Annotated in this window: 100 protein-coding genes, 7 tRNA genes and 4 pseudogenes (2 of these 111 cut by a window edge); 36 read left to right on the top strand and 75 right to left on the bottom strand. The window is 70.6% G+C overall.

The genetic code is table 11. The features are described from left to right. The 9 genes from aroB to RV986_RS42190 form a co-directional block, all read right to left on the bottom strand. Nucleotides 1-651 carry the 5' portion of a 3-dehydroquinate synthase gene (aroB, locus tag RV986_RS42230; protein WP_475922447.1) on the bottom strand. 441 nt of this gene lie to the left of the window's left edge, so the window shows 651 of its 1,092 coding nt (coding positions 1-651); it begins with the start codon at nt 649-651; its stop codon lies beyond the left edge, outside the window. Further along, nucleotides 648-1,130, bottom strand: coding sequence for a shikimate kinase (locus RV986_RS42225; protein WP_475924632.1), 483 nt, complete (start codon nt 1,128-1,130; stop codon nt 648-650). Before RV986_RS42225 ends, aroB begins: the two co-directional genes overlap by 4 nt. 29 nt (nt 1,131-1,159) lie before the next feature. Next, nucleotides 1,160-2,344, bottom strand: coding sequence for a chorismate synthase (gene aroC, locus RV986_RS42220; protein WP_475922446.1), 1,185 nt, complete (start codon nt 2,342-2,344; stop codon nt 1,160-1,162). Nucleotides 2,345-2,521: 177 nt separating this feature from the next. Next, nucleotides 2,522-3,361 (bottom strand): shikimate dehydrogenase, encoded by an 840-nt coding sequence (locus RV986_RS42215; RefSeq protein ID WP_475922445.1) that lies wholly within the window; start codon nt 3,359-3,361, stop codon nt 2,522-2,524. Further along, nucleotides 3,342-5,165 (bottom strand): endolytic transglycosylase MltG, encoded by a 1,824-nt coding sequence (gene mltG, locus RV986_RS42210; RefSeq protein ID WP_475922444.1) that lies wholly within the window; start codon nt 5,163-5,165, stop codon nt 3,342-3,344. The genes RV986_RS42215 and mltG overlap by 20 nt, the downstream gene beginning before the upstream one ends. A gap of 122 nt (nt 5,166-5,287) precedes the next feature. Next, complete coding sequence (ruvX, locus tag RV986_RS42205) at nt 5,288-5,752, bottom strand: Holliday junction resolvase RuvX (protein WP_475924631.1); 465 nt, start codon at nt 5,750-5,752, stop codon at nt 5,288-5,290. Between the two features lie 38 nt (nt 5,753-5,790). Then, nucleotides 5,791-8,463, bottom strand: a complete 2,673-nt coding sequence (alaS, locus tag RV986_RS42200; protein WP_475922443.1) for an alanine--tRNA ligase — start codon at nt 8,461-8,463, stop codon at nt 5,791-5,793. Beyond that, nucleotides 8,463-8,801 carry a DUF6167 family protein gene (locus tag RV986_RS42195; protein ID WP_475922442.1) on the bottom strand — a complete coding sequence of 113 codons (339 nt, stop codon included), beginning with the start codon at nt 8,799-8,801 and terminating at the stop codon, nt 8,463-8,465. Before RV986_RS42195 ends, alaS begins: the two co-directional genes overlap by 1 nt. A gap of 7 nt (nt 8,802-8,808) precedes the next feature. After that, entirely contained in the window at nt 8,809-9,243 is a 435-nt protein-coding gene (locus RV986_RS42190) for a DUF948 domain-containing protein (protein ID WP_475922441.1), read from the bottom strand. A 186-nt stretch (nt 9,244-9,429) separates the two neighbouring features. On the opposite strand from RV986_RS42190, the gene RV986_RS42185 reads away from it, so the two are divergent. After that, the gene (locus RV986_RS42185) at nt 9,430-11,589 is read left to right on the top strand and encodes an ATP-binding protein (RefSeq protein WP_475922440.1); all 2,160 of its coding nucleotides are present in this window, start codon (nt 9,430-9,432) and stop codon (nt 11,587-11,589) included. A 33-nt stretch (nt 11,590-11,622) separates the two neighbouring features. Here RV986_RS42185 and rpsD read toward each other — a convergent pair whose 3' ends face one another. From rpsD to RV986_RS42160, 5 genes are all read right to left on the bottom strand, one after another. After that, nucleotides 11,623-12,237 carry a 30S ribosomal protein S4 gene (gene rpsD, locus RV986_RS42180; RefSeq protein WP_153291663.1) on the bottom strand — a complete coding sequence of 205 codons (615 nt, stop codon included), beginning with the start codon at nt 12,235-12,237 and terminating at the stop codon, nt 11,623-11,625. A 333-nt stretch (nt 12,238-12,570) separates the two neighbouring features. Then, a complete protein-coding gene (locus RV986_RS42175) occupies nt 12,571-13,926 on the bottom strand; it encodes a replication-associated recombination protein A (RefSeq protein ID WP_475922439.1) in 1,356 nt (451 codons plus the stop codon). A 60-nt stretch (nt 13,927-13,986) separates the two neighbouring features. Beyond that, nucleotides 13,987-14,622 carry a vitamin K epoxide reductase family protein gene (locus RV986_RS42170; RefSeq protein ID WP_475922438.1) on the bottom strand — a complete coding sequence of 212 codons (636 nt, stop codon included), beginning with the start codon at nt 14,620-14,622 and terminating at the stop codon, nt 13,987-13,989. Between the two features lie 251 nt (nt 14,623-14,873). Beyond that, on the bottom strand, nt 14,874-16,136 hold the full coding sequence (gene hisS / locus RV986_RS42165; protein WP_475922437.1) for a histidine--tRNA ligase: 1,263 nt from the start codon (nt 16,134-16,136) through the stop codon (nt 14,874-14,876). A 12-nt stretch (nt 16,137-16,148) separates the two neighbouring features. Then, nucleotides 16,149-16,874 (bottom strand): MBL fold metallo-hydrolase, encoded by a 726-nt coding sequence (locus tag RV986_RS42160; protein ID WP_475922436.1) that lies wholly within the window; start codon nt 16,872-16,874, stop codon nt 16,149-16,151. Nucleotides 16,875-17,054: 180 nt separating this feature from the next. On the opposite strand from RV986_RS42160, the gene RV986_RS42155 reads away from it, so the two are divergent. Both RV986_RS42155 and RV986_RS42150 read left to right on the top strand, forming a co-directional pair. Next, nucleotides 17,055-17,876 (top strand): peptidylprolyl isomerase, encoded by an 822-nt coding sequence (locus tag RV986_RS42155; RefSeq protein WP_475922435.1) that lies wholly within the window; start codon nt 17,055-17,057, stop codon nt 17,874-17,876. Nucleotides 17,877-18,011: 135 nt separating this feature from the next. Further along, a complete protein-coding gene (locus RV986_RS42150) occupies nt 18,012-19,241 on the top strand; it encodes a DUF349 domain-containing protein (RefSeq protein WP_475922434.1) in 1,230 nt (409 codons plus the stop codon). Between the two features lie 161 nt (nt 19,242-19,402). Here the strand turns inward: RV986_RS42150 and RV986_RS42145 are convergent, their stop codons facing one another. The 16 genes and pseudogenes from RV986_RS42145 to pgsA all read right to left on the bottom strand — a co-directional run bounded on the left by RV986_RS42145 (nt 19,403) and on the right by pgsA (nt 36,244). Next, nucleotides 19,403-21,940 carry a RelA/SpoT family protein gene (locus RV986_RS42145; protein WP_475922433.1) on the bottom strand — a complete coding sequence of 846 codons (2,538 nt, stop codon included), beginning with the start codon at nt 21,938-21,940 and terminating at the stop codon, nt 19,403-19,405. A 233-nt stretch (nt 21,941-22,173) separates the two neighbouring features. After that, complete coding sequence (locus RV986_RS42140; protein ID WP_475922432.1) at nt 22,174-22,722, bottom strand: adenine phosphoribosyltransferase; 549 nt, start codon at nt 22,720-22,722, stop codon at nt 22,174-22,176. Next, a complete protein-coding gene (gene secF, locus RV986_RS42135) occupies nt 22,719-23,837 on the bottom strand; it encodes a protein translocase subunit SecF (RefSeq protein ID WP_475922431.1) in 1,119 nt (372 codons plus the stop codon). The genes RV986_RS42140 and secF overlap by 4 nt, the downstream gene beginning before the upstream one ends. Nucleotide 23,838: 1 nt before the next feature. After that, complete coding sequence (secD, locus tag RV986_RS42130) at nt 23,839-25,632, bottom strand: protein translocase subunit SecD (protein ID WP_475922430.1); 1,794 nt, start codon at nt 25,630-25,632, stop codon at nt 23,839-23,841. A gap of 139 nt (nt 25,633-25,771) precedes the next feature. Then, the gene (gene yajC, locus RV986_RS42125; protein WP_475922429.1) at nt 25,772-26,299 is read right to left on the bottom strand and encodes a preprotein translocase subunit YajC; all 528 of its coding nucleotides are present in this window, start codon (nt 26,297-26,299) and stop codon (nt 25,772-25,774) included. Nucleotides 26,300-26,462: 163 nt separating this feature from the next. Next, nucleotides 26,463-27,533 carry a Holliday junction branch migration DNA helicase RuvB gene (gene ruvB / locus RV986_RS42120; protein WP_475922428.1) on the bottom strand — a complete coding sequence of 357 codons (1,071 nt, stop codon included), beginning with the start codon at nt 27,531-27,533 and terminating at the stop codon, nt 26,463-26,465. 118 nt (nt 27,534-27,651) lie between these two features. Next, entirely contained in the window at nt 27,652-28,260 is a 609-nt protein-coding gene (ruvA, locus tag RV986_RS42115; protein ID WP_475922427.1) for a Holliday junction branch migration protein RuvA, read from the bottom strand. 155 nt (nt 28,261-28,415) lie between these two features. Continuing rightward, a pseudogene (gene ruvC / locus RV986_RS42110) lies at nt 28,416-28,916 on the bottom strand (crossover junction endodeoxyribonuclease RuvC); the annotation flags it as partial. A 106-nt stretch (nt 28,917-29,022) separates the two neighbouring features. Continuing rightward, entirely contained in the window at nt 29,023-29,775 is a 753-nt protein-coding gene (locus RV986_RS42105; RefSeq protein WP_475922426.1) for a YebC/PmpR family DNA-binding transcriptional regulator, read from the bottom strand. Nucleotides 29,776-29,849: 74 nt separating this feature from the next. Then, nucleotides 29,850-30,455: a pyridoxal 5'-phosphate synthase glutaminase subunit PdxT gene (pdxT, locus tag RV986_RS42100; protein ID WP_475922425.1), complete on the bottom strand. Its 606-nt coding sequence runs from the start codon at nt 30,453-30,455 to the stop codon at nt 29,850-29,852. Between the two features lie 12 nt (nt 30,456-30,467). Next, nucleotides 30,468-31,391, bottom strand: a complete 924-nt coding sequence (gene pdxS, locus RV986_RS42095; protein ID WP_475922424.1) for a pyridoxal 5'-phosphate synthase lyase subunit PdxS — start codon at nt 31,389-31,391, stop codon at nt 30,468-30,470. 418 nt (nt 31,392-31,809) lie between these two features. Beyond that, entirely contained in the window at nt 31,810-32,355 is a 546-nt protein-coding gene (locus tag RV986_RS42090) for a type II secretion system protein (protein ID WP_475922423.1), read from the bottom strand. Between the two features lie 25 nt (nt 32,356-32,380). Then, nucleotides 32,381-33,274, bottom strand: a pseudogene (locus RV986_RS42085) (formylglycine-generating enzyme family protein). 149 nt (nt 33,275-33,423) lie between these two features. Continuing rightward, the gene (locus RV986_RS42080) at nt 33,424-34,584 is read right to left on the bottom strand and encodes a glycosyltransferase family 4 protein (protein WP_475922422.1); all 1,161 of its coding nucleotides are present in this window, start codon (nt 34,582-34,584) and stop codon (nt 33,424-33,426) included. Then, nucleotides 34,581-35,525 carry a phosphatidylinositol mannoside acyltransferase gene (locus tag RV986_RS42075; RefSeq protein WP_475922421.1) on the bottom strand — a complete coding sequence of 315 codons (945 nt, stop codon included), beginning with the start codon at nt 35,523-35,525 and terminating at the stop codon, nt 34,581-34,583. Before RV986_RS42075 ends, RV986_RS42080 begins: the two co-directional genes overlap by 4 nt. Next, nucleotides 35,522-36,244 (bottom strand): phosphatidylinositol phosphate synthase, encoded by a 723-nt coding sequence (gene pgsA / locus RV986_RS42070; protein WP_475922420.1) that lies wholly within the window; start codon nt 36,242-36,244, stop codon nt 35,522-35,524. Before pgsA ends, RV986_RS42075 begins: the two co-directional genes overlap by 4 nt. A gap of 234 nt (nt 36,245-36,478) precedes the next feature. Here pgsA and RV986_RS42065 point away from each other — a divergent pair, with 234 nt between their 5' ends. Beyond that, nucleotides 36,479-38,683 (top strand): elongation factor G-like protein EF-G2, encoded by a 2,205-nt coding sequence (locus RV986_RS42065; RefSeq protein WP_475922419.1) that lies wholly within the window; start codon nt 36,479-36,481, stop codon nt 38,681-38,683. Nucleotides 38,684-38,852: 169 nt separating this feature from the next. Continuing rightward, the gene (locus RV986_RS42060; RefSeq protein ID WP_475922418.1) at nt 38,853-40,562 is read left to right on the top strand and encodes a hypothetical protein; all 1,710 of its coding nucleotides are present in this window, start codon (nt 38,853-38,855) and stop codon (nt 40,560-40,562) included. A 43-nt stretch (nt 40,563-40,605) separates the two neighbouring features. Here the strand turns inward: RV986_RS42060 and RV986_RS42055 are convergent, their stop codons facing one another. Next, on the bottom strand, nt 40,606-41,166 hold the full coding sequence (locus RV986_RS42055) for an HIT family protein (RefSeq protein WP_475922417.1): 561 nt from the start codon (nt 41,164-41,166) through the stop codon (nt 40,606-40,608). Between the two features lie 67 nt (nt 41,167-41,233). Here RV986_RS42055 and RV986_RS42050 point away from each other — a divergent pair, with 67 nt between their 5' ends. Continuing rightward, nucleotides 41,234-41,905: a potassium channel family protein gene (locus RV986_RS42050; protein ID WP_475922416.1), complete on the top strand. Its 672-nt coding sequence runs from the start codon at nt 41,234-41,236 to the stop codon at nt 41,903-41,905. 29 nt (nt 41,906-41,934) lie between these two features. On the opposite strand, the gene thrS is transcribed toward RV986_RS42050, so the two are convergent. From thrS to RV986_RS42035, 3 genes are all read right to left on the bottom strand, one after another. Beyond that, a complete protein-coding gene (thrS, locus tag RV986_RS42045) occupies nt 41,935-43,920 on the bottom strand; it encodes a threonine--tRNA ligase (protein WP_475922415.1) in 1,986 nt (661 codons plus the stop codon). Between the two features lie 131 nt (nt 43,921-44,051). Then, nucleotides 44,052-45,278 (bottom strand): hypothetical protein, encoded by a 1,227-nt coding sequence (locus RV986_RS42040; protein ID WP_475922414.1) that lies wholly within the window; start codon nt 45,276-45,278, stop codon nt 44,052-44,054. Then, nucleotides 45,275-45,841, bottom strand: coding sequence for a DUF4365 domain-containing protein (locus tag RV986_RS42035; RefSeq protein WP_475922413.1), 567 nt, complete (start codon nt 45,839-45,841; stop codon nt 45,275-45,277). Before RV986_RS42035 ends, RV986_RS42040 begins: the two co-directional genes overlap by 4 nt. A 170-nt stretch (nt 45,842-46,011) precedes the next feature. Here RV986_RS42035 and RV986_RS42030 point away from each other — a divergent pair, with 170 nt between their 5' ends. Next, a complete protein-coding gene (locus RV986_RS42030; RefSeq protein WP_475922412.1) occupies nt 46,012-46,737 on the top strand; it encodes an exonuclease domain-containing protein in 726 nt (241 codons plus the stop codon). A gap of 94 nt (nt 46,738-46,831) precedes the next feature. On the opposite strand, the gene RV986_RS42025 is transcribed toward RV986_RS42030, so the two are convergent. Then, nucleotides 46,832-46,903, bottom strand: a tRNA-Val gene (locus tag RV986_RS42025). Nucleotides 46,904-46,965: 62 nt separating this feature from the next. Continuing rightward, entirely contained in the window at nt 46,966-47,412 is a 447-nt protein-coding gene (locus tag RV986_RS42020; protein ID WP_475922411.1) for an SRPBCC family protein, read from the bottom strand. Between the two features lie 89 nt (nt 47,413-47,501). On the opposite strand from RV986_RS42020, the gene RV986_RS42015 reads away from it, so the two are divergent. Next, nucleotides 47,502-49,883, top strand: a complete 2,382-nt coding sequence (locus tag RV986_RS42015; protein WP_475922410.1) for an SCO7613 C-terminal domain-containing membrane protein — start codon at nt 47,502-47,504, stop codon at nt 49,881-49,883. 10 nt (nt 49,884-49,893) lie between these two features. Here RV986_RS42015 and RV986_RS42010 read toward each other — a convergent pair whose 3' ends face one another. From RV986_RS42010 to RV986_RS41980, 7 genes are all read right to left on the bottom strand, one after another. Beyond that, complete coding sequence (locus RV986_RS42010; protein WP_475922409.1) at nt 49,894-52,626, bottom strand: exo-rhamnogalacturonan lyase family protein; 2,733 nt, start codon at nt 52,624-52,626, stop codon at nt 49,894-49,896. Between the two features lie 79 nt (nt 52,627-52,705). Further along, nucleotides 52,706-53,326: a hypothetical protein gene (locus tag RV986_RS42005; RefSeq protein WP_475922408.1), complete on the bottom strand. Its 621-nt coding sequence runs from the start codon at nt 53,324-53,326 to the stop codon at nt 52,706-52,708. A 1-nt stretch (nt 53,327) separates the two neighbouring features. Then, nucleotides 53,328-54,200, bottom strand: a complete 873-nt coding sequence (locus tag RV986_RS42000) for a carbohydrate ABC transporter permease (RefSeq protein ID WP_475922407.1) — start codon at nt 54,198-54,200, stop codon at nt 53,328-53,330. After that, nucleotides 54,197-55,153, bottom strand: coding sequence for a carbohydrate ABC transporter permease (locus RV986_RS41995; protein WP_475922406.1), 957 nt, complete (start codon nt 55,151-55,153; stop codon nt 54,197-54,199). The genes RV986_RS42000 and RV986_RS41995 overlap by 4 nt, the downstream gene beginning before the upstream one ends. An 11-nt stretch (nt 55,154-55,164) precedes the next feature. Beyond that, the gene (locus tag RV986_RS41990) at nt 55,165-56,490 is read right to left on the bottom strand and encodes an ABC transporter substrate-binding protein (RefSeq protein WP_475922405.1); all 1,326 of its coding nucleotides are present in this window, start codon (nt 56,488-56,490) and stop codon (nt 55,165-55,167) included. Between the two features lie 1,076 nt (nt 56,491-57,566). Then, nucleotides 57,567-57,641 (bottom strand) — tRNA-Val (locus tag RV986_RS41985). Nucleotides 57,642-57,725: 84 nt separating this feature from the next. Next, nucleotides 57,726-58,160 (bottom strand): TIGR02611 family protein, encoded by a 435-nt coding sequence (locus RV986_RS41980; RefSeq protein ID WP_475924630.1) that lies wholly within the window; start codon nt 58,158-58,160, stop codon nt 57,726-57,728. 191 nt (nt 58,161-58,351) lie between these two features. Between RV986_RS41980 and RV986_RS41975 the strand changes: the two genes are divergently transcribed. Both RV986_RS41975 and RV986_RS41970 read left to right on the top strand, forming a co-directional pair. Then, on the top strand, nt 58,352-58,765 hold the full coding sequence (locus RV986_RS41975; RefSeq protein ID WP_003959770.1) for an SsgA family sporulation/cell division regulator: 414 nt from the start codon (nt 58,352-58,354) through the stop codon (nt 58,763-58,765). A 648-nt stretch (nt 58,766-59,413) separates the two neighbouring features. Beyond that, nucleotides 59,414-59,971 (top strand): CGNR zinc finger domain-containing protein, encoded by a 558-nt coding sequence (locus RV986_RS41970; protein WP_475922404.1) that lies wholly within the window; start codon nt 59,414-59,416, stop codon nt 59,969-59,971. A gap of 93 nt (nt 59,972-60,064) precedes the next feature. Here RV986_RS41970 and RV986_RS41965 read toward each other — a convergent pair whose 3' ends face one another. Continuing rightward, the gene (locus RV986_RS41965) at nt 60,065-60,217 is read right to left on the bottom strand and encodes a hypothetical protein (protein ID WP_475922403.1); all 153 of its coding nucleotides are present in this window, start codon (nt 60,215-60,217) and stop codon (nt 60,065-60,067) included. A 246-nt stretch (nt 60,218-60,463) separates the two neighbouring features. Then, the gene (locus RV986_RS41960; RefSeq protein ID WP_475922402.1) at nt 60,464-60,910 is read right to left on the bottom strand and encodes a hypothetical protein; all 447 of its coding nucleotides are present in this window, start codon (nt 60,908-60,910) and stop codon (nt 60,464-60,466) included. A 172-nt stretch (nt 60,911-61,082) separates the two neighbouring features. On the opposite strand from RV986_RS41960, the gene RV986_RS41955 reads away from it, so the two are divergent. Continuing rightward, nucleotides 61,083-61,601 (top strand): DsbA family protein, encoded by a 519-nt coding sequence (locus RV986_RS41955; RefSeq protein WP_475922401.1) that lies wholly within the window; start codon nt 61,083-61,085, stop codon nt 61,599-61,601. A gap of 81 nt (nt 61,602-61,682) precedes the next feature. Here RV986_RS41955 and RV986_RS41950 read toward each other — a convergent pair whose 3' ends face one another. The 3 genes from RV986_RS41950 to RV986_RS41940 all read right to left on the bottom strand — a co-directional run bounded on the left by RV986_RS41950 (nt 61,683) and on the right by RV986_RS41940 (nt 64,533). Then, nucleotides 61,683-62,507, bottom strand: coding sequence for a GNAT family N-acetyltransferase (locus tag RV986_RS41950; protein ID WP_475922400.1), 825 nt, complete (start codon nt 62,505-62,507; stop codon nt 61,683-61,685). A 155-nt stretch (nt 62,508-62,662) separates the two neighbouring features. Beyond that, nucleotides 62,663-63,484, bottom strand: a complete 822-nt coding sequence (locus RV986_RS41945) for an aminotransferase class IV (RefSeq protein WP_475922399.1) — start codon at nt 63,482-63,484, stop codon at nt 62,663-62,665. Continuing rightward, entirely contained in the window at nt 63,481-64,533 is a 1,053-nt protein-coding gene (locus tag RV986_RS41940) for a chorismate-binding protein (RefSeq protein ID WP_475922398.1), read from the bottom strand. The genes RV986_RS41945 and RV986_RS41940 overlap by 4 nt, the downstream gene beginning before the upstream one ends. A 156-nt stretch (nt 64,534-64,689) precedes the next feature. Here RV986_RS41940 and RV986_RS41935 point away from each other — a divergent pair. From RV986_RS41935 to RV986_RS41915, 5 genes are all read left to right on the top strand, one after another. After that, nucleotides 64,690-64,762 (top strand) — tRNA-Gly (locus RV986_RS41935). A gap of 36 nt (nt 64,763-64,798) precedes the next feature. After that, nucleotides 64,799-64,872: transfer RNA gene (locus RV986_RS41930), tRNA-Cys, on the top strand. 1 nt (nt 64,873) lies between these two features. Further along, nucleotides 64,874-64,945 (top strand) — tRNA-Val (locus RV986_RS41925). Nucleotides 64,946-64,979: 34 nt separating this feature from the next. Beyond that, nucleotides 64,980-65,051 (top strand) — tRNA-Val (locus RV986_RS41920). 38 nt (nt 65,052-65,089) lie between these two features. Then, nucleotides 65,090-65,164, top strand: a tRNA-Val gene (locus RV986_RS41915). A gap of 53 nt (nt 65,165-65,217) precedes the next feature. Here RV986_RS41915 and RV986_RS41910 read toward each other — a convergent pair. From RV986_RS41910 to RV986_RS41895, 4 genes and pseudogenes are all read right to left on the bottom strand, one after another. After that, the gene (locus tag RV986_RS41910; RefSeq protein ID WP_475922397.1) at nt 65,218-65,514 is read right to left on the bottom strand and encodes a TFIIB-type zinc ribbon-containing protein; all 297 of its coding nucleotides are present in this window, start codon (nt 65,512-65,514) and stop codon (nt 65,218-65,220) included. Between the two features lie 74 nt (nt 65,515-65,588). After that, nucleotides 65,589-66,527 (bottom strand): phosphotransferase family protein, encoded by a 939-nt coding sequence (locus tag RV986_RS41905; protein ID WP_475922396.1) that lies wholly within the window; start codon nt 66,525-66,527, stop codon nt 65,589-65,591. 376 nt (nt 66,528-66,903) lie between these two features. Beyond that, nucleotides 66,904-67,113, bottom strand: coding sequence for a hypothetical protein (locus RV986_RS41900; protein ID WP_475922395.1), 210 nt, complete (start codon nt 67,111-67,113; stop codon nt 66,904-66,906). Nucleotides 67,114-67,311: 198 nt separating this feature from the next. Continuing rightward, nucleotides 67,312-67,619: pseudogene (locus RV986_RS41895) on the bottom strand (hypothetical protein). Between the two features lie 196 nt (nt 67,620-67,815). Here RV986_RS41895 and RV986_RS41890 point away from each other — a divergent pair. Continuing rightward, nucleotides 67,816-69,138 (top strand): serine/threonine-protein kinase, encoded by a 1,323-nt coding sequence (locus RV986_RS41890; protein ID WP_475924629.1) that lies wholly within the window; start codon nt 67,816-67,818, stop codon nt 69,136-69,138. Between the two features lie 48 nt (nt 69,139-69,186). Here the strand turns inward: RV986_RS41890 and RV986_RS41885 are convergent. Further along, nucleotides 69,187-69,381, bottom strand: a pseudogene (locus RV986_RS41885) (TrmH family RNA methyltransferase); the annotation flags it as partial. Between the two features lie 329 nt (nt 69,382-69,710). Between RV986_RS41885 and RV986_RS41880 the strand changes: the two are divergent. The 5 genes from RV986_RS41880 to RV986_RS41860 all read left to right on the top strand — a co-directional run bounded on the left by RV986_RS41880 (nt 69,711) and on the right by RV986_RS41860 (nt 73,663). Then, a complete protein-coding gene (locus RV986_RS41880) occupies nt 69,711-70,067 on the top strand; it encodes an antibiotic biosynthesis monooxygenase family protein (RefSeq protein ID WP_475922394.1) in 357 nt (118 codons plus the stop codon). Between the two features lie 67 nt (nt 70,068-70,134). Next, on the top strand, nt 70,135-70,719 hold the full coding sequence (locus RV986_RS41875) for a TetR-like C-terminal domain-containing protein (RefSeq protein ID WP_475922393.1): 585 nt from the start codon (nt 70,135-70,137) through the stop codon (nt 70,717-70,719). A gap of 40 nt (nt 70,720-70,759) precedes the next feature. Next, nucleotides 70,760-72,178 carry an ester cyclase gene (locus RV986_RS41870; RefSeq protein ID WP_475922392.1) on the top strand — a complete coding sequence of 473 codons (1,419 nt, stop codon included), beginning with the start codon at nt 70,760-70,762 and terminating at the stop codon, nt 72,176-72,178. Further along, entirely contained in the window at nt 72,175-72,897 is a 723-nt protein-coding gene (locus tag RV986_RS41865; protein WP_475922391.1) for an SDR family oxidoreductase, read from the top strand. Before RV986_RS41870 ends, RV986_RS41865 begins: the two co-directional genes overlap by 4 nt. Nucleotides 72,898-72,925: 28 nt before the next feature. After that, nucleotides 72,926-73,663 (top strand): SDR family NAD(P)-dependent oxidoreductase, encoded by a 738-nt coding sequence (locus RV986_RS41860; RefSeq protein WP_475922390.1) that lies wholly within the window; start codon nt 72,926-72,928, stop codon nt 73,661-73,663. Nucleotides 73,664-74,002: 339 nt separating this feature from the next. On the opposite strand, the gene RV986_RS41855 is transcribed toward RV986_RS41860, so the two are convergent. From RV986_RS41855 to RV986_RS41820, 8 genes are all read right to left on the bottom strand, one after another. Continuing rightward, nucleotides 74,003-74,902, bottom strand: coding sequence for a TrmH family RNA methyltransferase (locus RV986_RS41855; RefSeq protein ID WP_475922389.1), 900 nt, complete (start codon nt 74,900-74,902; stop codon nt 74,003-74,005). A 64-nt stretch (nt 74,903-74,966) separates the two neighbouring features. Next, on the bottom strand, nt 74,967-76,223 hold the full coding sequence (gene cobA / locus RV986_RS41850) for a uroporphyrinogen-III C-methyltransferase (RefSeq protein WP_475922388.1): 1,257 nt from the start codon (nt 76,221-76,223) through the stop codon (nt 74,967-74,969). A 246-nt stretch (nt 76,224-76,469) separates the two neighbouring features. Further along, complete coding sequence (gene cobT / locus RV986_RS41845; RefSeq protein ID WP_475922387.1) at nt 76,470-80,420, bottom strand: nicotinate-nucleotide--dimethylbenzimidazole phosphoribosyltransferase; 3,951 nt, start codon at nt 80,418-80,420, stop codon at nt 76,470-76,472. A gap of 345 nt (nt 80,421-80,765) precedes the next feature. Further along, nucleotides 80,766-81,977, bottom strand: a complete 1,212-nt coding sequence (gene cbiE, locus RV986_RS41840; protein ID WP_475922386.1) for a precorrin-6y C5,15-methyltransferase (decarboxylating) subunit CbiE — start codon at nt 81,975-81,977, stop codon at nt 80,766-80,768. Between the two features lie 195 nt (nt 81,978-82,172). After that, nucleotides 82,173-82,811, bottom strand: a complete 639-nt coding sequence (locus RV986_RS41835; RefSeq protein WP_475922385.1) for a GNAT family N-acetyltransferase — start codon at nt 82,809-82,811, stop codon at nt 82,173-82,175. Between the two features lie 179 nt (nt 82,812-82,990). After that, nucleotides 82,991-83,818: a MetQ/NlpA family ABC transporter substrate-binding protein gene (locus RV986_RS41830; protein WP_475922384.1), complete on the bottom strand. Its 828-nt coding sequence runs from the start codon at nt 83,816-83,818 to the stop codon at nt 82,991-82,993. Between the two features lie 101 nt (nt 83,819-83,919). Beyond that, on the bottom strand, nt 83,920-84,681 hold the full coding sequence (locus RV986_RS41825) for a methionine ABC transporter permease (protein WP_475922383.1): 762 nt from the start codon (nt 84,679-84,681) through the stop codon (nt 83,920-83,922). Further along, complete coding sequence (locus tag RV986_RS41820) at nt 84,678-85,712, bottom strand: methionine ABC transporter ATP-binding protein (RefSeq protein ID WP_475922382.1); 1,035 nt, start codon at nt 85,710-85,712, stop codon at nt 84,678-84,680. Before RV986_RS41820 ends, RV986_RS41825 begins: the two co-directional genes overlap by 4 nt. A 585-nt stretch (nt 85,713-86,297) precedes the next feature. On the opposite strand from RV986_RS41820, the gene RV986_RS41815 reads away from it, so the two are divergent. Together RV986_RS41815 and RV986_RS41810 are read left to right on the top strand one after the other, a co-directional pair. Further along, entirely contained in the window at nt 86,298-86,657 is a 360-nt protein-coding gene (locus RV986_RS41815) for a hypothetical protein (RefSeq protein WP_475922381.1), read from the top strand. A gap of 127 nt (nt 86,658-86,784) precedes the next feature. Continuing rightward, nucleotides 86,785-87,150 (top strand): hypothetical protein, encoded by a 366-nt coding sequence (locus RV986_RS41810; RefSeq protein WP_475924628.1) that lies wholly within the window; start codon nt 86,785-86,787, stop codon nt 87,148-87,150. A gap of 28 nt (nt 87,151-87,178) precedes the next feature. Here RV986_RS41810 and RV986_RS41805 read toward each other — a convergent pair whose 3' ends face one another. The 3 genes from RV986_RS41805 to RV986_RS41795 all read right to left on the bottom strand — a co-directional run bounded on the left by RV986_RS41805 (nt 87,179) and on the right by RV986_RS41795 (nt 89,521). Further along, on the bottom strand, nt 87,179-87,676 hold the full coding sequence (locus tag RV986_RS41805) for a GNAT family N-acetyltransferase (RefSeq protein ID WP_475922380.1): 498 nt from the start codon (nt 87,674-87,676) through the stop codon (nt 87,179-87,181). A 46-nt stretch (nt 87,677-87,722) separates the two neighbouring features. Continuing rightward, entirely contained in the window at nt 87,723-88,229 is a 507-nt protein-coding gene (locus tag RV986_RS41800; protein WP_475922379.1) for an RNA polymerase sigma factor, read from the bottom strand. An 89-nt stretch (nt 88,230-88,318) separates the two neighbouring features. After that, nucleotides 88,319-89,521 carry a glycerophosphodiester phosphodiesterase gene (locus RV986_RS41795; protein ID WP_475922378.1) on the bottom strand — a complete coding sequence of 401 codons (1,203 nt, stop codon included), beginning with the start codon at nt 89,519-89,521 and terminating at the stop codon, nt 88,319-88,321. A gap of 386 nt (nt 89,522-89,907) precedes the next feature. Here RV986_RS41795 and RV986_RS41790 point away from each other — a divergent pair, with 386 nt between their 5' ends. Beyond that, nucleotides 89,908-90,579 carry a lysophospholipid acyltransferase family protein gene (locus RV986_RS41790; protein WP_475924627.1) on the top strand — a complete coding sequence of 224 codons (672 nt, stop codon included), beginning with the start codon at nt 89,908-89,910 and terminating at the stop codon, nt 90,577-90,579. Between the two features lie 110 nt (nt 90,580-90,689). Here the strand turns inward: RV986_RS41790 and RV986_RS41785 are convergent, their stop codons facing one another. The 5 genes from RV986_RS41785 to RV986_RS41765 form a co-directional block, all read right to left on the bottom strand. After that, nucleotides 90,690-92,252 carry an MFS transporter gene (locus tag RV986_RS41785; RefSeq protein ID WP_475922377.1) on the bottom strand — a complete coding sequence of 521 codons (1,563 nt, stop codon included), beginning with the start codon at nt 92,250-92,252 and terminating at the stop codon, nt 90,690-90,692. A 2-nt stretch (nt 92,253-92,254) separates the two neighbouring features. Next, nucleotides 92,255-92,800: a TetR/AcrR family transcriptional regulator gene (locus RV986_RS41780; RefSeq protein WP_475922376.1), complete on the bottom strand. Its 546-nt coding sequence runs from the start codon at nt 92,798-92,800 to the stop codon at nt 92,255-92,257. 107 nt (nt 92,801-92,907) lie between these two features. Next, a complete protein-coding gene (locus tag RV986_RS41775; protein WP_475922375.1) occupies nt 92,908-93,879 on the bottom strand; it encodes an aldo/keto reductase in 972 nt (323 codons plus the stop codon). Between the two features lie 154 nt (nt 93,880-94,033). Beyond that, entirely contained in the window at nt 94,034-95,467 is a 1,434-nt protein-coding gene (gene argH / locus RV986_RS41770) for an argininosuccinate lyase (protein ID WP_475922374.1), read from the bottom strand. Nucleotides 95,468-95,567: 100 nt separating this feature from the next. After that, complete coding sequence (locus tag RV986_RS41765) at nt 95,568-96,761, bottom strand: argininosuccinate synthase (protein WP_475922373.1); 1,194 nt, start codon at nt 96,759-96,761, stop codon at nt 95,568-95,570. Nucleotides 96,762-97,090: 329 nt separating this feature from the next. Here RV986_RS41765 and RV986_RS41760 point away from each other — a divergent pair, with 329 nt between their 5' ends. The 6 genes from RV986_RS41760 (at nt 97,091) to RV986_RS41735 (ending at nt 102,958) form a co-directional block, all read left to right on the top strand. Next, a complete protein-coding gene (locus RV986_RS41760; RefSeq protein WP_475922372.1) occupies nt 97,091-97,948 on the top strand; it encodes a hypothetical protein in 858 nt (285 codons plus the stop codon). Between the two features lie 178 nt (nt 97,949-98,126). Further along, complete coding sequence (locus RV986_RS41755; protein ID WP_475922371.1) at nt 98,127-98,714, top strand: pyridoxamine 5'-phosphate oxidase family protein; 588 nt, start codon at nt 98,127-98,129, stop codon at nt 98,712-98,714. Nucleotides 98,715-98,717: 3 nt separating this feature from the next. Next, nucleotides 98,718-99,407: a L,D-transpeptidase family protein gene (locus tag RV986_RS41750; RefSeq protein ID WP_475922370.1), complete on the top strand. Its 690-nt coding sequence runs from the start codon at nt 98,718-98,720 to the stop codon at nt 99,405-99,407. Nucleotides 99,408-99,477: 70 nt separating this feature from the next. Further along, nucleotides 99,478-101,973 (top strand): HD domain-containing protein, encoded by a 2,496-nt coding sequence (locus RV986_RS41745; protein ID WP_475922369.1) that lies wholly within the window; start codon nt 99,478-99,480, stop codon nt 101,971-101,973. Next, nucleotides 101,970-102,350, top strand: a complete 381-nt coding sequence (locus RV986_RS41740; protein WP_475922368.1) for a hypothetical protein — start codon at nt 101,970-101,972, stop codon at nt 102,348-102,350. Before RV986_RS41745 ends, RV986_RS41740 begins: the two co-directional genes overlap by 4 nt. After that, nucleotides 102,347-102,958 carry a hypothetical protein gene (locus tag RV986_RS41735; RefSeq protein ID WP_475922367.1) on the top strand — a complete coding sequence of 204 codons (612 nt, stop codon included), beginning with the start codon at nt 102,347-102,349 and terminating at the stop codon, nt 102,956-102,958. The genes RV986_RS41740 and RV986_RS41735 overlap by 4 nt, the downstream gene beginning before the upstream one ends. Before the next feature lie 10 nt (nt 102,959-102,968). Here RV986_RS41735 and RV986_RS41730 read toward each other — a convergent pair whose 3' ends face one another. Next, entirely contained in the window at nt 102,969-104,468 is a 1,500-nt protein-coding gene (locus RV986_RS41730) for a sensor histidine kinase (protein WP_475922366.1), read from the bottom strand. After that, a complete protein-coding gene (locus tag RV986_RS41725) occupies nt 104,465-105,217 on the bottom strand; it encodes a response regulator transcription factor (RefSeq protein ID WP_475922365.1) in 753 nt (250 codons plus the stop codon). Before RV986_RS41725 ends, RV986_RS41730 begins: the two co-directional genes overlap by 4 nt. 184 nt (nt 105,218-105,401) lie before the next feature. On the opposite strand from RV986_RS41725, the gene RV986_RS41720 reads away from it, so the two are divergent. From RV986_RS41720 to RV986_RS41700, 5 genes are all read left to right on the top strand, one after another. After that, the gene (locus RV986_RS41720; RefSeq protein ID WP_475922364.1) at nt 105,402-106,772 is read left to right on the top strand and encodes a ferredoxin reductase family protein; all 1,371 of its coding nucleotides are present in this window, start codon (nt 105,402-105,404) and stop codon (nt 106,770-106,772) included. Nucleotides 106,773-106,779: 7 nt separating this feature from the next. Continuing rightward, nucleotides 106,780-107,289 carry an FMN-binding protein gene (locus RV986_RS41715; protein ID WP_475922363.1) on the top strand — a complete coding sequence of 170 codons (510 nt, stop codon included), beginning with the start codon at nt 106,780-106,782 and terminating at the stop codon, nt 107,287-107,289. Nucleotides 107,290-107,372: 83 nt separating this feature from the next. After that, complete coding sequence (locus RV986_RS41710) at nt 107,373-108,752, top strand: ferredoxin reductase family protein (protein WP_475922362.1); 1,380 nt, start codon at nt 107,373-107,375, stop codon at nt 108,750-108,752. Nucleotides 108,753-108,771: 19 nt separating this feature from the next. Next, nucleotides 108,772-109,611 (top strand): FMN-binding protein, encoded by an 840-nt coding sequence (locus RV986_RS41705; protein ID WP_475922361.1) that lies wholly within the window; start codon nt 108,772-108,774, stop codon nt 109,609-109,611. 43 nt (nt 109,612-109,654) lie between these two features. Further along, complete coding sequence (locus RV986_RS41700) at nt 109,655-110,392, top strand: FAD:protein FMN transferase (RefSeq protein WP_475924626.1); 738 nt, start codon at nt 109,655-109,657, stop codon at nt 110,390-110,392. A gap of 70 nt (nt 110,393-110,462) precedes the next feature. On the opposite strand, the gene RV986_RS41695 is transcribed toward RV986_RS41700, so the two are convergent. From RV986_RS41695 to argJ, 4 genes are all read right to left on the bottom strand, one after another. Beyond that, nucleotides 110,463-110,999 (bottom strand): arginine repressor, encoded by a 537-nt coding sequence (locus tag RV986_RS41695; RefSeq protein ID WP_443226487.1) that lies wholly within the window; start codon nt 110,997-110,999, stop codon nt 110,463-110,465. Nucleotides 111,000-111,009: 10 nt separating this feature from the next. Continuing rightward, a complete protein-coding gene (locus RV986_RS41690) occupies nt 111,010-112,215 on the bottom strand; it encodes an acetylornithine transaminase (protein ID WP_475922360.1) in 1,206 nt (401 codons plus the stop codon). After that, nucleotides 112,212-113,156 carry an acetylglutamate kinase gene (gene argB, locus RV986_RS41685; RefSeq protein ID WP_475922359.1) on the bottom strand — a complete coding sequence of 315 codons (945 nt, stop codon included), beginning with the start codon at nt 113,154-113,156 and terminating at the stop codon, nt 112,212-112,214. Before argB ends, RV986_RS41690 begins: the two co-directional genes overlap by 4 nt. 162 nt (nt 113,157-113,318) lie before the next feature. After that, on the bottom strand, nt 113,319-114,410 hold the 3' portion of the coding sequence (gene argJ, locus RV986_RS41680) for a bifunctional glutamate N-acetyltransferase/amino-acid acetyltransferase ArgJ (RefSeq protein ID WP_475922358.1). The gene runs 60 nt beyond the window's last position; the window shows 1,092 of its 1,152 coding nt (coding positions 61-1,152); its start codon lies off the right edge, out of view; its stop codon occupies nt 113,319-113,321.

Genomic DNA, 114,410 nt, shown 5'->3' with positions numbered 1-114,410 from the left:
CGGGCCCGCGGGCGTCCGCGCCGCCTCCGGGTCGGACTCGATGAGATCCAGGATCGCCGGGTCGGCGATGAAGCCCGCCTTGATGATCTCCGCCAGCCCCGACACGAAGTCGTTCACCGGGAGCGAGTCCAGCGCCGCAAGGTCACAGAGCACACCCGCGGGCGGGTGGAAGGAGCCGACGAGGTTCTTGCCCTCGGCGGTGTTGATGCCGGTCTTGCCGCCCACCGCCGCGTCGACCATGCCGAGCACGGTGGTGGGGACCGCGATCCAGCGCACCCCGCGCAGCCAGGTCCCCGCCACGAAACCGGCCAGGTCGGTGGTGGCACCGCCGCCCACACCGATGATGACGTCGGTCCGGGTGAAGCCGGACTGGCCCAGCGCCTTCCAGCAGTAGGCCGCGACCTCGGCGGTCTTGGCCTCCTCCGCGTTCGGCACCTGGATGGCGACGGCCTCGAAGCCCTGACCGGCCAGGTCGGCGCGGAGCGTCTCACCGGTCTCAGCGAGCGCCTCGGGGTGGACGATCGCGACGCGCTGGGCCTGGTCGCCGATCAACCCGCCGAGTTCATCGAGGAGTTGACGGCCGACCAGGACCTCGTAGGGGTCGGTGCCCGCGGTGCCGCCGACCTGGATACGGGTCACTGCCTCGCTCATGCTTCCTTCAACTCCAGTGCGTCGAGGACCGCCTGGGCGACCTCTTCGGGGGTGCGGCCGTCGGTGGGCACGACCGCGCGGGCGACTTCGGTGTACAGATGACGGCGCGCCTCCATCAGCTCGCGCCACTGCCGGCGCGGGTTGACGGCGAGCAGCGGACGGGCCGCGTTCAGGCCGGTGCGCTGGACCGCCTCCTCGACGTCCATCGAGAGGTAGACGACCCGGTGCCCGGCGAGCAGCGCGCGGGTGTCCGCGTCGAGGATCGAGCCGCCGCCGAGCGCCAGCACGCCGTCGTGCTCGGCGAGCGCCCGGTGCACGGCCTGCTTCTCGACGGCGCGGAAGACCGGCTCGCCCTCGTCGACGAAGATGTCGGCGATGGTGCGGCCCTGCTCGGCCACGATGTCGTCGTCCGTGTCCCGGTAGACGCAGCCCAGCCGCTCGGCGACCAGCACGCCCACGGTGGACTTGCCGACGCCCATCGGGCCGACGAGGACAACGCGCGGAGCGGTCACCGTACGACCAGGTTGTCGAGGTACGACTGGACGTTGCGGCGGGTCTCCGGGACGCTGTCGCCGCCGAACTTCTCGGCCACCGCGTCCGCCAGGACGAGGGCGACCATGGCCTCGGCGACGATTCCGGCGGCCGGGACCGCACAGACGTCGGAGCGCTGATGGTGCGCCTTGGCGGCCTCGCCGGTGGCCACGTCGATGGTCGCCAGCGCGCGCGGCACGGTCGCGATCGGCTTCATCGCGGCACGCACGCGCAGCAGCTCGCCGGTGGTCAGACCGCCCTCGGTGCCACCGGAGCGGCCGGTGGTGCGCCGGATGCCGTCCTCGGTGTGGACGATCTCGTCGTGCGCCTTGGATCCGGGCACACGCGCCAGCTCGAAGCCGTCGCCGACCTCGACGCCCTTGATGGCCTGGATGCCCATGAGCGCGGCCGCCAGCCGGGCGTCGAGGCGACGGTCCCAGTGCACGTGCGAGCCGAGGCCCACCGGCACTCCGTACGCCAGCACCTCGACCACGCCGCCGAGCGTGTCGCCGTCCCTGTGGGCCTGGTCGATCTCCGCGACCATCGCCTTCGAGGCGTCGGCGTCGAGGCAGCGCACCGGGTCGGCGTCGAGCCGCTCGACATCCGAGGGCTTGGGGTAGACGCCGTACGGCGCCTTCGCCGCGGCCAGCTCGACGACGTGCGAGACGATCTCGATCCCGGCCGTCTCCTTCAGATACGAACGGGCCACCGCGCCCAGCGCCACACGGGCCGCGGTCTCCCGCGCGGAGGCGCGCTCCAGGATCGGCCGTGCCTCGTCGAAGCCGTACTTCTGCATGCCGGCGAGGTCGGCGTGGCCGGGCCGGGGCCGGGTCAGCGGCGCGTTGCGGGCCACCTCCGCCAGTACCGACGGGTCCACCGGGTCGGCCGCCATGACCTGTTCCCACTTGGGCCACTCGGTGTTGCCGACCATGACGGCCACCGGGGAGCCGAGGGTGAGCCCGTGCCGGACGCCGCCGAGGAAGGTGACCTCGTCGCGCTCGAACTTCATCCGGGCACCGCGCCCATAGCCCAGGCGCCGCCGGGCGAGGTGGTCCGCCACCATCTCCGTGGTGATCGGCACGCCGGCGGGAAGGCCCTCCAGCGTCGCGACAAGTGCGGGACCGTGGGATTCCCCCGCGGTCAGCCAGCGCAACCTGCTCAACGATGCTCCTCATGCTCGCGCCCCGGTACTGCTGCTGCGTACACGCGTCCTCGCGTACGGCGACGGTGCGCCCGGGTGCGCGGCCCAGGCCCGCCACCTCCGATCCTCCCACGTCCCGGCTCGTGGCTCGGTCGCAGGTCCATCAGGCGGACGGCATCGGGCCCGGTGGGACCGCGCTCAGCGGCTCGCGAGCGCCTGCTCGCCCGCCTTCCGTATGGCGTCGAGCGGTGCCGGGGAACGCCCCGTCATCTGCTCGACCTGCAGCACCGCCTGGTGCACCAGCAGGTCGAGCCCGCTGACGACGGCACCGCCGTACGCCGACCAGCGGGCCGCGAGGTCGGTGGGCCAGGGGTCGTACAGCACGTCGAAGAGGGTCGTGGGCCGCTCCGGGACCGCCGCGGCCAGCGCGTCCGTCGTGCCCGCCGGGGTCGTGGCGATCACCAGTGGCGCGCGCAGGGCCCGCTCGGCGTCGGCCCAGTCCTCCGTACGGACCTCCACGTCGAGCCGCTCGCCCCACTGCCGCATCTCGGCGGCGCGCTCGGCGCTGCGGACGTACGCGACGACCTCGCCGGTGCAGATCCGCGCGAGCGCGGCCAGCGCGGAGGAGGCGGTGGCGCCCGCGCCGAGGATCGCGGCGGAGTCCACCTGCTCGATCCCGCGCTCCCGCAGGGCGGCCACCATCCCGGGGATGTCGGTGTTGTCGCCGGTCCGACGGCCGTCGCCGGTGAACACGACGGTGTTGACCGCCTCGACGGAGGCCGCCGTCTCGCTGATCTCGTCGAGCAGCGGGATGACGGCCCGCTTGAGCGGCATGGTCAGCGACAGGCCCGCCCACCCGGGACCGAGGTCCCCGAAGAAGCCGGGCAACGCCTCCTCGTCGATCTCGAAACGGTCGTACGACCAGCCGTCGAGTCCCAGTTCCCGATACGCGATGCGGTGCAGCACCGGGGAAAGGGAATGGGCGACCGGTGAGCCGAGTACCGCGGCCCTTCGGGCGTCAGTTGCCCGCGTTCTCATTGAACTTGTCCTTGAGCCTCTGGAAATCCGCATAGGTCTTGGCGAATTCGGTATTGCTCTGGCCGTCGGTCGCCACGAAGTAGATCCAACCGTCACTCGTCGGGTTCAACGTCGCCTTGAGCGCGTCGTCACCTGGGTTGTCGATCGGTCCGGGCGGCAGGCCCTTTCGCGTGTAGGTGTTGTACGGGCTCTTGTTGCTGTTGATCTCGGACTCGCTGATGTGGATGTTGCTCTGGCCCTTCAGGTAATTGAAGGTCGAGTCGAACTGCAACAGCTGGTTGGTCTCGGTGTTCGTGGGCTTGAGACGGTTGTAGACCACTTCCGCCATCTTACGGAAGTCGTCGTGCGTCTTGCCCTCGGCCTGGACGAGGCTCGCGACCGTGACGACCTGCAGCGGGTCTTTCAGCTTCAGTTCCTTGGCCTTGGCCACGAGGTTGTACTCGGCGTACTTCAGGCTGGCCTTCGCCACCATCTGCTTCAGGACCGCCTCGGGCTTCATTCCCTTGGCGGCGGGATAGGTCGCCGGGTAGAGGAACCCTTCCAGCGGATCCTTGATCTCCTTGCTGCTGTTCGCCCAGCTGGGAAGTCCAAGAGTCTTGTACTGCTTCTTGGCGACGTTCTTGGTGGTGCCGTCCGGGAGATCGAGCTTCTTGTCGATGTCCTGGTAAACAAGGACGTTGCGCCGTCCGGGGGCGACGATCACATTGTTCTGGCTCTTGGGGTCGAGCATCAGCTTGACCGCGCTGGCCGCCGACATTTCCTTCTTCAGCACATAGGCGCCGGCCTGGATCTTGTTCCCGTCGGGGTTGTTCTGCTGCGCGGACACGAAGGCGTCGACGCTCTTGACGACGCCGGCCTCCTTCAGCGCCTGCGCGATCGCATAACCGCTGGCACCGTTGGGGATCTGGACCGTCACCTCGCCGGCGCCGTCGCCCGCGAAGTCCGGGGCCACGCCGAAACGATTTTGGTAGAACTGGTAGCCAAAATATCCGACACCGGCGATACCGCCGCCGAAGACCACGACGACCAGCAGGCAGGCGCAGCCGCTGCGGCGTTTCTTGCCCTTGCCGTCCTTGCCGCCCCGGCCTTTCCGGTCACCGCGGCCGGCCTTCGGGTCGTCGTCGTCGAAGTCGTCGTCATCGTCTTCGCCGCCGCCCGCGAAGAAGGCGTGCTCGCCCTGATCGGGACCCGGGTCCCAGTCGGGCTCCGGTTCGGGCTCGGCGCGTCGACGCGCGGGGGGCTCCGGCGGCGGATACGCGTCGGGAGTGCCGTAGTAGTCGGGCTGCTCACCGGTGTACGCGGCGGCCTGGTTGCCGTACGGGTCCGTCGGGTCCGCGGCATACGCGACCTGGTGCTGCGTCCCGTTGTCCCAGCCGCCGTTGTGGTACTGCTGCTGGTCCTGCCCGTTGTACTGCTGCTGCCCCTGATCGACGTACTGCTGCTGCTCCTGGCCGACGTACTGCTCCGCGTACTGCTGGTGCCCCTGGCCGGAGACATGCTGCTGCTGGCCCTGACCCTGACCCTGGTCGTGGTACTGCTGCTGCTCCTGCCCCTGGTACTGCTGCCGACCCTGGGCGTCGTAGTGCTGCTGCTCCTGGCCGTAGCCGCCCTGCTGGCCGGCGGCCCACTCGCCGTACTGCGACTGCTGGTGCTGCTGCTGTTGCGGCTGCTGCGGATAGTGCTGCGGCTGGCCGCCGTAGGGGGACTGGCCGTCGGCGGCCTGTCCTCCCCATCCGCCGTCCCCGTACAACGGGTCCTCCGGATTCCACGGTTCGGAGCCTGCGCCCCGGCCATACTCAGTCATCGATCCCCTAGAGCCGCGAGGCGGTGGTTGCTGCCGCTGGTGACTCGGCTCCCCTCCGCCTCTTTGCTGTGCGGCGGCTGTTCGAACACCACCGCATCGCGCGGAACGTTACCGTATCGCGATCAGATGACCACTTCGACGCCCTCGCCCGGTGCGTTCCCTGACGCCCGTTCGGACTCCAGTGCCTGCTGCAGAATGACCACGGCGGCCGCCTGATCGATGACCGATCTGCCCTTTTTGGACGTCACGCCCGACGCCCGTAGACCCTGACTGGCCGTCACGGTGGTCATCCTCTCGTCGAGGAGACGCACCCCGACGGGCGCGATCGCCCGGGCGAGTTCCTGGGCGAAGGCACGGACCTTCACGGCGGCCGGGCCCTCGCCCCCCTTGAGGGAGCGAGGAAGTCCGACGACGACCTCGATCGGCTCGTACTCCTCGACGAGTTGCTTCAACCGGCGCTGCGCGGCCGGGACATCACGCCCCGGCACGGTCTCCACCGGAGTCGCGAGGATCCCGTCGGGGTCGCACGAGGCGACCCCGATCCGGGCGTCCCCGACGTCGATCGCGAGCCGACGGCCGCGGCGCATGCCCCGGCCGTCCCCGCTCTGCCGCGAGCCGTCCGTGCTCACTTGGCCGTCTCGGCGACGAGCCGCTCGACCGCGTCGACGGCCTCACCGATGGCGGCCGGGTTCTGGCCGCCGCCCTGGGCGACGTCCGGCTTGCCGCCACCGCCGCCGCCGAGGGTCTTGGCGGCCGTACGGACCAGGTCACCGGCCTTGAGGCCGCGCTCGCGGGCGGCCTCGTTGGTGGCGATGACCGTGAGCGGCTTGCCACCCGCCGTGGTGAACAGGGCCACCACGACGGCCCGTCCGCCCTGGATGCGGCCGCGCACGTCGAGGACCAGCTTGCGCAGGTCGTCGGCGCCGGTGCCGTCCGGGACCTGGCCGGTGACCAGAGCCACACCGTGGACGTCCTTGGCGGACCCGGCAAGACCGGCGGCGGCCTGCAGGACCTTCTCCGCGCGGAACTTCTCGATCTCCTTCTCGGCGTCCTTCAGCTTGCCGAGCATGGCGGAGATCTTCTCGGGAAGCTCCTCGGGGCGGCCCTTGACCAGCTCCTGGAGCTGGGCGACGACCGTGTGCTCGCGAGCGAGGAAGTTGTAGGCGTCGACGCCTACCAGGGCCTCGATACGCCGCACACCGGAGCCGATCGAGGACTCGCCGAGCAGCTTGACCAGGCCTAGCTGGGAGGTGTTGTGCACATGCGTGCCGCCGCACAGCTCCTTGGAGAAGTCGCCGATGGTCACGACCCGGACGCGCTCGCCGTACTTTTCGCCGAACTCGGCGATGGCGCCCTGCTTCTTGGCCTCGTCGAGGCTCAGGATCTCGGCGTGCACATCCAGGTCGCGGGCGAGCACCTCGTTGATCTTCTGCTCGACGTCGGTCATGACGGCCGTCGGAACGGCCGCGGGGGAACCGAAGTCGAAGCGGAAGCGGCCGGGCTGGTTCTCGGAACCGGCCTGGGCGGCCGTCGGGCCGAGGGCGTCACGCAGCGCCTGGTGGGTGAGGTGCGTGGCCGAGTGGGCCCGGGCGATGGCCGTCCGGCGACGGGAGTCGATGACGGCCTGGGCCTGGGCACCGACGGTGACCTCGCCCACCTGGACGACGCCCTTGTGGACGTACACGCCGGGGACGGGCTTCTGGCAGTCGCGGATCTCGATGACGGCGCCCGTGTCGACCTTGATACGGCCGGTGTCGCCGATCTGACCGCCGCCCTCGGCATAGAAGGGGGTGCGGTCGAGGACGATCTCGACCTCGTCGCCCTCGGTGGCGGCGGGCGAGGAGACACCGTCGACAAGGATGCCGACGATGCGTGACTCGCCGTCGGTCCGGTCGTAGCCGATGAACTCGGTCTCACCGGCGGCGTCGGCGATCTGGCGGTAGGCGCCGAGGTCGGCGTGGCCGGTCTTCTTGGCCCGGGCGTCGGCCTTGGCCTTGTCCCGCTGCTCCTTCATCAGACGCCGGAAGCCGTCCTCGTCCACGGAAAGGCCCTGCTCGGCAGCCATTTCGAGGGTGAGGTCGATCGGGAAGCCCCAGGTGTCGTGGAGCAGGAAGGCCTTGTCGCCGGCGAGGACCGTGCCGCCGGACTCCTTGGTGTCCGTGATGGCCGTGTCGAGGATGTTCGTGCCGGCCTTCAGCGTCTTGAGGAAGGCGGCCTCCTCGGCGAGGGCCACGGTCTCGATGCGCTGCCGGTCGGTGACGAGCTCCGGGTACTGCTGGCCCATCATCTCGATCACGACGTCGATGAGGTCCTTGACGACCGGACCGGTGGCACCGAGCAGCCGCATGTTGCGGATGGCGCGGCGCATGATGCGGCGCAGGACGTAACCGCGGCCTTCGTTGCCGGGCGAGACACCGTCACCGATGAGCATGACGGACGTACGCATGTGGTCGGTGACCACACGCAGCGAGACGTCGGAGTCATGGGCGGCGCCGTACTCGACGCCCGTCAGCTCGGTGGCCTTCTTGATGACGGCCATGGAGGTGTCGATCTCGTACATGTTCTGCACACCCTGCAGAATCATGGCGAGGCGTTCCATGCCGAGGCCGGTGTCGATGTTCTTCTGCGGGAGCTCGCCGAGGATCTCGAAGTCCTCCTTCGAGGTGCCCTCACCGCGCTCGTACTGCATGAAGACCAGGTTCCAGATCTCCACGTACCGCTCGTCGTTGACGGCCGGGCCGCCCTCGACGCCGAACTCGGGGCCGCGGTCGTAGTTGATCTCGGAACACGGTCCACAGGGGCCGGGGACGCCCATGGACCAGTAGTTGTCCTTCTTGCCCAGGCGCTGGATGCGCTCGGCGGGGACACCGATCTTTTCGCGCCAGATGGACTCGGCCTCGTCGTCGTCGAGGTAGACCGTGATCCACAGGCGCTCGGGGTCGAGCCCGTAACCACCCTTGTCCTGGGGCGAGGTGAGCAGCTCCCAGGCGTAGGTGATGGCGCCTTCCTTGAAGTAGTCGCCGAAGGAGAAGTTGCCGCACATCTGGAAGAACGTGCCGTGCCGGGTGGTCTTGCCGACCTCTTCGATGTCGGGCGTGCGCACGCACTTCTGCACGCTGGTGGCGCGCGACCACGGCGCCTTGACCTCACCGAGGAAGTACGGCTTGAAGGGCACCATGCCGGCGGGGACCAGGAGCAGAGTCGGGTCGTCCGCGATGAGCGACGCCGAGGGAACGACGGTGTGACCGCGCTCCTCGTAGAAGCTCAACCAGCGGCGGCGAATCTCGGCCGACTCCATCAGTGGTCCTCATTCCGGTTGTACGAGTACGTCGACCTCTCGACGTACGTCGGGTTCGTGCGGTTCTCGATGGCGGTGTACCGCCGGGGTGCGGGGAGTTCGCGGTCGACAGGCGCGTTCAGGCCGAGGGCCTCGTCGAGTTCGGCCTCCCGCTGGGCCATGCCGTCGCGGACGTCGAGCGCGAAGTCCTTGAGCCGGTGCCCCGCCTCGATCGCCTTGTTCGTCGCCTGGGCCGCGAGGCTCTCGGGCGTCAGCTGCTTGAGCTTGCGGTTGACCTTGGTGGTGGCCCACACACCCGCGGCTGCGCCGGCGGTGAACCAGAACGTACGGCGGAACATCGCTGCGTCAGTCCTTCTTCCGCTTTCCCCGTCGCGCGGACGGGACGGTGCGGCCCACGATCACCGTACGCCGGGGGGCCTTGGGGGGTACGTTCTCCTTGCGGCCGCCGAGGGCCCGGCGGACGCCGTAGCCGAACGCCGCGACCTTCACCAGGGGGCCGCCGAAGGTGGAGGCGACGGTCGTGGAGAGCGCCGACGCGTTCGACGTGACCTCCTGGACGTCCGACGCGATGGCGTCGACCCGGTCGATCTGGGTCTGCGCGGAGCGCACCGCAGCGGAGGCGTCGGCCAGCAGCGGGACGGCCTGGTCGGTCACGTCCGCCACCAGCTTGGTGGTCGCCCTGAGCGTCTGGGCCAGCCTCGCCAGTGCGACGGCGAGGAAGGAGACCAGGATCGCCCAGAAGACGGCCACCAGGATCCCGGCCACCTCTCCACCGGACACTGTCGCACCCGCTCCCTAGTACGTACCTGAATGTCGTGCCTGAATGTCGTGCCTGAACATCGAAAAGTCGTCCCCCGAGCCTATCGCGCCGGGGCCGCCGCTCCGTACCGCATTACCGGCGGCGCGATCCGGACCTGCCCGAAGCGATTGCACGGAGTGCTTACGGGTCAGTACGCTCCGTGTCCCATGCGAGCTTCTGAGCGCTCCGACCGGTCCCTGCCCGGCAATCTGCCCCTGGAACTCGACGCGTTCGTGGGCCGCTCGGCCGAACTCACGCGGCTGGCCGAGGCACTGGACGCCGCCCGGCTGGTGACGGTGACGGGCGTGGGCGGCGTCGGCAAGTCGCGCCTCGCCGCCCGGGCCGCGGCACGGACCCGGCCGCGCGACGGCGCCTGGCGGGTGGAACTGGCCACCGTGCGCGATCCCGACCTCGTCGCGTACGCGCTCGTGGAGGCCCTCGATCTGACGGACCAGACGTCGAGACCACCGCGTCAACTGCTGCTCGACCATCTCGCGGAGCGCCAACTCCTGCTCGTCGTGGACGGGTTCGAGCATCTGGTGGGCGCCTGCGCGGCGCTGGTGGGTGAGCTGCTGCGGCGCACGCCGGGGCTGCGGGTGCTCGCCGTGGGGCGCAGGCCGCTGGAGGTCGCGGGCGAGCGCCTGTTCCCCCTGGCCCCGCTGACCGGACCGGAGGCCACGGAACTGTTCGCGGACCGGGCGGCGGCCCGGGTGCCCGGGTTCGCGCTGGACGACGGCAACCGGGCGGACGTCCTGGAGCTCTGCCGACGCCTCGACGGGATCCCGCTCGCCGTCGAGCTGGCCGCGGGCCGGCTGAACGCCCTCTCCCCCGCCCAGCTGCTGTCCCGGCTCCGGGACCGCTTCCGGCTGCTGACGGGCGGCGGGCGCGACACGCTGCCCCGGCACCAGACGCTGCGGACGGCGATCGGCTGGAGCCATGAGCTGTGCACGCCCGAGGAGCGGCTGCTGTGGTCGCGTCTGTCGGTGTTCGCCGGGCCGTTCGACCTGGAGGCCGCCGAGTACGTGTGCGGCGGGGACGGGTTGCACGCCGACGACGTCCTGGACGTGCTCGGCGAGCTGCTGGCGCAGTCGCTGCTGACCCGCGAGGAGACGGCCGCCGGTCTGCGCTATCGCATGCTGGACACGGTGGGGGCGTACGGCGCGAACTGGCTGGCGGCCGCGGACGACACGGGCCGGCTGCGCCGCCGCCACCGCGACTGGTACCTGGGCCTGGCCACCTGGTGCGAGCTGGACTGGTTCTCACCGCGGCAGGCCGAGGTGGCCGCGCGGATCGAGACGGAGCTGCCGAATCTGCGCCATGCCCTGGACCACTGCCTCACCGCACCGGGCGAGACGCATCTGGGCCAGTATCTGGCGGGCAGCCTGTGGTTCTACTGGGTCGGCTGCGGCCGCCTGGCGGAGGGGCGGCACTGGCTGGAGCGCGGGGTGGAGCGCGAAGGCGACCGCGAGCAGCCCCGGCTGAAGGCCCTGTGGGTACTCGGCCATGTGGCGATCCTGCAGGGCGACACGGTGCCCGCGCTGACCGCGCTCCAGGAGTGCCGCGAGCAGGCGGAACGCGGCGGCAACCGCACCGCGATCGCCTACGCCGAGCACCGCGTCGGCTGTCTGGCGCTGGTCACCGACGACATGGGGCGCGCGGAAACCCTGCTGCGCTCCGCGCTCGACCGGTATCACGAGCTCGGTGAGCTCAACAGCAATGTGCTGATGGCCCAGGTCGAGCTGGCGATGGCACTGGCCTTCCAGGGCGATCTGCCGGGCGCGGTCGGGCTGTGCGAGGACGTCCGCCGGGTGTGCGAGGACCACGGCGAACGCTGGGCACTCGCGTACGCGCTCTACGTACTGGCGTACGAGGCCCAGGCCGCGGGCGATCCGGCGCGCGCCCGAGCCCACCTGGAAAAGTGCCTGGACATCGGCCACACCTTCCACGACCTGCTCGGCACCGTCCTCGCGATCGAGCTGCTCGCGCTGGTCACGGTGGTGGAGGGCGATCCGGACGAGGCCGCGCTGTTGCAGGGGGCGGCGGCCCGGCTGTGGCCGTCGGTGGGGCTGCCGCTGTTCGGCTCGGCGTACTACAGCGTGCCGCACGAACGGTGCGAGGCGAGCGCCCGGGAGCGGCTGGGCGCCGAGCGGTACGAGGAGTGCGTACGGGCGGGGGCGCGGCTGGGGCGGGAGGCGGCGGTGGCGCGGGCGCTGCGGCGGGCCGGACAGCGGCCGCTCGGTGCGGTGCCCGCGCCGCGCGGACTGCCCCCGGACATGCACAAGCCCGCCGTCTCGCCCACCTCGAAGGGCGGGGAGACGACGGGCTGACGCGCAGGTGGTACTGCGTCCGCTGTAAGACGATCAGCGGGCGTAGTACTCGACGACGAGCTGCTCGTCGCAGATCACCGGGATCTCCTTGCGGTTCGGCTCGCGGTCCAGGCGGAACGCCAGGGCACCGAGGTTCACCTGGAGGTAGCGCGGGGTCTCGCCGTCGGGGGCGAAGCCACCGGCGCGGGAGACCTCGAACAGCGTCTTGCTGCGGCTGCGCTCGCGGACCATCACGACGTCGTCGGGACGGACGCGGAAGGACGGCTTGTCGACCTTCTGGCCGTTGACCTCGATGTGACCGTGGACGACCATCTGGCGGGCCTGGTAGATCGTGCGGGCGATGCCCGAACGCAGGACCAGCGCGTCGAGACGGCGCTCGAGCTCGATGATCAGGGCCTCACCGGTCTTGCCCTGGACCTTGGAGGCACGCTCGTAGGCGCGGACGAGCTGGCGCTCGGACACGTCGTACTGCGCGCGCAGACGCTGCTTCTCCAGCAGACGGACCTTGTAGTCCGAGTTCTGCTTGCGGCCGCGACCGTGCTCACCCGGCGGGTAGGGGCGGGCCTCGAAGTACTTGACGGCCTTCGGGGTCAGCGCGATACCGAGGGCACGCGACTTCTTGACCTTGGGGCGGGACTGGTTCGCCATGAACCAAACACCTCATGTTTCTGATGCGAATACGGCTTCACCAGGGTTAGGGGAGGTCGCAATCCGCAGCCCGGGAAACCCTGCGGGCCCGCGATCGGGCCTGCTGGGCAGCCGCTCCTGGGTCTGGGCACATACGTGCAGCACGCGAGTGGCCCACCGACCGTTCCCGGAATCCGGGTGGTGGTGGGCTGCCCGCGACACCTTCGACGGTGCGCGACGCTCCTGGATCCCCTTTGCCTTTCGGCGCGAGGGTTCCGGCTGGATGTCCCGTTCTGGTGGTGCCGACCGGAGCCGGGCACGGGACGCAGCGCTTCGCGTCATGTTACAGGGTGCTCAGGACCGCCCTCTACCGAGGTGCTGCCTGGTCCACTCCACCGCGTCCGCGTAGCGCGCCTCCGCGCCGTGCCGGGTGGGTGTGTAGTACTCCCGGTCCTTGAGCTCCTCGGGGGCGTACTGCTGGGCGGCGATGCCTTCGGGCAGGTCGTGCGGATACACGTATCCCTGGGCGTGCCCGAGCTTGGCCGCGCCCTTGTAGTGCCCGTCGCGCAGATGCATCGGCACCGGGCCCGCATGTCCCTTGCGTACGTCCTCCATGGCGGCGCCGATGGCCGTCGTCGCGGCGTTCGACTTCGGGGCCAGGGCGAGGGCGATGGTGGCGTGGCTGAGGGTGAGGGCGGCCTCGGGGAAGCCGATCATGGCGACGGCCTGGGCGGCGGCGACGGCTATCGGCAGCGCGTTCGGGTCGGCGAGGCCGATGTCCTCACTGGCGGAGATCATCAGACGCCGGGCGATGAAGCGCGGGTCCTCGCCGGCCTCGATCATCCGGGCCAGGTAGTGCAGCGCGGCGTCCACGTCCGAACCGCGGATGGACTTGATGAGCGCGCTCGCCACGTCGTAGTGCTGGTCGCCGTCGCGGTCGTACGTCACGGCGGCGCGGTCGACGGTCTCCTCCAGGGTCTGGAGGGTGATCTCCGGCTCGCCCTTGTCGAGCGCGGCGCCGGCGGCGGCCTCCAGGGCGGTCAGGGCGCGGCGGGCGTCTCCCCCGGCGATCCGCAGCAGGTGCCGCTCGGTGTCCTCGGGGAGGGTGACGGCCTGCTTGAGTCCGCGCTCGTCGGTGAGCGCCCGGCGCAGCAGAGCGCGCAGGTCGTCGTCGGTGAGCGGTTCGAGGGTGAGGAGGAGGGAGCGGGACAGGAGCGGGGAGATCACCGAGAAGTACGGGTTCTCGGTGGTCGCGGCGATCAGCGTCACCCAGCGGTTCTCGACGGCCGGGAGCAGGGAGTCCTGCTGGGCCTTGCTGAAACGGTGGATCTCGTCCAGGAAGAGGACGGTCTCCTTGCCGAAGCCGCCGGTGGCGCGGCGTGCGCCGTCGATGACCGCGCGTACTTCCTTGACGCCCGCGGTGATCGCGGACAGCTCCACGAAGCGTTTGTTGGTGGCCTTGGAGACGACATACGCGAGGGTCGTCTTGCCGGTGCCCGGCGGGCCCCACAGGATCACCGAGGAGGGTCCGGCCGGGCCGCCGTTCCCCTCGCCGACGAGTCTGCGCAGGGGCGAGCCCGGCTTCAGCAGATGCTGCTGGCCCACGACCTCGTCGAGGGTACGCGGGCGCATCCGGACGGCCAGGGGGCTGCTGGACGGGTCCTTCTCCTGGCGTTCTTCTGCTGCGGCGGTGAACAGGTCGGGCTCCACGTGCAAAACCCTATGTCACACCACTGACAACGCCGTCGGCCGCCGGGGAACCGGGGCGGATCAGCTGGTCCAGAAGTCCCACCAGCGGGTCAGGATCAGCATGCCGATGATCCCGATGTGGATGACCGGCAGGACCCAGGTGAACTCGCCGAAGAAGCTCTTCAGCCAGCGCGGGGCCGGCAGGAAGTCGTTGCGGATGTTGGACGAGGTCACGTACCAGAACATGATGATCGTCGCGACCCAGGCCAGCGAGCACCACAGGCACAGCGAGTTGATGCGGTACAGCGACTGGAACTGCAGCCAGGTGCAGAATCCGACGCCGAAGAGGGTGCCGGCGTTGAAGGTCAGCCAGTACCAGCGCGGGTAGGTGGCCCGCGCGAGCAGGCTCATGCCGACGCCGATCACGATGCCGTAGGCGACGAGGCCCAGCATCGGGTTGGGGAACCCGAAGGCCTCGGCCTGCTTGCTCTTCATGATGTTGCCGCACGAGACGACCGGGTTCAGGCTGCACCCCGGCACGAAGTTGGGGTTCTCCAGCAGCTTGAACTTGTCGATCGTGATGACCCACGCGGCGAGCAGACCGGCCGCGCCGGTGACCACCAGCATCAGGGCGAGCGCACGGCTGCCGCCGACCGTCCGGGGACCGTCGACGCGTTCCGGGTCGGTGGAGACGTCCTTGACTGTCGTCTTGCTCATCACGCCGTTTCCGTAGCTTCGAAGGGCCTGCGGGCACCGACATTGTGCCGCACGCGCATGTGTGTCCACCGTTCGATGGGCATAAGAAGGTACGCACGGCCGCCTCGAAACGTTCGGTTCGCCGGGTGTCCGCCCGTTGGGTCGGAACGTCCCGCAGACGACAGACCCACCAGGGGGTCCGGGGGCAGAGCCCCCGGGTAGGGACGGTCAGGGACGGCGAGGCGAGGAAGAGCAGAAGCAGTACGCCTCGCTCAGCCCAGACGGGACTCCAGCTCCGCCACGATCTCGTTCACCCCGACCGCGACCTGCTCACCCGACTCCATGTCCTTGAGCTGCACGACACCCTCGGCGAGATCCCGCTCACCGGCGACGATCGTGTACCGCGCACCGGACCGGTTCGCGTTCTTCATCGCCCCCTTGAGCCCCTTGCCGCCGTAGGCGAAGTCGGCGGCGACGCCCAGCTTCCGCAGCTCCGTCACCTTCGCGAAGAGCACCCGCCGGGCCTCCTCGCCGAGCGGGACGGCGAACACGCTGGTGGACGCGGGGAGTTCGAGCGAGACACCCTCCGCCTCCAGCGCCAGCACCGTACGGTCGACGCCGAGCGCCCAGCCCACCGACGGCAGCGCGGGACCGCCGATCATCTCGGACAGCCCGTCGTAGCGACCGCCGCCGCCCACCGCGGACTGCGAGCCCAGACCGTCGTGGACGAACTCGAAGGTCGTTCGCGTGTAGTAGTCCAGGCCGCGCACCAGCTTGGGGTCGTCCTCGAAGGCAACGCCCGCCTCCGTGATCAGCTCGCGCACCTCCTCGTGGTACGCCTTGCACGCGTCGCAGAGGTAGTCACGGAGCAACGGCGCGCCCACCAACTGCTTCTGGACGTCGTCGCGCTTGTCGTCGAGGACCCGGAGGGGGTTGATCTCGGCGCGGCGGAGTGTGTCCTCGTCCAGGCTCAGACCGCGCAGAAAGTCCTGCAGGGCGGCCCGGTACACCGGACGGCACTCCTGGTCGCCCAGCGAGTTCAGCAGGATGCGGAAATCACGCAGGCCCAGCGACCGGTACGCCTGGTCCGCCAGGATGATCAACTCGGCGTCGAGCGCCGGGTCCTCGGCACCGATCGCCTCGGCACCGACCTGCGAGAAGTGGCGGTAACGGCCCTTCTGGGGGCGCTCGTAGCGGTAGTACGAGCCCGAGTACCAGAGCTTGACGGGGAGGTTGCCGGCCTTGTGCAGGTTGGCCTCCAGCGCGGCGCGCAGCACGGAGGCCGTGCCCTCGGGGCGCAGGGCGAGTCGGTCGCCGCCCTTGGTCTCGAAGGCGTACATCTCCTTGGTCACGATGTCGGTGGACTCCCCGACACCGCGCGCGAACAGCTCGACGTTCTCGAAGCCGGGCGTCTCGATGTAGCCGTACCCGGAGTTGCGCAGCGGCGCGGCGATCGCCTCGCGGACCGCGAGGTACTTGGCACTCTCCGGCGGAATCAGGTCGTACGTGCCCTTGGGGGCCTTGAAGGTGCTCACGAAAGTCTCTCGTCACATTCCTCGTCGGGGAGCGGGCTCGGCGCCGCGCGCCGGGCCGCCCGCCGCCACCTGCCGCAGATACGGATTGGTGGCGCGCTCCTGGCCGATGGTCGTCTGGGGGCCGTGGCCGGACAGCACCACGGTCGAGTCGTCGAGCGGCAGGCACACGCGGGCCAGCGAGCCGAGCATCTCGTCCATGTCACCGCCGGGCAGGTCGGTGCGTCCGATGGAGCCGGCGAAGAGCAGATCGCCCGAGAAGAAGACCGGCGGAATGTCTGATCCGTCGCGGGCTTCGGGCATCCGGAAGGTCACCGACCCCTTCGTATGGCCGGGGGCGTGCGCGACGGACAGCTCCAGTCCGGCCAGCTCCAGCCGGGTGCCGTCGGTCAGCGTCCGTACGTCGTCCGGCTCCCCCACGGTCAACTCGCCCATCAGCGGCATGCCGATGGACCGGCCGAGCGCCCGCTCCGGGTCGCTCATCATGAACCGGTCCTCGGGGTGGATCCAGGCCGGTACGTCGTGGGCGCCGCAGACGGGGACGACCGAGGCCACGTGGTCGATGTGGCCATGGGTGAGGACGACGGCGACGGGCTTGAGCCGATGCTTCTTGAGTGCGTCCTCGACTCCCTGGGCGGCCTGATGGCCCGGGTCGATGATCACGCACTCCTCACCTGCGGCGGGGGCGACCAGGTAACAGTTGGTGCCCCAGGCCCCGGCGGGGAACCCGGCAATGAGCACGATCGTCCTTCGTGGTGGCGTACGCGTGATGCCGTACGGGGTGGGTGGCTGTGGATCAGAGCCTACCGGCGCTGCCGTTTCCTCAGCTAACCCATATACGGTACGGGGCACACGCAGGCGGTCGGCTCACAAGACGCACGCGTCCCACTTGACGTACGAGACGCATGAGGAGATAACCCGGTGGTCACCCAGGAACAGCGGCGGCGTCAGCTCGCCCGGGAGAAGTTCTTGCGGCAGCAGCAGCGGCGTACGGCCGCGCGGCGCAAGTCACACATGCGCAACACGGTGGTCGCGTCGGTCCTCGGCGTGATCGTCGTCGGCAGCGTGGTGTCGTACGCGACCGGGGTCTTCAAGAACGACGACAAGAAGGCCAACGCGGGCGCGGAGGTCACGCCGAGCGCCTCCCCGACCAGCAAGGCGCCGGACCCGTGCGCCAAGGCCGCGGAGGGCACGGTGAAGTCGCTGAGCTGGAAGAAGGAGCCGGCGATGACCATCGACAAGTCGGCGGACTACGCGATGAAGCTGGCGACGACCTGCGGCGACATCGACGTGGCCCTGAAGACGGCGGCCGCCCCGCACACGGTGAACTCGTTCGACTTCCTCGCGGGCAAGGGGTTCTTCGACCACACCAAGTGCCACCGGCTCACCACGAACGGCATCTACGTGCTGCAGTGCGGTGACCCGAAGGGCACCGGCAGCGGCGGTCCCGGGTACACGATCCCGGACGAGAACCTGAAGGACACCACCCTCAAGGGCGGGGTGTACCCGGCGGGAACGGTCGCCATGGCGAACACCGGCCAGGCGCACACCGGCGGCAGCCAGTTCTTCCTCGTCTACCAGGACAGTCAGCTACCGGCCAGCTACACACCGTTCGGAACTATTTCCAAGTCCGGTCTGACGGTCCTCAAGAAGATCGCGGCGGCCGGAGAGAGCACAGGCCAGGGCGACGGGGCGCCCAACGCGACCGTCGTCATCAACAAGATGACCGTGACGAAATCCTGACCGTCAACTGCGAAATTTCGGTCGCGCTGGATGCGGACAGCCGCCCGGCTGGTCGCCTATGTTGGCCGTGACGAAACTGTGGACGATGCCCGGGGGCGCTGAAGCCCCTCGCAGGCATCATGTGGAGGAGGCGCTGTGAGCAGCGACCCGTGGGGCCGCGTCGACGAGACGGGGACCGTGTACGTGCGTACGGCCGACGGCGAGCAGGTCGTCGGTTCCTGGCAGGCCGGCTCCCCTGATGAGGCGTTGGCCTACTTCGAGCGCAAGTACGAAGGCCTGGTTGTCGAGATCGGCCTCCTCGAGAAGCGAGTGAAGACCACCGACCTGTCGGCGAAGGACGCCCAGGTCGCGATCGACCACATTCGCGAGCAGGTGGACGCCCACCACGCGGTCGGTGATCTGGGCGCGCTGAAGGTTCGGCTGGACAAGCTCGTCGCGACGGTCGACGCACGCCGTGAGGAGCGCAAGGTCCAGCGGGCCAAGCAGTCCGACGAGGCGCGGCACGCCAAGGAGGCGCTGGTCACCGAGGCGGAGGAGCTGGCGCAGAGCGACCAGTGGCGGGCGGCCGGTGAGCGGCTGCGCTCCCTGGTGGACACCTGGAAGGGGCTGCCGCGACTCGACCGCAAGTCGGACGACGAGCTGTGGCACCGCTTCTCGCACGCGCGCTCGGCGTTCTCCAAGCGCCGCAAGGCGCACTTCGCCTCGTTGGACGCGCAGCGCGAGGACGCCCGCAAGACCAAGGAGAAGCTGGTCGCGGAGGCCGAGTCGCTGTCCGCCTCCACGGACTGGGGTCCCACGGCGGCCCGCTACCGCGAGCTGATGGCGGACTGGAAGGCCGCGGGCCGCGCCCAGCGCGAGCACGAGGACGACCTGTGGAACCGTTTCCGCGGCGCCCAGGACGTGTTCTTCGCGGCCCGCAGCTCGGTCTTCGCCGAGCGGGACGCGGAGCAGACGGAGAACCTGAAGCTCAAGGAGGAGCTGGCCGAGGAGGCCGAGAAGCTCGTCCCGGTGCAGGACCTGAAGGCGGCCCGGGCCGCCTTCCGCTCCATCAACGAGCGCTGGGAGGCCATCGGCCATGTGCCGCGCGACTCCCGCCCGAAGGTCGAGGGCCGGATGCACGCGGTGGAGCGGGCTCTTCAGGAGTCCGAGGAGGCCGAGTGGCGCCGGACGAACCCGGAGGCACGCGCGCGTGCCGAGGGTCTGACCGGCCAGCTCCAGGCCGCCGTGGACAAGCTCCAGGGCCAGATCGAGACGGCGCGCTCCGCGGGCAACACCGCGAAGGCCGACAAGCTCCAGAGGGAGCTCGACGGCCGGCAGGCGCTGCTGGACCAGGCACTGAAGGGGCTGCAGGAGTTCGGCGGCTGAGTTTTTCCGGCACTACGTAGAGGGGCTCCCGTACGGTGCGTACGGGAGCCCCTCTACGTAGTGCCGATAGGTGTGGCCGATAGGTGTGGCCGATAGGTGTGGCCGATAGGTGTGGCCGATAGGTGTGGCCGATACGTGTCACCGATCGGCGGCCGCCGACCTCAGGATCCGTCGGAGGGCCTGCGCGCCGAGGTCACCCGGTACACGTCGTACACACCCTCCACTCCCCGTACCGCCTTCAGGACGTGCCCCAGGTGCTTGGGGTCGCCCATCTCGAAGGTGAAGCGGGAGGTGGCGACACGGTCGCGGGAGGTCTGGACGGCCGCGGACAGGATGTTGACGTGCTGGTCGGACAGGACGCGGGTGACGTCCGACAGGAGCCGGGACCGGTCCAGGGCCTCGACCTGGATGGCGACCAGGAAGACCGAGGACTGGGTGGGCGCCCACTCGACGTCGAGGATGCGCTCGGGCTCACGGGAGAGCGACTCCACGTTGACGCAGTCGCTGCGGTGAACCGATACACCGCTGCCGCGGGTGACGAAGCCGATGATCGGGTCGCCGGGCACGGGTGTACAACAGCGGGCGAGCTTGACCCACACGTCGTCGACGCCCTTGACGACGACACCCGGGTCGGCGTTGGAGCGGCGCTTGCGGCCGCGGCCGCGCGCGGGCGGGACGCTCTCGTCGATCTCCTCGGTGGCCGCCTCCTCGCCGCCGAGCGCCTGCACCAGCTTCTGGACGACGCTCTGCGCGGCGACATGGCCCTCGCCGATCGCCGCGTACAGCGACGAGATGTCGGGGTAGCGCATCTCGTGCGCGAGCGTGACCAGGGAGTCGCCGGTCAGGATGCGCTGGATCGGCAGATTCTGTTTGCGCATCGCGCGGGCGATGGCGTCCTTGCCCTGCTCGATCGCCTCGTCGCGGCGCTCCTTGGAGAACCAGGCGCGGATCTTGTTGCGGGCGCGCGGTGACTTCACGAAGCCGAGCCAGTCGCGGGAGGGCCCCGCGCCGGCCGCCTTGGAGGTGAAGACCTCCACCAAGTCGCCGTTGTCCAGGGTGGATTCGAGCGGGACGAGCCGTCCGTTGACCCGTGCGCCTATCGTGCGGTGGCCGACCTCCGTGTGGACCGCGTACGCGAAGTCCACGGGCGTCGCACCGGCCGGGAGCGCTATCACGTCGCCCTTGGGCGTGAAGACGAAGACCTCGTTGCGGGACAGGTCGAAGCGCAGGGACTCCAGGAACTCGCTGGGGTCCTCGGTCTCCTTCTGCCAGTCGAGCAACTGGCGCAGCCACGCCATGTCGTTGACGGTGTCCTGGCCCGCGCTGCCCTTGGCCGCCCGGGGCACGTCCGTACGGATCTTGGAGGAACCGGCGACGGTCTCCTGCTTGTACTTCCAGTGCGCGGCGATGCCGTACTCGGCGCGGCGGTGCATGTCGAACGTACGGATCTGGAGTTCGACCGGCTTGCCGTTGGGGCCGATGACCGTCGTGTGCAGCGACTGGTACATGTTGAACTTGGGCATCGCGATGTAGTCCTTGAACCGGCCGGGGACCGGGTTCCAGCGCGCGTGCACGGTGCCGAGAGCGGCGTAGCAGTCCCTGACCGTGTCGACGAGGACGCGGATGCCCACCAGGTCGTAGATCTCCGCGAAGTCACGGCCGCGGACGATCATCTTCTGGTAGACGGAGTAGTAGTGCTTCGGACGGCCGGTGACGGTCGCCTTGATGCGGGCCGCGCGCAGGTCGGACTGGACCTCGTCGGTCACTATGGCGAGGTACTCGTCGCGCTTGGGGGCGCGCTCGGCGACCAGGCGGACGATCTCGTCGTACATCTTGGGGTAGAGGATCGCGAACGCGAGGTCCTCCAGCTCCCACTTGATGGTGTTCATGCCCAGGCGGTGGGCGAGCGGCGCGTAGATCTCCAGGGTCTCGCGCGCCTTCTTCTCCTGCTTCTCGCGCTTGAGGTAGCGCATGGTGCGCATGTTGTGCAGGCGGTCGGCGAGCTTGATGACCAGGACGCGGGGGTCCTTGGCCATGGCGACGACCATCTTGCGCACGGTCTCGGCCTGGGCGGCCTCGCCGAACTTGACCTTGTCGAGCTTGGTGACGCCGTCGACGAGCAGCCCGACCTGGTCGCCGAAGTCACGGCGCAGGGTGTCGAGACCGTATTCGGTGTCCTCGACGGTGTCGTGCAGCAGGCCGGCCATCAGCGTCGCCGGGTCCATGCCCAGCTCGGCGAGGATCGTCGTCACGGCGAGCGGGTGCGTGATGTACGGGTCGCCGCTCTTGCGCTTCTGGCCGCGGTGCCAGCGCTCGGCGACCTGGTAGGCCTTCTCGATCTGCCGCAGCGTCGACGTCTCGATCTTCTGGTCGTTGCTGCGCACTATCCGCAGCAACGGCTCCAGGACCGGGTTGTACGGGTTCGAACGCTGTACGCCGAGCCGGGCCAGACGGGCGCGTACACGGTTGGAGGAGCTGGTGGGGCGCCCGGACTGGGTCGCCGCGGGACGGACCGCCGGGGTGCTCGCGGCGCGCTCGGGAGAGGCCGGCTTGGGGCGTGGCTGCTCGGCCGCCTTGTCGTCCGGCACGGACTGGGCATGCTCGACCGGCCCGCTCGTGGCACTCTTGGCGGGCTTCTCCGCGGGGGCCGAGGCGGGCTCGGGCTTGGCGGCGGTGAGTGGCTGGGCCTCGTCTGGCAAGAGGGCTCCTCGTGCGCGTTCCGGGTCCCCCGGTCAGGCTCCGGAGACCCCATGGTAGCGATCCTGGGCGTCGGACTCGCTTTCGGCCGCTGGGACGGCCTCGTACAGGAGGAACGCAAGAGGCGGGCGCCGGATTCCTCCGGGCCCGCCTCAGCGGTGTCCTACGGGTGTCTCAGGGCTTTCCGGGGGCTTTCACGAGCCTGTCCCCCCCGGTACGGATCCGGGTCCGCTCCTCAGACCTTGAGGAGCGACTCCAGGGGAGCGCCCGAGAGGGCCGGCTCCAGACGGCCGCGGCCGCCGAGGAAGCCGAGCTCCATCAGCACGGCGACGCCCGCGACCTCGGCGCCCGCCCGGCGGATCAGCTGGAGCGAGGCCTCCGCGGTGCCACCGGTGGCCAGGACGTCGTCGACGACCAGGATGCGGTCGCCCACGGCCAGGTCCTCGGCGTGCACCTCGATCTCGGCGGAGCCGTACTCCAGGTCGTACGCCTGCGACAGGGTCGCTCCGGGGAGCTTGCCCGCCTTGCGTACGGGGATGAAGCCGAGCCCGGCGCGGACGGCGACCGGGGCGCCGAGGATGAAGCCGCGGGCCTCCAGGCCGACGATCTTCGTGGCCTCGGTGCGCACGGCGATCTCCGCGAGAGCGTCGGTGAGCGCCGTGAACGCCCCCGGGTCGGCCAGGAGCGGGGTGATGTCCTTGAACATCACACCCGGCTCCGGGTAGTCGGCCACGTCGCGGATACGGCTGAGCAGCAGCGTCGTGATGTCTGCGAGCTCGGTCATCGGCGCTTCCCCGAAGGTCGGCCGCGGCCCCGGCTGCGGGACGCGGGCTGGTTGCGCGGGCCGACGACCGCCGCGGCGGCGTCCTCCGCCTCGTCGTCGTCAAATGGTTCCTCGGAGACCTGGGGCTCCAGGGACTCGCCCTTCGCGGCTGCCTGGGCCCGCTTGGCGAGGACGCGCTTCCTGAGGGCCTTCATCTGCGGCTCGCGCTCCTTGAGGTCGGCGACGAGCGGCGTGGCGATGAAGATCGAGGAGTACGCGCCGGCCGCGAGGCCGACGAACAGCGACAGCGAGATGTCGTTGAGCATGCCCGCGCCGAGGACACCGCCACCGATGAACAGCAGGCCCGCGACCGGCAGCAGCGCGACCACCGTGGTGTTGATCGAGCGGACCAGGGTGCCGTTGATCGAACGGTCGGCGATCTCGCTGTACGTGAAGCGGGTCTGCTTGGTGATGTCCTTCGTCTGCTCCTTGAGGCTGTCGAACACGACGACCGTGTCGTAGAGCGAGTAACCGAGGATGGTGAGCAGACCGATCACCGTGCCCGGGGTGACCTCGAAGCCGACCAGGGCATAGATGCCGACCGTGATGGTGATGTCGTGGATCAGGGCGACGAGCGCGGCCACCGCCATGCGCCACTCGAAGGCGATCGCCAGGTAGATCACGACGAGGACCATGAAGATCGCCAGGCCCTCCCAGGCCTTGTTGGCGATCTGCTCACCCCAGCTGGGGCCGACCAGGTCGGCGTTGATCTTCTCCGAGTTGACGTTCAGGTCCTTGGCGAGCACGTCCTTGATCTGGTCGGACTTGTCCGTGTCGATGCCGGCGATCTGGATGCGCATACCGCCGTTGCCGAGCTTCTGGACGACCGCGTCGTGGCCGGACGCCTCCTCCGCGTACGTCTCGGCCTGGGACACCGAGACCGCGGTCTTCTCGGTGGTGAAGACGGCGCCGCCCTGGAACTCGATGCCCATGTTCAGGCCGCGCACCGTCAGGCCGAGGATGGCCGTGATGGTGATCAGGATCGAGATGCCGTACCAGATCTTGCGCTTGCCGACGAAGTCGTAGCCGATCTCGCCGCGGTGGAGCCGGGCGCCGAGGGTGCCGAGTTTCGACATCTCACGCCTCCTTCGGGTCGACGGGGGCGGAGGGACGGCGAGTACGGCGCAGCGGGGGCTTGGCGCCCAGGGCCTTGGGGTCGAGGCCGGACCACTTGTGGCCGCTCGCGTAGAACTTCCGGCGGGCGAGGAGCGTCATCAGCGGCTTGGTGAAGAAGAACACGACGACGACGTCGAGCACCGTGGTCAGACCGAGCGTGAACGCGAAGCCCTGGACCTTGCCGACGGTGACGATGAAGAGCACCGCGGCGGCGAGGAACGACACGAAGTCGGAGACCAGGATGGTGCGCCGGGCGCGCGGCCAGGCACGCTCGACGGCCGGGCGCAGGGAGCGGCCCTCGCGGATCTCGTCCCGGATGCGTTCGAAGAACACGATGAACGAGTCCGCTGTGATACCGATCGCGACGATCGCACCACAGACGGCCGGCAGGTTCAGCGCGAAGCCGATGGTGGGGCCGAGCAGCGCCATGATCACGTACGTGAGGGCACCCGACACCAGCAGGGAGGGGATGGCGATGATCGACAGGCCCCGGTAGTAGAGCACCAGGTAGATGACGACCAGGGCGAGGCCGATGGCGCCCGCGATCAGACCGGCGTGCAGCTGCTCACCGCCGAGTGCGGCGGTCACCGTGGTGACGCTCGACTCCTTGAAGGTGAGCGGCAGGGCGCCGTACTTCAGCATGTTCGCCAGGTCCTGCGCCTCGGTCTGGTCGAAGCTGCCCGAGATCTCCGCGTTGCCGCCGGTCAGCGCCTGGCTGACGTACGGGTCGGAGACGACCTCACCGTCGAGGACGATGGCGAACTGGTTCTGCGGGGACTGGTTCTGCGCGAGCTTGCCGGTGATGTCGGCGAACTTCTTGGAGCCACCGGACGTGAAGTCCATGGTGACCTTCCAGCCGACGGCACTCTGGGTGTCGAAGACGGCGGAGGCGGTCTTGATGTCCGTGCCCGAGACCTCGGCCGGGCCGAGGATGTACTTCTGCCACTGGCCCGAGGAGTTCTGGCCGCAGGCCACCGTGGTGTCGGTGGGCTTGGCGCCCTCACCGGCCGTGGCGCGGGCCGCCTTCTTCGAGCAGTCGAGCGCGGTGTACTGGGCCTCCAGCTTGGTGGCAGCGGCGCTGGCGCTCGCGCTGTCGGTCGCCGACGGCGAGGCGCTGGAGGAGGCCGAGGAGCCGGCCGAGGCGCTGGCGGAGCTGCTCGCGGACGGCGTGGAGTCGGCCTTCAGGGCGTCGGTGACCGCGCGGCCCTGGGAGGTGGCGGTGGCCGACGGCGTCGCGGAGCTCGACGAGGTCGCCTTGTCCGTGGCCTTCGAGGAGGCGCTGCTGGAAGGGCTGGGCGAGGAGCTGCCCGACGAACTGGCCGACGGGCTGGCCGTCGCCGCCGTACCGGAGACCTCGGTGGTCAGGACCGGACGGAAGTACAGCTTGGCGGTGGTGCCGACCTGCTCCCGGGCCTGCTTGGAGTTCGTGCCCTTGGGGATGTTGACAATGATGTTGTCGGATCCCTGGGTCTGCACCTCGGCCTCAGAGACGCCGAGACCGTTGACACGGCGGTTCATGATGTCGACCGCGGTGTTCATGTTGGTCTTGTTGATCGCGTTCGGCTGGCCCGGCTCGTTCTTCGCCGTGAGCGTGATGCTCGTGCCGCCGGCGAGGTCGATGCCGAGACGCGGGGTGGGGTGCCCGGAGAGGAACATCCCCCCCGTGAGCGCCACGATGGCGATCAGGATGAGGGCCAGCGAGCGCCCCGGCCTGCTCTGGGCGCTCGCGCTCCGGCCCTTCTTCGGTGCTGCCACCTTCTCGTACTCCCTCTCGGGCCGCCGTGCGCGGGGTCAGCGCGTGGACGGCCATGACATGGTGTCGGGATTCCGTGCGAAAACACAGGTCCCGGAGGCGCGGGGCGCAAGCGGATCGCGCCGCGTCCCCGGGGCGTGGCTACTTCGCGTCGGACCCGCCGTCGGTCTTCTTCGGCTCAGCTTCGTCCGCCTCGTCGGCCTTCACCTCGTCGGCCTTCACCTTGGCGGGCTCGTCGGACGGCTCGGCCGTCGCGTCCTTCTTGACGAGGTCGAGAGGCTTGTCGTCGGAGGCGTCGGAAGAGGCGTCGGCGGCGGGCTCGTCGGTCTCGGTGAGGGAGGAGGCGTCGTCCGGGACGACCGACCCGTCGGCTTCCAGATCGTGCTCGACGCCGTGGACGATGCGGTTGTACTCGTCGTCGGTGAGCACCGCGCCGATCGCGTTCTTCGCGAACAGCAGGTCGACGCCCGGGCCGGCGTCAAGGAGGACCGAGTCCTCGTTGACCTCCTTGACAGTGGCGTACATGCCACCGATCGTGCGCACGCCGGAGCCGGGCTGCATCTCATTGCGCATGGAAGCGGCCTGCTGCTGCTTCTTCTTGGCCGACCGGGTCATCAGGAACATGGCCCCGATGAGCACGATGAACGGGAGGAGGGTCACGAGACTCACGGGTCGGAACTTCCTTCTTCGACCGCGATGGTGAGCGGCCTGCTGGATGGGGGTATGTACACCACCGACAAGGGCGGCATCGGCGGAGTCTAAGCGAGTCCGCCGTCAAGGAACAACGCTCAGCATGGCACCGGGGTTCCTGACCCCGCGAGTGCCCGCGCCGTCACGCCCTGAACAGGTCCCCTTGTCCGTTTCCCCCGGTCGACCGGGGGGGTGGTGTCAGGCCGAGATGCGCCCATGCGGCCGGGGTCGCCACCCGGCCACGCGGTGTGCGGGCGAGCAGTCCCTCCCGTACGAGGAAGGGTTCGGCGACCTCCTCCACGGTCTCACGTTCCTCCCCCACCGCGACAGCGAGTGTGGACAGGCCGACCGGGCCGCCGCCGAACAGCTTGAGCAGGGCTTCCAGGACTCCGCGGTCGAGGCGGTCGAGGCCGCGGGCGTCGACCTCGTAGACCTTCAGCGCGGCCGCCGCGATCTCGCGGGTGATGATCCCGTCGGCCTTGACCTGCGCGTAGTCCCGTACGCGGCGCAGCAGGCGGTTGGCGATGCGGGGTGTGCCGCGGGAGCGCCCCGCGATCTCGGCGGCGCCTTCCGAGCCGATCTCGACGTCGAGCAGGTTGGCCGAGCGGTGGATGACGCGCTGCAGCTCGGCGGGCTCGTAGAACTCCATGTGCGCGGTGAAACCGAAGCGGTCGCGCAGCGGGGGCGGCAGCAGGCCCGCGCGCGTGGTGGCGCCGACCAGGGTGAACGGCGGCAGCTCCAGCGGGATCGCGGTGGCGCCGGGGCCCTTGCCGACGATCACGTCGACACGGAAGTCCTCCATCGCCATGTAGAGCATCTCCTCGGCGGGCCGGGACATGCGGTGGATCTCGTCGAGGAAGAGCACCTCGCCCTCCTGCAGGGAGGAGAGGATCGCGGCGAGGTCTCCGGCGTGCTGGATGGCGGGGCCGCTGGTGATGCGGATCGGGGCTTCCATCTCGGCTGCGATGATCATCGAGAGGGTGGTCTTGCCGAGGCCGGGGGCGCCGGAGAGCAGCACGTGGTCGGCGGTCGCGCCCCGCGCGCGTGCGGCACGCAGGACGAGGTCGAGCTGCTCGCGGACCTTCTCCTGGCCGATGAACTCGTCCAGGTCCTTGGGGCGCAGCGCCGCCTCGACGGCCTGGTCCTCACGGTCGGCGGACGCGCCGACGAGCCGCTCGGCGGCGGTCTCGTCGGTCGGGTCGTCCCAGTTCACTGAAGTTCTCCTCGCCGTGGCTTGCCGGCTGCGTGATCCGGCCGGGGTCCGGGGGCTGCCCCGGGAAGACACAGCATGTAGGTGTGCCTGGTGGTCTGGTGGTCGGGCGGCCGGTGGTTCAGCGGGCGCGGTTGAGGGTCTGCAGGGCGGCCTTGAGCAGCTGGCCCACCTGGGGTGTGCCCGCGGCGGCCTCGGCCTGCGGGGCGACCGCGGAGACGGCCTCGTCGGCCTCGCGGGTCGCGTACCCGAGACCGATCAGCGCGGCGTGCAGCTGGTCGCGCCAGCCGGTACTGACCGGGGCGCCGATGCCGGTGCTCGTGCCGAGGGGCTCGCCGAGACGGTCCTTGAGCTCCAGCAGGAGCTTCTGAGCGCCTCTCTTGCCGATGCCCGGGACGGCGGTGAGCGTCTTCTCGTCGCCCGTGGCGATCGCGCGGCGCAGGGCGTCGGGCGAGTGCGTGGCGAGCATGGCCTGCGCGAGGCGCGGGCCGACCCCGCTCGCGGTCTGCAGCAGCTCGAAGGTCCCCCGCTCGTCGTCGTCCGCGAATCCGTACAGGGTCAGGGAGTCCTCGCGTACGACGAGGGAGGTGGCGAGCTTGGCCTGCTGTCCCCTGCGCAGCCCGGAGAGCGTGTTGGGCGAGCACTGGACGGTGATGCCGATGCCGCCGACCTCGACGACCGCGGAGTCGGGGGCGAGGGCGGCGACCGGGCCGCTGACGAAGGCGATCATGCGGTACGGCCTTTCGATGCGTGGGGCGATGCGTGGGGCCCTGTGTGGGGCGCGGTGTCTGTCGCTGCGTGCAGGGCGGCGGCCTGCTGGAGCCGGTTCTGCGCGACGGCCTGCTGGAGCCGGTTCTGGGCGACGGCCTGTTGGAGCCGGTTCTGGGCGACGGCCTGTTGGAGTCGGTTCTGGGCGGGGGCTCGCCAGAGGTGACAGATGGCGAGGGCGAGGGCGTCCGCCGCGTCGGCGGGCTTGGGGGGCGCGTCGAGCCGGAGCAGGCGTGTGACCATCGCGCCGACCTGGGCCTTGTCCGCGCGTCCGCTGCCGGTGACGGCGGCCTTGACCTCGCTCGGGGTGTGCAGGGCGACCGGGAGGCCGCGGCGGGCGGCGCAGAGCATGGCGACGGCGCTGGCCTGGGCCGTGCCCATCACCGTCCGTACGTTGTGCTGGCTGAACACTCGCTCCACGGCGACCACTTCGGGGTCGTACTCGTCGAGCCACCGCTCGATGCCCTGCTCGATGGCGACGAGGCGCGGACCCAACTCGGCGTCCACCGGGGTGCGTACGACCCCGACGCCGCGCATGGTCAGGGGCCGGCCCGCGACTCCCTCGACCACGCCGACACCGCATCGGGTCAGCCCGGGGTCAACACCCAGTACCCGCACCCCAGCCCCCTTCTTCGACCACCTGTTTGTGCAGGCTATCGGGTGCCACTGACAAAGCGACGGGCCGACGGGTGTGTCCCGTCGGCCCGTTCGACTGCTCAGCGCCTCAGGCGTCGACCTTGGCCATCACGTCGTCGCTCACGTCGAAGTTGGCGAAGACGTTCTGCACGTCGTCGCTGTCCTCAAGGGCGTCGATCAGCTTGAAGATCTTCCGCGCGCCCTCCTCGTCCAGCTCGACCTGCATGGTCGGGACGAAGTTGGCGTCGGCGGAGTCGTAGTCGATCCCGGCGTCCTGGAGGGCGGTGCGCACCGCGACCAGGTCGGTCGCCTCGGAGATCACCTCGAAGGACTCGCCGAGGTCGTTGACCTCCTCCGCACCGGCGTCGAGCACGGCGCCCAGGACGTCGTCCTCGGCCAGCTCACCCTTGGGCACGATCACGACGCCCTTGCGGTTGAACAGGTACGACACGGAGCCGGGGTCGGCCATGTTGCCGCCGTTGCGCGTCATGGCGACACGGACGTCCGAGGCGGCGCGGTTGCGGTTGTCGGTGAGGCACTCGATGAGCACCGCGACGCCGTTCGGGCCGTAACCCTCGTACATGATCGTCTCGTAGTCGGCGCCACCGGCTTCGAGACCGGCGCCACGCTTGACCGCGGAGTCGATGTTCTTGTTCGGGACCGAGCTCTTCTTGGCCTTCTGGATGGCGTCGAACAGCGTCGGGTTGCCGGACACATCGGCGCCGCCCGTACGGGCCGCGACCTCGATGTTCTTGATCATTTTCGCGAAGAGCTTGCCGCGTTTGGCGTCGATCACGGCCTTCTTGTGCTTCGTCGTAGCCCATTTAGAGTGGCCGGACATCTGCCTGTCTCCTTCGCGTAACCCATCCGGTACGAACTCCCCCGGACTTCCAGCGACCGGGGGACCCCCAGATCCTACAAGGCCTGTGGTGTCCGGTCCGCGCGCACCATGTCGACGAACAGCCCGTGCACGCGGTGGTCGCCGGTCAGTTCCGGGTGGAACGACGTGGCGAGCGCGTTGCCCTGGCGTACGGCGACGATGTGGCCCTCGTGCTCGGCGAGCACCTCGGCCGCGGCACCCACGGACTCGACCCAGGGGGCGCGGATGAAGACGCCCTCTACAGGATCGCCCTCGACGCCCTCGACGTCGACCGCCGCTTCGAAGGATTCGTTCTGACGTCCGAAGGCGTTGCGGCGCACGATCATGTCGATGCCGCCGATCGTCTCCTGGCCCGAGCGCGGGTCGAGGATCTTGTCGGCGAGCATGATCATGCCGGCGCAGGTGCCGTACACGGGCATGCCGCCCCGCACGCGCGCGCGGAGGGGTTCCAGCATGCCGAAGAGGACAGCCAGCTTGGAGATGGTGGTGGACTCGCCGCCCGGGATGACCAGGCCGTCCACTTCGGCGAGCTCCTCGGGGCGCCGCACCGGCCTGGCCACGGCGTCGGCCGCGGCCAGGGCGATGAGGTGCTCCCGTACGTCGCCCTGGAGGGCCAGGACGCCTATGACGGGGGTGTTCATCAGTGGGGTGCCTTACCAGCCGCGGTTCGCGTAGCGCTCGGCCTCGGGGAGGGTGTCGCAGTTGATGCCGACCATGGCCTCGCCGAGGTTGCGGGACGCGTCCGCGATGATCTTCGGGTCGTCGTAGAAGGTGGTCGCCTTCACGATGGCGGCGGCGCGCTTGGCCGGGTCGCCGGACTTGAAGATGCCGGAGCCGACGAAGACGCCCTCGGCGCCGAGCTGGCGCATCAGCGCGGCGTCGGCGGGGGTGGCGACACCGCCCGCGGAGAACAGCACGACCGGGAGCTTGCCGAGCTCGGCGACTTCCTTGACCAGTTCGTACGGGGCACGCAGGTCCTTGGCGGCGGCGTACAGCTCGTTGTTGTCGAAGCCGCGCAGCCTGGCGATCTCGTTCTTGATCTGGCGCAGGTGGCGGACCGCCTCGACGACGTTACCGGTGCCGGCCTCGCCCTTGGAGCGGATCATGGCGGCGCCCTCGGCTATGCGGCGCAGGGCCTCGCCGAGGTTGGTGGCGCCGCAGACGAAGGGGGTCGTGAAGGCCCACTTGTCGGAGTGGTTGACCTCGTCGGCCGGGGTGAGGACCTCGGACTCGTCGATGTAGTCGACGCCGAGGGACTGCAGGACCTGGGCCTCGACGAAGTGGCCGATGCGGGACTTGGCCATGACGGGGATGGAGACCGCCTCGATGATCTCCTCGATCATGGTCGGGTCCGACATACGGGCCACGCCGCCGTCCTTGCGGATGTCGGCGGGGACCCGCTCCAGGGCCATCACGGCCACGGCGCCGGCGTCCTCGGCGATCTTCGCCTGCTCGGCGTTGACCACGTCCATGATCACGCCGCCCTTGAGCTGCTCGGCCATGCCGCGCTTTACGCGGGCGGTGCCGGTCGCGGCGGTTTCGGCGGGCTGGGCGGAGTTGGAGAGCGTGCTCGACACGGGTGACCTCACTCGGTGAAAGAGGGTTTCTGCAGCACCGAGGAAACGGGACGGGACCAGTCCACAGCAAGGGCCAATGGAGACCCGGTGGATCGTTTTCGCCCCCGCCGCCCCTACCCGTCCCATCCTCAACCCGGGGGCTCCACCCCCAGACCCCCGTTCGGCCTGCACGGCCTCGTCCTCAAACGCCGGACAGGCTGATGATGCGCGCCGGCGCTCTCAAGGGCCGCGGGGAACTGCGCGACCAGCCCCCACCGGCCGTCAGCCAAAAAACTCCGGACGGCCAGGGGATCCGGGGCGCAGCCCCGGCCTTTCAGGGGCGCGGGGAACTGCGCGACCAACCCCCACCCACCCGCAGCCAAGCAACCCGGAGCAAGCGGGGGATCCGGGGCGCAGCCCCGGCCTTTCACCCCGCGGGTCAGGTCGTGGGGCGGTCCGCCAAAGCCGTGGGCGGCTCGTCGTCCATTTCGAAGGCCATGGGGAAGGGCGCATGGCCGGCGAGGCGGAACCAGCGGACCTTGCGGTGCCGGCGCAGCGCGCGGGCGGCGCGTACCGAGTCGTTGTGGAACCGCCGAGCCATCGGCACCCGCCGCACCGCCTGCGCCAGCTCACTCGCCGCCGCGTCCCCGCCCGGCGCCTCCCGCACCGCCTCCACCTGCTGCGGCTCCCCGAAAACGGCCCGCAGCGCCTGGCTCAGCTCGCTCTCGGCCACCTCACGCTGTTCCTCCTCCGCCTGCCGCGCGGCGTGCGCCGCCTCGTACAGCACGATCGAGGCGGCCGGATCCAGCACCCCGGAGGTCGCCAGCTCCTGGGCCACCGAGGCGCGGCGCAACAGCTGCGCGTCGAGGGCGGCGCGCGCGGCGTCGATCCGGGCGTGCAGCCGGTCGAGACGCCCCGCGGTCCAGCTCAGATAGAGGCCGATCACGACGAGGACGACGAGGATCCAGATGAGGGTTGCGGTCACGGGCGGCAAGGCTACCCGGGCACGGTCACCCCTCCCCCACGTCCCAGGCGCAACGGAAACCGCCGTGTCCGGTCGAGGAGTCGGGTGTGTTCTTCGAACGGGCGGCCACCCGGTAGCGGTTGCAGTACGAGGCGTGGCACAGGTACGAGCCGCCGCGGATGACCCGCTGGTCGGGTTCCGCCGCGCAGAAGGCGTCCGCGCACCACTCCCACACGTTGCCCGAAGTGTTTTACAGGCCGAAGCCGTTGGGCTCGTACGAGTCCACCGGGACGGTCCCGGTGGCACCGCCGGGGCGGGTGCTGACCCGGGGGAAGTCGCCCCGCCAGGTGTTCATGCGTTCCTGGCCGGCGGGGGTGATCTCGTCTCCCCAGGGACAGCGGCGGCCGTCCGGGCCACCGCGCGCCGCGTACTCCCATTCCGCCTCGGTGGGCAGCCGGGCGCCCGCCCAGGCGCAGTACGCGAGGGCGTCGTGGTACGCGATGTGCACCACGGGGTGGTCCGCGCGCTCGTCCAGGTCCGAGCCGGGGCCCTCGGGCGCGCTCCAGTGGGCGCCCTCGACACCCAGCCACCAGGGCGCCGCGGCGACGGCACCGAGAACGGCCGCCCGCGCGCGGGGATGCAGCAGCAGATGGAACACGAACGAACTGCCGTACCGCTCCGCCTCCGTCACATGTCCGGTCGCCCGGACGAAGTCCGTGAACCGGGCGTTGGTGACGGCCGTCGCGTCGATCCGGAACGGCTGGACGCGCACCGTACGGACCGGCCCCTCGGCGTCGTCCGGGTACCCCTCGCCGAAGGTGTCGCCCATGCGGAACTCGCCGCCGGGCAGCGTGACCGCGTCGGCGTCGGGCGCGGTACGGGGACGGTCGCCCGCTCTCGTGTCAGGAGGCGACACCGGTCCGGACGGTTGGGAAAGCAAACTGGCCTTCCCGCGCGCGGGTGCGCAGCACGGCCCTCCCCCGCCCGAGGCCGCCGTGTCCGACGCACCAGACGCACCAGACGCACCAGACCTGCCGGACGTGCCCGACGCACCAGATGTGCCGGGCTCGTCCGAAGGAACCGGCACGCTCAGTCCCGTGCCAGCCCGAACCGCGCCCGCAGCCCCGTCCGTTCGTCCGCCGCCACCGCCGCCGCCCCGTCCGTCACCGTCTCGTAGACGGACAGGATGTCCGCCCCGACCGTGGACCAGTCGAAGCGCCGCACATGGGCGCTGCCGCGCGCGCGGAGCTCGGTCCGGCGTTCGGGGTCGGCGAGCAGCCGCAGGGCGGAAGCCGCCAGCGCGTCCGCGTCCTCGTTGGCGAAGAGTTCTCCCGCCGCCCCCTGGTCGAGTACCTGCGCGAAGGCGTCAAGATCGGAGGCCAGCACCGGCGCCCCCGCCGACATCGCCTCCACCAGGATGATGCCGAAGCTCTCGCCGCCGGTGTTGGGCGCCACGTACACGTCGACGCTGCGCAGGAAGCGTGCCTTGTCCTCGTCGCTGATCATGCCGAGGAATTCGACGCGCGAGCGCATCTCGTCCGGCAGGGACTCGACGGCCTCCTCCTCGTCACCGCGTCCGGCGACCAGGAGCCGGGTCCTCGGACGCTCGGCGAGGATCTTGGGGAGGGCCTTCATGAGGACGGGCAGGCCCTTGCGGGGCTCGTCGATGCGGCCGATGAAGCCGAGGGTGTCGCCCTGCCACTCGGGCTTGGGCTTGGCGCGGGCGAAGAAGTCGACGTCGACGCCGTTCGGGATGACGACCGCGTCGCCGCCCAGGTGCTCGACCAGGGTGCGGCGCGCGTACTCGCTGACCGCGATCCGCGCGCTGATCTTCTCCAGGGCCGCCTGCAGGATGGAGTACGCCGCGACCATCGCCCGGGAGCGCGGGTTCGAGGTGTGGAAGGTGGCGACGATGGGCCCCTGTGCGGCCCAGCACGCGAGCAGCCCGAGGGACGGCGAGGCCGGCTCATGGATGTGGATCACATCGAAGGTGCCCTCGTGCAGCCAGCGCCGCACCCTGGCCGCCGACAGGAAGCCGAAGTTCAGGCGTGCCACGGAGCCGTTGTACGGCACCGGGACCGCGCGGCCCGCCGAGACGACGTACGGCGGCAGCGGTGTCTCGTCGTCCGCGGGCGCGAGTACGGAGACCTCGTGTCCGAGCCGGATGAGGTGCGCGGCCAGGTCACGGATGTGGAACTGGACGCCGCCCGGCACGTCCCACGAGTACGGGCAGACGATGCCGATCCTCACCGGGTTCCCTCCGCAGGATCCGTTGTCCCCTTGTCGGGATCCTTCCCGGGATCGAGATCCTTGAGCCACAAGCGCTGCAGCATGTGCCAGTCCTCCGGATGTTCGGCGATACCCGTGGCGAAGGCGTCGGCCAGCGCCTGTGTCATGACAGACGTCTTCTCGGCCCGGGTACCTGTCTCGGGGACCTCGACGGGGGGATGCACACGGCCCTGCATCACGGGCGAGTCGTCGTACCAGAGCGTCACGGGGATAAGGATCGCGCCGGTCTGCTGGGCCAGCAGAGCCGGTCCGGCGGGCATCCGGGTGGCCTCGCCGAAGAACTCCACCTCGACGCCCGACGCGGACAGATCGCGCTCGGCGACCAGGCAGACCAGTCCGCCGTCGCGCAGTCGCCGCGCCAGCGTGCCGAAGGCGGTGCCGCCGCTGTGCGGCAGCACCTCCATGCCGAGGCCCTCGCGATAGGCGACGAAACGGTCGTAGAGCGATTCCGGCTCAAGGCGCTCGGCGACCGTCGTGAACGGCGTCTCCAGCCTGGTGGTGACCCAGGCGCCCGCGAGGTCCCAGTTGCCCATGTGCGGAAGGGCGAGGAGGACGCCCCGGTCGGAGGCGAGCGCGTCCGTCAGATGGTGCACGTCCACGGGATCGAAGCCCGTCCGCATCCGCTCCTTGCTCCAGGCGGGGAGGCGGAAGGACTCCATCCAGTAGCGCAGGTACGAGCGCATGCCGGCCCTGGAGAGCTCGGCGAGCCGCTCCGGGGTCGCGTCGGGCAGCACGCGCGCGTAGTTGCTCTCCAGGCGCTGTACGCCCTTGCCGCGCCGCTTCCAGGCGATGTCCGCGACGGTGCGCCCGAGACGCGCGGCGACCGGCTCCGGGAGCTTCTTGACCGTGCTCCAGCCGAGCGCGTACCCCCCGTCCACCAGCCTCTCCCGGAGGCTTGTCACGAGGTGGCCCCGCTGTTCTGCGCCGCGGCCGCGGCGTCCGCCTCCGCGGACTCCCGGCGCACCGTGACGACGCGCTGGACGAGCGTGACGAGACTGCCGACGGCGACGATCCACAGCGCGATGGGCAGCAGCACCTGGATGCCGGGCACACCGAACGTGTGCAGACCCGCCAGACCGGCCGCGACCAGCGAGATCACAAGCCGCTCGGCGCGCTCCACCAGGCCGTTGACCGCGACCGGCAGTCCGATCGACTCGCCGCGGGCCTTGGTGTACGAGACCACCTGGCCACTGGCCAGGCAGAAGATCGACACGGCGCACAGGACGTTGTTGTCACCGCCGCCCGCGTACCAGAGCGCGAAGCCGCCGAAGATCGCGCCGTCGGCGACCCGGTCGAGCGTGGAGTCCAGGAAGGCGCCCCAGCGGCTGGAGCGGCCGAGCTGGCGCGCCATGTTGCCGTCGACAAGGTCGGAGAACACGAACAGAGTGATGACGATCGTGCCCCAGAAGAACTCCCCCCGGGGGTAGAAGACCAGCGCGCCCGCCATCACTCCGGCCGTGCCCAGGAGGGTGACCGTGTCGGGGCTTACCCCCCGGCGGATGAGAAACGCGGCGAACGGTGTGAGGACACGCGTGAAGAATGCACGCGCGTACTTGTTCAGCATGGCCTTCCCGAGGTTCGGTGTCGCCGCGCGGCCCCTGCTGGCCACCGGCTGGCCCATCGTAGCCAGGCGCGCGCATGTACGACGGTCGGGCACCCGCACACCTGTGTCACGGAGGGATGCCATCGGCGTCACGGCGGGATCGCGTCCTCCGTATGGACGCACCGTGACGCGAGTGCAAAGCTCGAAGACACCGCGGGCGTCATCGGAGCCGCACCGCTGGGGTGCCCCCTCTGGGGGAGGATCCGCACGCCCGCGCCCACAGTGACCTCACCGTGCACGGGAGGCAAGACCATGGGCGACAAGGCGAACGCACAAACCGGAGCCGCCGGCAGGGCTACGGCGGCCGACCACCCCGCGTCCGTACGGAATGTGGTGCTGGTCGGCCACAGCGGATCCGGCAAGACGACATTGGTGGAAGCTCTCGCGCTGACAGCGGGGGCGGTGAATCGGGCGGGCCGGGTGGAGGACGGCACCGCCGTCTCCGACTACGACGAGATCGAGCACCGGCAGCAGCGCTCGGTGCAGCTCTCCCTGGTACCCGTCGACTGGGACGGATACAAGATCAATATCCTCGACACCCCCGGATACGCCGACTTCGTCGGGGAACTCAGGGCCGGTCTGCGCGCGGCGGACGCGGCCCTTTTCGTCATCTCGGCCTCGGACGGGGTGGACGGCTCGACCCGGATGGTGTGGGAGGAGTGCGCGGCGGTCGGCATGCCGCGCGCCATCGTGATCACCCACCTGGAGTCGGCGCGCGCCGACTTCGAGGAGATGACACGGATCTGCGCGGAGGCCTTCGGGGCGGACGACCCCGACGCCGTGCTGCCGCTGTACCTGCCCCTGCACGGCGCGCAGGGACCCGACGGGCACGCGACCGTGACGGGCCTGATCGGGCTGCTCTCGCAGCGACTGTTCGACTACTCCTCCGGGGAGCGCAAGGAGGCCGAGCCGGGGCCCGAGCAGCTGCCGCTGATCGAGGAGGCGCGCAACCGGCTGATCGAGGGGATCATCGCCGAGAGCGAGGACGAGACCCTCATGGACCGCTATCTCGGCGGCGAGCAGATCGACGTCAGCACGCTCATACAGGACCTGGAACGGGCCGTGGCGCGCGGGGCCTTCTTCCCCGTCCTGGCGGGCGCGCCCGCCGCCGAGGGCGCCCGTCAGGGCCTGGGCACGGTCGAGCTCCTGGAACTCGTCACGCGCGGCTTCCCGACCCCGCTGGAGCGCCCGGCACCCACGGTGACCACACCGCAGGGACAGGAACGCGAGGTCAAGGCCTGCGACCCGGACGGGCCGCTGGTCGCGGAGGTCCTGAAAACGGCCAGCGACCCCTATGTGGGCCGGGTCTCGCTCGTACGCGTCTTCTCGGGCACCCTGCGCCCCGACGAGACGGTGCACGTCTCCGGGCACGGGCTGACCGACCGCGGCCACGAGGGCCGCGCCCTCCGCGAAGCCGACGAGCGCGTCGGCTCCCTGTCCGCGCCCTTCGGCAAACAGCAGCGCGTGCTGACGCACTGCATCGCGGGCGACCTGGCGTGCGTGGCGAAGCTCAACCGGGCCGAGACCGGCGACACGCTCTCCGCCAAGGACGACCCGCTGCTGATGGAGCCCTGGCAGATGCCGGATCCCCTGCTGCCGCTCGCCATCCAGGCGCACAGCAAGGCCGACGAGGACAAGCTCTCGCAGGGCCTGGGACGGCTGGTCGCCGAGGACCCCACCATGCGCCTGGAACAGAACCAGAACACCCACCAGGTCGTCCTGTGGTGCCTGGGCGAGGCCCACGCGGACGTCGCCCTGGAGCGGCTGCGCAGCCGCTACGGCGTCCAGGTCGACGTCGTACCGCACAAGGTCTCCCTGCGGGAGACGTTCGCGGACCGGGCCGGCGGGCGCGGGCGCCATGTGAAGCAGTCGGGCGGCCACGGCCAGTACGCGATCTGCGAGATCGAGGTCGAACCGCTCCCGAACGGCTCGGGCATCGAGTTCGTGGACAAGGTCGTCGGCGGGGCCGTGCCCCGGCAGTTCATCCCGTCCGTCGAGAAGGGCGTGCGCGCCCAGGCCGCCAAGGGCGTGGCGGCGGGCTATCCCCTCATCGACGTACGGATCACCCTGCTCGACGGCAAGGCGCACTCCGTGGACTCCTCCGACGCCGCCTTCCAGACCGCGGGCGCGCTCGCCCTGCGCGAGGCCGCCGCCGACACCAGGATCCATCTGCTGGAACCGGTGGCCGAGGTGACGGTCCTGATCGGCGACGAGTACGTGGGCGCCGTGATGAGCGACCTGTCGGGGCGGCGCGGCCGGGTCGTCGGCACCGAGCAGGCGAGCGGCGCGCGCACGCTCGTACGGGCCGAGGTCCCGGAGATCGAGATCGGGCGGTACTCCATCGATCTGCGCTCCCTGTCGCACGGCACCGCGCGCTTCAACCGCGCCTACGCACGGCACGAGCCGATGCCGGCCCAGATCGCCGAAAGGATTCGCGAACAGACGCGGGACGCCTAGCGGTTCGGCACTCATCAGGTCGGCGGGCGGCTTCGGCCGTCCGCCGACGAATGTCGGTCGCGGCCGATACTCTGAGAACCTGATCAAGACGATGACCTGATCAACAGGTGTGCGGGGCAGGGAAGTCGGGAAGGCCGCAGGAGCGACACCGGCGGCGATGGGGGCGGGAATGACGGTTCCAACCGGTTTCGAGGACATCTTCGGGCCACAGGTGCCACGGTCGGGCACGGACGAGTTGGCGACGTACGCCCTGGCCTCGGCGGCCTACCGGGACGACGAGGTCGGAAAGATCCTGGAGGCCAACAACGAGTGGCACGAGTCGACCGTCAAACCGAGCCGCAAGTGGGCAACGATCTTCCGGCCCAACCTCGGTGAGGCCTTCTCCCAGGCAGTGGTGTCCCGCATGCTGGGCGTCGGCCGCAGCCCGGTCATCCAGTCCTTCGGCATCGAACCGCAGGCCGTGGTCGAACACTGCCTGGCCGCGAACCGCCTCCGCAAGGAGCGTGACAACCGGCTCGCGGCCGTGATGGTGGTGTGCGGTCTGCTCTTCCTGCCGGGGCTCCTCCTGTGGCTGCTGGTCTTCCAGCTGCGGACCACCGTCGCCAAGCGCGAGGGCAAGCGTGCCCCCGCCCTCGCCACCGCTCTGCTGGTCGCGGTGGGTGCCTTCGCCGTGATCGCCATGATCCGGCTGCCCTTCACCGGCCCCCTCGCCTGGTACGTGCGCGGCGCGCTCGTCGCCCCCGTCGTCGGCTGGCTGCTGGCGAAGCAGATCTGCGAGCGCACGGCGAAGGACCTGCGCGCCCGCTGGGACGCTCTCCTCTCCGGCAGCACCGTGGGCGCCAGGGTTCCCGAATCCGTTCCCAGCAGCCCCGGCGACACCCGGGCCGAGCGGCTGCGCCAGGCGTTCGGCGAACTGCGCGACGAACAGCGGTCGAACGCGGTCTTCTACGCCGGCCGCAAGGGCATCCTCGGCATGGGCACGCGCTGGGGGCACTGGCACCTCGCCGAGGAACTGGTCCCGCTGGCCTCGGAACAGACGCAGAAGGTGGGCTCGCTGAGCGCGGAGCTGGCCAAACACCTGGTTCCGCCCCCGGAGATCGCCAGGTTCCAGAGCTTCGACGTGGTGAGCGCCATCGAGCGGGCCCTGGAGAGGCTCAACACCAGCCCATTGACCACGGGCGGTTTCCCCAAGCCCGAGATACGCCACTGGGTCGTCACGCACGTGCCCGACAGCGCCAAGGCGGTCACCCGCCCCGGCGGCAGCACGGCCCACCAGGTCAACCTGCAGCAGATGCGGGACATCTGCAACAAGCAGCAGTACGACAGCGGTGAACGGCACTACCTCGGTGTCCAATGGACCCTCTGGGACGGCCAGTTGGTGATCACCATGCTCGTCACCGTGACCGTGCTGCACAAGACCCTGCGCATCGAGCTCACCGGCCATGCCCTGGGACCGGTGAACGGCCTCTTCATGGGCAAGCCCGCGGCCAAGGAGAAGCAGGTCTCCAAGACGGTCAAGTTCTGGGAGACCCGCACGGTGAAGCTCCCGCTGGTGGACAACGACGAGGTGGTCCGTCTTGCCGCCCGCGCCCCGCTCACCTGGTACCCGCCGCTCCTCAACTGGCTCGGCGGCTCCCTGGCGCTTCCCGAGCCCTTCGGACTGCGCCACGCCTGGGCCGACCAGCCCTGGAAGCACCGCTTCATGTCCGACGACGTGCTGCGCAGCGCGACCCCCGTGCTCCGCGTGGTGCACGAGGCGGTCATCGAGTTCCTGAAGGGCCACAACGTGAACACCGAGAAGTTCGACGGTCGCACGTCCGCCCTCAGCGGCGCGGTCCAGGACCCGACGCCGAAGAAGGACGACGTGTACGACGCGTGAGCCTCCGGCGGAGGGGAGGCGCCCTGTCACAGGGCGCCCCTCGCTAACGCGTCGGCCAGGCCTCCGCCAGCATTTTGCGGGTGTCCGCCAGGAGCTGCGGCAGGACCTTGGTGTGGCCCACGACCGGCATGAAGTTGGTGTCGCCGCCCCAGCGGGGGACGATGTGCTGGTGCAGGTGGGCGGCGATGCCCGCGCCCGCCACGGTGCCCTGGTTCATGCCGATGTTGAAGCCGTGCGCGCCCGAGGCGGTGCGCAGCGCGCTCATCGCCTGCTTGGTCAGCTCGCCGAGCTCGGCGGTCTCCGGGTCGGTCAGATCCGTGTAGTCCGCGACGTGGCGGTAGGGCACGACCATGAGGTGGCCGCCGTTGTACGGGTACAGGTTGAGCACCGCGTACACCTGCTCACCGCGCCTGACGACAAGCCCGTCCTCGTCCGACTTGGCGGGGATCGAGCAGAACGGACAGCCGTCGTCGGCCCCCGGGCCGGTGGGCTTGTTCTCGCCCTGGATGTAGGCCATCCGGTGGGGCGTCCACAAGCGCTGGAACGCGTCCTGCGTGCCCACCCCGATCTGCTGCTCCGGCTCACTCGTCATGTGGTGCAGCATATTGCTTCGCCCATTCGCGGCGTGTCGGCGGGTGCCGTGCAAAAGGGCCTGCGGCCAAGCTGGGGCGATGGACGACGACAGCCCACAGGCCCGCTGGGAGCGGCGCAGCGAAGTCCCGCTCGGTGTGGCGTCACTGCTGTTTCTCTTCTTCTACGCGGTCCTCGTTCTGGCCCACGACCTGCCCGAGGCGTGGCGGGACACCTGTCTGGTGGCACTGCTCGCCACCTGGGCGCTGTTCGCCGTCGACTTCGCCGTGCGCTGGCGGCTGAGCGGGCAGCGCCTGCGCTTCGTACGGACGCACTGGCTGGACTCGGTGGTGCTCGTACTGCCCCTGCTGCGCCCCCTGCGGATCGTCAAGGTCTACGAAGCGGTGCAGCGTCGGCACGGACAGCCCAGGTTCACCCTGCACGCGCGGGTGATCACGTACGCCACCCTGTCGGTGATGCTCCTCGGCTTCGCCGGTGCGCTCGCCGTCTATCAGCAGGAGCGCACCGCCCCGGGCGCCACGATCCGCACCTTCGGTGACTCGGTGTGGTGGGTCTGCTCCACACTGTCGACGGTGGGCTACGGCGATGTGGCCCCGGTGACGCCGTGGGGACGGGTGATCGCCACGGGGCTCATGGCCTGCGGGCTGGCCCTGCTCGGTGCGGTGACCGGGTCGTTCTCGTCCTGGCTGTTGCAGGTGTTCGCACGCGAGGACGAGACCGACAGGGACAGGGAAAGGCCCCCGGGGAGCTGAGCTTCCCGGGGGCCCGTACGCCATGGGCGTCAGATCTGCGCGCGGTCCTCGACGACCTGCGCGATCTTGGCGATCGCCTCGTCGACCGGGATGCCGTTCTCCTGCGAGCCGTCGCGGTAGCGGAAGGAGACGGCGCCGGCCGCCATGTCCTCGTCGCCCGCGATGACCATGAAGGGCACCTTCTGCTTCTGCGCGTTGCGGATCTTCTTCTGCATACGGTCCGACGAGGCGTCCACCTCGACGCGCAGGCCCTTCTTCTTCGCCTCGGCGGCGAACTTCTGCAGGTACTCCACATGTGCGTCGCCGATCGGGATCCCGATCGCCTGCACGGGCGCCAGCCACGCCGGGAACGCGCCCGCGTAGTGCTCAAGGAGTACCGCGAAGAAGCGCTCGATGGAACCGAACAGCGCGCGGTGGATCATCACCGGACGCTGCTTGGAGCCGTCGGGCCCGGTGTACTCCAGGTCGAAGCGCTCCGGCAGGTTGAAGTCGAGCTGCACGGTCGACATCTGCCAGGTGCGGCCGATGGCGTCCTTGGTCTGGACGGAGATCTTCGGCCCGTAGAACGCGGCGCCGCCCGGGTCCGGGACGAGCGGGAGGCCCTGCTTCTCGGCCACCTGCCGCAGCGTCTCGGTGGCCTCCTCCCAGACCTCGTCGGAGCCGACGAACTTCTCCGGGTCCTTGGTGGAGAGCTCCAGGTAGAAGTCGGTGAGGCCGTAGTCGCGCAGCAGGTTCAGGACGAAGGTGAGCGTCTTGTCGAGCTCCTCCGCCATCTGCTCCTTGGTGCAGTAGATGTGCGCGTCGTCCTGGGTGAAGCCGCGGGCACGGGTCAGGCCGTGCACGACGCCCGACTTCTCGTACCGGTACACGGTCCCGAACTCGAAGAGGCGCAGCGGCAGTTCACGGTACGAGCGGCCGCGCGCGTCGAAGATCAGGTTGTGCATCGGGCAGTTCATGGGCTTGAGGTAGTAGTCCACGCCCTCGTCGAGCTGCATGGGCGGGTACATGCCGTCGGCGTACCAGTCCAGGTGGCCCGAGGTCTCGAAGAGCTTCCCCTTGGTGGCGTGCGGGGTGTAGACGAACTCGTAGCCCTCCTCCTCGTGGCGGCGCCGCGAGTAGTCCTCCATGACCCGGCGGATGATGCCGCCCTTGGGGTGGAAGACGGCGAGGCCGGAGCCGATCTGGTCCGGGATGGAGAAGAGGTCCAGCTCGCTGCCCAGCTTGCGGTGGTCGCGCTTCTCGGCCTCGACGAGGAAGTCGAGGTGCGCCTTCAGCTCGTCCTTGGACGGCCAGGCGGTGCCGTAGATGCGCTGGAGCATGGGGTTCTTCTCGCTGCCGCGCCAGTACGCGGCGGCGTTGCGCATCAGCTTGAACGCCGGGATGTTGCGGGTGGTGGGCAGGTGGGGACCGCGACAGAGGTCCTTCCAGCACAGTTCACCGGTCTTGGCGTCGAGGTTGTCGTAGATGGTCAGCTCGCCGGAGCCGACCTCGACGTCCGCGCCGTCGGCCCCATCCTGAACGGCCGCGGAGCCCTTGATCCCGATGAGCTCCAGCTTGTACGGCTCCGAGGCGAGCTCCTCGCGGGCGTCCTCGTCGGTGACCACACGGCGGGAGAAACGCTGACCGCGCTTCTGGATCTCCTGCATCTTCTTCTCGATGACCTTGAGATCCTCGGGCGTGAACGGCTTCTCGACGTCGAAGTCGTAGTAGAAGCCGTCCTTGACCGGCGGGCCGATGCCCAGCTTGGCCTCGGGGAAGAGTTCCTGCACGGCCTGGGCCATGACGTGCGCGGTGGAGTGGCGCAGGATGTTGAGGCCGTCCTGCGAGGAGATCTCGACGGGCTCGACCTCCTCGCCGTCCCGCACCTCGTACGCGAGGTCCTTCAGCTCGCCGGCCACACGGGCCGCGACGATGGTGCGCTCGCCGGTGAAGAGGTCGGCGGCCGTAGTGCCCGTCGTCACCACGCGCTCTTCCCGCTCGGAATCGCGTTGGATGATCACACGGACGTCTGACACCGGTCTCTCCTGACTGAAGGGGGCAAACCCACCAAGGTCACCCTCTGGGCATGGCACAGCAGTGCCTAGCGATCCTACCGAGCCCGGGGGCCCCTCCGCGAAACGGTTCTCGTCGGCGGCCCCCGCACCCCTCAGTCCCCGCTGCACGCCTCTTCGAAGAAGTCCAGGTTCTCCTGGAGCGACTTCATCAGACGGTCCCGCTCGGCCTCGTCCACCTGCACGGGTGCGACCCCGGAGGCGTCCGTGAGCCTGCGGAAGCCGCCGCGGCTCTCCAGCCGTCCGTGCACCCGCACCGGCAGCCCGACCAGATGGGCATGGCCCGCTATCCGGTACGACTCCTCGTCCAGCGTCATCCGGACGTGCTGGACCTCCGCTCCCGCGATCACCCGAAGCCGTACGGTGCCCTCGCCGCGCGGCTGGGACCTGCGCATCCGCACCACGGCGCCCGTGAGGCGCACCGGCATGGACGGTTCCTCGCGGAGGTAGCGGGCCCCGGCCTCGCGCAGGACGGGCAGGTCGCCGGGCGAGAACTCCACGGCCTCGTCGGGCGCCGCGCAACCTTCGGGGACCCCGGCGGCGGGCGCCCACTCCACGGCGATGCGGGCGCCCTCGGTGCCGCGGACGAGGGCGGCGACGGCCTCGGTGAGTTCGTGGCTGACGCCCGCCTCGACGGCCGCGTCGAAGGCCTCCATGCCGCCGGTGGCCCGCTGGTAGTCGATGGCCTCGCGGGCGGCGTACAGCGCCTGGTGCAGGCGTACGGAGAGCGGCCGGCCGGTGTCGACGGGCACGAAGGCGGTGAGGCGGCGTCCGCCGGGGGCGGCGCCCACGAGGACGTTCTCCAGGGCCGCGGCGGCGGGCCTGCGGTGCCGGGCGCCGTAGTAGCCCGCACGCGCGCGCGTGGCGAGCGCCGCCGCGAGGAGCATCTGGCGGGCTGCCGAGCGCAGCCGCTCCTCGACGCTCCAGGGCGTGGCGCCGACGGGGCCGGTCGGGACGTCCCGCCACCAGCGGATCTCGTCGCTGGGCACGGCGAGCGCGATCAGGATGTCGTGTGCGGACGGCGAGCCGCTGCGGGAGAGTGCGACGAGTGCCTCGCCGAGCAGGTCGTCGCTGTCGGGGAAGGCCCGGTTCTCGGGCACGAGCAGGCTCGTGCCGCCGCCACCGGGCCCTGGTGGTGTCCAGCGGCCGTACCGTCCGGCCGCGCCTCCGCGGCGCTGCCAGCCGTGCCGGTGCAGCAGGGCACTGAGGACGGCGGGGTCGACCTGGCCAGGCTCGGGCGGCTCGGTCCAGCGGGTCTCCACAGGATGTGGCCTGACCGGCCGGAGGGGTTCGTCGATGGGGTTGATGGGGCGGTGCGTCATGGCCTGCCTCCCGTCCCGACCCGCGTCATGATCTCGCACAGCGCCCGGTCGTCGAAGATGCGCGTGGTCGGTATGCGGACGGTGGTCCGGCGCCGGCCGGTGATCGCGTGGCCGGCGAGGTTGATCCAGTAGCAGCAGTGCCGCAGGTCGAGGCGGTCGTGGCTGGCGCGCAGCCAGTCGTCCTGGGACCTGGGCACGAGCATCACGACCAGGATCTTGTGCACCGAGACCGGGGAGCGGGCGAGCTTCGCCAGGTGCTCGTTGTCGAGCGTGAAGGAGAAGGCGGGCCCGGGCGGGTTCGGCGGTATCTGGTAGGTGCACTTGAGCTGCACTTTTATGGTGACTTCGTCGTCGACCGTGTGCCCGGGGGCGCTGTGGCTGACGTGCCAGTCGATGCCGTTGTCGGGAAAGGGCTGGGAGAGCGAGCAGCCGGCGGCCGCCGCGACGGCGTGCAAGTAGCCCACCTGCAAGGTCTCCATGCAGGCGGTGGTGGCGAGTGTGCCGCGATGGGGTGCCGTGCGCTGGGGCAGCAGCCCGCCCCGCTCGGGCTGCGCGAGTGCCATGATTCCAACAGCCTTCCAAGCCAAGTGTTTCCCCGCGACGGGCCGCTGAACTGCAAAGACCCGTACCTCTGTTGTCTCCTTCCGGCGTACGGCGCAAACAGCCCGGGTATCACCAAACAGGCAGAAGGCGGTGCGTCAGCTGCCGTGGGTGAACAAGGAGTTGTGTGCGTATGACGTGCTGGTACGAGGGCCCCTTGGCCGCGTTCGACACGGAGACCACGGGCGTGGACGTCGAGACCGACCGGATCGTGTCGGCCGCCGTCGTCGTCCAGGACGCCCCGGGTTCCCGGCCCCGGGTGACCCAGTGGCTGGTGAACCCGGGAGTGCCGGTGCCCGCGGGCGCGACGGCGGTGCACGGGCTGACGGAGGAACATCTGCAGCGCAACGGCCGCTGGCCGTCGCCGGTGATGGACGAGATAGTCAGGGTGCTGGGCGAACAGGCCGCGGCGGGCCGCCCGCTCGTCGTGATGAACGCGCCGTTCGATCTGACGCTCCTGGACCGGGAGTTGCGTCGCCATCGCGCTTCCTGTCTCGACCAGTGGTTCGAGTCCGCGCCGCTGTGCGTGCTCGATCCGCGGGTGCTCGACAAACATCTGGACCGCTACCGCAAGGGCCGCCGCACCCTCACGGACCTGTGCGCGCACTACGACGTGGTGCTGGAGGGCGCGCACGACGCGGCGGCGGACGCGCTGGCCTCGATGGAGGTCGTACGAGCGGTGGGGCGCCGTTTCGCAAGCCGGCTGGAGCGGCTCTCCCCCGCCGAACTGCACACCCTGCAGGCGGTGTGGCACGCGGCACAGGCGCGCGGTCTGCAGGCGTGGTTCGCGCGCAGCGGTACGCCGGAGGCGGTGGATCCGTCGTGGCCGCTGCGACCTGAACTGTCGGCGGCGGCCTGAGCCCGTGCGGGACAGCGAAAAACCGGTCCGACGACAAGAATCCCGTCCGACAACGAAAAGCCGGTCCGTCTGTGACGGACCGGCTTTCTCCGGGTGGGCGATACTGGGTTCGAACCAGTGACCTCTTCGGTGTGAACGAAGCGCTCTCCCACTGAGCTAATCGCCCGGGAACGCACCGAACAATACAGGTCCCTGCGGGTGTGGTTCAAACCGCTTGCGGGCGAGCCGTCAGGCACCCGCCAGGAGGGCCGCCAGTCCGCGCCGTCCCGCGCGCATCATCAGGGCGTGGTTGGCACGGAACACCGGCCGTCCCGGCACCGCGAACCGCCGCAGCAGGGGCTTGCTCACCCGCACCTCCTGGTCGTACTGCGCGCGGGTGCCGGGCCCCTGGGCGGCGAGCGTCCAGCGCGCCCAGCCGTCGAGGTCGCCCGTCATCGCGATCTCCAGAACCCCGGACGCCGGGTCGCGGCGCACCTCCCGCGCCGCGAACACCAGGTCGTAGGGCAGGAGCGAACGGATGCGCACGGTGCCGCTGCGCTCGTCGATCCGGGTCACCTCACGGACCTCGGGCCACCAGCTCGGGTAGTCGTCGGCCCGTTCGAGGACGGTGTAGACGTGGGCGGGCGGCGCGGGCAGGGCCCAGATACTGCGGAAGCGGTAATGACTCCAGTCCATGGACGGAGTGTGCCCAACCGGACATCTGAGTACGGCATGAGTACGCGCACTCATGCCGAAAAAGGTGACCGGGACCACACTCCCGAGGTATGACCCACCTTCCGCCTCCGGCCGAGGAGTTGCGCCTCCTCGACAGCGAGCTGTGGCAACTCGACGCACGCCGTGCCCTGTTGCTGGCGCGCCGGGCCTGGCTGATCGCCGCGCTCCGGGCGCCCGTCGCCCCGCCGCCCCCTCCCGCCCGTCGGCCCGAGACCACGGCACCCCGCGTCCAGAACGTGCTGCTCGTTCTCGGCGGCATCCTGCTGACCATCGCCGCGATCGCGTTCACGCTCGTCAGCTGGGGACGAATGGGGATCGCCGGGCGGGCCCTGGTGCTCGGCGCGGTGACGGTGGCGGCGCTCGGCGCGCCCGTGTTCCTGCTCCGGCGCAGGCTCGGCTCGACGGCGGACGCGGTGGCGGGGCTGGGTCTCGCGCTGACGGTCCTGGACATGTACGCGCTGCACGAGGTCGCCCTCCCGGGTGTGGACGGCCTCGGGTACGCGGCCGTCGCCTCGGCGTTGCTGGCCGGGTCGTGGGCGGCGTACGGGCTCGCTCTCGGCGGGCCGGCGCACGGGTCCGCGGAACAACCGGTCACCCCCGCGCGGCCCCCGCTGCGCCTGCCCCTGCCGACCGCCCTGGCCGCGGCCCAGCTCCCGCTGATCCTCTGGGCGGCCGCGGCGGACGCGGGCGCGCCCGCGGTGACGGCCGCGCTGCTGCTGACGGCGGCGTTCGACACGGCCGTCGCGCTCCGGGTCGCCCCGAGGTCCGTGCGTCTCGTCGCCGCCGTGGGCGCGTACGGCCTGGGCGGCTGGGGCTCCTTCGCGGCCGGCTGGCTGTCCTGGACGGCCACCGGCCCGAGCGCCGCCGCCCGTGCGGCGGCGCTCCTCCTCTTCGCCGCGGCGATCGCCCTGGCGGCGGCGTGGCGGCTGCCGAACCCGCGTGTCGCCACCGGGGCCGCCGTGACCGGCGGGCTGCTCACGGTCGCCGCGCTCGGTGGCGTCCCGCGTGTGTCGCTGCCCGCGGACTGGACGGTTCCGGCGTATCTGGTGTGCGGCGTCGCCCTGTTGGCGGCCGTTCGCGCCCGGCTTCCCGAGCCGCTGAAGCGCGGCCTCGCGTGGGCCTCGGGCTCGGTGCAGGCGGTCGCGGTGGTGTGGGCGCTGCCGCTGGTCGCCGTGGCTCTGCTCGGCCCGGTGGGCTGGGCCGAGCACGCCTGGTCCGGCTCCCCCTCGACCGCCCGCGAGGCGGTCACGGTCGGCATCCCCTGGCCCGCGTACGCCGCTACGGCGCCCCTCGTCCTCGCGGTCGTGGCCGGTGTCCTGGCCGTGGCCGTCCGCGGTGGCGCATGGCTCCCCCGGGCGACGTGGGGCGCGCTGGGCCTCGCCTGGGCGACCGCGCTCGTCCTGCCCGCGGCCCTCGACATCCCCTACGCCGCCGGGATGGCCGCGCACGGGCTCACGACCCTGGCAGCCCTGGCGTACGCCCGCAGGACGCAGTCGCGCCGGATCCCCTTCCTCCTGGCCGTTCTCACCTCGGTGAACCTCGCGTGCCTCTCCCTCGCCGCCGAGGGCGCGACCCTCGGTGTACTCGCCGCGCTGACCGTGCTGTTCGCCGCGGTGTCCGGGCAGTCACGGCTCGCCCCGGTCGCCGCCCTCACGTACGCCACCGCGCTCGCCTGCGCCGTGGGCGCCTCCCTCGGCTGGCAGCCGCAGCACACCGCGCTGCTGGTCCTTGTCGTGCCGGCCGGCGCGGCCCTGCTCGCGGCGCGCCTCGGCACCTCTCCGGCGACCGTGCCCGTCGAGGTGACCGGGGCCGCCGCCGGACTGCTCGCCCTCGATCTCGCGGTCACCGATCCGCCGCTGCTGGCCCTGGTCCTCGCCCTGTGCGGAGTGATCGCCGCGGGTACCGCCGTACGCGCGGACCGGCGCTCCGTCGGATACGCGGCGGGAGCCCTGTTCCTGCTGGCCACCTGGGTCCGTCTGGCGTGCTGGAACGTCGGCTCCGTCGAGGCGTACACGCTGCCGGTGACCGTCCCCGCGCTGCTGGTGGGGTGGGTCAGGCACCGCAAGGATCCGCGGGCCTCGTCCTGGACCGCGTACGGACCCGGTCTGTCCGTCACACTCGTGCCGAGTCTCCTGACGGCGTGGGTCGACCCGGACTGGCCGCGCCCCCTGCTGCTGGGCGCGGCGGCGCTCGCGGTCACCCTCGTGGGTGCCCGGCACCGGCTGCGGGCCCCGCTCGTCCTCGGGGGCGGCGTGCTCGCCCTGGACGCCCTGCACGAACTCGCCCCGTACCTCGTGCAGATGGCGGGCGCGCTGCCCCGTTGGGTGCCTCCCGCGCTCGCCGGTCTGGCGCTGCTCGCACTCGGAGCGACGTACGAGCAGCGGATCCGGGACGCGCGACGGGTGCGGGAGGTGTTGGAGAGGATGCGCTAGCCAGGTGGTACTACGGCATCTTGTCTCCGAGCAGGGCGAGGTTCTCGATGGCGGCGAGGCCGTACAGGGCGGTGTCGTTCGAACTGACCCAGTTGGCCTCGCTGCCCGGGACCAGGGTGACCGGGCCGCTCAGCGGCTCGGTCTTCCAGGGCGAGGACTCCATGTAGCCGTCGGAGCTGTAGAACTTCGTCCACGCGCGCTGGGTGAGCGTCGCGTCGCCGGTCTGGACGGCGGCGTAGGCGTCGAGGCGCGAGTGGCCCTGGAACAGCAGCAGGGAGCCGAAGTTGGAGCCGTAGCGTGCCGTCTGTTCGGTCTTGGTGGCGTTGAAGTAGCGGCAGTAGTCGAGGTAGACCTCCTTGAACTTCGGCACGTCGACCAGGTCGATCAGTTCGGCGCACAGTTCGTTGAGGCCGAAGACGGCGGAGAGGTGCGAGACCGACACGACCGGCGCGGAGGCGATGGCGAACTTGCCGGTGTCGAGGTCGTAGAGCCCGCTGCCCTGGACGAAACCGTTGGGCTGGGCGGCGATGGTCTCCATTGTCGACAGCACGCGCGCCTTGGCCTTCTCCCACTTCGGGCCCTCGCGCTCCCACTCCGTGAGCCAGGCCGAGACCAGACCGCTCCAGTCGGTGCCGAAGCCGATGGACAGGGCGTGCCGGTCGGGTGTGTACGGCTCGGTGCGGATCTTGCGGATCGGGTCGAGGACGAGGAACGTCTCGTCGGAGTCGACGTTGGCGTGCATGAGGTCGCCGACCCGCTCGTCGGCGGTGAGGTAGTAGTAATAGCGGCGGTAGGTGGTGTTGGCGATGCGCTGCTGTTTGGCGCTGTCGGCGTAGTGCTGCACGCCGTGCCGGGTGCCGAGGCCCGCCCACTGGCCGAGGTGGTAGACGTCGACCTCGCCGGTGTGCCGGGTGAGCGCCTCGGCGAAGCGGAAGATGTCCGAGCGGCCCGAGCGCAGATACGCGAACCACAGCCACAGGTCCGGCGACAGCTCGGAGTTGTCCCAGGCGTACCCGCCGACGTCGTAGCGCCACTGGTGGCGCACGGTGTCGTACGAGTGCATGAAGTCTCCGTAGTCCCAGAAGCCGTACCAACGGCGCATCTCCACCTGGTCCTTGTAATAGGTGAAGAGGAAGTCGAGGTGGTCCTCGATCTTCGCCTTGGCGGCGGTGGAGCGGTCGGGCTCGGAGAAGAGGCCGCCGAAGACCTTGGCCTTGATGAGGTGCCTGGGCGGGGCGGCGAGCTGCGGCAGCACCCTTACGGCCGCGACCTGTTCGGCGAGCGTCTCGGGCGTGGGCGTCGACTCGTTGGCCCAGAAGAGGAGTTCGGAGGTGCGGGCGATGCCGTAGGGGGTGCCGAACTCGGGTTCGTAGTCCTCGTAGGTGATGTTGAGGCCTTCGAGCTGTTCGGCGTAGGTGTCCTGGCCCATGCCGTCGTGGTAGAAGCGCAGGTCCATGGGCTGCGCCTCGGGCGACCAGAGCCAGAGGGTGACCTCGGCCTCGTCGGTCGCCGCGTCGCGGATGTCGAGCTGGGCGGGGTACTTCTCCCAGAAGTCCCTGAGGCCGAAGGAGAATCCGCCGCTCGCCCCGCCGACGTAACCGAAGCCGCTCGCCCGGCGTCCGCCGCCCGCGCCGATCCAGCCGTGGCCCTTCTTGGTGCGCTTGCGCAGGGTGAAGCCGTCGGCGGAGAGCTGGGAGAGGGTGTAGTCGCCCCACTCGGGGATGTACTGCAGGCGTGTCGTCACCCGCTGGTCCCAGGTCGCCGGATCGGGCAGCTTCTCGCCCGCGAACTGTGCCGCCTGCACGGCCGCGCCCGGGTCGCGGCGCAGACCGGTGATGCCCTGCACGGCCTCCCGCAGCAGACCGGAGCCGTCGCCGCCGATGCGGATGTGCCGGTCGTACGCCGCGTCGCGCATCGGCACGTTGAAGCGGACGCCGAGCCCCCGGATGAAGTCTCCGCTCGTCCTCCCCGGCTCCTGCTTCCCGTCGAAGGTGATGGTGTGCACCATCCGGAAGGAGTCGGCGCCCGCGTAGAAGTACAGCCGGATCGAGAACGGCAGCCAACTGCGGCCGCCCTTGCGGTGCTTGCCGTCGATACGGACGACCGCACGGACCGGGCCCTCCTGCTCGACCACGACCTCACCGATGACGCTCTCGAACCGCTCGTACTTCTCCGCGCCCTGGTCGTCGTCCTCGATCTCGGGCTGGCGGATCAGCACCAGCCGGCCGTCCTTGGCGATCTCGGTGGAGCCGCGCTGCACCGACTTGACGAGCGTGGAACCGCTCTTGCCGATCTTCGCGCTGATGACCCCGGTCGAGATGTCGATGGTGCCGCCGCTCTTGTCGACGGTCACCCTCTTGTCGGGGGCGGTGGACGTACCGCCGGCGAGCGTCAGCTTCCCGGAGCCGGAACTCACAGCGTGCGCGGTCCACTTGAGGGAGCCGTCCGGCCAGTACGCGATCGGCCAGGACTGCACCGGCACGTCCTTGCCGTCGCCGTCCGTGAGCGCGAAGGTCTGGTCCTGCTGGTACGCGCCCTTCGGCCAGGGCACACCGACGGTCGAGCCGGGGGCGGCGCCGAGGCCGCCGTCCTCCAGCCAGTCCAGGGTCACCGGGTCGGCGTCGGCGGCCTCGGATCTGCCGGCGGCCTGCGCGTTCGTACCGCCCAGGGCCCAGCTGAACTGCGCGGCGGCTCCGGCGACGGCGGCCGCCCTGAGCAGGGACCTGCGGGGGATGGGAGACATGGCCTTTCCTTTCCGTGCGGGGAAGTCAGGGGCATGACAGAGAGAGGTACGACGCCGGGGGCGCCGACCTGCGAAGAGCTCAGCGGCGGTGGCGCGCCTCGACGGCCACGGCCGCCGCCGCGACGGCCCCCAGGACGGGGACCGCCAGCGGCGCGACGAAGAAGGCGGAGCAGGCCACCACGGCCAGTCCGCCCACGAGCAGGAACGAGCCGGCCGGATCGAGGACCGTACGGCGTCCGGCCTCCGCCAGCAGCACCCGCCAGGAGGCGTCCGGCTCCCAGACGGCCGCCGCGCGCAGCCCGGCCACGGCGAGGCCGATCAGGGCGAACAGTCCGACGGCCCCGACGAGTGGGCCGCCGGGGATCCCGGCGCGCACGGCCTGGACGTCCACCCAGACCGCGGCCGCCGCTGCCCAGCCGGCGACCCCGGCGATCCAGCCGCCCCGGACGGCCGTCCGGAAGTCGGCGACGAACTCCCGCAGGCCGCCCGCCTCGTGGGACGTACGCCGCCGCAGATGCCGGGCCCCGGCGGCGAACGCGGCGGGGTAGGTGACCAGCGGCAGCGAGGCCACCGCGATCCACACCCCGGTGAGCAGACACTCCGCGAACACGGCGAAACGCTCGCCGAAGGCCGATTCGCGGGCTGCCCGGCGCGCCTTCGCCCGCCTCTTCTCCTCCGCCCGCAACTGGCTGGTGGCCATCTCAGCCCTTCAATCCGGAGGTCGCCATACCGTCGATCAGATACCGCTGGAAGGCGAGGAAGAAGAGGAGCACGGGCAGCAGGGCGACCAGCGACATGGCGATCATGCCGCCGTAGTTGGCGACGCCCTCCTGGTCGCGGAACATCATCATGCCGAGCGAGACCGTGTACTTGCCGGGCTCGTTGAGGTAGATCAACGGGCCCATGAAGTCGTTCCAGGCGTTGATGAAGGTGAAGATCGCGCTGGTGATGAGGGCGGGCCGGGACAGCGGCAGCACGATCGACCAGTAGATCCGCAGATGACCGCAGCCGTCGAGCCGGGCCGCCTCGTCGAGTTCCCGCGGCAGGTTCCGCATGAACTGCACCATGAGGAAGACGAAGAACGCCTCGGTGGCCAGGTACTTGCCGATCAGCAGCGGCACATAGGTGTTGACCAGCTCCATCTTCTGGAACATCACGTACTGCGGGATGAGCAGCACGTGGTACGGCAGCAGGAGTGTGCCGATCATGAGGGAGAACAGCAGGTTCCGGCCGGCGAACCGGATCCTGGCGAAGGCGTAGGCCGTCAGCGAGCAGGAGACGACGATGCCGACGACGGAGCCGAGCGCGTAGAAGAGGGAGTTCTGGAAGAACGTCGCGATCGAGATGTCCGCGATGCCGTCGGCGAGGCCCTTGAAGTTGCCGAGAATGGGGCTGGTCGGGAACAGGTCCAGGCTGCCGATGATGTCCCGGCTGGGCTTGAACGAGGCGCCGATGACCCAGATGACGGGATAGAGCACGACCGCGAGGATCAGCAGCGCGCCGATGTGCCAGACCAGCGAGCCGGCACGCCCCCGGCCGCCGACCTCCAGTGGCTTGCGCAGGGTGGTGCTCATCGGGCGTCCTCCTCGTAGTGCACCCACCGCTTCTGGGACCAGAAGAGGACGGCCGTCACCAGCGCCACGGCGAGCAGCAGCATCCAGGCCATGGCGGACGCGAAGCCCATCTGGGACTCCTTGAAGCCCTTCTGGTACAGGTAGCAGGTGTAGACGAGCGTGGCGTCGGCCGGTCCGCAGTAGCCGTTGGAGACCACGTACGCCGAGCCGAAGATCTGGAAGGAGTGGATGGTCTCCAGGAGCACGTTGAAGAAGAGCACCGGCGAGATCATCGGCAGGGTGATGTTCCAGAACCGCCGCAGCGGTCCGGCGCCGTCCACCTCGGCGGCCTCGTACAGCTCCCTCGGCACCTGCTTGAGCCCGGCGAGGAAGATCACCATGGGCGCGCCGAACTGCCAGACGGTGAGCGCGACCAGGCTGTAGAGCACCCAGTTCGGGTCGCCGACCCACCCTCCCGTGTGGAAGCCGAGGAACGACTGCGTACGGTCCACGATGGCGTCGTCGGAGAAGAGCGCGCGCCACACGAATCCGATGGAGACGCTCGCGCCGATGAGTGACGGGACGTAGAAAGCCGCCCGGTAGAAGGCCTGTCCGCGGCGGCTCTGTGCGAGCAGCAGGGCCACCCCCAGCGCGAGCAGCAGCTTGAGCGGGGTGCCGATGACGACGTACTTGGCCGTCACCTCGACCGACTTCTGCCACCGCGGATCGTGGAACATCTTGGTGAAGTTGTCGAAGCCGATCCACTTCGGCGAATTGAAGAGGTTGTAGTCGGTGAAGGCGAAGTAGAGGGAGGCGGCCATCGGGCCCGCGGTCAGCAGCAGGAAGCCCGCGATCCACGGGGACATGAAGAGATAGCCGGCGAGATTCTCCCGTCGGCCCTGCCGCTTTTTGGCGGCGCGGGCCGCGGGGCGTATCTCCGGGGCGTCGGGCGGAGAGTCCTTGACGAGCGTCACGGCGGTTCCCATCAGGCGGCGAGGGCGGTCTTCGCCTCGGAGAAGAACTGCTTGACCGCGTCGGCGACCTTGGTCGTGCCCTGCGACATGTCACCGCCGATGCGCAGGAAGGCGGCCTCGCAGGTGTCGGCGCCCGCCGGGTGCGGGGTGATGGTGCCGAGCACTCCGGCCGCGGCGACATCCTGCTCGTACTTCGCGATCGCCTGGTTCGGGGCGTCGCTCGGCTTGTACGCGTCGAACTGCTCGGTGGTGGCGAGGATGCCGCGGTCGTACCCCATGATCTTGCCGACCTCGGGGTCGTGGACCATGAAGTCGATGAACTGCGCGACCTCCTTGGGGTGCTTGGTGCGGGCGGAGGCGCTCAGCATCAGGGAGGCGAGGTACTGGCCGGTCTGCTTGCCGTCGGTGGTGGGAATCGGCGCGAGGCCGTAGCTGCTGGTGCCCTCGGCGGTGTAGCGGACCGTGAAGTTGTCCCAGGTGAACTCGGAGGCGCCATGGGCCGCCGAGAGCGAGGACTTGGGCTTGTCCTGCTCGACCCGCTTGGGGTCGGTGATGATGCCGGCCTTGACGCGGTTGTAGCCGTCCGTCCACCACTCCGTCAGGTCGGCCTCGTCGAACCCGAGTCCGTCCTTGGTGAAGAACGCCTTGCCGTTCTGGCGGAGATAGAGGTCGTACAGGTACATGATGCTGAAGTAGCCGGTGTCGCCGGGCACCTTCCGGGTGTCGTGGATCTTCTTGAGGGCGGCGAAGTACTCGTCCCAGGTCCAGCCCTGCTCGGGCTTGATGCCCGCCTCCTCAAACACCTTCTCGTCGATGACAAGTGACATGGTGTTGGATCCGACCGGAATGCCGAGCTGCTTTCCGTCGACCTGGCCGACCTTCTCGACTCCGTCGCGGAAATTGTCGAGGCTCAGATTCCCCGCGTCTATCTGCGTCTTGAGGTCGAGCAGTACGCCTCTTTTGTCGTACTTCCGCAGGAAGCCGACCGCGTTCTGGAATACGTCCGGAGGATTTCCACCGGCGGCCTGGGTCTGGAACTTCTCCCAAAAGGCCACGTAATCCTGGAAGTCCGTCTTCACCTTGATCTTCGGGTACTTCTTCTCGAAGAGCGCGATGGACTGGTTGATCCGCTTCGCCCGCTCGTCGGCGCCCCACCAGGCGTAGCGGATCGTGACGGTCCCGTCCCCCGAACTGCCGCTGTCCCCGCCGCAGCCCGTCGTCGCGGCCAGCCCCAGCGTGGCCAGCGAAGCTCCGGCCGCCTTGAGGACCGTACGCCTCTCAACACTCCCGTTGTTACCCACAGTCGGGCCTCCCCGCGACGTCGTTGGCACCTGCATGAATCGTTTCAAGTAAGCGCTTGCTGGCACAAGCTACGGAGGGGTTTCAGGCGCGTCAATGATTCGGACAGGAATTGATGTGAAGCGGTTCGCGAGCACGGTGGCGCACGGCCGGGACACCTGCCGGTCGAGGGCGCACGAGTGCGCAGGTCCGGGGCGCATGGTCGGCGCACCGGACAGGAAACGGCGGGTCGGGCGGGGTGTGAACGGGGCTGAAAACAATCGGGGGTCGGGCCGGAGAGCGGCACCGGGTGGAACTGAGCGTGAGGGGTTGACGGGTGACTTTCGAGGCGGGGTGGTGGCCCGAACTGGCGTAGATGCGCGGGGGGTTCGCCGCGTGGGCGGTGGGGTGGAGGGCGGTTGAGCGGTCGCACGGCAGGGCGGTTGAGCGGTCGCGCGGCGGGGCGGTTTGACGGTTGCGTGGCGGTCGGGGCGTGGTGCGGTTCTGGGAGGTGGGCGGGGGCGGTGCCGGGTGGTGTGGGGGCGTGGTTCGCGGCCGGGTTGTGCGGGTGGGGGCCGGCGGTGCCGGAGCCGGAACCCGTACCGGTGCTGGGCTCTGGGCTCTGGGCTCTGGCACCGGCAGCAATGGCCGGCCACGGGGCAGCGGGAGCGCGCCGCTCACATGGCATCCGTGCACGGAGAAGGCCGATCGCCGGAGGGCTGGGCACGGGCGAAGACTGGGGCGGCGGCGGGGCGGGGACGCGGGAGCCGAGCACGGTCCCCGGAGACCACCGGGACCCGCTTCGGGCGTCGCGGCCGGCACGCCCCGGGCCTGGATTCCGTGCGCGGAGTCGGCGCTCCCCCGGTGCGGGCGCAGACTGCGGGGCGCGGCGGGGTCCGCGGCGTCGACACAGGTCAGCGGGGTGGCGACAGTGGCGTCGGCGCAGTGGACGGGCTGCAAGCCCGAGTGGCGTCGACTTCCGCGCACCAGGCGCTGCCACGCCGCCGCCCTGACGACTGCGGAGAGTGACCGGTCACAGGCTCACGCCGACGCACCGGCAGGAGGGGGCGAGGGGGCGGGAACGACGAAGGCGACCCGGTCCACGGAGTCCGTGGAGCTGGGCCGCCTGTCGTACTGGTGGGCGATACTGGGATCGAACCAGTGACCTCTTCGGTGTGAACGAAGCGCTCTCCCGCTGAGCTAATCGCCCGGGCGCACGGAGAACATTACCCCATGTCAGGGGGTGGCTCCGACCAGCCGAGAGACCTTCGGGGCAGTACCGGAAGGGGTTCCGTCACTCACTGATGTTCCAGGGCATCTGAAGGCCGAACTTCCAGATGTAGACACCACCCAGGGTCGCGACGATGACGACGCCGACGCTCGTGAGGATGATGTTGCGGCGCCGCACCTTCGGATCGAGCGCCCGCTGCGTCGCCTCCGTGACCTTGCGCTTCGTCCAGCGGAGCACCAGCTGCGCCCAGACGAACTCGGTCGCCCAGATCGCCATGCCGCCGAAGATCACCAGCCACCCCGGACCGGGCAGCGGCAGCATGATCACGCCCGCGCCGACCACCGCGAGCCCCACGACGAAAACGCCCACCTGCCAGCTCAGATGCAGCGCGCGACGTGCCTTGATGAATTCCGGCGCCCGTGAACCGAGCGGTGCCTCGATCTTCGTCTCGTCATCAGCCATGGCGACCTCGCCAGACTCGTCACTCCCCGTATTCATACGGCCAAACCCTACCGGAGAGAAACCGGTCACCGGAATGGCCCTATCCGGCGAACCTACTCTCGGCCGGAAGAGTTACGTAAAGGCACGCAAAACACTCAGAGGGGTTTACAACGGCACCGTAGGTGGCATGTCGATTTCGCCGACGTGCGAATCCCCGAGCGCACACTGAGCGAAAGGCCCTGGCGCTTATGAACACCACGGTCAGCTGCGAGCTGCACCTGCGCCTCGTTGTGTCGAGCGAGTCCTCACTGCCTGTTCCCGCAGGACTGCGGTATGACACGGCCGATCCCTATGCCGTGCACGCCACCTTCCACACCGGAGCCGAGGAAACCGTCGAGTGGGTGTTCGCCCGCGACCTCCTCGCCGAGGGCCTGCACCGGCCCACCGGTACCGGCGACGTCCGAGTCTGGCCGTCCCGTAGCCATGGCCAGGGCGTCGTATGCATCGCCCTGAGCTCCCCGGAGGGCGAGGCACTGCTCGAAGCCCCGGCGCGGGCCCTGGAGTCCTTCCTGAAGCGAACGGACGCCGCCGTGCCCCCTGGCACGGAACACCGGCATTTCGATCTCGACACGGAGCTCTCACACATCCTGGCCGAGAGTTAGCGAGCCCCCCACAGAGCCGCCCGGCGCCGTCCACTCGGGGAGACGGCTCGGGCCTAGACAACCGCATAGGGCACAACCGCATAGGGCACAAGCACCGGCGCCGTCGCCGCGGACTTCCGCGGAGGCGGCGCCGGCGCGCGTCGTCGGGGGCGGGGGCTGGAGGGCACGGTCGGGCGCGGTCGGGGGTCGTAGGGCTCGGTCTGGGGCGAGCCTCGGCAGAAGCGACTCCAGCGCACGCAGGGCGAGGACAGGCCCCACGGGGACGTCCCGGACGCCCACACGGGTCCACGGGACCCGCTGGGCCCCCTCCGGCGCGCATGGCGAGGGCGTGGCTCCGCGGAGACGTCACCGGCCCGCGCGAACGAACATGACCGTGGCGGTGTGCGTGAGCGCGGGCACGCCTCGGCACGGACGATGCCGGTGCGCCTGAGTGGTGTGGGCCTGAGTGGTGGGCCTTGGCAGAAACCACGGCGGCCCTTCGGGGGCGAGCGGGCCGCCGCGGGACCGGCGCCCGCACGGACCGGGGTGGTCCGCGCGCTTCGGTGCCGTATCCACCGGGGCCGACCCCGCTCCCCCGCGCCCGGAAGCCACTACGATCGGCCAGCATCGGCGGGCGCCCGCCCGACCCCCCAGGCCAGGGAGCGAAACGTGCTGATCACCCACGACACCCGGTGCGCCCTCGACACCGTGGTGGATCTGGTGAACACCGCGCCGGAGGACCACACGGCGGACGGGCTCGCCGATGTCGCGTCCCTCGCCGATTTCGTACGAAGCCACCAGATCAGTGACGTCGGCGTCCTGACGGACCACGATCTCGCGGCCGTACGCAAGATCCGCGACCGGTTCGCCGACATCTTCGCCGCCGACGATCCACGGACCGCCGCGGGTCTCATCAACGAACTCGTCGCCGCCGCGGGCACCACGCCCCGGCTCACCGACCACGACGGCCACGACTGGCATGTGCATTACTTCGCGCTGGGCGCCTCGGTCGCCGACCACCTCGCGGCCGACTGCGGGATGGCGCTGGCCTTCTTCGTGGTCGCCGGGGAGCAGGACCGCCTGCGCCGCTGCGAGGCCCCGGACTGCAGACGCGCCTTCGTGGATCTCTCCCGCAACCGCTCGCGTCGCTACTGCGACAGCCGGACCTGCGGAAACCGGCTCCACGTGGCCGCGTACCGGGCGCGCCGCAAGGAGGCGGCGGGCTGACGCACCACCGACCGTACGGCGGATGGATCGAGCCCCTGGACGGCGGCGGCTACGGAGCCCTCGGCGGGTGACGCCAGGGGCTCCGTGTACGGCTCAGAGCAGCAGCAGGTCGTGCAGCGAAGCCATGAGCAGGAGACAGCCGATCACCGCAAGGAAGATCATCAGCGGTGGCTGGGAAAGCGCGTAGAGACAACCTCGCCGCTCCTCGGGAGGGGCGGCGCTGTCGCTCTGTGTTGTGTCCAGCATCTCGCGGCGATGATGACGCAGCCACCACGCGCTACGCGATCAACACGCCCGGAATGACCGGGAGTTCGCCAATATCCGCGATCAGCGGGAGCGAACGTGATCGTTTCCACGCCGTCCCATGATCCTCCGTGTCGTTTCAGTCCGTCATATGCCGGGCCGCTCCGGGCACCGGGCCACTTCGGATCCCGGGCATCCCCAGATCGCGTGCTTCCTCAGATGCCGTGCTCCCTCAGCTGCCGGGCATCCTCAGATGCCGTGCTTCTTCAGGATGGCCTCGATGTCGCTGAAGTCGTCGCCGGCACCGGTGGTCCGGGGCGCCGTCGCGGGTCGGGCGGCCGGGCGGGAGCCCTGGCCCAGCGAGGGCGCCGAGGCCGCGGGGGCCACCGCCTCGCGCCGGGCGGCCCGGGCGGCCGCCTTGCGTTCCTTCCGGGTCCCGCCGCCACGCCGCTCCACCGCCCGCGTGGTCATGAACAGCAGCCAGGCCACGCCCAGCACACCGAAGCCCGCCCACGCGGTCGGACTGAAGGCGGTGTCGGCCACCCAGCCGACGACCCCGGTCATCACCAGGCCGACCGGAACCAGCGAGTAGGCGGCGATACGGGCGGCGGAGAGGAAGCGCTTGCGGTAGGCCGTGACCGCCGCGATGCCGAGGCCGGCCGCGGAGACGGCGGAACAGATGGTCTCGGCAATCATCCGGTCCTCCAGGGCAGGGCTCGGTCGAGCGGGGTCGGTTCGTCCCTTCCATCCTGCACCGCCCGAGGCCCGATATGCCATGCTCCGGGCGGACCTCAGGGACATCTCGGGGTCGGGGTCCTCCCAAGGTCCCGTTTGGGGCACCGCGGCCGGGGCTGGGACACTGGCTGCCATGAACGACTCCTCCGCAGCCCGCGCCACCGCCGTCCTGGACGTCTGGTGCGAACTCCAGTGCCCCGACTGCCGCAGCGCCCTGGCCGACCTGCACTCGCTGCGCGCCCGCTACGGCGATCGTCTGGAGCTGCGGCTGCGGCACTTCCCGCTGGAGAAGCACAAGCACTCCTTCGCCGCCGCGCAGGCCGTCGAGGAGGCCGCGGAGCAGGGGCGGTCCTGGCCGTACGTCGAGGCGGTGCTCGGCCGTGTCGAGGAGCTGGACCGCGGGGGCGAACCCTTCCTGATCGAGGTGGCCCGTGAACTCGGCCTGGACGCCGAGGAGTTCGACACGGCCCTCATCGACGGACGGCACATCCTGATCGTCGACGCGGACCAGGCCGAGGGCAAGGCCATCGGCGTGACCGGCACCCCGACGTACGTCATCGGCGGCGAGCGGCTCGACGGCGGCAAGAGCCAGGAGGGCCTGCGCGAGCGCATCGAGGAGATCGCCGACCGGCTGCTGGCCGAGGGCGCGTAGCCGTCGCCGACGGCCCATGTTCCTCACCGCGGGTCCTGCGATGCGGGTTCTACGGGTTCCGCAGGTTGTCGTGGAAGCGGCTCACAGCAGGTTCTTGTAGAGGTGGTACGAGGTCGTCGCGTAGCCGAGCGACTCGTAGAGCTTCTCCGCCGGGGTGTTCCCCGCGAACACGTTGAGGCCGATGCGGTCCTTCCCGCCGACCACCCCCTGGGCCTCGGCCAGCAGCATCAGGGTGCGTCCGTGACCGCGGCCGCGGTGCTCGGGGGCGGTCTCGACGCCGAGCACGAACGCCATGTCGGGCCAGAGCCCCACCCACAGGGTGCCGACCGGCGTCCCTTCCTGCTCCAGGACGCTGATCAGCGTGTTCTCGGTGGCCAGCCCGTCCGGCAGGAACCGGGTGTGCCCCTGGTCCGCCTTGCGGTACGCCTCGGTCTCGGGCACGCCGCGTGCGATCAGCGTGCGGGCGGAATCCTCCCGCTCGTGCGCCAGCCAGGGCGCGTACTCGGCCTCGGTCATGGGCCGGGCGACACCGCCGGCGGGCGGTGCGGGCGGCGTGCCGTCCAGGCGCTTCACCATGTTCCGGCTGCGCAGGACGTACCCGAGCGTCGTGGCGAGGCGCAGTCCGGCCGCGGTGTCCGCGGACACCGATGTCTCGACGCGCCGGCAGCCCCAGCCGCGCGCCACCTCCTCGGCCGCGAGCACGGCCACCGTGCCCCGGCCCCGCCCCCGGTCCGGTTCCTCGATGTACAGCTCCGCGACCCGGGCCACGGTGGGGCCGTAGTCGGGGTGCGTGGAGAGGTGGATCCCGCCCACGGGACGGCTGTTCACGCACACCGTGTAGCGGCGTGACAGCGCTCCGTCGGCTCCGCGCTGCAGCGGCTCGATCGGCCGCAGGGTGGTGGTCATCAGGGGTGTTCTACCCGCCCCGCGGTCCTTCGTCATCCCGTTTTGCACGCCGCCGGTCCGCGGTCCGCGTCCCACAGGGCCCTGCGAACAGGTGGATCGGTGGACCGATGGACCGGTCCTACAGACCCCTACAGACCCTACGGACCGTACGGACTCTACGGATCGAGGTCGTTCCCGGCCCGCTCGTCGAAGATCCGCATCGCCTTGGCGGTCACCGGACCCGGCGCGCCCGGGAGTTCACGTCCGTCGACCCGGCCCACACCCTGCACATCCCTCAGCGTGGAGGTCAGGAAGACCTCGTCGGCGCGCTCCAGGACGTCCAGCGGCAGGTCGGTCTCCCTGGCGCCGGTCCACTCGACGGCGAGCGCGCGCGTGATGCCGGCCAGACAGCCGGAGGCGACGGGCGGGGTGTGGATCTCGCCGTCGAGGACCACGAAGACATTCGAACCCGTGCCCTCGCACAGCTGCCCGACCGTGTTGGCGAACAACGCCTCGGACGCGCCCTGTTCGCGCGCGCGGGCCAGGGCGACGACGTTCTCGGCGTACGAGGTGGTCTTGAGGCCGGTGAGGGCGCCGCGCTCGTTGCGGGTCCACGGCACGGTGATCACGGCCGTGGAGTCGGGGCGGCGGCCGGACTCGCCGAGGGCGACGACGAGGGTCGGGCCGTGCTCGCCGCGGTCGGAGCCGAGCGGGCCGTGGCCGCCGGTGTACGTGATCCGCAACCGGCCGAGCGGCATCGGGTTGGCGTCCAGGACGGCGGTGCAGGCGCGCCGCACCTCGTCGAGGTCGGGTTCGGGCAGTCCGAGGCCGCGCGCCGAGCGGGCCAGCCGGTCGAGGTGGCGGGTCAGCGCGAACGGCCGCCCGTCGACCGCCTTCACGGTCTCGAAGATGCCGTCGCCCACGGTCAGTCCGTGATCGAAGACGGAGACGCGGGCGGACTCCGTGTCCTGCAGTCCACCGTCGAGCCAGATCTTCACGTCGGAGTCCTTCCACTGTCGTGCGCGCCCTCGAACTCTCCCGACGCTATCGCGAGCAGTCTCGCGGCCTTGAGTTCGGTCTCGCGCCATTCGCGTTCGGGGTCGGAGCCCCAGGTGATGCCGGCGCCGGTGCCGAAGCGCAGGAGGTGCTGGTCGGGGTCGGTCCAGAAGGTGCGGATGCCGACGGCGAGCTCGGCGGTGGCGTGGTCGGCGTCGACCCAGCCGATGGCGCCGCAGTAGGGGCCGCGGGGCGCGGTCTCCAGGGTGTCGATGATCCGCAGCGCGCTGGATTTGGGGGCGCCGGTGACGGAGCCGGGCGGGAAGGCGGCGGTGAGGAGTTCGGGCCAGCCGATGTCGGGGCGCAGTTCGCCGCGGACGGTGGAGACGAGGTGGACCAGGCCGGGGTGCTTCTCGACCGCGCACAGGTCGGGGACGGTGACGGTGCCGGTGGCGCAGACGCGGCCGAGGTCGTTGCGGACCAGGTCGACGATCATCACGTTCTCGGCGTGGTCCTTGTCGAGGAGGTCGGCCTCGGTGCGTCCGGTGCCCTTGATGGGTCCGGACTCGATGGTGCGGCCGGTGCGGCGCAGGAAGAGTTCGGGGGAGGCGGTGGCTGTGTGCACGCCGTGACGGGGCAGGCGGATCGTTCCTGCGTACGGTGCCGGGTTGCCGCGGGCCAGCAGGGCGGTGAGGGCGTCGATGTCGTTGCCGGGGGCGAGGGGTGCGGACAGGACGCGGCAGAGATTGGCCTGATAGACCTCGCCGGCGGCGATGTGGGCGCGGATGCGGCGTACGCCGGCGGTGTACGCACGGTGGTCGAGGGAGGACGTCCAGTCCTCGGCCGCGGGGCCCCGCCATTGTCCGGGCACGGGGGCGGGGACGGGCCGGTGTCGTACGTCGGCGAAGCGGGCGCAGACCAGGCGGCCCTCGAAGTCCGCGCTGACGGCCCAGAAGCCGGTCGAGTCCAGGGCCGCGGGATCGTCGGTGACGTCGAGGAGACCGGTCGCGACGAGGCCACCGAAGCGGGCCAGAGGAGGAAGGTGGAGCACGCAGTCGAGTCTAGGGTGGGTGACCTGTGGGTGCCCTGACCATGTCCTTGGGCGGACAGACCGCAGCACGCTGCGCAAACGCGTTTTTGTGCTGGCCCCGGAATCCGCTAGAGTTCAACACGTCGCCGGGACGCGCAAGCCGAACGGAACCGACAAGCGGACGTAGCTCAGTTGGTAGAGCGCAACCTTGCCAAGGTTGAGGTCGCCAGTTCGAACCTGGTCGTCCGCTCGGACGTGGGGGCTCTCACCGGGCCCCTACACTCCTGGTGGAGTGGCCGAGAGGCGAGGCAACGGCCTGCAAAGCCGTCTACACGGGTTCAAATCCCGTCTCCACCTCCAAGGACGATTAGCTCAGCGGGAGAGCGCTTCCCTGACACGGAAGAGGTCACTGGTTCAATCCCAGTATCGTCCACTGGTCCGCAAGGACTCGATCCGCGAGGATCCCCGCGCGATTAGCTCAGCGGGAGAGCGCTTCCCTGACACGGAAGAGGTCACTGGTTCAATCCCAGTATCGCGCACGCAGTACGCACCACCCGCACCATCTGCAGGTTCACCTGCGCGATTAGCTCAGCGGGAGAGCGCTTCCCTGACACGGAAGAGGTCACTGGTTCAATCCCAGTATCGCGCACCATCCGAAGCCCCCGGCCGTCTCGTACGGCCGGGGGCTTCGTCGTGCCGCCGTGCTCAGGAGGAGAAGAGCATGTGGCCGAAGCTCTTGTGACGCTGGTGGCCGCCGTGGTGACCGCCGTGTCCACCGTGGCCGCCGTGCTGCGGGGCGCCCCAGGCGGGCGCGGGGGCGGACGGGTACGCCTGCGGGGCGGGCGGGGGCGGCGCCGGCTGCGACCACTGGGACTCCACGCGGGTCAGCGACTCCAGCTCGCCGTAGTCGAGAAATATCCCGCGGCAGCCGCTGCACTGCTCGATCTGGACACCGTTGCGGTTGTACGTGTGCATCGGCGCATGGCACTTCGGACACTGCATGCTCGGCTCAACTCCTCGCCGGTCGGTACTGCTTCCGCCAGGACAGACACTGTCCGGCTTCCATCGGTTGCACCCTACGTGGTCGGGCCGGGCGCCAACTCCGGCGGGAGGTCGTCCATTCGCTCGCAGGCGTCGATCACCGCCTGCTGCACCTCGTCCAACGGACGGTCCGCCGCGACGCACTTGGCGATCGCCAGGGCGGCGGTCTGCACGGTGAGGGCGCGGGCGGCGACGTCCAGGGCGGGCCAGGGGTCGCCGTCGGCGGGTACGGCCGGGCCGCCCGCGCGCCGGTAGGCGGTCAGGAAGCGGGTCCACTCGTCGGGCGGGAGCAGGCCACAGGCGTACCAGGCGGCAGGGCGGGCCAGGTCCCAGGCCGGGACGCCCACGCCCAGGTCGTCCACGTCGATGAGGAGCCAGGGACCGGTCGGCGCGGGTCGGCGGACGAGCTGGCCGAGGTGCAGGTCTCCGTGGCAGAGGGTCGTGACGTCCGGCATCGGGGCCTCCGCACGTGCCCAGGCGGGCAGCCCCGCCCAGGCACGGAGCACCGGCGCGGTGGCCGGGTACGGGCCCGCCGCACGGAGCCGGGTGATCGCCCGGGCCGCCTTGGCGGGGCCCCGCATGGGCGGCAGACCGTCCGGCGCGGGGGTCCGGTGGAGGCGGGCCAGCAGCGCCGCGGCCGCCTCCCAGGGGGCCGCCTCGGGGGTCTCCGGGTCGACGGGGATGCCGTACGGCCAGAACGTGACGAGGCGGCCGTGCAGGTCGACGGGGTCCGGGTGGAGCGGAGCGAGGAGCGTGCCGGTGAGGGCGGGGTGCGCGGCGGCTGCGAGGCGGTGGGAGAGTTCGGCGGGGTCGGTGCCGGGGGCGTGGGCCTTGGCCACGGTGTCGCCGTGGCGGACGACGGTGCCGTCGGGCCGGTCGGCGAGGACGGTGTCGGGGTGTGCGCAGGCGGTGCGGGTGGGGTGGGCCGTGGCGCGCGCTCCGGCCGTCAGGGCGGGCAGCACGTCTACGGTCACGGGTCCCCCTGGGGTGCGTGGTCGGTTCCTGGCCGAGCGTACGTTCTTCGCCCCCGCCGCCCCTACCCTCCCCCAAGCTCTCGGCTTCGCTCGAGCAGGGGGCACTCCCATCATCCCTGGGGGCTCCGCCCCCAGACCCCCGCGATCGGCCTGAACGGCCTCGTCCTCACACGCCGGACGGGCTGAAGATGCGGGGCGCGGGGAACTGCGCGACCAGTCCCCACTCCCCCGCAGCCGACGGACTTCAGGGCAGAAAAATGCCCGCGCAGCTCCCCAGCTGCGCGGGCATTTCTGCCGTCCGCCGCACCCCCGTCCCCACGGGGTTTCATGGCCGGATGTCCCCGCCCGGACCGCTCTTCCGGGCCTGGGGCGCCGCTCAGCGCCCCAGCATCACGCCCACGGACGACGCTTGTGTGACCACTGCGTCCCAGCCGCCGAAGACGACTACGAGCAGGGCCGCCAGGGGAAGGACCATCGCCGTCGCCACCAAGGGGTGGCGCTGACCCTGGCGACGCGGGCGGAACGCGGCGCCGTACGCCTTGCGTCCCTGCGTGCGGATCGCCGTCCGCGGTGCCGTGTGGGCCATGGTCCCTCTCCTGACCGAGCATCTGTGTGGTTGGCAGCGGCGAGTGTCTGACCTCGGGGGACGAGTGCTGCACCCGCCGCTTGACCTCAAATCTATGGGTGCGGCGGCGATCGGTCGTCATGCCCTCGTACCGATTGCCGGGCCTCCCGGAGGATGAGCGATGACCTGCGGTGTACTCCCCTGGGTGGAGACGTGGTCCTAGGTCTCAGGGTCTTCCCGGAGAGGGCGCCCGGTGTGCCCCGACTGTTCCGAGCTGTCCTCCCGGGGCACCGGCTGCTCGACCGGCACCGGCACCCGCGTCGCCATGAAACGGGCCGTACGCACCACCGAGCCTCCCCCACTGTCTAAACGGCATGGGGGGACCCCCACCGGGTGACTTCGCTCACTTCCACCACCCCCCGGCGCACCGCCGTCTCCACCCTGCGCCCCGCCCTGCTCGCCACCACCTCGTACGTACGCGTCGTGTCCCCGGCGTCCACGACTGTCTCCACGCGATCACCCTTCACAGGTTCAATCCCCCTTCTGCGACGGACGGTTGGGACCACAGACAGCCCAAAGCGGTCCTGTTCGCACATTCCCTGACCGTCTTTCAAGTTTCCCACCCGGCACTGACAATCGATCGGACCGCGAGGGCGCGGCCTCTGCGCGCGCCCGGCCGCGGAAACGTAAGCTGTGGCTCGTCAAACGGACCGGGCAGCGGGGATGGACATGGCGATGATGCGCCTGAGGCGCGAGGACCCGCGTGTCGTCGGCTCGTTCAGGCTTCACAGGCGGCTCGGCGCGGGTGGAATGGGCGTGGTCTACCTGGGCTCCGACCGCCGTGGCCAGCGCGTCGCGCTGAAGGTGATCCGACCTGATCTGGCGGAGGACCAGGAGTTCCGGTCGCGCTTCGCCCGCGAGGTCTCGGCGGCCCGGCGGATCAGGGGCGGCTGCACCGCGCGGCTCGTGGCCGCCGATCTGGAGGCCGACCGGCCGTGGTTCGCCACGCAGTACGTACCCGGGCCCTCCTTGCACGACAAGGTCGCCGAGGAAGGCCCGATGTCGGCCGCCGACGTGGCCGCCGTCGGGGCCGCGCTCTCCGAGGGACTCGTCGCCGTGCACGAGGCCGGTGTCGTGCACCGGGACCTCAAGCCGTCCAACATCCTGCTGTCCCCGAAGGGGCCGCGGATCATCGACTTCGGCATCGCCTGGGCGACGGGGGCCTCGACGCTCACCCACGTCGGTACGGCCGTCGGCTCGCCCGGTTTCCTCGCGCCCGAGCAGGTGCGCGGGGCCGCCGTCACCCCGGCCACGGACGTGTTCTCGCTCGGGGCCACGCTGGCGTACGCGGCGACCAACGACTCGCCCTTCGGGCACGGCAGTTCCGAAGTGATGCTCTACCGGGTGGTGCACGAGGAACCGCAACTGCACGGCGTTCCGGACGCGCTGGCTCCGCTCGTTCGCGCGTGTCTGGCCAAGGACCCCGAGGAGCGCCCCAGCACGCTCCAACTCTCCCTGCGGCTCAAGGAGATCGCGGCCCGCGAGACACAGGGCCTGGCGGACGTCCGCCCGCCCGCGCCGCGGGGCGATCCCGACCGGCCGACGGGACACCTCGCCGAGCAGTACGCCGAGCAGCCCACCCAGCGCCGCCCGCAGGGCACTTCCGGACCGCGCACGGGCGGGACCAACGGGGGCTCACGACCGGCGCAGTCGGGTTCGCGCCCCGCGCCCGCCCGGGGCACCGGGCGCTCCGGCAGCAGATCCGCACCCCGCAGCGGTGGCGGGCGTCCCGCGCCCCGGACCACCGGGACCGGGCGGCGGCCCGCCAACCCGCGGCTGCTGCGGCAGCGGCTGTTCGTGTTCGTCGTGGTGACGCTGCTCGTCGCGCTGGGGATCGCGGCGGCGCAGGGGTGCCAGGGGCCGGCCCGCGGGCTGGACGACGGGGGCACACGGAAGGACGTACGACAGGAGCAGTCGTCGTCCGCGCCGCTGCCCGGGGATGTGATGGCCGAGGGGTACCGGAGCCGGCCGGACCACAACGGCTAGGGCAGGTCCGGGCCGTGTCGGAGGCGGCCCGGAGCCGACGGCCCAGGGCTGTGGGCGGCCCGTCGCCACCGCGTAGAACGCGACCGCGGCCGCCGCGCCGACGTTGAGCGAGTCGACGCCGTGGGCCATCGGGATGCGGACCCATTCGTCGGCCGCCATCAGGGCCTTCGTGGACAGGCCGTCGCCCTCCGCGCCCAGCATCAGCGCGAGCCGGTCCATCCGGTGCGGGGCCGCCTCGTCGAGGCCCTCGTCGAGGCCCTCGCCAAGGACAAGTGCCTCAGGTCGGCGCCGCCCGGGGCTGAGGACCAGCCGGACTACGGCAACACCACGGACGCGATCGCGGCACTCGCCACCGTCGGCCACCGCGACCACGCGGCTGACACGGTGCGTCGGCCGGCGGGCCACGCCGCGCGATGGGCGGAGCAGAACGGACCGGCCGCGTACGCGCAGCCGACCCTCCACTTACGGGGCATCTTGTTCCAAAAATCTGCTACATTCCCGGCGCACATGAACTGCATGGCACCGGCCTCTCCGGGTGCCAAAGCACGTGCCGATACAAGGAGCAGCACGACATGAACGACAGCACCATCAGCATCCGCGTCGGCGCCGACGGAGCCACGACGATGATCAACCTGTTCACCGTCGAACCCGGCGACCAGGACGAGCTCGTGCGACTCGAGGTCACCGGCATGACGGAAATCGCGAGCAAGACGCCCGGGTTCGTGCGGGGCAGCATTCACCGCAGTCTCGACGGAACCCGCCTCGTGAACTACATCCACTGGGCGGACAACGATGCCTGGCGAAACGCGCACGAGACGCTGCAGGCGAACCCGGAGTACCGCGAGCACATGGAGAACGTCCGGCGCATCGCCACGGCCGATCCCCACCCCTACGAGGTCATCGCGGTCATCGACGGCTCCGGAGCCTGATTTTTCGGGTGATTGCTAAGATCCGTCCATGAGTTCGACAGCCGATGAGAAGTCAAGCGGCGGCCGAGTGCGCGACCCCCGCCCCAACCGCAACCGCACTCTTGCGCTCGACGCAGCGAAGGCATTGCTCGTCGAGAGCGGCTGGGATGCGGTCACGCACCTCGCGGTAGCCGATCGCAGCGGACTCGGGCGCACGACGTTGTACCGCTTCTGGCCCGAGCAGGCGGATCTTCTGCACGATCTGATCGAGAGCGAGCTGCCCTCGAACGAGCTGGTTCCGACGGGAGACCTGCGGGCCGACTTCATCGCCGAACTCCTGCGGCTCGCCGATCGCCTCAATGACCCTCACACGGCCACGATGACCCTCACGGTCATGGAGAGGGCGGCCACGGATCCCCAGTTCGCGAAGCTACAGGCCCGCTGGCACCTCGAAGGCACCAGCGGAGTGCGGGCGCTCATCCGTGAGGGCGTGGCCGCGGGCCTGCTCAGGCAGGACATCGTGACCCAGGATGCCGTGGATCAAGTGGCGGGACCGCTGGTGCTGCGCGGCCTGTTCGCCGCCGAGCCGGTGACGCCGGACTACGTGGAGCGAACGCTCGATCGCTTCCTCCACGAGTTCAGGCCCGAGCGGCGGGAAAATTTGCCCGAATAATTTTTGGTGCAGATTGCTCCAAAAATGCTAGCCTCGCTGCATGAACCGAGCGACCGGCGACAACGACGTCGTCCACGGCAGTCATGAAGCAGCGACGACGCCTCAGACGAATGCCGAGAAACTGGTGGCATTCCAGCAGCGGTTCGTCGACCAGGGCGACGAGAGCGTGGCGGATCTGCTCCTGGATCCCGACTTCAACGTCGATCGGGCCGGACTCACCAGCGCTGTCGGAGCCTTGGCAGCGATCGGCGAGATAGCGCCCTCGCAGCTTCAGAGCGACGAGCTCAGCAAGATCGAGGGCCTGAAGCAGGCGGCCAGGGTCATGCGCTCGGCGTTCGACGAATGGCGCCACCACGACCACACCCTGATAGCCGACGGCGATCTCGTCTCGGGTCACTGGAGCGTGACGGCCCGCCACAGCGGGGAGTTCTTCGGGATCCCGGCGACCGGCCGCACCTTCACCTTCACCGAAGCCGGCACCGCGCGCTTCGAGAACGGCAGGATCAAGGAACTGTGGTTCCTGTCGGACTCCGTCGAGTTCCTCCGCGGTATCGGCTACTCGCTCGCCGGGAAGGCCGCGGGCGACGCCGAGTCGTGGGCTCCCCACCCGAACGTGGACCGGCTTCGGCTCCACTACCAGGCGTTCACGGAGCGCGACCTCGGCACGATCGCGGCGGGTTATGCCGCCGATGTCATCTGGCACGGCGATCACGCCCAGCCGGGTGAGGCGCTCGTCGGCCGCGACGCGGTCATGGAGGTCATCGGGCTGCACCTGGACCGCTCGAACGACAGCGCCAGGCACCAGGTGCAGAGCATCGTCGGCAGCGGCGAGTACGTGATGTCCTACCTCACCTACCGCGCGTCCCGCCCCGACGGCCGCACGATCGCCGGCAACGAATCCCAGATCCACCGGATGAACGCCGACGGCACGATCGCCGAGGTCTGGACCTACCTCGAGGACTCGGAAGGGTTCCGCGAGTGGCAGCAGGAAGAAGGAGCCCCGGCTCCCGACAAGGAGGCGGAGAAGGCCGCCGAGCAGCCTCTCATCACCCGGATGAAGACGGCGGTGGCCGCGGCCAGCGACTCCCTCGACCTCACACTCCTCCACGAGATGATGGCCGAAGACTGCGTTCTGCACGCCGACGGCAACAGCCCCCTCGGCGGCGATCACCACGGCCGCGACACGGTGCTGGCCAACTTCCCGAACCTCACGGCGATCGCGGGCGGCACCCTGGCGCTCGAAGTGACCGACATCATGGCCAACGAGAGCTTCCTCGTGATGCTGAACCGGGCCACGGCAGAGCGGAACGGGCAGGACATGGCCCAGATGATCTGCGTGATCTGGCGGTTCGTCGACGGCCGTGCGGTCGAGATCTGGGATCACTTCGCCGATGTCTCCGCGTGGGACGCGTTCTGGGAGTCGCCCGCCGACTCGAGCGGCGAGGCAGGAACGCGATGAGCGTCGCACTCGTCACCGGCGGCTCGCGCGGTATCGGCCGCGCCGTCGCCCTGCGGCTGGCCGAGGACGGCTTCGACATCGCCTTCACGTTCAAGGAGAACACCGCCGCGGCCGAGGAGGTGACCGCCGCCGTCACGGCGAGCGGGCGTCGTGCCCTCGCCCTCCAGGTGGACGCGGTCGACCCCGACCGGATGAGAGGGGTCGTACAGACCGTGATCGACACCCTCGGCCCCATCACCGTGCTCGTGAACAACGCGGGCGCGGGTGAGGCGCGGCCTCTCGCGGACATCACGACGCAGGAGATCCAGCAGAACGTCACCATCAACTTCGTGACGCCGTTCGTGTTGATGCAGGAGGCGGCGAAGTCGATGAGGCCGGGCGGCCGGATCGTCTCGATCTCCACCAGCCTGACGTCGCTGCTGCTGCCGGGCACGGCGCTCGGCACTCCCGCGAAGCTCGCGGCAGAGGCCCTCACGGCCATCGCGGCGAAGGAGTTCGGACCTCTCGGAATCACCGTCAACGCGATCGCTGCCGGGGCGACCGACACCGAGGGCTTCCGGGCGTCGTCGGGGCACATGCGCGGCGCGATGGAGGCCTCGTCGCCCTTCGGGCGGCTCGGCCGGCCCGAGGAGATCGCCGCGGCCGTCGCCTTCCTGGTGGGGCCCGACGGTGAGTGGGTCAGTGGTCAGACGGTGCGAGTCAATGGCGCACTGGTCTGACGGCGGGGTGACGGAAGGAGCCGCATCCGTGGAGAGCACGCAGTCGGGCCGGGACGGGTCGTTGGCCGGCCGTACCGCGGTCGTCACCGGAGGGAGCTCGGGCATCGGCCTCTCGATCGCCCGGGCGTTTGCCTCCCGGGGAGCCCGCGTCGTCATCGGTGCACGTGACGAGGACAGGGGAGCAGCGGCCGCCGAAGCGATCGGCGCCGAGTTCGTCCGGGCCGACGTCAGCGACGTCGACGAATGCCGCTGGCTGATCGAGCAGATCGTCGACCGGTTCGGGCGAGTCGACATCCTGGTGAACACGGCCGGGATCTTCGACGTCGGCCCCTCGGAGGATTTCTCGGAGAAGCGATGGGACGCCGTGGTCTCGACGAAGCTGAAGGGGGCGTTCTTCTGCACACAAGCGGCGATTCCGTCGATGCGCGAGGCGGGCTGGGGACGGGTCATCACCGTGTCGGCCAATCCCAAGCCCTATCCCGGCGCGGCCGCCTACCGCGCCGCGAACGCGGCCATCGGCGCCTTGACCACCACCTGGGCGCTTGAGTACGGGAGGTCGGGCATCACCTTCAACGAGATCAGGCCCGGGACCAATCCCGCGACGCTCGCGCACACCGTCACGGGCATCCCGGCCGGGAGGATCGGGACCAGCGACGAGGTCACCGCCGCCGCTCTCTACCTGGTGAGCGACGATGCCCGTTACATGCAGGGTGCGTCGCTCGTCGTCGACGGTGGCCTGAGTCTGGGCTGGGCGTACAGTGACTGACCGCTGCGTTCAGCTCCACAGGCGATGAGATAGTCGAACGCCTGAGCCTGCAGCTCCGCGATCCGGGCATGATCAGCCGGATCGCGGAGCTGGGACTTTCAGCGCTGCCCGAGGGACTTCCGAGGGACTTTTCGCCGCCTGACGCGGCAAGCCCCGAAAGATCGGAAAGGGCCTCCGACGCAGGTCAGAGACTTTCTCCGAGGCAAAGCCGCAGGTGGCGGCAGACGAGTCGGGCTGTACGCCGGGAACACTCTCCCCTGCAGGCAGCGACCTGGTGTCTTCCCGTCAAGCACCTCGGAACGCCGCATCAGGCAGGCTCATGATCCCCGACTTCCGGGGTCAGTCAGACCTCGCCCGGGTGGCGTAGAAGGCGACAGCCGAGGCAGCGGCCACGTTCAGGGAGTCGACGCCGGCATCCATCGGGATGCGTACATGCTCGTCGGCAGCCCGTAGCGCTCCGGCCGACAAGCCATCCCCCTCCGTGCCCAGCATCAGGGCCAGCTTCTCGTAACGGCGGTCGGCGAGCTCGTCGAGAGTGATGGACCTCCCCGAGAGGCAGAGGGCCGCGAGCACGAAGCCGTGCTTACGGACGACATCGGCGTCACGCGGCCATGACTCAAGCCTGGCGTACGGGACGGCGAGGACAGCCCCCATGGACACCTTCACGGCCCGCCTGTAGAGGGGGTCGGCACAGCGCGGGGTGAGAAATACGGCGTCCACTCCCAGAGCCGCCGCATTGCGGAAGGCCGCACCCAGGTTGGCATGATCAACGATGTCCTCGAAGATCGCGATACGACGTTGATCAGCACGCTCTTGTAGATCCAAAGGCAACACCGCGCCGGGGTCGGTGTGGTCGTTGACCGCCTCCCTGACGACCAACCGGCGTGCGGAACCCAGCAGATCCTCCGCCGTCGGCAGCGGCTTGCGCTGCATGGAGGCGAGCGCGCCGCGGTGCACGTGATAGCCGGTGACCTGCTCGGCGAGCTCCGGGCTGACCGCGTACACCGGGGCCGGGAGCTCGTCGATGACATCACGCATGACGTCGACCCACTTGGCGGACAGGAGCATCGAGCGCATCTCGTACCCGGCACCCTTGGCCCGTCTGATGACCTTCTCGCCCTCGGCGATGAACAGGCCCTCCACGGGTTCGCGCTTGCGGCGCAACTCCACGTCGGTCAGGCCCGTGTAGTCGCGCAGACGGGGGTCGTCGGGGTTCTCAACGGTGATGAGATCGGCCACAGGGTGATACTGCCTTGTCCTGGGTGCGGTGCCAACGGCTGGGAAGGGGTCGTGTTACCCCGGGTTACGCGGATGCCTTCGGAGTCGGCCGTACCGGTTCGTCCGGGCCCACGTTCACGACCTCGCCGACGACGATCACCGCCGGGGGCTTCACGTCCTGCGCGACGACCGCCTCGGCGACGGTGGCCAGGGTCGCGTCGACGCGGCGCTGGGCGGCGGTCGTGCCCTCCTGGACCAGGGCGACGGGGGTGTCGGCCGACTTGCCGTGCGCTATCAGGGTTTCGGCGATCCTGCCGATCTTGTCGACGCCCATGAGGACGACGAGCGTGCCGCGCAGTCGGGCGAGGGCCGGCCAGTCGACCAGGGAACGCTCGTCGTCGGGGGCCACATGACCGCTGACCACGGTGAACTCATGTGCGACACCCCGGTGGGTGACAGGGATGCCCGCCGCGCCCGGCACCGAGATCGAGCTGGAGATGCCCGGGACGACCGTGCAGGAGATGCCCGCCTCGGCGAGGGCCTGGGCCTCCTCCATCCCACGGCCGAAGACGAACGGGTCGCCGCCCTTGAGCCGGACGACCGACTTGCCCTGCTTCGCGTGCTCGATCAGCGCGTTGTTGATGGCCTCCTGGGCCATGTAACGGCCGTACGGGATCTTCGCCGCGTCGATCACCTCGACGTGCGGCGGGAGTTCGGCGAGCAGATCGCGCGGGCCGAGCCGGTCGGCGATGACCACGTCGGCCTCGGCGAGCAGACGGCGGCCGCGGACCGTGATCAGATCCGGGTCGCCGGGACCGCCGCCGACCAGGGCGACACCGGGGGTGCGGGTGCGGTGGTGGGGGGCCACCAGGGTGCCGTCGCGGAGACCCTCGACCACCGCGTCGCGGATCGCCGCGGTGCGGCGGGGGTCGCGGCCCTTGGCGTTCGCGGTGAGGACGGCGACCGTCACGCCCTCGCTGTGACCGGTCGCCGGAGTCCAGGCGGTCGCCGCGTCGGCGTCGTCGGAGCGGACGCACCAGACGCGGTGCGTCTCCCCCTCGGCGGAGGCTCGTGCGTTCGCCTCCGTGTCGCTGGTGGCGATCAGGGCGTACCAGGCGTTCGCGAGGTCGCCGTTCTCGTACGGGCGCTTCGTCCAGGTGATCTCGCCCGCGTCCGCCATCGCCTCGACGGAGGGGGTGGCCTCGGGCGACACCAGGTGGACGTCCGCACCTGCCGCGATGAGCGCCGGGAGGCGGCGCTGGGCGACCTGGCCGCCGCCGAGGACTACTACGCGGCGGCCGGTGAGGCGAAGGCCTACGGGGTAGGCGGGGTGTTCGGCCATGGAGGTGCGGCTCCTCGTACGGGGCCGCTGCGCTCGCTTGAGCGGCCTTGACGTGCTGTTTTGGGTACGGGTCCACCATACGGCGGGGGCGGGAGGGGTTCTTTTCCCGAGCCCGCCCCTTCCCGGCAGTGACACTGTGCGGCTCCGCCGCGTGGGGGGACTACGCCCCCGAACACCCGCACGGGCGGGTTTATCGTCTTTGTCGCATTTGTTGTGTTTGTTGTGTTTGTTGTGTTTGTTGTGGGTCTACTTTTCGGTGACCCCTGCGGAGTCGAACGTCGCCACCTCGTGCATCGCCCTCGCCGCACTCTGGACCACCGGCAGCGCCAGCAGCGCGCCCGTGCCCTCGCCGAGGCGGAGGTCGAGGTCGATCAGGGGGCGCAGGCCCAGCTTGTTCAGGGCCGCGACATGGCCCGGCTCGGCGCTGCGGTGGCCCGCGATGCAGGCCGCGAGGACCTCCGGGGCGATGGCGCGGGCCACGAGGGCGGCGGCGCCGGCACTGACGCCGTCCAGGATCACCGGCGTACGCAGGGAGGCGCCGCCCAGGAGCAGACCGACCATCGCCGCGTGTTCGAGGCCACCGATGGCCGCGAGGACGCCGATGGGGTCGGCCGGGTCCGGCCGGTGCAGTTCGATGGCGCGGCGTACGACCTCGGTCTTGCGGGCGAGGGTCTCGTCGTTGATGCCGGTGCCGCGGCCCGTCACCTCGGACGGGTCGGTGTCCGTGAAGACGGAGATCAGGGCGGCGGACGCGGTGGTGTTGGCGATGCCCATCTCGCCGGTCAGCAGGGCCTTGTTGCCGGCCGCCACCAGGTCGCGGGCCGTCTCGATGCCCACCTCGATGGCGGCCGTGACCTCTTCGCGGGTCATCGCGGGACCGGTCGTCATGTCGGCGGTGCCCGCGCGGACCTTGCGCGGCAGCAACCCCGGGGTCGCGGGCAGGTCGGAGGCGACGCCCACGTCGATCACGCAGACCTCGGCGCCCACCTGGTTGGCGAAGGCGTTGCAGACCGCGCCGCCGCCCAGGAAGTTGGCCACCATCTGGGCGGTGACCTCCTGCGGCCAGGGGGTGACGCCCTGGGCGTGCACGCCGTGGTCGCCCGCGAAGATCGCGACGGCGGCGGGCTCCGGGATCGGCGGCGGGCACATCCGGGACAGGCCCGACAGCTGCGCGGAGATGATCTCCAGCATGCCGAGCGCGCCCGCGGGCTTGGTCATCCGCTTCTGACGCTCCCACGCCTCGCCGAGCGCCTTGGCGTCCAGCGGGCGGATGTTGGAGACGGTCTCGGCCAGCAGGTCGTGCGGCTCCTCGCCGGGCAGCGCGCGACGGCCGTACGTCTCCTCGTGCACGACCCAGGACAGCGGGCGGCGCTTGGACCAGCCGGCCTGCATCAGCTCGGGCTCGTCCGGGAACTCGTCGACGTAGCCGACACAGAGGTACGCCACGACGTCCAGGTGCTCGGGCAGGCCGAGGGCGCGGACCATCTCGCGCTCGTCGAAGAAGCTGACCCAGCCGACGCCGAGGCCCTCGGCGCGGGCCGCGAGCCACAGGTTCTGGACCGCCAGCGCGGACGAGTACGGGGCCATCTGCGGCTGGGTGTGCCGGCCCAGCGTGTGGCGGCCGCCGCGGGTCGGGTCGGCGGTGACGACGATGTTCACCGGGGTGTCGAGGATGGCCTCGATCTTCAGTTCCTTGAACTGCTTCGCGCGGCCCTTGGGCAGCGACTTGGCGTACGCCTCGCGCTGACGGGCGGCCAGTTCGTGCATCGTGCGCCGGGTGTCGGCGGAGCGGATGACGACGAAGTCCCAGGGCTGGGAGTGGCCGACGGACGGCGCGGTGTGCGCGGCCTCCAGGACCCGCAGCAGCACGTCGTGCGGGATCGGGTCGCTGCGGAAGCCGTTGCGGATGTCGCGGCGCTCGCGCATCACGCGCAGCACGGCCTCGCGCTCGGCGTCGTCGTAGCCGGGGGCCGCCGGGCCGGTGGACTCTCGTACGTCTTCCACTACGGCCGTGCTCTCTTCCTGATCGGCGACCTGGGTGTCCAGGTCCTCCGCTTGCTGTGCGACTACGGACTCCGGGTCCGCGTCGAGCGGCTCCGGTACGGGGGGTGTCCCGGCGTCGGCCCCGCGGGGCGCGGGGACCGGAGCGACGAACTCCGCTTCCGCGACGGGCTCTGCCTCGGTGGCGGGCGCGGGAACGGCGACGGGGGTGTCCTGGCTCCCCTCGGCCACGGCTTCCGCCACCGGGGCTTCCTCGAACGAGGCCTGCCCGGTCGAGGGTTGCGCGATCGAGGGTTGCCCGATCGGGGACTGCTCCTCCGTCGGGAGGGGCGGCACGGTCATGGCGTGCGGCGGGGTCGGGGCCAGATGCGGGGTCGTCGGCACCGAGCCCTCGACGGGCACGAACCGACCGAGGGACTGGTCCCCGGCGGGGTCCGGGGAGGCGCCCTGGAAGTGCTCGCCGTGCGACTGGTTCGTGGCCGCGTGCGGCGCCCGGGCATGGGCCCCGACGCCGACCGGTACACCGGCACCGGCCTCGGCGAACGCGGCGTGCGCCTCGGCGGGGTCCACGAACTGGGCGGCCTGGACCGGGAAGGCCTCGGCACCGGGGACCGTCCGCCCGTGCGAGGCGTCCGCGACGAGTACGGCCCGCGCCTGCGCGTCGTCGGGAGCGTGCCCGGCGGACGTGACCTGTGCGTGCTGGACGGGCGCGGGCTGTGTGGCCTCCGCCGAAGGCACCGCGTTCACACCGCTGTCCGCGAACTGGGCCGCGGGGCCCGGGACATGGGCACCGGCCTCCGCGAACGCGCCTTCCCGCACACCTTCCTGGGCCTCGAAGTGTGCGTCCTGGGCGGTGAACCGGGGCGCCTGCTCCGCCGGGTCGGCGAGGGGCGCGACCGGCTCCGCCACCTCGGCGACCTGAGGCTCAGCGGCGTGCGCCGCCTGCGGGCCCTGGGTCTCCGGTGACTGCTGAGGCTCCTGAGGCGTCGGCGGCTCCTGCATGGGCCGGAGGGCTTGCTCGTGCAGGTACTCCGCGTTCGCGGGGACGTGCGCCGGGGCGGCGTGCTGCGCGGGGGCCTGGGCGTCGACGAGATGCCCGGCGGTGTCGTCCACGGACGGCGCCGCCTGCGGAAGGTCCTGGGCCGTCGGGAAGGCGGTGGGGGCGGAGGGCGCGTCGGGGGCCTCCGGGGCCTGGGGGTCGAGCGAGCCGTCCAGCACGTAGGCGACATCGGGGCCCTGCGCGACCTCGGGGCCTTGGGCGGCCTCCGGAGTCCGCGTGACCTCCTGGGCCTGCGCGGCTTCCGACGTCTGCACGACTTCCGACGTCTGCGCGGCCTCCGGAGTCTGCTGGGCGAGAGGAGTCTCCGTCACCTCCGGCGTGTGCGTGGCATCCGGGGTCTGGGCCGCCTGCGCGAGCCCCACGCCCTCGGCCGCCTCAGGCGTCCGGGCGGCCGCGGCAGGTCCCACGGCCTCGACGTCCTCGGCGGCCTCCGGGTTCCCCTGCACTTCCGCGACCGGTGCCGCCTGCGCGACCTGCGCCGGGTCGGCAACCTGGGCCAGGTCGGCGGCTTGTGCCGCCCCCGGGACGACCGTTTCTGCGCTCGTCCCCTCGGGGCCCACCGGCGGAGCTCCCCACGGCATCGCGCCTTGCGGCGGGATCTCGGAGAGTTGCGGTACGTCCAGGTACTCGGGCCCGGCCGTCGGGGGGCCGGCGTGTCGTGCAGGAGTCGCGGGCATCGCGGCAGGTGCGGGCATGACGGGCGCCGCGGGAGTCACGGGGTTCATGGGGGTGGCCAGCGGCGCGGCCGCGGGGCCGCGGTCGGCGAGCGAGCGCACCGGGCTCGCGGAGCCGTCCGGGGTCGGCGGGCCGAGGTGCAACGGGCGGCGCGGCGCCGTCGGCTGGGGTGCGGGCGCGGGGCCGGGTACGCGCACACCGCCGAGGTCGAGCGAGCCGCTGTCCCGGCCGTCCGTCTCGTGCGGACCCGGCTCGTGGACGAGGGGTTGCGGGGGCGGCGGGGCCACCTCATTGCCCCAGGCGCCCTGCGCACCCGGCATGAGGAGCAGGTCGTCGTCCTCGGTGGGGTTCTCGGAGGGGTCGAGGAAGGTGTACGCGCCCGGGGCGGGGACGCCCGGCTGCTCCACCATGCCTGCGTTCTCCGGCAGCCCCTCGCCCGGGACCTGGCCGGTGTCGGTCATGCGTACCCCTCGCCCATCGGTTAGTGCTTCCAAGTCCTGCTCGCCCGGAACGGCGCACCGACCGCCCCGCAGTGAAGAACGAGCGTGCGTGCCCAGCGGCACGAACGACCGGCCAACAAAGACGACAAAGCCATTAACTGGCATTGTCCCGGTCGTCCGACCCTCGCGGCAGCTTGATCCGCGACGGTTCGCTGTGGACTGCGCCACGTTGCGCGTCCTCCGGTTCTGCCGTACCACACACGCCTCAAAACGGGCGCGTTTTCCGGACATTGACCCACGAAAGGCCGATCATCCGGGAGCGGTACAACGATCGGCCAGCCTACCGCGCGCAGTACGACAACAGGATCACGGGTTGCGATCGGGCAGACGGCCCGTGAGCAGGAACGCGACGCTCCGCTCGGTCTCCGTCCAGGCCCTTGTATCGAGTTCGACGGACTGAATCAGGGCGCATTCGACCTGATATCCGTGCTCGCTGAGATCGCGGCCTACGAGTTCGGCCGCGTCGCGGGTCGCCGCGTGCGTCACGATGCACTGCGGACGGCGGTCGGCGACGGCCGAGACGACCGCCACTCCCCCGCCGCCGACGCGAACGACGTCGGGTTCGGGGAGGTTCTCCAGGACGTGCGGGGCGGTGCCGTGCACGATCTGCATCTGGACGCCGTAACGACGGGCGGAGTCCTCGGTGCGGGCGCAGGAACCGGGGTTGCGGTCGACCGCGATGACCGCCGCGCCGGTGCGCGCGGCCTCGGTGGCGAAGGCCCCGCTGCCGGAGCCGATGTCCCACACGAGGTCTCCGACGCGCGGGCCCAGCCGGGCGAGTTGGGCGGCGCGCAGCAGATCCGTTTCGCCTTCGCCGAGCGCGCCGCCGTACGCCTGGGCGGGCAGCGCCCAGCCGCGCGGTCCGGTGCCCGGGTCGCGTCCGGCGATCCAGCCGCCGTCCTCGGCCGTGGCCACGAAGCCGCCGATGACGATGACGACGTTCGGGTCGCGCCAGGTGTGGTCGGCTGCCTTGTCGGAGGTGAGGATGGTGACCCGCTCGCGGGCGGTGCCGAGTTCCTCGCAGATGACGAAGGTGCGGTGGACGCCCTCCAGGAGCAGGCCGAGTTCGGCGGGGCCCGCGCCGGGCGAGGTGAGGACGGCGACCTTGGTGTGGGCGCGGCACACGTTCACCGCGCGGCGCAGGGTGCGGCGGTGCGCCACGACCACCTGTGCGTCGTCCCAGGGCATGCCGGCGCGGGCGAAGGCGGCGGCGACCGAGGAGACGGCGGGCACGACTTCGACCTCCAGGCCGAACTCGGGGGCCCGCAGGGTGCGTACGACGCCGAAGAAGCCGGGGTCGCCGTCGGCGAGGACGACGGCGCTGCCGCGATGGCCCGCGATACGGCGGGCGGCGAGGGAGACGCTGCCGAGCCGGATGCGTTCGGCGGCCCGGGGTACCTCGGGGAGCGCCAGATGGTGCGCCGCTCCGGCCACCAGGGTGGCCGCGCCGAGGGCTGAGCGCGCCGCGGCGGTCAAGGGCGAGCCGTCCCAGCCGATCACCGTGACCCGGTCGGCCATCGTCGTCAGTCTCCAGAAGGTTTTCGCAGGTCGTCAGGGGGCAAGCCCGTGGGCGGGCTCCGTGAGGGTACCTGGTGTCGCTGGGTGGTGCCGCGGGGCGCCACGGGCCCGTACCGGGTGGGAGCGGTTCTCGGGGCGCGCTGCGAGGCGTCCCCCTGGTTCGGCCCGGGGAAATCCCGGTTTCAGTTCCCGGTTTCAGTTCCAGTCGGAGAACGACGTGAAACCGCCCGAGTCGGCGAGCTGCTCGCCGACTCCTTCGAGATCCTCCGGGAGCAGGCTCCAGACGATGAAGTCGGTGCGGAGGTCCACCCAGCGGCCGTCCTCGGTGCGGGTGTGCGCTATGCAGGCGTTGCGCAGCACGCCCTCGCTGATGCTGCCGATCTTCTGGGCGACCTGCTGGGAGGCGGTGTTGTCGGCCGCCGTGCGCAGTTCGATGCGCTCGAACTTCTGGTCGCGGAAGAGCCATTGGGCGGTGGCGAGCGCCGCCTCGGAGGCATAGCCCTCGCCCCGGGCCCAGGGGGCGATGATGTACGACAGCTCGGTGGAGCGTACGTGCCAGTTCGTCTTGCCGAGCTGCACGATGCCGACCAGGCGCTGGGTGAGGAACTCGGCGACGGCGAGGTCGAGGCCCCGGCCCGCCGAGCGTTCCGTGGGCGCGTACTCGGTGATCCAGTCGCGGGCCGCGTCCTCGGTGAAGGGCTGGGGCACGTCGGTCCAGGCCGCGATCTGCTCGTCGTTCATCATCGCGGCCAGGGCGGGGACGTCGTCCTCGTCGAGCGCACGCAGGACCAACCGCTCCGTGCTGATGGAGATGTCGGGGAAGGTGCTGGTCATGCGCCGCTCCGTAACCGTCGGGGACTTGGGGCCCTCGGAACCTTCGGGCCCGCTGAACTGCCCAGCATGCAGCATGAAGCCACCGAACTGCACCATGGGGGCCTCCCCCACTGTCCGAAGGGCGTGGGGGGTGCCTCCACCAAGTGATCGAGCGGACCCCGTCCGTCGGCGAAGAAGAACTAGAACGACGGGATGACCGAACCGGCGTACTTGTCCTCGATGAACTTCTTGACCTCGGGCGAGGTGAGCAGCTTGGCGAGCTTCTTCACCCGCGGGTCGCTCTCGTTGCCCTTCTTGACAGCGAGGAAGTTGCCGTACGGGTTGTTCGTCGCGGACTCCAGGACGAGGGCGTCCTCGGCGGGCTTGAGGTCGGACTCGATGGCGTAGTTGCCGTTGATCACCGCGGCGTCGACGTCGTCCAGGGAGCGCGGGGTCTGGGCCGCCTCCAGCTCCTTGAACTTGAGGTTCTTCGGGTTCTTCACGATGTCCTTGGTGGTCGCGTCGTTGCCCGCGCCGTCCTTGAGCGTGATGATCCCGTTGGTCGCGAGCAGCTTGAGCGCGCGCGCCTCGTTGACCGTGTCGTTCGGGACGGCGACCGTCGCGCCGCTCTTGAGCTCGTCGACCTTCTTGACCTTGTGGGAGTAGAGGCCGAGCGGCTCCAGGTGCACCGTGACGACGGGCACGATGTGGGTGCCGTTCTTCTTGTTGAAGTCGTCGAGGTACGGCTGGTTCTGGAAGTAGTTGGCGCCGACGGACCCGTCCTCGGTCGCCGTGTTCGGCGTGACGTAGTCCGTGAACTCCTTGACCTCCAGGTCGAGGCCCGCCTTCTTCGCCAGGTTGTCCTTGACGTAGTCGAGGATCTCGGCGTGCGGGGTGGGGCTCGCGGCGACGACCAGCGGACCGCTGGTGTCGGAGGCGCTGCTCTTGTCCGAACCGCAGGCGGAGAGGCCGAGGGTGAGGGCTCCGGCGGCGAGAACTGCAGTGGTGATCTTGGCCGTGTTACGCACGAAAAGTGCCTTTCCTTAAGGGTGGAGCAACCCCGTGGTGGGTAGTACGGGGAAATTTGCGGGTGGTGGGGAGGTGGGGGGAGAAGGAGTGCTCGGGCGCCTCAGGCGACCTTGCCGGTCTCGGCGGTGGCGGGTTGCCCGGTCTCCGCCGTGGCGGGTTGCCCGGCCTTCAGCAGCCGCAGCTTCGGTGCGCCGCCGGACTGGCCGCCGCGCCGGTGCAGGGTGCGGGCCGCGTAGTCGCCGGCGAACTGGATGACCGAGATGACGACGGCGAGGATCGCCACGGTGATCCACATCAGTCCGGTCTCGAAGCGCTGGTAGCCGTAGCGGATGGCGATGTCGCCGAGCCCGCCGGCGCCGACGGTGCCGGCCATCGCGGAGTAGCCGATGAGGGCGACGACCGTGGTGGTCGCGGACGAGATCAGCGACGGCAGCGACTCCGGTACGAGCACCCTGCGGACGACCGTCCAGGTGTTGCCGCCCATCGACTGCACGGCCTCGACGAGTCCGCCGTCCACTTCGCGGACAGCCGTCTCGACAAGACGGGCGAAGAAGGGGATCGCGCCGATGGCGAGCGGCACGATGGCCGCCTCGCGCCCGATGGTCGTCCCGGTGATCGTGCGCGTGAAGTTCATCAGCGCGACCATCAGGATGATGAACGGCATCGAGCGGGCGATGTTCACGACCTGCCCGATGACCCTGTTCGCGAGGACGTTCTGCAGGAGCCCGCCGCGGTCGGTCAGAACGAGCAGGATGCCGAGCGGCAGACCGCCGACGATCGCGATCAGCGTGGACCAGCCGACCATGTAGAGCGTGTCCCAACACGCCTGGGACAGCAGCGGCTGCATCTCCGACCAGGTCACTTGGCACCGTCCTTCGCCAGTACGGGCTGCTCACCCTGAACGTCGATCTGCAGGCCCTGCTCGCGCAGGAATCCGATGGGCACGACGTTCTCGTCGTAGCGGCCGGGCAGTTCGATGCGCATCCGGCCGACCTGCTTGCCGGCGATCGTGTCCATCGCGGCGCCCAGGATCGAGATGTCGATGTTGTACGTGCGTGAGAGCTGCGAGATGACGGGCCGGGTCGCCGCCTCGCCGTGGAAGGTGACGTCGATGACCGTGCGGTCGTCGCCGGAGGCGTCGCCGCCGACCGGGAAGAGCGCGGCGGCCAGCTCCGAGCCGGGCGTCGCGAGCAGTTCACCGACGGTGCCGGACTCGACGATGCGGCCCTTCTCCATGAGCGCGGCCGAGTCGCAGATCGTCTTGACGACGTCCATCTCGTGGGTGATGAGCAGGACGGTCAGGCCCAGCTGTCGGTTCAGGTCGCGCAGCAGCTGGAGGATGGAGCGGGTGGTCTCGGGGTCGAGGGCGCTGGTGGCCTCGTCTGAGAGCAGCACCTTGGGGTCGCCGGCCAGGGCGCGGGCGATGCCGACGCGCTGCTTCTGGCCGCCGGAGAGCTGTGCCGGGTAGACCTTGGCCTTGTCGGAGAGGCCGACCAGGTCGAGGAGTTCGAGCGCCTTGGAGGAACGTTCCTTCCCCGACTTGCCGAGGATTTCGAGCGGCAGCTCGACATTGTCCTGAACCGTGCGCGAGGACAGCAGGTTGAAGTGCTGGAAGACCATGCCGATACGGCTGCGCGCCCGCCGGAGCTCCTTGCCCGCGCGCGGGCCGCGGCCGACGAGCGCGGTGAGGTCCTGTCCGGCGACGGTGACCGTGCCGGCGGTGGGACGCTCCAGGAGGTTGACGCAGCGGATGAGGGAGGACTTGCCGGCGCCGGACCGGCCGATGACGCCGTACACCTCGCCTTCGCGGACATGTAGATCGACGCCGTCGAGGGCGGTCACTTCACGGCCGCGCGAGCGGTAGACCTTGCTGAGGCCCGTTGTCGTGATCACTGGGGTTTCCGTCACTGTCGAGTGCGGGGCGCGGGTGTGCGCACGCACGGATGCATTCGGTCGGGAACGCGACACGGTTCTCGCGGTGGCGATGGAACCGGATGTATCCGGGGGAGAACATGTGCGCGGGGCGGCGCCGCTCACGTACGGGGTACGGACAGGGCGCGGCTGTCTCGCTTCGGGGCGCGAGACGGGGCGGTGGTGCGGGGGCCCTCTAGAAGGCGCACATTCGACACATACAACGAGCACCGGGCGTCATGGTCGCCTCGGTCGCAAGGATGCGGTTGCTCGTCGTGGTCATGGGATCAAGTAAAGCAGACACACAGACGGGACCCGGAACCGCTGTCCGTAATGCGGACAGCCGTGGACACCTCGGGGCCCCTGCGGGAGATCCTTGCTCACCCGCCCCTGACCAGCGCCGACACGGGCAAGGGCGCGGTGCCACGAGGTCCGTGTCCGGTCCGGGCACCGGGCGGGCTGTGGCCAACACCACGGCGGTCGGGCTCGGGCGAGGGGCACCACCGGCCGTGGCGACGGGCCGGGGGTGCGGGCACCGGGTCGTTTGGCCCGTAATAGGGTCACGGCATGCTTGATGCCCTGACGATCGCGACCGCCGTCGCCGCGCTCGCGCTCGCCGCCTGGTGCGGCTGGGCCGCCTACCGTGATCAGCCCACCAAGGACTGGCACTTCATCGGCATGGCCGTGGTGTCGCTGTTCGCCGTCGTCCAGCTGGTGATCGGCATCGTCCAGTTGGCGCGCGGCGAGAAGGCGGACCAGGGCACGACGATCTTCGTGGCGTATCTGCTCGGCGCCTTCGCGTGCATTCCCGCCGCGGGCTTCATGTCGCTGGCGGAGCGCACCCGCTGGGGCTCGATCACGGTGGCGGCCGGCGGCGTCGTCCTCGCCGTACTGGAGGTGCGGCTCTATGACATCTGGGGAGGCTGAGATGACGGCCACGGACGAGAACGGGACCGCGCCTCAAGAGAATCAGCAGAATCAGCGGAGTCAGAAGGACCAGAAGGACCAGAAGGACCAGGAGAAGAAGCGCACCAGGCTGATCAGCGGCCCCGGCATGCTGCTGCTCTGGCTGTACGGCGTGATGGTGGTCGGCGCCGTGTCGCGTTCCGCCGTGCAGATCTCGACGGAGTTCGACAAGGCCCCGCTCGCCTACTCCCTGTCGGCGGTCGCGGGCCTCGTCTACGGCTTCATCACCTACTCGCTCGTACGCGGCGGCGAGACGGCCCGCAGGGCGGCGCTGGTGTGCTGCGCCGCCGAGCTCGTGGGCGTACTGACCGTCGGGACCTGGACTCTGGTCGAGCCGTCCGCCTTCCCCGACGCCACCGTCTGGTCGGACTACGGGATGGGTTATCTGTTCATCCCGGTGCTGCTGCCGCTGTCGGCGATGTACTGGCTACGAGGACGCTCCACCGGTCGGTAGAGGACCACCGCGTCCCTTCGTGGCGCGTCTACGCCGTCGTCGCGTACGTTCCCGCCGGCTTCTCCAGGACGATCACGGGGACGCCGTCATTGCCCTTCGAGGTGCCGACCGTCTCGTAGCCCACACGCTGGTAGAGCCGCAGGTTGCCGTCACTGCGGTGGCCCGTGTGGAGCTGGAACCTCTTGGCACCGCGCTCTTCCGCGAGAGCCGCCTCGGCGGCGCGCAGGAGCCGGGCACCGATCCCGTGCCGCTGCATGCGCGGGTGGACGATGAGCTTGTTGATGCGGGCCGTGCCGTCCGGATCCACGGCTCCGCGGACCGAGGCCACCACCTCGTCGCCCAGCCGGGCCACCAGCACCGTGCCGCCCGCAAGCTCCGCCCTGAGCGAGTCGAGCGGCTGCGTGAGCGGCTCGATGCCGTAGTCGCCGTACAGCTCGGCCTCGCTCTGGTAGCAGAGGTACTGCAGCTTGAGGATCTGCTCTGCGTCCTGCTCGGTCGCCGCCGAGATGGTCACGCTCATGCCCATGTGTGCATGCCTCCCGCTCACCTGTTCCACCGGTCGTCCCCCACTCCTATCCCCGTGGTTCGTGGGCCGCAACCACCGGTGCGAGCAATCGACGCAGACATCCCAGGCATCTGGAACGTTCCGGACCCAGACTGCCCTGTGAGATACCCAACTCACCTGCGATCTCGCGGTAGGTGAGGTCCTTCGGGGAGAGCAGCGCCGCCATCAGGCTCGGGCAGCGGCCGGGCAGCCTGCGGACCGCGTCGTGCAGGGCGCGGTGACAGTCGGCGGTCATCGCCTGCTGCTCGGGGCCGGCCCCGCTCTCGTCGGCCGGTTCGGAGATGTACGGCCGTTCATGACGGGCCCTGCGGCGGGTACGGCGGACCTCGGAGCGTACGGCGCGGCGCAGCCAACCCTGTGGGTCCAGGGGCGGGCCGTCCGAGTCGAGGCGCTCCAGAAGGCGCAGCCAGACGGCCTGTTCGAGGTCGCTCTGTTCGGTTCCGGTCGCATATGCCTCCGCCGAGGCCTCGGCGGCGAGCAGCGGGCGCAGGGTGGAAACCATCTCGTGGGTCATATGCGGCGGGACGCGGCCGCCCCGGCACGAGGTTGCCGGGGCGGTCGAGTGTCACCCCATCGGGGTGGCCCGGTCGTCCGTTGACGGGATCAGCCGTTGAGGAAGTCCGCGCGGGCGAGCAGCGCGGTGTCCGAGTTGTCGGAGAAGACGCCGTCGATGCCCGTGGCGAAGTAGGTCTTGAAGGCGCCGAACACGTCGCCGTAGGCGTTCGGGTCGGTGCCCTTGCGGAAGTTCGCGGGCAGGAAGATGTTCTCGTTGCGTATGGTGTACGGGTGCAGGACCAGGCCCGCGCGGTGCGCGTCGGCCACCAGCGTGGTCGGCGTGGTGAGGGCGCCGCTCGCGTCCTTGGGGATGACCAGGTCGAGCGTGGGGCCGATGCCCTGCGCGTACGAGGCGATCCACTTCAGGCCCGCGGGCGTGACGAGGTCCGTGACGGTGCGCGGGTCGCCCGCGGTGACGAAGTCCCAGGGGCGGGTGCCCGCGGCGGACAGCAGCACGACGAGCGGGTTGTCGACGAGCTTGTCGAGGCGCTGGATGCTGGTCGGCTCGAAGGACTGGATGATGACCGGCGAGTTCTTCCTGTCCTTGCCGTGCTTGCGCAGGATCTTCGCGAGCCGCTCCTCCAGGCCGAGGCCGAGCGCCCGGAAGTAGGTGGGGTGCTTGGTCTCGGGGTAGATCCAGACCTGCTTGCCGCGCTTGCGGGTCTGCTCGTCCTGCCAGTGGAGCACCTCTTCGAAGGTGGGGATCTCCCAGCGGCCGTCGTAGAGCGTGTTGTGCGGGCGGTTGGCGGGGATGCGCTCGACGGCCCGCAGGGTCTTCAGCTCGGCCAGCGTGAAGTCCTCGGTGAACCAGCCGGTGGTGGGGATGCCGTCGAGGGTCTTGGTGGTCTTGCGGTCGGCGAACTCGGGGTGCGACGACACATCGGTGGTGCCGCCTATCTCGGGCTCGTGGCGGCAGACGAGGTGGCCGTCCTTGGTGGGCACCAGGTCACCGGCCTCGACGACGTCGGCGCCCATGTCGAGGGCCAGCTGGTACGAGCCGAAGGTGTGCTCCGGCCGGTAGCCGCTGGCGCCCCGGTGCCCGATGACGGTCGGCTTGGGCAGGCTCTTGTAACCGCCGGCGGACCCGCCGCTCCCGTGCCGCTCATCGGCCCTCGCCGCACCCGGCAGTCCGAGGACCGCTCCGCCCGCGCCGAGCACCGCGGCCCCGAGCAGCGCCCGCCGCGCCGTACCCCGGTCCTGCCCGTTCGGCCGCTGCGACTCCGGTGTCCCCGGTATCTCCTGCGTGCCCATGAGCGCTCCTCCTGTTGTCCCCACCACGCACCTGTCAAAGCGCGTCGATCGTAGGTTCCCTTGTGTGACCGGAGGGAGACCTGTGGCGGAACACGTGAGTTCCGCTGGATGTCGTACGGGATGGGAGGAGGTGACGGTTCGTCGGGTTCGGGTCGGCGATGCCGGGTAGTCGGCCGAGAGGGGCGCCGCGTCACCCGTGCGACGCACACACGCCCGGCACATCGTGTCGAACGGGTGACAACCGGTCGACGGAACGCCACGTCAGGTAAACAATCGCCAACAGTGCGTATCCACTCGGTGAACCCGATGTGCAATCACCGGGGGGCCACGAGTATCGTCCTCACCTGCACAGACTCCATACCGATCCCTTGACACCGGAGGGCCCGTTGTCCCGCTTCGCGCTCATCAAGGCAGTGCTCGGACCGATCATGCGCCTGATGTTCCGCCCACGGGTGGAAGGCGTGGAGCACATCCCGGGCGACGGTCCGGTGATCCTGGCCGGCAACCACCTCACGTTCATCGACTCGATGATCCTGCCGCTGGTCTGCGACCGGCAGGTGCTCTTCATCGGCAAGGACGAGTACGTCACCGGCAAGGGGCTCAAGGGCCGCCTCATGGCCTGGTTCTTCACCGGCGTCGGCATGATCCCGGTGGACCGGGACGGCGCCAACGGCGGTGTCGCGGCGCTGATGACGGGCCGTCGCGTGCTGGAGGAGGGCAAGGTCTTCGGCATCTACCCGGAGGGCACCCGCTCCCCCGACGGCCGGCTCTACCGCGGCCGCACCGGAATCGCCCGCCTCACCCTGATGACCGGCGCCCCGGTCGTCCCGTTCGCGATGATCGGCACGGACAAGCTGCAGCCCGGCGGTGCGGGGATGCCGCGGCCGGGCCGCGTCACGGTCCGCTTCGGTGAGGCGCTGGAGTTCTCGCGGTACGAAGGCATGGACCGTGACCGGTATGTGCTGCGGGCCGTGACGGACTCCGTGATGACCGAGGTCATGCGGCTGTCGGGTCAGGAGTACGTGGACATGTACGCCACCAAGGCCAAGGCCGCGTAGCACCTCCGGCGGTTCGGCCGTATCTCGGGTGCGGGTGCGTTGTGGCTGGTCGCGCCCACGCGGCAGAGCCGCACAATGTCACAGCCCCGCGCCCCTGACGGGGCGCCTGCCTAGACCCCGGATTCCAGGTTCTGGCCCTTCAGTAGGAACCAGGCCGCTGCCGCTGTGGCGAGCAGTACCGCCGCTCCGATGCCCGACGCCAGTGCCAGGCCGTCCACGAAGGACGTACGAGCCGCGGTCAGCAGGGCCTCCGAGGTGTGGGTGGGCAGGGTCGCCGCCGCCTGCACCGCGCCGCCCAGGGACTCGTGCGCTCCCGCCGGGGTGCCCGCCGGTCCGACGAAGCCCGCGTAGACGCCGGTGACGATGGAGCCGAGCAGGGCGATACCCAGGGCGGCGCCGAGCTCGTAGGCCGTCTCGGAGACCGCGGACGCGGCGCCGGCCTGCTCCTTGGGCACGCTGGAGAGGATCACGTCGGCGGTGACGGTGAACGAGAAGCCCGCGCCGACACCGACGACCAGCAGCGCCGCGCCGAGCACCGGATAGCCGGTGGACCGGTCCAGCAGTGTGAGCACGGCGAGCGCGAGGCCCACGGCGGCCAGACCGGCGGAGACCACGGCACGGACCGAGTAGCGGCGCGCGACCGAGCCCGCGATCAGCCCCGCCCCCACCGCGCCGATGGCGGCGGGCAGTTCGGCGAGCCCCGCCTCGAAGGGCGGCCTGTCCTGCACGAGTTGCAGGTACTGCGACAGGAAGAAGACCAGTCCGGACAGACCGAACACGGTCAGCAGATCGGCGAGCACCGCCGCCGAGAAGCCACGGTTGCGGAACAGCCGCATGTCCAACAGCGGTACGGGCATCGCGAGTTGACGGCGTACGAAGCCGTAGAGGGCGCCGACGCCGAGCAGGCCCACGGCCGCCGAGGTCCCGCTGAGCCCGTGTGTGGCGGCCTCCTTCACCGCGTACACGATGCCGATCATGCCGACGAGGGAGAGGACGACACTGGCCAGGTCCCAGGGGCCGGGGTTCGGGTTGCGGGACTCGGGCAGCAGCTTGATGCCGACGGGGACGAGGAGCAGCATCACGGGCACGTTGATGAGGAAGACCGAACCCCACCAGAAGTGTTCGAGCAGGAAGCCACCGGCGACCGGCCCCACCGCCGTACCGGCGGAGGCCGTCGCGCCCCAGATGCCGATGGCGAGGCTGCGCTCGCGCGGGTCGTGGAAGAGGTTGCGGATCAGGGCGAGCGTGGCGGGCATCAGGGTCGCGCCCGCGACACCGAGCAGCGCCCGCGCCAGGATCATCAATTCCGGGGTCGTCGCGTAGGCGTTGAGCACGGATATCGCGCCGAACACCGTGGCGCCCGTCAGCAGCAGCTTCTTGCGGCCGATGCGGTCGCCGAGACTGCCCATGGAGACGAGCAGGCCCGCGATGACGAACGAGTAGACGTCACCGATCCACAGGAGCTGCGTGCCGGAGGGCTTCAGGTCCTCGCTGATGTAAGGGGTCGCGAGACCGAGCACGGTCGCGTCGACGGCCACCAGCAGCACGGCGAGGACGAGGACGGAGAGCGCGAGCCATCGGCCCGGTCGCTTCTCCACCTCCGCCTTGTACTCCCCCAAGCTCTCGGCTTCGCTCGAGCAGGGGGCACCCCCATGCTGCAGGGCGCTGGTCATGATCACTCTCTCCGTAGTGCGCCGCCGAGCAGCAGCTCGACGATCATGTAGTGGAAGTCCTTGGCGGCGACCCGGCCCTCGGTCACGGCCCACGCCCCGGAGGCCATGAGCCCGTAGAGCGCCTCGGTGAGCCAGGCGGGGCTGAGGTCGATGCGGAACTCGCCGCACTCCTGGCCGCGCCGGAACAGGGCGGCCATCCGGGCGTCGAGCCGGGCCCAGCCCTCGTTCTGTCCCTCACCCTCGAACAGCTGGTTCTCGGTGTAGAGGAAGGCGAGCAGCCCGGCCACTCTTTCGAGCTCCTTCACCAGCCGGCGCAGGGCCTCCTGAGCGGTGCCCTCGTCGAGGCGGGCGGCATCGAGTGCCGCCTCGCACTCCTCGATACCGAGCGCCTCCAGCGCCCGTACGAGCGCGTCCCGCCCGGCGAACTGGCGGTGCAGCGTGGCCCGGCTGATCCCGGCCGCCTTGGCGACCTCGTCCATGGTGGCGGTGGATTTGCGGGTGAGCAGGGCGGCTGCGCTGCGCAGCACGTGGTCACGGTCGACAGCCATGAGACAACAGTACCCCACGTGAGACATGGATGTCTCATCGGGAGCGTGTGCGTCTCATCCATGTTCCATTTCGTCAGCTTTTGAGGTGCTTGAGTTTTCCGGCGGGCTCAGTGCCAGGGCAGCTGTCCGCGGTGCTCCCAGTACCTGCGCGGGTCCTCCGCGAGCGCGGCAAGGCGGGTCAGCCGGTCCTCGTCCAGGTCGACGACCGCCGCGTGCAGGTTCGAGGCGAGCTGAGCGGTGGTGGCCGCGCCGGAGAGGACGACTCCGGCCCAGGGCTGCCGCAGGATCAGCGCGAGGGCGACCGCGTCGGCGCCGAGGCCCGTCTCCTCCGCGATCGCCCGCACCGCGTCCGGCGCGTACTCGGGGGCCAGGCGGCCGTTGGCCATGCCCTCCTTGACGATCACCGTGAGCCCGGCGTCGTGCGCCTCGGCGAGGGCGGCAGCGGCCGAGGTCTCCAGGACGTTGTACGTGGACTGGACGGTACGGAAGAGAGGCTCGCCGTCGACCGTCACGGCGAGCGCGGCGCGGATGGCGTCGGCCTGGGCGGGCCCACTGGTGGAGAAACCGATCGCGAGGCCCTGGGCGGCCGCCTCGGCGAGCTCGGCGTGGAGTTCCTTGTCGGTGAGGGCCGGGCTGTCAGGGGTCACCGAGTGGATCTGGTAGAGGTCGAGCCGGTCGCCGAGCAGCGCGGCCGTCTCGGCGCGCTGCCGCTCGTAGGTGGCGAGGCTGTGGTCCTTGACCTCGTGCTTCTCGGCGTCCGTGGTCCAGCCGGCCGTGTAGGTGTAGCCCCACTTGCTGCCGATGACCACGTCGTCGACGTCCGGCCGGCTCCTCAGCCAGTCGGCGAGGAACTCCTCCGAGCGGCCGTACGAGCGGGCCGCGTCGAAGTAGCGCACACCCTGGGCGTAGGCGGCGTCGAGGAGTTCACGGGTGCGCTCGCGCAGCGTTTCGACGCCGCGATCCTCTCCGAGGTCATGGTCTCGGCCGAGGTTGATGTAACCCGGGCGGCCGACGGCGGCAAGGCCCAGGCCGATGTGGCAGGTGGGCGTCGTGGCGGTGGCGAGACGGGCGAAGGGCATCGCGGGCTCCGTTCGGTCGGCTCCGGTGCGGCTCCTGACCAACGTAACCCGCGATGACCTTCGCCTCAGAGCTCGGTTGGTGCGGCGATGTGGCGGGTGCGGGATTGTGTGGGTTGCTCGCGCAGTTCCCCGCGCCCCTTTCGGGGCGCCTCCCCTACCGCTTCTTCTTGGCCGTGGCCCATGTGTGCTGGGCCGCCACGTCCGACTTGATCTCGGCGAGCTGGACGGCGACCGCGCTGGGTGCCGTACCGCCGCGGCCGTCGCGGGAGGCGAGGGCGCCCGGGACGTTCAGGACGGAGCGCACCTCGGGGGTGAGGTGGGCGGAGATCTTCGCGAACTGCTCGTCGGTGAGGCCGTCCAGTTCCTTGCCGTCGGCCTCGGCGACCTTCACGCACTCGCCCGCGACCTCGTGCGCGACACGGAACGGCACGCCCTGCTTGACCAGCCACTCGGCGATGTCGGTGGCGAGCGAGAAACCGGCCGGGGCCAGCTCCTCCATGCGCTCGCGGTGCACGGTCAGCGTGGCCATCATGCCGGTGAAGGCCGGGAGCAGGACCTCCAGCTGGTCGATGGAGTCGAAGACGGGCTCCTTGTCCTCCTGGAGGTCGCGGTTGTACGCGAGCGGGAGCGCCTTGAGCGTCGCCATCAGGCCGGTGAGGTTGCCGATCAGACGGCCCGACTTGCCGCGCGCCAGCTCCGCGATGTCCGGGTTCTTCTTCTGCGGCATGATCGACGAGCCGGTCGAGAAGGCGTCGTGGAGGGTGACGAAGGAGAACTCCTTCGTGTTCCAGAGGATGACCTCCTCGGCGATCCGGGAGAGGTTGACGCCGATCATCGCGGTGATGAAGGCGAACTCGGCGACGAAGTCGCGGGAGGCCGTGCCGTCGATGGAGTTCGCCACCGAGCCGTGCTCGAAGCCGAGGTCCCTGGCGACCGACTCCGGGTCGAGACCGAGCGAGGAACCGGCCAGCGCGCCCGAGCCGTACGGCGACACGGCCGTGCGCTCGTCCCACTGGCGCAGCCGCTCCGCGTCCCGGGACAGGGACTGCACATGGGCGAGGACGTGATGGGCGAACAGGACCGGCTGGGCGTGCTGGAGGTGCGTACGGCCGGGCATCGCGACGTCCGGGTGGGCCTCGGCCAGGCCGATCAGCGCGTCCTGGAGCTCGGCGACGAGGCCGCCGACGGTCCGGGCGTGGTCGCGCAGATACATCCGGAAGAGGGTCGCCACCTGGTCGTTGCGCGAGCGGCCCGCGCGCAGCTTGCCGCCGAGGTCGGGGCCGAGGCGCTCCAGAAGCCCGCGTTCCAGGGCCGTGTGCACGTCCTCGTCGGCGACGGTGCCCACGAAGGAGCCGTCCACCACATCGGCTTCGAGCTGGTCGAGGCCCGCGAGCATGCGGGTCAGCTCGTCGTCGTCGAGGAGGTTCGCCTTGTGCAGCACGCGCGCGTGGGCACGCGATCCGGCGAGGTCGTACGGCGCGAGCCGCCAGTCGAAGTGGACGGACGCGGACAGCTTGGCCAGGGCCTCGGCGGGGCCGTCGGCGAAACGGCCGCCCCAGAGCCGGACGTCACCGCTGTTGCTGCTCACTTGCGTTGCTCCTCGAAGGGTTCGGATGTGCCACCGCCTCCCCACCTTTCCAGGTGAGGAGGCGGCTGTCAGGTCAGCGTGTGCGAGGCACCCGTCGGTGTTACCCGAGGTCCCGCTTGGCGGCCATCTTCGACGACAGGCTGTAGATGTCGATGAAGCCCTTGGCGGCGGCCTGGTCGAACGTGTCGCCGGTGTCGTACGTCGCCAGGTTGAAGTCGTAGAGCGAGGTGTCGGAGCGTCGGCCGGTGACGACCGCGCGGCCGCCGTGCAGGGTCATCCGGATGTCGCCGTTGACGTGCTGGTTGGCCTCGTCGATGAAGCCGTCCAGGGCGCGCTTGAGCGGGGAGAACCACTGGCCGTCGTAGACCAGCTCGCCCCAGCGCTGCTCGACCTGCCGCTTGTAGCGGGCGAGTTCACGCTCGACGGTGACGTTCTCCAGCTCCTGGTGGGCGGTGATGAGCGCGATCGCGCCCGGAGCCTCGTACACCTCGCGGGACTTGATGCCCACGAGCCGGTCCTCGACCATGTCGATCCGGCCGATGCCCTGGGCGCCGGCGCGCTCGTTGAGCTGCTGGACGGCCTGGAGCACGGTGACGGGCCGGCCGTCGATGGCGACCGGGACGCCCTCCTTGAAGGAGATGACGACCTCGTCGGCCTCGCGGGCCTCGGCCGGGTTCGAGGTGTACTCGTAGATGTCCTCGATCGGCGCGTTCCAGATGTCCTCCAGGAAGCCCGTCTCGACGGCCCGCCCGAAGACGTTCTGGTCGATGGAGTACGGGGACTTCTTGGTGGTGGCGATCGGGAGCTGCTTCTCCTCGCAGAAGGCGATCGCCTTGTCGCGGGTCATCGCGTAGTCACGGACCGGGGCGATGCACTTGAGGTCGGGGGCGAGAGCCACGATGCCGGCCTCGAACCGCACCTGGTCGTTGCCCTTGCCGGTGCAGCCGTGGGCGACGGTGGAGGCGCCGTGCTTCTGGGCGGCGGCGACGAGGTGCTTGACGATCGTCGGCCGGGAGAGGGCGGAGACCAGCGGGTAGCGGTCCATGTAGAGGGCGTTGGCCTTGATCGCCGGGAGGCAGTACTCCTCGGCGAACTCGTCCTTGGCGTCCGCGACCTCGGCCTCGACGGCACCGCAGGCGAGCGCGCGCTTGCGGATGACGTCCAGGTCCTCGCCGCCCTGGCCGACGTCGACCGCGACGGCGATGACCTCGGCGCCCGTCTCCTCGGCGATCCAGCCGATGGCGACGGAGGTGTCCAGACCGCCTGAGTAGGCGAGTACGACGCGCTCGGTCACGGGATTCTCCTCACAGTGCATTCGCTGACATGCATGAGTATGCAGGAGTCTGCATGGTTCGTCAATCTCCGTTCACTCCAAAGGGGGACTCGGACGGCCCGCACGGTCCGCACGGCCCGCACGGCCCGCACGGCCCGCACGGCCCGGACGGCCCTCACGAACACCGCAACGAAATCTTCGAGAGGCGCTTGAACGATGGAACGCGCTTTCTCGTACCTCTCCCCGAACGCAGGCGCCGCGTTTTTGTAAACCGAGGTTTTTGCAGGCCGACGGACCGCCCGGACGACCACCGGACGGTCCCCCATCCCCGACCCGAGTGAGGCTTCCGCATGTCCAGGGCCCTTCCGAAGTACAACAAGCGCCGCGTCCTGATGATCGGCGGCACCGCCGCGGTCGTACTGTCCGGAGCCGTGATCGCCGGCAACGCCTTGGCCGGGGAGACGTCCAAGAGCAGCACGAACGCCACGACCAAGGCCGCGACCTCCCCGGGCACCGTGAACTGCCCGGCCGTCGCGCCGAGCCTGCCCGCGATCCCCGCCTCCGCGCAGGCCGAGGTCACCCGCAACCTGACACTCCTGGACACCCAGATCGCCGAGGCCAACAAGCGACTCGTCGACACGGTCGGCCAGGGTGGGGCCAACTTCGTCCAGAACGCGATCCTCGGCCCCCTCAAGGACAAGCGGGTGGCGACGATCAACCGCATCGCCACCGCCATCGGCCGCACCGCGGCCAAGCCGACGGGGCTCGACTCGCTCGCTCCCTGCACCCTCAACGCGAACGGCGTGAACACCGGCGGCGCCGCGGCCACCGCCGCCCCGAGCGCGACGGCCACCGAGCAGGCCGGCGACACGGGGAACACCGGGAACACGGGCGATACCGGCAGCACCACGGCCGTCGGCACCATCAGCTGCCCGGACGTCGCGTCGCAGCTGCCCGCGATCCCCGCCTCCGCCCAGGCCGAGGTCACCCGCAACCTGACGCTCCTGGACACCCAGATCGCCGAGGCCAACAAGCGACTCGTCGACACGGTCGGCCAGGGTGGGGCCAACTTCGTCCAGAACGCGATCCTCGGCCCCCTCGCGGACAAGCGGAAGTCGACCATCGACCGCATCGCCATCTCCATCGGCCGCACCGCGGCCAAGCCGACGGGCCTGGACGCCCTCGCGACCTGCACGCTCAACAAGTGACGGATCGGTGAGTGCCGGACCCGTGGCCGCCCTGTCCACCGACCGGGCCGCCACGGGTCCGTCCAGTGCTCCACCCCTTCGCATGCACGACCGCTTCACCGCACCAGTCGCCGATTCACCGCACCGGTTCCTGATTTTCCTTAGACAGGCGAAAGATCTTCCCCGATAATCGGTGGACATGGGAAAGACCTACGAGCGCATCGACGGCAGGCTGCGGACGTTCATCGAGACGCAGCCGATCTTCTTCACCGCGACCGCGCCCCTGTCCGGGGACGGCACGGTCAACCTCTCCCCCAAGGGCCTCGCCGGTTCGTTCGCCGTCCTGGACGAGCGGACCATGGCGTACCTGGACTTCGCGGGCAGCAACGCGGAGACGATCGCGCACCTGCGGGAGAACGGCCGGATCACCCTCATGTGGTGCGCCTTCCAGGGCCCGCCCAACATCGTCCGGGTGCACGGCCGCGGGGAGCCCGTCTTCCGCGACGACCCCCGCTTCAAGGAACTGCTCACGCACTTCCCCGGCATCGACCCGACCCCGCACGGCCTGCGCGCGATCATCGTGGTCACGGCCGAACTGGTCCGCGACAGCTGCGGCTACGCGGTGCCCTTCATGTCGTACGACGAGGACCGCGACCTGCACGCCAAGCGCTTCGCGCGCGAGGACGACGCCTCGCTGAGCGAGTACTTCACCAAGAAGGACCACGTGGCGACGAGCCTGGACGGCCTGCCCGGGCTGCCGCTCCCACTGCCGCCCAGTACGGTCTGAGCCATGCGCCTCGGAGCCGTCGCCCTCGCGTCCGTGTCCCTGCTCGTCCTGGCCCCGGGCGGTCCGCCGTCCCTCCCCGACCGGATGGCCGACACGGGTGGCGGCAGCCAGCTGATCACCGCTCAGGCGCCCCGCGCGGACTCGACGTCGGGCACGCTCACCTGGTGGGACCGGCGCGACGGCCGCTGGGTGAAGGCCGGTTCGGCGGCGGCGCGCTTCGGGACTAAGGGGCTGGTCGAGGGGGGCTCCCGCAGACAGGGGTCGAGCACGACACCCGCCGGTCTGTACGGCCTGCCGTTCGCCTTCGGGATCAAGGCCGCGCCCGCCGGGACCACCGCCCCGTACCGCCGGGTGCGGCAGGACTCCTGGTGGTGCCAGGACAACGACTCCCGTGCGTACAACCGGTGGACCGAGCCCCGCCCCGCCGACTGCCGTGCCGCCGAGTCCGAGCACCTGATCGCGTACGAGACGCAGTACGCACACGCCCTCGTCGTGGGCTTCAACTACGAGCGGCCCGTGCGGGGCCGGGGCGCGGGAATCTTCCTGCACGTCGACGGGCGGGCGGCGACCGGTGGTTGTGTGTCGGTGCCGGCGGACGCGATGCGGCGGATCCTGCGGTGGGCGGATCCGGCGCGGCAGCCGCACATCGCGATCGGGACCGAGGGCGGGGCAACCGCCCTCACCCGCTACTGACGACCGCCGTTCCCCCACCGCGCTGACGGTGTCCGGTGCCATCACGTTCACCTGCTGGTGGGAGGGGAACATGGGACAGGCGCGCAGGGCCCTGCTGATCGGAATCGGGCACGCGCCCGCCACGGCCGGGCTGCTGGAACCGCTCGACGAGGTGGTCGAGGCCGATCTGCGGCTGATGGGTTCGGCCCTGGACGCGGCCGGCTACGAGGTCGAGATCCTGCACAACGTCGGCCTGAGCCGGATCAGGCCCAAGATCTACGAGGTCGCCAGCGATGTCCCCGCCGGCGGCACACTCCTGCTGTACTTCAGCGGCCATGGCGTCCGGGTGGGCCGTGCGGACTACCTCGTGCCCGCCGACGCGAATCCGCCACGGGACGGCGTCTGGCAGGAGCCGTACGTCGGCTCCCTGCTGCCGGCGAACATCAGTTCCCTCCTCAAGGACTGTGCGGCGGACACGGTGCTGTGGCTGGTCGACGCGTGCCGTACGGAGATGACGGGCGACACCGTCGCCTTCGGCAACACGATCGACAACGGCCCTCCGAACGGGGGATTCGCCGTGCTGACGGGCTGTTCGGCCGGACAGCGCAGCGGCTACACCCAGGAGGGGAGCTTCTTCACGCGCGGCCTGGCGGACGCTCTCGGGCCCCTGACACCGGCCCGAACGGTCGAGGACGTGTTCGCCACCGCCCGGGCCAGGACCACGGAGGCCGCCCGCCGGCACGGGCTGGTCCAGACGGCCAGGATCCGCTACGGCACCAACGCCGAGGCGCAGACCCGCGAGAAGGAGATCTGCGAAGGCCGTCCTCTCCTGGAGGCCTGGCTGGAGGCGGCTCGCGGGACATCCCTGTGGGAGCGCGTCAGACCCGAGGACCGGCGCAGCGTGCCGCGCTTCCAGGACTGCGTGAGCGTGTTCGTCGAGCGGTGCGCCCGCACCCTGCATCTCGCCCAGGAACGTCTGCCGCATCCCGACCCCTGGTCGGACGAGGCGTTTCCGGTCCGTGTGGTCCGTGAGCGGCTGCCCCTTCTGCTGCCCGAGTCGGCGACCCTCTCGGCGGTCGAGGCCCTGGTCCTCGTCGCGGCCCCGTTCCTGCGGGAGGCCGCCTGGGCCGACCGGTTGAGCCAGGCCGTCGAGATCGAGCCGTACTCCCTCGACCGGCGCCCGGGCGCCGACGCCCACCGCAGGCACTACGAACAGATCGGCGACCAGCACGCGGGCATCGTGCGGAAGGCGGCCCAGTGCCGCGCCCACGACCGGGTGCAGGACGAGGCGGCGGTCACCATGTGGCTGGTGCACCGCTGGATCGCCGACCGCTTCGAGACGGACGACGAGGCCGTGCCCACGGCACTGGCGGAGGCCCTGGTCACCTCGCTCGGTGTGGCGCGGGACAGGGTGCCCGAAGTGTCGGAGCTCCTGTGCGCGGCCGCCTCGGCCATCGGCCTCGACGCGCCGCTCGACGACCTGTCCGCCCGGCCTCCCGGCAAGGTGGTTCTGCCGGACGGCCATCAACCATGGCGGGTGCGCCCCCTCGCGGCCCTGCTCCGGCTCGCGGCCGTCCTGTCGGTGGACGTCCGGACGTTTCCCGAGGTGGTGGCCGAACATCTGGCCGTCACGGATCCCGTCCTGCCCCAACACGTCGTGGGCATCGTCCGCGGGCTGAGCTGGGAGCGAGAGGGCAACTCGCTGCACCTGGACGCGCCCTGCCCGCACCAGGCCGTCCATGCCGCCCTCGTCGAGATCGCCGACGAAGCGGACCAGCTCGCGGCGCACGTCCTCGATCTGGCCACGGACCTGCGGGAGCCGGAGGCCGCTCTGCTGGCCGCCGTACCCGCCCGGATCACCGACCGCGACGTGCGCCCCGCCAGGATCGGGAACCAGGAGCCGTACGAAGTGCCCCTGCTGCGCTTCCACCTCGCCCAGACCGAGGTCCGCGAACTGCTGATGGGCGAGCAACTGTACGGCGGCGAGCCGCACCTGGCCTTGCGCGAGCTCTACCAGAACGCCATGGACGCCTGCCGGTACCGCGCGATGCGGTGCGCCTTCCTGGAGAGCAGCGGTACGCATCCGGCGGACTGGACCGGGCAGATCGCCTTCACCCAGGGCGAGGACGAGCGTGGGCGGTTCGTCGAGTGCCGTGACAACGGCGTCGGGATGAGCGCGGAATCGCTCAAGCACACGTTCACCCGCGCCGGCAGCCGCTTCGAGCGGTCGAAGTCCTTCCGCAAGGAACAGTCCCGCTGGCTGCGCCATGATCCGAAGCTCAGGCTCTACCCCAACAGCCGTTTCGGCATCGGCGTGCTGAGTTACTTCATGCTCGCCGAGGAAATGACGATCGTCACCCGCCAGGTCAGCCCCGAGGGCATCCCGGCCGAACACGCCCTGCGCGTCGACATTCCCAGCAGCGGCAGCCTGTTCCGCATCCAGCGTCACGACGGTTCGGACGACGGCTGCGCGGAGGGCGGCACGCGCGTGCGGCTGTATCTGCGCGAGGGTCCGGCCACCGCCGGGATGTTCGACCTGACCGTCGAGGAGCCCGGCCATCGAGGAGAGCGGGACCGAAGCGCATGACTGAACCATCCGTTCCCAGCCACGACTTCACCACCGTCTACGCCGAGCAGGACGTGGGTCTGGCCGGCACGCCCTTCACCCGCAGGGCACCCGGCGACGGCGGTGGTGTCGTGGTCGAGGGCAACTGCCCCCGCTGCCACGGCAGAACGGTGACGGAATTCCGGCACGGACTGCCCGGCACCGGCACCAAGGGACTGCTGACCTGGCTCACCGGTGGGCATCCGGCGCCCCGGGCCCAGGACGACGACGCCCTGACCCTTGAGGTGCACTACTGCGAGTGCGGGCATCCCCATCCGAACCTTCCGCCGGACGCCGCCTTCATCGGCTGCGGAGCCAGTTGGCGCATCCAGGCGCTGGTCGACAGCGAGGCGCCGTGAGTGCTCAGTCCGACCGCCGCTGGGCCCAGCTCGCCCGGGAGCTGGAGTTCACCCAGCTGCCCGAACTCCGCAAGCAGGCGGAAGGGTGGCGTACGGGGCTCACGGGACTCACCGCACTGCTCGCGATCCTCGTCACGCTCAAGGGCCGTGACGACCTGGCCCAACTCCCCTCCGCCGCGCGGCACACGGCGACCGCGCTCATCGGGGCCGCCTTCCTTCTCCTCGTCATCGGTTCGGTTCTCGCCGTGCGCGCCGCCCACGGCCGCCCCGGCAGCCGCGTGCTTCTGGCGGGGCAGGCTCTGCGCGCCTGGACCGAGACGGAGACGGTCCGGGTGACCCGATCCCTTCGGTACGCCTCCGTGTGCTGTGTGTCCGGTGTCGCCCTGGTGGCGGCCGCCGTGGTGACCGCGTGGGCCACCACCGAGTCCTCGCCCGACCATCTGGTACGGGTCACGACCACCACCGGTGCGCGCTGCGGCGAGTTCCTCGGGGCCGGGCGGGACGGCGTCACGCTGAAGGAGGACGGCGGAGGCGCTCGTATCACCTTGGCCGCCCGGACGGTCATCTCGGTGACCCCCGTCTCCGGATGCGGCTCCACCGACCGGTGACCGCCGGCTGCTACTCCGGGATGCCGTGGGGCAGCCGGACCGTGAACGTCGTCGCCCCCGGCCGGCTCTCCAGCTCGACGGTGCCCTCGTGCGCCTCCACCACCGCCGCCACGATCGACAGACCGAGCCCCGCGCCACCGCCCGCGCCACCGGTCCGGCGGCGGTCGGCTCGCGTGAAGCGTTCGAAGACGCCGGGTCGGACGTCCGCGGGGACTCCCGGGCCGTCGTCCGCCACCTTCAGCACCACGTCGGCCCGCTCCCTGGTGAGGGCCACCACGACCTTGGTACCAACAGGTGTATGCAAACGAGCGTTGGCCAACAGGTTGGCCAACACCTGTTGGAGGCGGTGGGCGTCGCCGGTCACCGAGACCGGTTCCTCCGGGAGTTCCAGTGTCCAACGGTGCTCGGGGCCCGCCGCGCGGGCGTCGGCGACCGAGTCGAGGACGAGGTGGGTGAGGTCGACGGGGAGGCGTTCCAGGGGGCGGCCGGCGTCGAGTCGGGCGAGGAGCAGCAGATCGTCGACCATCTCGCCCATCCGCGCCGACTCGGCGGCGATGCGTTCGAGGGCACGGGTGACCCCGGGCGGCAGCGGGTCCGGGTGCAGCAGCGCCAGCTCGGCATGGCCGCGGACCGAGGCGACCGGGGTGCGCAGCTCATGGCTGGCGTCGGCGGCGAAGCTGCGCAGCCGTTCCTCGCTCGCGTGCCGCTTCGTCAGCGCGTCCTCGACGTGGCCGAGCATCCGTGCGAAGGCTCCGGAGACCTGGCCCACCTCGCTGCGCGGGTCGGGCTCGGGCTCGCGCGGCGGTAGCGTCACCTCACCGCTGGCGAGCGGGAGCTCGCTCACTCTCGTCGCGGTCGCGGCCACCCGGCTCAGGGGCCGCAGCGACCAGCGCACCCACAGGGCCCCGGCGACTCCGGCGACCACGAGGGCCACGCCGAAGACGCAACCGGCGACCAGTTCCAGGCGGTGCACGGCGGCCCGGACCGGCTCCATCGGCAGCCCGGTGATCAGGACGTCGCCGTCCAGGCCCCTGGCGGCCAGCACACGGTAGTCGCCGAGCGGCGACAGGCAGACGGTGCGGGCGCGGCCGTCCGTGGGGATCCGGGCCAGGGTCCGCTTGTCGGAGGTGGTCAGGGCCACGTTCAGGTCGGTGACCCCCTGGTCGGCGGGCACGACCGCCGCATTGGTGACGTCCCGGCCGACCAGCCGCGCGCCGAAGGTGCCCGTGCTCTGCCGACGGGTGTCGCCGTGCTCGTCGCCGTCGTGGTCCGACGGCTTGACGGAGCCGTGCTCCAAGCTCGCGGGGAACCGTACCCCCACGTCCTGCAACTGTTGGTCGAGGCGGCCGGTGAGGAAGCCGTCCAGTTCGTAGACCGCGGCCACCCCGACGGCGGCGCAGCTGACGGCGAGCAGCACCAGGAGCCCGGCGGTCAGGCGCGCCCGTATGGTGCGCGGGCGAGGCAGCCGGCGTACGCCCGCCCGCACCCGTGGCCACCGGCGCCCCCTCATCGCCCCGCCACCGGCTTGAGTACATACCCGGCACCCCGCACCGTGTGGATCATGGGCTCGCGGCCGGCGTCCACCTTCTTGCGCAGGTAGGAGATGTAGAGCTCCACGACGTGGGCCTGGCCGCCGAAGTCGTACGACCAGACGCGGTCGAGGATCTGCGCCTTGCTGAGCACCCGGCGCGGGTTGCGCATCAGGAAGCGCAGCAGTTCGAACTCGGTCGGCGACAACTCGATCAGTTCGCCGCCGCGGGTCACCTCGCGGGCCTCCTCGTCCATGACGAGGTCCCCGACGGTCAGGCGGGGGCCCTCGTCCAGTTGCCGGGCCATGCCCGCGCGACGCAGCAGTCCGCGCAGCCGGGCGACGACCTCCTCCAGGCTGAACGGCTTGGTCACGTAGTCGTCGCCGCCCGCCGTGATGCCCGCGATACGGTCCTCGACGGCGTCCCGCGCGGTGAGGAAGAGCACACAGACCTCGGGGCGCACGGTGTGCAGGGTGCGCAGCACGGCGAAACCGTCGGTGTCCGGGAGCATCACGTCCAGGACGACCGCGTCCGGCATCAGTTCGCGGGCCTCGGCGACGGCCGAGGCCCCGTCGCCCGCCGTCCGCACCTCCCAGCCCTCGTAGCGCAGGGCGCCCGAGAGGACCTCGGCCAGGTCGGGGTCGTCGTCGACGACGAGGACGCGTACCCGGGTGCCGTCGGGGCGGGTGAGCGCGGGCAGGCCGGTGCCTCGGGAGCGGGGAGTGTTCATCTCGTCCTCCAGGATCGCTCCTCCCGCCGGGTCGCGGCGCCCCCTCCCGCCTCTGAGTTTCCTCTGAGTCGGCGGGGACGGTCGCTCTCGGTTTCCTGTGAGTCCGCGCCGGACGTCCCTGTTCAGAGCTTCCTCAGAAGTTCCGCACGCACAGTTCCCTGGTACCGGCGGAAGGACGGAACTCATGACCACGGTGTACGAGCGGACGGCGCCGTCGCGTCCCGCAGGCGGACGCAAGCGGCCGCGCCCCTCACCCGCAGGGCCGCTGCTGGCCCTGCTCTGGGCCGGCGCCGCCGCGGTGGTCGCCCTGTGGTGGTACGACACGCGGTCGGTGGTGGGACTCGCCGGGTGGCTGACCGACGCCGGGCGGATCGCCGGGCTGCTGTGCGGCTACAGCTGCGCGGTGCTCGTGGCGCTGATGGCCCGGGTGCCCCTCCTGGAGCGGCACATCGGCTCCGACCGGGTGGCCCACTGGCACGCCGTGGCCGGCCGGTACACGGTCAGCCTGCTGGTCGCGCATGTCACGCTGATCCTCTTCGGGTACGCCGCCCAGGACGGGGCGGGCATCGTGCACGAGACGCTGAGCGTGGTGTTCGACTACCCGGACATGCTCAAGGCCACCATCGGCACGATCATCCTCTTCGCGGTCGGGATCACCTCGGCGCGCGCGGCCCGCCGTCGGATCAGCCACGAGTTCTGGTACTACGTGCACCTGCTCACGTACGTGGCCGTGTTCCTCACCTTCTTCCACCAGCTCGCGCTGGGCTCGGACTTCGTGGGCAACACCGCCGCCCAGACGGCGTGGTACGCGCTCTACCTGGGCACGGCCGCGCTGGTCGTGTGGTTCAGGCTGCTCGCCCCGGTGCGGCTCAACCTGCGGCACAGGCTGCGGGTGGAGTCCGTGCACCGCGAGGCGCCGGGCGTCTTCTCCGTCGTCGTACGCGGGGAGCGGCTGGACGCGCTGGACGCCCGGGCCGGGCAGTTCTTCCGCTGGCGGTTCCTCTCGGACGGAATGCGGTGGACCTCGACGCCGTACTCGCTGTCGGCGCCGCCGCGTCCCGACCGGATGCGGATCACCGTGAAGGCGCTCGGCGACCACAGCGCCGCCGTGGGGCTGCTGCGGCCCGGCACCCGGGTCTGGGCGGAGGGCCCGTACGGCGCGCTGACCGCCGAGCGGCGCACCGCCTCCAAGGCGCTGCTGATCGCGGGCGGCGTCGGCATCACCCCGCTGCGCGCCCTGTTCGAGTCGCTGCCCGGCGGGCCCGGCGACGTGACGCTGCTCTACCGGGCGCGCACGACCGAGGACCTCGCGCTCGGCGCCGAACTGGAAGCGATAGCGCGGTGGCGCGGGGCACGCCTCCTGTACGCGGTCAACGGCGCCGACGGGACGCGCCCGCGGTTCACCGCCGAGTCGCTGCGGGCGTCCGTGCCGGACCTGGCCGCGCACGACGTCTACCTGTGCGGGCCGCCCGCCATGGCGCGGGACCTGTACGCGGCGCTGCACGCCGCCGGGGTCCCCGACCGCCGTATCCACCACGAGTCGTTCGAACTGTGAGGTCGCCTTGCACGCCCTGAAGAAGCATCGTCCGCTGCGCCGCGTGACGCTGGCGGCCGCCACCACCGTCACCGGTGTCGTCCTCCTGCTGGCACTCAAGCCGCACACGCCGCCGATCGTGGCGCAGGCGTCGTCGTCCGCCGGACAGTCCCAGTCCCAGTCGCAGTCGCAGTCCCAGTCCCAGTCCCAGTCCCAGTCGCCCTCCCAGTCACCGTCACCCGGGAGCACGAAGAGCACCGGCACCAGGACCGTCACCGGTGACACGGTCCAGACCCGCTGGGGCCCGGTCCAGGTACGCATCACGCTGAAGAACGGCAGGATCACCGATGTGACCGCGGTCTCCTACCCTTCGGACAACCCCCGGGACCAGGAGATCAACAGCTATGCCCTTCCCCAGCTGAGGAGGGAGGCGCTGGCCGCGCAGAGCGCCTCGATCGACTCCGTCTCGGGAGCCACGTACACCAGCGACGGATACAAGCAGTCCCTCCAATCGGCACTGGACTCGGCAGGCCTCTGAACGCACGGCCGTCGCCGACCGTATCTCTGGGCCAGGGGGCCTCTCCCCTAGCCCCGTCCCCCACGGACGACCACGGAGGAACCGTGTCCACGATCGCCGGTGGCCGCGCCGCGCGGCGCCAGACCTTGCGCCGTATTCGCCCACGACGCTCCCCCGCCGTCCCACTGCTGCTCGCCGTCGGGGCGGGCGCGGCCGGGGTGATCTGGCTGTGGTGGAGCAACACCCCGTCCATCGCGGACGACAACAGCAAGATCCTCAACGCGGGCCGGATCACCGGGCTGCTCGCCGGGTATCTGATGGCGCTGGTGGTGCTGCAGATGGCCCGGGTGCCCGCCCTGGAGCGCCGGGTGGGTTCGGACCGGGTGGCGCGCTGGCACGCCATGAGCGGCCGGTACACGATCTGTCTGGTGCTGGCGCACCTCGTGCTGATCATGTGGGGCTACGCGCTGCAGGCCGGCAAGAGTTTCGGCGACATCGTCCAGCAGACCATCGACTCGGTCAACCAGCTGCCCGACATGGGCAAGGCGGCGATCGGCACCGGTCTGCTGTTCCTCATCGGTCTGCTGTCCATCGGCCCGGTGCGCCGCAGGATGGGCTACGACACCTGGTACCACATCCACCTGCTCACCTACGCCGCCGTCTTCCTGACGTTCTGGCACCAGCTGTCCACGGGCAACGAGTTCGCCGTCGAGCCGACCGCCAAGACGGTCTGGTACGGGCTGTACGGGTCGGTGACGGCCCTGGTGATCTGGTACCGCATCCTCTCGCCGATCCGGTTGAACCTGAAGCACCGGCTGCGGGTCGAGGCGGTGATCGAGGAGACCCCCGGGATCGTCTCGGTGCTGATCAGCGGGCGCAAGCTGCACCGCATGGGCGCCGAGGCCGGGCAGTTCTTCCGCTGGCGCTTCCTGGCCCCGGGCATGCGGCTCAGCTCCCACCCGTACTCGCTGTCGGCGGCGCCCCGCCCCAACATGCTCCGCATCACGGTGAAGGCGATCGGCGACCACAGCTCGGCGCTGCGCGACCTGCGGCCCGGCACCCGGGTCTGGGCCGAGGGCCCGTACGGGGCGCTGACGGCGGGCAAGCGCAGTCGCGGCAAGGTGCTGCTGGTGGCCGGCGGTGTCGGTATCACTCCGATGCGGGCGCTGTTCGAGACGCTGCCCGGCGCGGCGGGCGACCTGACGCTGCTCTACCGGGCCAACACCACCCAGGATCTTGCCCTGTGGGACGAGCTGGCGGCGATCGCCGAGGAGCGCGGGGCCCGGCTGATGTACGCGGTGAACAGCCCGGAGGGCGAGCGCCCGGACATCTCGGCCGAGACCCTGCAGCGGAAGCTGCCGGACATCGACCGCCACGACGTCTTCATGTGCGGGCCGCCCGGCTTCGCGCAGCAGGTCTACGAAGCACTGCGCGGCGCGGGGGTTCCCGCCCGCCGCATCCATCACGAGTCGTTCGAGATGTGAGCGACGGGAGTCAGGAGCGATGAAGAAGAGTCACCCTTTGCGGCGTGTCGTACTGGCCGGCGCCGCCACCGTGTCCGGAATCGTCCTGCTGCTGTCGCTGAAGCCCGCCTCCGATCCGGCGTCCACGTCGGCTCAGGGTGCCGCACCCCAGCAGGGAGTGGCGGGGCAGGAGTCACCCCAGGGCGGCAGTGCGCAGCAGTCGTCCACGGGGGCCCAGACGGTCACCGGCGACGTCGCCCAGACCCAGTACGGTCCGGTACAGGTCCGTATCACCGTCAACGGCGGCAAGATCACCAAGTCCGAGGTCGTCCAGATCCCCAGCGGCGGCCGCAGCACCGAGGTCAGCAACGCCTCCGTGCCCAAGCTCAACCAGGAAGCCGTCGCCGCGGGCAGCGCCGACATCGACGCGGTGTCCGGCGCCAGCTACACGAGCGCCGGATACAAGAAGTCGTTGCAGTCGGCGCTCGACAAGGCCAAGGCGAGCGGCAGCGGTTCCTCGGGGGCGACCGGATCAGCCGGGTCGGCGGGGTCGGGTGCCGCCGGTTCCGGTGCCGCCTCCGGGGCGGCCCAGGCCCCCGCCGCACAGGCCAAGACGGTCACCGGCGACGTCGCCCAGACCCAGTACGGGGCCGTCCAGGTCCGTATCACGGTCAGCGGCGGCAAGATCACCAAGTCCGAGGCCGTGCAGGCGCCCAAGGGCGGTCTGAGCGACCAGAAGACCGCGCTGGCCGTCCCCAAGCTCAACCAGGAGGCGGTCGCGGCCGGGAACGCGGACATCGACGCGGTCTCCGGTGCCACCTACACCAGCACCGGTTACAAGCAGTCCCTGCAGTCGGCCCTGGACAAGGCCGGTGGCTGACCCGGATCAGGAGCCGCCCGCGCTGCGGCACGCGGAAGAGGTCATGGGCACCGTCTTCTCCTTCGATGTGCGCGGCGGTGAACCCAAGGCCGTACAGGTCGCGTTGGAGGAGGCGGTCGCCCAACTCCACCGGAACGACGAGGTGTTCAGTACCTATCGCGAGACCAGCCAGATCTCGCGCCTGGCGCGCGGTGAGCTGACGGTCGAGGAGTGCGATCCGGAGGTCGCCGAGGTGCTCGACCTGTGCGCGGAGGCCGAGCGGGTCAGCGAGGGCTGGTTCAGCGCGACGTACGAGGGACGGTTCGACCCGACGGGTCTCGTGAAGGGCTGGGCGGCCGAACGCGCGGCCCGGCATCTGACGGCGGCCGGGGCGAGCGGGGTGAGCGTGAACGGCGGCGGTGACGTCCAGCTGTTCGGCGTGCCCGGTACGCACCGTCCGTGGCGGGTCGGTGTCTCGGACCCGCTGCGTCCCGGCGCGCTCGCGGCCGTGGTCTCCGCCGCCGGGGTCGACGAGCTGTCGGTGGCCACCTCCGGCACCGCCGAGCGCGGCGCCCACATCGTCGACCCGCGCACCGGCCGCTCCGCGGTCACCGACCTGGTCGCCGTGACCGTGGTGGGCCCGCACCTGACCTGGGTGGACGCCTGGGCGACGGCGGCCTTCGCGATGGGCTCCCGAGAGGCCCTGACCTGGCTGGAGTCCCTCCCCGACACGGAGGCTCTGCTGATCACGGCGGGAGACGAGGTCAGATGCACCGGGGGCTTGGCGCAACGCCTGGGGTGAAGTAACCCGCACCCGAGTACGACGGTGGAGGCGCATCCCGACCCGGGGTGCGCCTCCACCGTCGTACAGCTCAATGATTGTTCTGAGCCAACCGCAGCAAATGATCGGCCAGAGCCTGCCCACCCGTCGGATCACGGCTGATCAGCAGCAACGTGTCATCCCCTGCGATCGTCCCGAGAATGTCCTGCAGCTCGGCCTGGTCGATGGCCGAGGCAAGGAACTGGGCCGCGCCCGGCGGCGTACGCAGGACCACGAGGTTGGCCGAGGCCTCCGCGGAGATCAGCAGCTCCGCCGAGAGCCGCCGCATCCGCTCCTCCTTCGCCGACTCCCCCAACGGCGCCCGCGGGGTGCGGAAGCCGCCCTCGCTCGGTACCGCGTAGATGAGGTCGCCGTCGTTGTTGCGGATCTTCACCGCGTTCAGCTCGTCCAGGTCCCGGGAGAGCGTCGCCTGGGTGACGCTCAGCCCGTCGTCGGCGAGGAGCTTCGCCAACTGGCTCTGGGAGCGCACCGGTTGCCGGTTGAGGATGTCCACGATCCGGCGGTGGCGCGCGGTGCGGGTCTGCGGCACGGCAGGCCCGGCGTGCTCGTGATCCTGCGCCTGACTCATCGTCGTCGTCTCATTCTTTGGCTCGTCCGTCCCCGTTGACTACAGCGTCGAGGACGCCGGGAAAGGCCTGGAGGAACGCGTCCACCTCGTCGTCGCTCAGGTTCAGCGGGGGCATCAGCCGTACGACATCGGGGGCGGGCGCGTTGACCAGGAGACCGGCGTCCTGAGCCGCCTGCTGCACCTGCGGCGCGAGCGGCTCGGTGAGCACGATACCCAGGAGCAGGCCCGCACCCCGGACATGGTCGATCATCGGGTTCCCGAGTGACTCGATTCCGTCCCGCAGTTTCTCGCTCGCGGCCTTCACGTTCTCCAGGAGACCCTCGGAGGCGATCGTGTCGAGAACGGCGAGTCCGGCGGCGCAGACGACCGGGTTGCCACCGAAGGTCGAACCGTGATGGCCGGGCTTCAGCAGCTCGGCGGCCCGGCCGAAGGCCACGGTGGCGCCGAGCGGCAGCCCGCCGCCGAGGCCCTTGGCGAGGGTGACGACGTCCGGCAGGACACCTTCGTGGTCCTGGTAGGCGAACCAGGGCCCGGTGCGGCCGATGCCGGTCTGCACCTCGTCGAGGACGAGGAGGCTGCCGGTGGCGGCGGTGATCGCGCGGGCGGCCTTGAGGTAGCCGGGCGGCGGTACGACCACGCCGTTCTCGCCCTGGATCGGCTCGATGATCACGAGGGCGGTGTCCTCGGTGACCGCCGCGGCCAGGGCCTGCGCGTCACCGTAGGGAACGTGTGTGACCTCACCGGGCAGCGGCAGGAACGGCTCCTGCTTGCCGGGCTGGCCGGTGAGCGCGAGGGCGCCCATGGTGCGGCCGTGGAAGCCGCCGTGGGTCGCCACCATGTGGCCCCGGCCGGTCAGCCGGCCGATCTTGAAGGCGCCCTCGTTGGCCTCGGCGCCCGAGTTGCAGAAGTACACCCGGCCCTCGCGGCCGAAGAGCTGGAGCAGCCGTTCGGCGAGTGCGACGGGCGGCTCGGCGACGAAGAGGTTGGAGACATGGCCGAGGGAGGCGATCTGCCTGCCGACGGCCTCGACGATCGCCGGGTGTGCGTGGCCGAGCGCGTTGACCGCGATACCGCCGACGAAGTCGAGGTACTCCTTGCCGTCCGCGTCCCACAGCCGGGTGCCCTCGCCGCGGACGAGCGGCAGCCGCGGGGTGCCGTAGTTGTCCATGAGCGCGCCCTGCCACCGCTGGGTGAGCTCGGCGTTGGTCCCGGTCATTCGGCGTCCCCCTGTTCATCGGGCTGGGCGTCCGGCACGACCATCGTGCCGATCCCCTCGTCGGTGAAGATCTCCAGCAGGATCGAGTGCTGGACCCGGCCGTCGATGACACGGGCGGTGGTGACGCCGTTGCGGACGGCGTGCAGACAGCCCTCCATCTTCGGCACCATGCCGCTGGCCAGCTCGGGCAGCAGCTTCTCCAGTTCGGAGGCGGTCAGGCGGCTGATCACCTCGTCGCTGTCGGGCCAGTCCTCGTAGAGGCCCTCGACGTCCGTGAGGACCATGAGGGTTTCGGCGCCCAGTGCCGCAGCGAGTGCCGCAGCCGCCGTATCAGCATTGACGTTGTAGACATGTCCGTCGTCCTGGCTCCGGGCGATCGAGGAGACGACCGGGATCCGGCCGTCGGCGAGCAGTGCCTCGATCGCGCCCGTGTCGATCGCGGTGATCTCGCCCACCCGCCCGATGTCGACCAATTCCCCGTCGATCTGCGGCTGGTGCTTGGTGGCGGTGATGGTGTGCGCGTCCTCGCCGGTCATGCCGACGGCGAGCGGCCCGTGCTGGTTGAGCAGCCCGACCAGCTCGCGCTGGACCTGACCGGCCAGGACCATGCGTACGACGTCCATGGCGTCCTCGGTGGTGACGCGCAGGCCCGCCTTGAACTCGCTGACGATGCCGTGCCGGTCGAGGGCGGCGCTGATCTGCGGGCCGCCGCCGTGCACGACGACGGGCTTGAGGCCGGCCTGCCGCAGGAAGACGACGTCCTGGGCGAAGGCGGCCTTCAGCTCCTCGTTCACCATGGCGTTTCCGCCGAACTTGATGACGACCGTCTTGCCGTTGTGGCGGGTCAGCCACGGCAGCGCCTCGATGAGGATCCGGGCCTTGGGCAGTGCGGTGTGTTTACGAGTCGAGGACTTTCGCTCTTCTGAGTGATTGACCGTCATAGCCGACTTTCGGAAAGATCTCGGATCAGCCGCCGGGCGGGCGGTGTTGGCCTGCGGAGGCGATGTAAGACTCATCTCGGACACGTCCGGGGCGAGCGGCCGCCTGTGAAACAGGAACCCTCGTCGGCGACGACGAGGACCCGCGACAACCAAGCGGGCACGTCAAGAGGAGTAGGCGCTGTTCTCCTGGACATAGTCGGCCGTCAGGTCGTTGGTCCAGATCGTCGCAGACTCATTGCCTGCCGCGAGGTCCGCGACGATGTGGACCTCGCGGTAGCGCATGTCGACGAGCTCCCGGTCCTCGCCGACGCTGCCGTTCTTGCAGACCCAGACGCCGTTGATGGCGACGTTGAGCTGGTCGGGCTCGAAGGCGGCGGCGGTCGTGCCGATCGCGGACAGCACGCGTCCCCAGTTGGGGTCCTCGCCATGGATCGCGCACTTGAGGAGGTTGTTGCGGGCGATGGAGCGGCCCACCTCGACGGCATCGTCCTCGCTCGCCGCGTTGACGACCTCGACCTTGATGTCCTTGCCGGCGCCCTCGGCGTCCCGGATCAGCTGCTGCCCGAGATCGTCGCAGACCGCCCGGACCGCCTCGGCGAACTCCGCGTACTCCGGGGTGACCTCGCAGGCGCCGGAGGCGAGCAGCAGCACGGTGTCGTTGGTCGACATGCAGCCGTCGGAGTCGACGCGGTCGAAGGTGGTGCGGGTGGCGGCGCGCAGTGCCCTGTCGAGGGTCTCGGAGTCGAGGTCCGCGTCCGTCGTCAGCACGACGAGCATGGTGGCGAGGCCGGGCGCGAGCATGCCCGCGCCCTTGGCCATGCCGCCCACGGTCCAGCCCTCGCCGGTGCGCACCGAGGTCTTGTGCACGGTGTCGGTGGTCTTGATGGCGATGGCGGCCTTCTCGCCGCCGTGCGCGGAGAGCTGGGCGGCGGCCGCCTCGACCCCGGGCAGCAGCTTGTCCATCGGCAGGAGTACGCCGATGAGTCCCGTCGAGGCCACGGCGACCTCGCCGGCGTTGAGGTCCAGCACCTCGGCGACCTTTTCGGCGGTCGCGTGCGTGTCCTGGAAGCCCTTGGGCCCCGTACAGGCGTTGGCGCCACCGGAGTTGAGGATCACGGCGGAGACCTGGCCGCCCTTGAGGACCTGCTCGGACCAGAGGACCGGCGCGGCCTTCACGCGGTTGGAGGTGAAGACGCCCGCGGCGGCGAGGCGGGGCCCGTTGTTGACCACCAGGGCCAGGTCGGGGTTGCCGTT

Source organism: Streptomyces sp. RLA012 (assembly GCF_056270325.1).
The sequence above is the reverse complement of the archived record's forward strand: the minus strand, read 5'-3'. Positions and strand labels throughout refer to the sequence as shown.

Bases quoted from the DNA above. Each gene is read 5' to 3' on its own strand.
- RV986_RS42225 (WP_475924632.1), bottom strand. From the start codon at position 1,130: ATGGGCGTCGGCAAGTCCACCGTGGGCGTGCTGGTCGCCGAGCGGCTG.
- RV986_RS42215 (WP_475922445.1), bottom strand. From the start codon at position 3,361: ATGAGAACGCGGGCAACTGACGCCCGAAGGGCCGCGGTACTCGGCTCA.
- mltG (WP_475922444.1), bottom strand. From the start codon at position 5,165: ATGACTGAGTATGGCCGGGGCGCAGGCTCCGAACCGTGGAATCCGGAG.
- ruvX (WP_475924631.1), bottom strand. From the start codon at position 5,752: ATGCGCCGCGGCCGTCGGCTCGCGATCGACGTCGGGGACGCCCGGATC.
- alaS (WP_475922443.1), bottom strand. From the start codon at position 8,463: ATGGAGTCGGCCGAGATTCGCCGCCGCTGGTTGAGCTTCTACGAGGAG.
- RV986_RS42195 (WP_475922442.1), bottom strand. From the start codon at position 8,801: ATGTTCCGCCGTACGTTCTGGTTCACCGCCGGCGCAGCCGCGGGTGTG.
- RV986_RS42185 (WP_475922440.1), top strand. From the start codon at position 9,430: ATGCGAGCTTCTGAGCGCTCCGACCGGTCCCTGCCCGGCAATCTGCCC.
- rpsD (WP_153291663.1), bottom strand. From the start codon at position 12,237: ATGGCGAACCAGTCCCGCCCCAAGGTCAAGAAGTCGCGTGCCCTCGGT.
- RV986_RS42170 (WP_475922438.1), bottom strand. From the start codon at position 14,622: ATGAGCAAGACGACAGTCAAGGACGTCTCCACCGACCCGGAACGCGTC.
- RV986_RS42140 (WP_475922432.1), bottom strand. From the start codon at position 22,722: ATGACCGAGCTCGCAGACATCACGACGCTGCTGCTCAGCCGTATCCGC.
- secF (WP_475922431.1), bottom strand. From the start codon at position 23,837: ATGTCGAAACTCGGCACCCTCGGCGCCCGGCTCCACCGCGGCGAGATC.
- ruvA (WP_475922427.1), bottom strand. From the start codon at position 28,260: ATGATCGCCTTCGTCAGCGGCCCGGTCGCCGCCCTCGCCCCCGACTCC.
- RV986_RS42105 (WP_475922426.1), bottom strand. From the start codon at position 29,775: ATGTCCGGCCACTCTAAATGGGCTACGACGAAGCACAAGAAGGCCGTG.
- pdxT (WP_475922425.1), bottom strand. From the start codon at position 30,455: ATGAACACCCCCGTCATAGGCGTCCTGGCCCTCCAGGGCGACGTACGG.
- pgsA (WP_475922420.1), bottom strand. From the start codon at position 36,244: ATGGGCCAGCCGGTGGCCAGCAGGGGCCGCGCGGCGACACCGAACCTC.
- RV986_RS42065 (WP_475922419.1), top strand. From the start codon at position 36,479: ATGGGCGACAAGGCGAACGCACAAACCGGAGCCGCCGGCAGGGCTACG.
- RV986_RS42060 (WP_475922418.1), top strand. From the start codon at position 38,853: ATGACGGTTCCAACCGGTTTCGAGGACATCTTCGGGCCACAGGTGCCA.
- RV986_RS42055 (WP_475922417.1), bottom strand. From the start codon at position 41,166: ATGCTGCACCACATGACGAGTGAGCCGGAGCAGCAGATCGGGGTGGGC.
- RV986_RS42050 (WP_475922416.1), top strand. From the start codon at position 41,234: ATGGACGACGACAGCCCACAGGCCCGCTGGGAGCGGCGCAGCGAAGTC.
- RV986_RS42040 (WP_475922414.1), bottom strand. From the start codon at position 45,278: ATGACGCACCGCCCCATCAACCCCATCGACGAACCCCTCCGGCCGGTC.
- RV986_RS42035 (WP_475922413.1), bottom strand. From the start codon at position 45,841: ATGGCACTCGCGCAGCCCGAGCGGGGCGGGCTGCTGCCCCAGCGCACG.
- RV986_RS42030 (WP_475922412.1), top strand. From the start codon at position 46,012: ATGACGTGCTGGTACGAGGGCCCCTTGGCCGCGTTCGACACGGAGACC.
- RV986_RS42020 (WP_475922411.1), bottom strand. From the start codon at position 47,412: ATGGACTGGAGTCATTACCGCTTCCGCAGTATCTGGGCCCTGCCCGCG.
- RV986_RS42015 (WP_475922410.1), top strand. From the start codon at position 47,502: ATGACCCACCTTCCGCCTCCGGCCGAGGAGTTGCGCCTCCTCGACAGC.
- RV986_RS42010 (WP_475922409.1), bottom strand. From the start codon at position 52,626: ATGTCTCCCATCCCCCGCAGGTCCCTGCTCAGGGCGGCCGCCGTCGCC.
- RV986_RS42005 (WP_475922408.1), bottom strand. From the start codon at position 53,326: ATGGCCACCAGCCAGTTGCGGGCGGAGGAGAAGAGGCGGGCGAAGGCG.
- RV986_RS42000 (WP_475922407.1), bottom strand. From the start codon at position 54,200: ATGAGCACCACCCTGCGCAAGCCACTGGAGGTCGGCGGCCGGGGGCGT.
- RV986_RS41990 (WP_475922405.1), bottom strand. From the start codon at position 56,490: ATGCAGGTGCCAACGACGTCGCGGGGAGGCCCGACTGTGGGTAACAAC.
- RV986_RS41980 (WP_475924630.1), bottom strand. From the start codon at position 58,160: ATGAATACGGGGAGTGACGAGTCTGGCGAGGTCGCCATGGCTGATGAC.
- RV986_RS41975 (WP_003959770.1), top strand. From the start codon at position 58,352: ATGAACACCACGGTCAGCTGCGAGCTGCACCTGCGCCTCGTTGTGTCG.
- RV986_RS41965 (WP_475922403.1), bottom strand. From the start codon at position 60,217: ATGCTGGACACAACACAGAGCGACAGCGCCGCCCCTCCCGAGGAGCGG.
- RV986_RS41960 (WP_475922402.1), bottom strand. From the start codon at position 60,910: ATGATTGCCGAGACCATCTGTTCCGCCGTCTCCGCGGCCGGCCTCGGC.
- RV986_RS41955 (WP_475922401.1), top strand. From the start codon at position 61,083: ATGAACGACTCCTCCGCAGCCCGCGCCACCGCCGTCCTGGACGTCTGG.
- RV986_RS41950 (WP_475922400.1), bottom strand. From the start codon at position 62,507: ATGACCACCACCCTGCGGCCGATCGAGCCGCTGCAGCGCGGAGCCGAC.
- RV986_RS41910 (WP_475922397.1), bottom strand. From the start codon at position 65,514: ATGCAGTGTCCGAAGTGCCATGCGCCGATGCACACGTACAACCGCAAC.
- RV986_RS41900 (WP_475922395.1), bottom strand. From the start codon at position 67,113: ATGGCCCACACGGCACCGCGGACGGCGATCCGCACGCAGGGACGCAAG.
- RV986_RS41890 (WP_475924629.1), top strand. From the start codon at position 67,816: ATGGACATGGCGATGATGCGCCTGAGGCGCGAGGACCCGCGTGTCGTC.
- RV986_RS41880 (WP_475922394.1), top strand. From the start codon at position 69,711: ATGAACGACAGCACCATCAGCATCCGCGTCGGCGCCGACGGAGCCACG.
- RV986_RS41870 (WP_475922392.1), top strand. From the start codon at position 70,760: ATGAACCGAGCGACCGGCGACAACGACGTCGTCCACGGCAGTCATGAA.
- RV986_RS41865 (WP_475922391.1), top strand. From the start codon at position 72,175: ATGAGCGTCGCACTCGTCACCGGCGGCTCGCGCGGTATCGGCCGCGCC.
- cobA (WP_475922388.1), bottom strand. From the start codon at position 76,223: ATGGCCGAACACCCCGCCTACCCCGTAGGCCTTCGCCTCACCGGCCGC.
- cobT (WP_475922387.1), bottom strand. From the start codon at position 80,420: ATGACCGACACCGGCCAGGTCCCGGGCGAGGGGCTGCCGGAGAACGCA.
- cbiE (WP_475922386.1), bottom strand. From the start codon at position 81,977: ATGGCCGACCGGGTCACGGTGATCGGCTGGGACGGCTCGCCCTTGACC.
- RV986_RS41835 (WP_475922385.1), bottom strand. From the start codon at position 82,811: ATGACCAGCACCTTCCCCGACATCTCCATCAGCACGGAGCGGTTGGTC.
- RV986_RS41815 (WP_475922381.1), top strand. From the start codon at position 86,298: ATGCTTGATGCCCTGACGATCGCGACCGCCGTCGCCGCGCTCGCGCTC.
- RV986_RS41810 (WP_475924628.1), top strand. From the start codon at position 86,785: ATGCTGCTGCTCTGGCTGTACGGCGTGATGGTGGTCGGCGCCGTGTCG.
- RV986_RS41805 (WP_475922380.1), bottom strand. From the start codon at position 87,676: ATGGGCATGAGCGTGACCATCTCGGCGGCGACCGAGCAGGACGCAGAG.
- RV986_RS41800 (WP_475922379.1), bottom strand. From the start codon at position 88,229: ATGACCCACGAGATGGTTTCCACCCTGCGCCCGCTGCTCGCCGCCGAG.
- RV986_RS41795 (WP_475922378.1), bottom strand. From the start codon at position 89,521: ATGGGCACGCAGGAGATACCGGGGACACCGGAGTCGCAGCGGCCGAAC.
- RV986_RS41785 (WP_475922377.1), bottom strand. From the start codon at position 92,252: ATGACCAGCGCCCTGCAGCATGGGGGTGCCCCCTGCTCGAGCGAAGCC.
- RV986_RS41780 (WP_475922376.1), bottom strand. From the start codon at position 92,800: ATGGCTGTCGACCGTGACCACGTGCTGCGCAGCGCAGCCGCCCTGCTC.
- RV986_RS41775 (WP_475922375.1), bottom strand. From the start codon at position 93,879: ATGCCCTTCGCCCGTCTCGCCACCGCCACGACGCCCACCTGCCACATC.
- RV986_RS41760 (WP_475922372.1), top strand. From the start codon at position 97,091: ATGTCCAGGGCCCTTCCGAAGTACAACAAGCGCCGCGTCCTGATGATC.
- RV986_RS41755 (WP_475922371.1), top strand. From the start codon at position 98,127: ATGGGAAAGACCTACGAGCGCATCGACGGCAGGCTGCGGACGTTCATC.
- RV986_RS41750 (WP_475922370.1), top strand. From the start codon at position 98,718: ATGCGCCTCGGAGCCGTCGCCCTCGCGTCCGTGTCCCTGCTCGTCCTG.
- RV986_RS41745 (WP_475922369.1), top strand. From the start codon at position 99,478: ATGGGACAGGCGCGCAGGGCCCTGCTGATCGGAATCGGGCACGCGCCC.
- RV986_RS41740 (WP_475922368.1), top strand. From the start codon at position 101,970: ATGACTGAACCATCCGTTCCCAGCCACGACTTCACCACCGTCTACGCC.
- RV986_RS41730 (WP_475922366.1), bottom strand. From the start codon at position 104,468: ATGAGGGGGCGCCGGTGGCCACGGGTGCGGGCGGGCGTACGCCGGCTG.
- RV986_RS41725 (WP_475922365.1), bottom strand. From the start codon at position 105,217: ATGAACACTCCCCGCTCCCGAGGCACCGGCCTGCCCGCGCTCACCCGC.
- RV986_RS41720 (WP_475922364.1), top strand. From the start codon at position 105,402: ATGACCACGGTGTACGAGCGGACGGCGCCGTCGCGTCCCGCAGGCGGA.
- RV986_RS41705 (WP_475922361.1), top strand. From the start codon at position 108,772: ATGAAGAAGAGTCACCCTTTGCGGCGTGTCGTACTGGCCGGCGCCGCC.
- RV986_RS41700 (WP_475924626.1), top strand. From the start codon at position 109,655: ATGGGCACCGTCTTCTCCTTCGATGTGCGCGGCGGTGAACCCAAGGCC.
- RV986_RS41695 (WP_443226487.1), bottom strand. From the start codon at position 110,999: ATGAGTCAGGCGCAGGATCACGAGCACGCCGGGCCTGCCGTGCCGCAG.
- RV986_RS41690 (WP_475922360.1), bottom strand. From the start codon at position 112,215: ATGACCGGGACCAACGCCGAGCTCACCCAGCGGTGGCAGGGCGCGCTC.
- argB (WP_475922359.1), bottom strand. From the start codon at position 113,156: ATGACGGTCAATCACTCAGAAGAGCGAAAGTCCTCGACTCGTAAACAC.